At 72.3% G+C, this 105,752-nt stretch carries 86 protein-coding genes, 2 tRNA genes and 1 pseudogene (1 of these 89 running past the window's edge); 57 read left to right on the forward strand and 32 right to left on the reverse strand.

The window, feature by feature from the left end:
* From ngcE (AB0I11_RS14935) to AB0I11_RS14965, 7 genes are all read left to right on the forward strand, one after another.
* Positions 1 to 663, forward strand: partial view of an N-acetylglucosamine/diacetylchitobiose ABC transporter substrate-binding protein gene (ngcE, locus tag AB0I11_RS14935; RefSeq protein ID WP_357319362.1) — the end only. It extends 756 nt beyond the left edge of the window; the window shows 663 of its 1,419 coding nt (coding positions 757-1,419); the start codon falls outside the window, past its left edge; the stop codon is at positions 661 to 663.
* A gap of 68 nt (positions 664 to 731) precedes the next feature.
* Positions 732 to 1,640, forward strand: a complete 909-nt coding sequence (locus tag AB0I11_RS14940; RefSeq protein WP_357319364.1) for a sugar ABC transporter permease — start codon at positions 732 to 734, stop codon at positions 1,638 to 1,640.
* Positions 1,637 to 2,545 (forward strand): carbohydrate ABC transporter permease, encoded by a 909-nt coding sequence (locus tag AB0I11_RS14945; protein WP_357319367.1) that lies wholly within the window; start codon positions 1,637 to 1,639, stop codon positions 2,543 to 2,545. Before AB0I11_RS14940 ends, AB0I11_RS14945 begins: the two co-directional genes overlap by 4 nt.
* Before the next feature lie 86 nt (positions 2,546 to 2,631).
* Positions 2,632 to 3,312: a hypothetical protein gene (locus AB0I11_RS14950; protein ID WP_357319371.1), complete on the forward strand. Its 681-nt coding sequence runs from the start codon at positions 2,632 to 2,634 to the stop codon at positions 3,310 to 3,312.
* 90 nt (positions 3,313 to 3,402) lie between these two features.
* On the forward strand, positions 3,403 to 3,777 hold the full coding sequence (locus AB0I11_RS14955; protein ID WP_357319373.1) for a glyoxalase superfamily protein: 375 nt from the start codon (positions 3,403 to 3,405) through the stop codon (positions 3,775 to 3,777).
* Between the two features lies 1 nt (position 3,778).
* Positions 3,779 to 4,093, forward strand: a complete 315-nt coding sequence (locus AB0I11_RS14960) for a metalloregulator ArsR/SmtB family transcription factor (protein ID WP_357319376.1) — start codon at positions 3,779 to 3,781, stop codon at positions 4,091 to 4,093.
* Positions 4,086 to 4,517, forward strand: coding sequence for an SRPBCC domain-containing protein (locus AB0I11_RS14965; protein WP_357319380.1), 432 nt, complete (start codon positions 4,086 to 4,088; stop codon positions 4,515 to 4,517). Before AB0I11_RS14960 ends, AB0I11_RS14965 begins: the two co-directional genes overlap by 8 nt.
* A gap of 65 nt (positions 4,518 to 4,582) precedes the next feature.
* On the opposite strand, the gene AB0I11_RS14970 is transcribed toward AB0I11_RS14965, so the two are convergent.
* Positions 4,583 to 5,569 carry a BadF/BadG/BcrA/BcrD ATPase family protein gene (locus AB0I11_RS14970; protein ID WP_357319383.1) on the reverse strand — a complete coding sequence of 329 codons (987 nt, stop codon included), beginning with the start codon at positions 5,567 to 5,569 and terminating at the stop codon, positions 4,583 to 4,585.
* A gap of 197 nt (positions 5,570 to 5,766) precedes the next feature.
* On the opposite strand from AB0I11_RS14970, the gene AB0I11_RS14975 reads away from it, so the two are divergent.
* The 10 genes from AB0I11_RS14975 to AB0I11_RS15020 all read left to right on the forward strand — a co-directional run bounded on the left by AB0I11_RS14975 (position 5,767) and on the right by AB0I11_RS15020 (position 15,651).
* Entirely contained in the window at positions 5,767 to 6,732 is a 966-nt protein-coding gene (locus AB0I11_RS14975; RefSeq protein ID WP_357319386.1) for a MurR/RpiR family transcriptional regulator, read from the forward strand.
* Positions 6,729 to 7,478: an SIS domain-containing protein gene (locus AB0I11_RS14980; RefSeq protein WP_357319389.1), complete on the forward strand. Its 750-nt coding sequence runs from the start codon at positions 6,729 to 6,731 to the stop codon at positions 7,476 to 7,478. Before AB0I11_RS14975 ends, AB0I11_RS14980 begins: the two co-directional genes overlap by 4 nt.
* 25 nt (positions 7,479 to 7,503) lie before the next feature.
* Positions 7,504 to 8,916 (forward strand): N-acetylglucosamine/diacetylchitobiose ABC transporter substrate-binding protein, encoded by a 1,413-nt coding sequence (gene ngcE, locus AB0I11_RS14985; protein ID WP_357319392.1) that lies wholly within the window; start codon positions 7,504 to 7,506, stop codon positions 8,914 to 8,916.
* Between the two features lie 22 nt (positions 8,917 to 8,938).
* Positions 8,939 to 9,880, forward strand: a complete 942-nt coding sequence (locus tag AB0I11_RS14990) for a sugar ABC transporter permease (protein WP_357319395.1) — start codon at positions 8,939 to 8,941, stop codon at positions 9,878 to 9,880.
* A gap of 13 nt (positions 9,881 to 9,893) precedes the next feature.
* The gene (locus AB0I11_RS14995; RefSeq protein WP_357319398.1) at positions 9,894 to 10,847 is read left to right on the forward strand and encodes a carbohydrate ABC transporter permease; all 954 of its coding nucleotides are present in this window, start codon (positions 9,894 to 9,896) and stop codon (positions 10,845 to 10,847) included.
* A gap of 32 nt (positions 10,848 to 10,879) precedes the next feature.
* Positions 10,880 to 12,583: a bifunctional 3'-5' exonuclease/DNA polymerase gene (locus AB0I11_RS15000; protein ID WP_357319611.1), complete on the forward strand. Its 1,704-nt coding sequence runs from the start codon at positions 10,880 to 10,882 to the stop codon at positions 12,581 to 12,583.
* A gap of 143 nt (positions 12,584 to 12,726) precedes the next feature.
* Positions 12,727 to 13,320 (forward strand): nucleotidyltransferase family protein, encoded by a 594-nt coding sequence (locus tag AB0I11_RS15005; RefSeq protein ID WP_357319401.1) that lies wholly within the window; start codon positions 12,727 to 12,729, stop codon positions 13,318 to 13,320.
* Between the two features lie 59 nt (positions 13,321 to 13,379).
* Entirely contained in the window at positions 13,380 to 14,192 is an 813-nt protein-coding gene (locus AB0I11_RS15010) for a hypothetical protein (protein ID WP_357319404.1), read from the forward strand.
* Between the two features lie 162 nt (positions 14,193 to 14,354).
* The gene (locus AB0I11_RS15015; protein WP_357319407.1) at positions 14,355 to 14,687 is read left to right on the forward strand and encodes a TfoX/Sxy family protein; all 333 of its coding nucleotides are present in this window, start codon (positions 14,355 to 14,357) and stop codon (positions 14,685 to 14,687) included.
* 97 nt (positions 14,688 to 14,784) lie between these two features.
* Positions 14,785 to 15,651, forward strand: coding sequence for an alpha/beta hydrolase (locus tag AB0I11_RS15020; RefSeq protein WP_357319410.1), 867 nt, complete (start codon positions 14,785 to 14,787; stop codon positions 15,649 to 15,651).
* Positions 15,652 to 16,138: 487 nt separating this feature from the next.
* Here AB0I11_RS15020 and AB0I11_RS15025 read toward each other — a convergent pair whose 3' ends face one another.
* From AB0I11_RS15025 to AB0I11_RS15045, 5 genes are all read right to left on the reverse strand, one after another.
* Entirely contained in the window at positions 16,139 to 17,098 is a 960-nt protein-coding gene (locus AB0I11_RS15025) for an amidohydrolase family protein (protein ID WP_357319614.1), read from the reverse strand.
* 5 nt (positions 17,099 to 17,103) lie between these two features.
* On the reverse strand, positions 17,104 to 17,913 hold the full coding sequence (locus AB0I11_RS15030) for a metal-dependent hydrolase (protein WP_357319413.1): 810 nt from the start codon (positions 17,911 to 17,913) through the stop codon (positions 17,104 to 17,106).
* 198 nt (positions 17,914 to 18,111) lie between these two features.
* Entirely contained in the window at positions 18,112 to 20,100 is a 1,989-nt protein-coding gene (locus AB0I11_RS15035; protein WP_357319416.1) for a protein kinase, read from the reverse strand.
* A gap of 79 nt (positions 20,101 to 20,179) precedes the next feature.
* The gene (locus AB0I11_RS15040; protein WP_357319419.1) at positions 20,180 to 21,505 is read right to left on the reverse strand and encodes a glycosyltransferase family 4 protein; all 1,326 of its coding nucleotides are present in this window, start codon (positions 21,503 to 21,505) and stop codon (positions 20,180 to 20,182) included.
* A gap of 128 nt (positions 21,506 to 21,633) precedes the next feature.
* Positions 21,634 to 23,577 (reverse strand): amylo-alpha-1,6-glucosidase, encoded by a 1,944-nt coding sequence (locus AB0I11_RS15045; protein ID WP_357319423.1) that lies wholly within the window; start codon positions 23,575 to 23,577, stop codon positions 21,634 to 21,636.
* Positions 23,578 to 23,619: 42 nt separating this feature from the next.
* Between AB0I11_RS15045 and AB0I11_RS15050 the strand changes: the two genes are divergently transcribed.
* The 9 genes from AB0I11_RS15050 to AB0I11_RS15090 all read left to right on the forward strand — a co-directional run bounded on the left by AB0I11_RS15050 (position 23,620) and on the right by AB0I11_RS15090 (position 42,845).
* A complete protein-coding gene (locus tag AB0I11_RS15050; RefSeq protein WP_357319426.1) occupies positions 23,620 to 26,346 on the forward strand; it encodes a glucosidase in 2,727 nt (908 codons plus the stop codon).
* Positions 26,347 to 26,440: 94 nt separating this feature from the next.
* The gene (locus AB0I11_RS15055; RefSeq protein WP_357319429.1) at positions 26,441 to 27,139 is read left to right on the forward strand and encodes an HAD family hydrolase; all 699 of its coding nucleotides are present in this window, start codon (positions 26,441 to 26,443) and stop codon (positions 27,137 to 27,139) included.
* 21 nt (positions 27,140 to 27,160) lie between these two features.
* Positions 27,161 to 27,952, forward strand: a complete 792-nt coding sequence (locus tag AB0I11_RS15060; RefSeq protein WP_357319431.1) for a DUF4184 family protein — start codon at positions 27,161 to 27,163, stop codon at positions 27,950 to 27,952.
* 489 nt (positions 27,953 to 28,441) lie between these two features.
* Positions 28,442 to 29,221 (forward strand): L,D-transpeptidase family protein, encoded by a 780-nt coding sequence (locus tag AB0I11_RS15065; protein WP_357319434.1) that lies wholly within the window; start codon positions 28,442 to 28,444, stop codon positions 29,219 to 29,221.
* A 95-nt stretch (positions 29,222 to 29,316) separates the two neighbouring features.
* Positions 29,317 to 30,249 (forward strand): rhomboid family intramembrane serine protease, encoded by a 933-nt coding sequence (locus tag AB0I11_RS15070; protein ID WP_357319437.1) that lies wholly within the window; start codon positions 29,317 to 29,319, stop codon positions 30,247 to 30,249.
* Positions 30,250 to 30,818: 569 nt separating this feature from the next.
* A complete protein-coding gene (locus tag AB0I11_RS15075) occupies positions 30,819 to 39,266 on the forward strand; it encodes a DNRLRE domain-containing protein (protein ID WP_357319440.1) in 8,448 nt (2,815 codons plus the stop codon).
* Positions 39,267 to 39,280: 14 nt separating this feature from the next.
* Complete coding sequence (locus AB0I11_RS15080; protein WP_357319443.1) at positions 39,281 to 39,622, forward strand: hypothetical protein; 342 nt, start codon at positions 39,281 to 39,283, stop codon at positions 39,620 to 39,622.
* Positions 39,623 to 40,230: 608 nt separating this feature from the next.
* Positions 40,231 to 42,102, forward strand: coding sequence for a BTAD domain-containing putative transcriptional regulator (locus tag AB0I11_RS15085; RefSeq protein WP_357319446.1), 1,872 nt, complete (start codon positions 40,231 to 40,233; stop codon positions 42,100 to 42,102).
* A 26-nt stretch (positions 42,103 to 42,128) separates the two neighbouring features.
* A complete protein-coding gene (locus AB0I11_RS15090) occupies positions 42,129 to 42,845 on the forward strand; it encodes a hypothetical protein (RefSeq protein ID WP_357319449.1) in 717 nt (238 codons plus the stop codon).
* A gap of 30 nt (positions 42,846 to 42,875) precedes the next feature.
* Here the strand turns inward: AB0I11_RS15090 and AB0I11_RS15095 are convergent, their stop codons facing one another.
* Together AB0I11_RS15095 and AB0I11_RS15100 are read right to left on the reverse strand one after the other, a co-directional pair.
* Entirely contained in the window at positions 42,876 to 43,148 is a 273-nt protein-coding gene (locus AB0I11_RS15095) for a hypothetical protein (protein WP_357319452.1), read from the reverse strand.
* Positions 43,149 to 43,195: 47 nt separating this feature from the next.
* Positions 43,196 to 43,627 carry a hypothetical protein gene (locus tag AB0I11_RS15100; RefSeq protein WP_357319455.1) on the reverse strand — a complete coding sequence of 144 codons (432 nt, stop codon included), beginning with the start codon at positions 43,625 to 43,627 and terminating at the stop codon, positions 43,196 to 43,198.
* Between the two features lie 543 nt (positions 43,628 to 44,170).
* Here AB0I11_RS15100 and AB0I11_RS15105 point away from each other — a divergent pair.
* Genes AB0I11_RS15105 through ugpC form a run of 4 tightly spaced genes read left to right on the forward strand, consistent with a single transcriptional unit; the run spans position 44,171 to position 48,555 of the window.
* Complete coding sequence (locus AB0I11_RS15105) at positions 44,171 to 45,460, forward strand: ABC transporter substrate-binding protein (RefSeq protein ID WP_357319458.1); 1,290 nt, start codon at positions 44,171 to 44,173, stop codon at positions 45,458 to 45,460.
* Between the two features lie 43 nt (positions 45,461 to 45,503).
* Positions 45,504 to 46,499 (forward strand): sugar ABC transporter permease, encoded by a 996-nt coding sequence (locus AB0I11_RS15110; RefSeq protein WP_357319461.1) that lies wholly within the window; start codon positions 45,504 to 45,506, stop codon positions 46,497 to 46,499.
* Position 46,500: 1 nt separating this feature from the next.
* Positions 46,501 to 47,337 (forward strand): carbohydrate ABC transporter permease, encoded by an 837-nt coding sequence (locus AB0I11_RS15115; RefSeq protein ID WP_357319464.1) that lies wholly within the window; start codon positions 46,501 to 46,503, stop codon positions 47,335 to 47,337.
* Between the two features lie 9 nt (positions 47,338 to 47,346).
* Positions 47,347 to 48,555 (forward strand): sn-glycerol-3-phosphate ABC transporter ATP-binding protein UgpC, encoded by a 1,209-nt coding sequence (ugpC, locus tag AB0I11_RS15120; RefSeq protein ID WP_357319467.1) that lies wholly within the window; start codon positions 47,347 to 47,349, stop codon positions 48,553 to 48,555.
* A gap of 98 nt (positions 48,556 to 48,653) precedes the next feature.
* Here the strand turns inward: ugpC and AB0I11_RS15125 are convergent, their stop codons facing one another.
* On the reverse strand, positions 48,654 to 48,983 hold the full coding sequence (locus AB0I11_RS15125; RefSeq protein WP_357319470.1) for a nucleoside triphosphate pyrophosphohydrolase family protein: 330 nt from the start codon (positions 48,981 to 48,983) through the stop codon (positions 48,654 to 48,656).
* Between the two features lie 190 nt (positions 48,984 to 49,173).
* On the opposite strand from AB0I11_RS15125, the gene AB0I11_RS15130 reads away from it, so the two are divergent.
* Complete coding sequence (locus tag AB0I11_RS15130) at positions 49,174 to 49,305, forward strand: hypothetical protein (protein ID WP_357319473.1); 132 nt, start codon at positions 49,174 to 49,176, stop codon at positions 49,303 to 49,305.
* 44 nt (positions 49,306 to 49,349) lie between these two features.
* On the opposite strand, the gene AB0I11_RS15135 is transcribed toward AB0I11_RS15130, so the two are convergent.
* On the reverse strand, positions 49,350 to 50,453 hold the full coding sequence (locus tag AB0I11_RS15135) for a winged helix DNA-binding domain-containing protein (RefSeq protein ID WP_357319476.1): 1,104 nt from the start codon (positions 50,451 to 50,453) through the stop codon (positions 49,350 to 49,352).
* Between the two features lie 110 nt (positions 50,454 to 50,563).
* The gene (locus AB0I11_RS15140) at positions 50,564 to 51,292 is read right to left on the reverse strand and encodes a YsnF/AvaK domain-containing protein (protein ID WP_357319479.1); all 729 of its coding nucleotides are present in this window, start codon (positions 51,290 to 51,292) and stop codon (positions 50,564 to 50,566) included.
* Between the two features lie 194 nt (positions 51,293 to 51,486).
* Here AB0I11_RS15140 and AB0I11_RS15145 point away from each other — a divergent pair, with 194 nt between their 5' ends.
* Together AB0I11_RS15145 and wrbA are read left to right on the forward strand one after the other, a co-directional pair.
* Positions 51,487 to 51,879 (forward strand): hypothetical protein, encoded by a 393-nt coding sequence (locus AB0I11_RS15145; RefSeq protein ID WP_357319481.1) that lies wholly within the window; start codon positions 51,487 to 51,489, stop codon positions 51,877 to 51,879.
* A gap of 291 nt (positions 51,880 to 52,170) precedes the next feature.
* Positions 52,171 to 52,788: an NAD(P)H:quinone oxidoreductase gene (gene wrbA, locus AB0I11_RS15150; RefSeq protein WP_357319485.1), complete on the forward strand. Its 618-nt coding sequence runs from the start codon at positions 52,171 to 52,173 to the stop codon at positions 52,786 to 52,788.
* A gap of 68 nt (positions 52,789 to 52,856) precedes the next feature.
* Here wrbA and AB0I11_RS15155 read toward each other — a convergent pair whose 3' ends face one another.
* On the reverse strand, positions 52,857 to 54,803 hold the full coding sequence (locus AB0I11_RS15155; protein WP_357319488.1) for a chorismate-binding protein: 1,947 nt from the start codon (positions 54,801 to 54,803) through the stop codon (positions 52,857 to 52,859).
* Positions 54,804 to 55,064: 261 nt separating this feature from the next.
* Between AB0I11_RS15155 and AB0I11_RS15160 the strand changes: the two genes are divergently transcribed.
* The 3 genes from AB0I11_RS15160 to AB0I11_RS15170 all read left to right on the forward strand — a co-directional run bounded on the left by AB0I11_RS15160 (position 55,065) and on the right by AB0I11_RS15170 (position 59,615).
* Complete coding sequence (locus AB0I11_RS15160; RefSeq protein WP_357319491.1) at positions 55,065 to 56,465, forward strand: FGGY family carbohydrate kinase; 1,401 nt, start codon at positions 55,065 to 55,067, stop codon at positions 56,463 to 56,465.
* A 217-nt stretch (positions 56,466 to 56,682) separates the two neighbouring features.
* A complete protein-coding gene (locus AB0I11_RS15165; protein ID WP_357319494.1) occupies positions 56,683 to 59,196 on the forward strand; it encodes a nitrate- and nitrite sensing domain-containing protein in 2,514 nt (837 codons plus the stop codon).
* Positions 59,197 to 59,201: 5 nt separating this feature from the next.
* Positions 59,202 to 59,615 (forward strand): roadblock/LC7 domain-containing protein, encoded by a 414-nt coding sequence (locus AB0I11_RS15170; protein WP_349881147.1) that lies wholly within the window; start codon positions 59,202 to 59,204, stop codon positions 59,613 to 59,615.
* A 63-nt stretch (positions 59,616 to 59,678) separates the two neighbouring features.
* Here the strand turns inward: AB0I11_RS15170 and AB0I11_RS15175 are convergent, their stop codons facing one another.
* Positions 59,679 to 61,175, reverse strand: a complete 1,497-nt coding sequence (locus tag AB0I11_RS15175) for a GH1 family beta-glucosidase (protein ID WP_357319496.1) — start codon at positions 61,173 to 61,175, stop codon at positions 59,679 to 59,681.
* Positions 61,176 to 62,027: 852 nt separating this feature from the next.
* On the opposite strand from AB0I11_RS15175, the gene AB0I11_RS15180 reads away from it, so the two are divergent.
* The gene (locus tag AB0I11_RS15180; RefSeq protein ID WP_357319618.1) at positions 62,028 to 64,925 is read left to right on the forward strand and encodes a glycoside hydrolase family 48 protein; all 2,898 of its coding nucleotides are present in this window, start codon (positions 62,028 to 62,030) and stop codon (positions 64,923 to 64,925) included.
* Between the two features lie 286 nt (positions 64,926 to 65,211).
* Here the strand turns inward: AB0I11_RS15180 and AB0I11_RS15185 are convergent, their stop codons facing one another.
* Both AB0I11_RS15185 and AB0I11_RS15190 read right to left on the reverse strand, forming a co-directional pair.
* Positions 65,212 to 65,895, reverse strand: coding sequence for a DUF3159 domain-containing protein (locus tag AB0I11_RS15185; protein ID WP_357319499.1), 684 nt, complete (start codon positions 65,893 to 65,895; stop codon positions 65,212 to 65,214).
* Between the two features lie 206 nt (positions 65,896 to 66,101).
* On the reverse strand, positions 66,102 to 67,328 hold the full coding sequence (locus tag AB0I11_RS15190; RefSeq protein WP_357319502.1) for a low temperature requirement protein A: 1,227 nt from the start codon (positions 67,326 to 67,328) through the stop codon (positions 66,102 to 66,104).
* A gap of 499 nt (positions 67,329 to 67,827) precedes the next feature.
* On the opposite strand from AB0I11_RS15190, the gene AB0I11_RS15195 reads away from it, so the two are divergent.
* Positions 67,828 to 68,715: a phosphatase PAP2 family protein gene (locus AB0I11_RS15195; RefSeq protein WP_357319505.1), complete on the forward strand. Its 888-nt coding sequence runs from the start codon at positions 67,828 to 67,830 to the stop codon at positions 68,713 to 68,715.
* Between the two features lie 6 nt (positions 68,716 to 68,721).
* Here AB0I11_RS15195 and AB0I11_RS15200 read toward each other — a convergent pair whose 3' ends face one another.
* The gene (locus AB0I11_RS15200; RefSeq protein WP_357319508.1) at positions 68,722 to 69,174 is read right to left on the reverse strand and encodes a YbhB/YbcL family Raf kinase inhibitor-like protein; all 453 of its coding nucleotides are present in this window, start codon (positions 69,172 to 69,174) and stop codon (positions 68,722 to 68,724) included.
* A 104-nt stretch (positions 69,175 to 69,278) separates the two neighbouring features.
* Here AB0I11_RS15200 and AB0I11_RS15205 point away from each other — a divergent pair, with 104 nt between their 5' ends.
* Positions 69,279 to 69,989 carry a maleylpyruvate isomerase N-terminal domain-containing protein gene (locus AB0I11_RS15205; RefSeq protein WP_357319511.1) on the forward strand — a complete coding sequence of 237 codons (711 nt, stop codon included), beginning with the start codon at positions 69,279 to 69,281 and terminating at the stop codon, positions 69,987 to 69,989.
* Positions 69,990 to 70,038: 49 nt separating this feature from the next.
* Here the strand turns inward: AB0I11_RS15205 and AB0I11_RS15210 are convergent, their stop codons facing one another.
* Entirely contained in the window at positions 70,039 to 70,890 is an 852-nt protein-coding gene (locus AB0I11_RS15210; protein ID WP_357319514.1) for a DUF1028 domain-containing protein, read from the reverse strand.
* 24 nt (positions 70,891 to 70,914) lie between these two features.
* On the reverse strand, positions 70,915 to 72,126 hold the full coding sequence (locus tag AB0I11_RS15215) for a low temperature requirement protein A (protein WP_357319517.1): 1,212 nt from the start codon (positions 72,124 to 72,126) through the stop codon (positions 70,915 to 70,917).
* A 149-nt stretch (positions 72,127 to 72,275) separates the two neighbouring features.
* Between AB0I11_RS15215 and AB0I11_RS15220 the strand changes: the two genes are divergently transcribed.
* Entirely contained in the window at positions 72,276 to 73,256 is a 981-nt protein-coding gene (locus AB0I11_RS15220; RefSeq protein WP_357319520.1) for an LLM class F420-dependent oxidoreductase, read from the forward strand.
* A 1-nt stretch (position 73,257) separates the two neighbouring features.
* Positions 73,258 to 74,058: an SDR family oxidoreductase gene (locus tag AB0I11_RS15225; protein WP_357319523.1), complete on the forward strand. Its 801-nt coding sequence runs from the start codon at positions 73,258 to 73,260 to the stop codon at positions 74,056 to 74,058.
* Between the two features lie 76 nt (positions 74,059 to 74,134).
* Here the strand turns inward: AB0I11_RS15225 and AB0I11_RS15230 are convergent, their stop codons facing one another.
* The 5 genes from AB0I11_RS15230 to AB0I11_RS15250 all read right to left on the reverse strand — a co-directional run bounded on the left by AB0I11_RS15230 (position 74,135) and on the right by AB0I11_RS15250 (position 84,862).
* Complete coding sequence (locus tag AB0I11_RS15230) at positions 74,135 to 76,537, reverse strand: transglutaminaseTgpA domain-containing protein (RefSeq protein WP_357319622.1); 2,403 nt, start codon at positions 76,535 to 76,537, stop codon at positions 74,135 to 74,137.
* 68 nt (positions 76,538 to 76,605) lie between these two features.
* Positions 76,606 to 77,964 (reverse strand): DUF58 domain-containing protein, encoded by a 1,359-nt coding sequence (locus AB0I11_RS15235; RefSeq protein WP_357319526.1) that lies wholly within the window; start codon positions 77,962 to 77,964, stop codon positions 76,606 to 76,608.
* 7 nt (positions 77,965 to 77,971) lie between these two features.
* Positions 77,972 to 78,967, reverse strand: coding sequence for a MoxR family ATPase (locus AB0I11_RS15240; RefSeq protein ID WP_357319530.1), 996 nt, complete (start codon positions 78,965 to 78,967; stop codon positions 77,972 to 77,974).
* A 40-nt stretch (positions 78,968 to 79,007) separates the two neighbouring features.
* Positions 79,008 to 81,635, reverse strand: a complete 2,628-nt coding sequence (locus AB0I11_RS15245; protein WP_357319533.1) for a fibronectin type III domain-containing protein — start codon at positions 81,633 to 81,635, stop codon at positions 79,008 to 79,010.
* A gap of 146 nt (positions 81,636 to 81,781) precedes the next feature.
* Positions 81,782 to 84,862 (reverse strand): tetratricopeptide repeat protein, encoded by a 3,081-nt coding sequence (locus AB0I11_RS15250; RefSeq protein ID WP_357319536.1) that lies wholly within the window; start codon positions 84,860 to 84,862, stop codon positions 81,782 to 81,784.
* A gap of 231 nt (positions 84,863 to 85,093) precedes the next feature.
* Here AB0I11_RS15250 and AB0I11_RS15255 point away from each other — a divergent pair.
* Positions 85,094 to 85,180: transfer RNA gene (locus AB0I11_RS15255), tRNA-Leu, on the forward strand.
* Between the two features lie 252 nt (positions 85,181 to 85,432).
* Positions 85,433 to 86,656 carry a site-specific integrase gene (locus tag AB0I11_RS15260; RefSeq protein ID WP_357319539.1) on the forward strand — a complete coding sequence of 408 codons (1,224 nt, stop codon included), beginning with the start codon at positions 85,433 to 85,435 and terminating at the stop codon, positions 86,654 to 86,656.
* Positions 86,657 to 86,892: 236 nt separating this feature from the next.
* Here AB0I11_RS15260 and AB0I11_RS15265 read toward each other — a convergent pair whose 3' ends face one another.
* The 4 genes from AB0I11_RS15265 to AB0I11_RS15280 form a co-directional block, all read right to left on the reverse strand.
* Positions 86,893 to 87,084 (reverse strand): hypothetical protein, encoded by a 192-nt coding sequence (locus AB0I11_RS15265; RefSeq protein WP_357319542.1) that lies wholly within the window; start codon positions 87,082 to 87,084, stop codon positions 86,893 to 86,895.
* Between the two features lie 116 nt (positions 87,085 to 87,200).
* Positions 87,201 to 90,047 (reverse strand): hypothetical protein, encoded by a 2,847-nt coding sequence (locus AB0I11_RS15270; RefSeq protein WP_357319545.1) that lies wholly within the window; start codon positions 90,045 to 90,047, stop codon positions 87,201 to 87,203.
* Between the two features lie 287 nt (positions 90,048 to 90,334).
* A complete protein-coding gene (locus tag AB0I11_RS15275) occupies positions 90,335 to 90,904 on the reverse strand; it encodes a hypothetical protein (protein WP_357319547.1) in 570 nt (189 codons plus the stop codon).
* A gap of 176 nt (positions 90,905 to 91,080) precedes the next feature.
* Complete coding sequence (locus tag AB0I11_RS15280) at positions 91,081 to 91,260, reverse strand: helix-turn-helix domain-containing protein (protein WP_357319550.1); 180 nt, start codon at positions 91,258 to 91,260, stop codon at positions 91,081 to 91,083.
* Positions 91,261 to 91,437: 177 nt separating this feature from the next.
* On the opposite strand from AB0I11_RS15280, the gene AB0I11_RS15285 reads away from it, so the two are divergent.
* The 4 genes from AB0I11_RS15285 (at position 91,438) to AB0I11_RS15300 (ending at position 94,257) form a co-directional block, all read left to right on the forward strand.
* Positions 91,438 to 91,510 (forward strand) — tRNA-Gly (locus AB0I11_RS15285).
* A gap of 25 nt (positions 91,511 to 91,535) precedes the next feature.
* Positions 91,536 to 92,888 (forward strand): hypothetical protein, encoded by a 1,353-nt coding sequence (locus tag AB0I11_RS15290; protein WP_357319553.1) that lies wholly within the window; start codon positions 91,536 to 91,538, stop codon positions 92,886 to 92,888.
* The gene (locus AB0I11_RS15295) at positions 92,885 to 93,337 is read left to right on the forward strand and encodes a hypothetical protein (RefSeq protein ID WP_357319555.1); all 453 of its coding nucleotides are present in this window, start codon (positions 92,885 to 92,887) and stop codon (positions 93,335 to 93,337) included. Before AB0I11_RS15290 ends, AB0I11_RS15295 begins: the two co-directional genes overlap by 4 nt.
* Positions 93,334 to 94,257 carry a ParB N-terminal domain-containing protein gene (locus AB0I11_RS15300; RefSeq protein WP_357319558.1) on the forward strand — a complete coding sequence of 308 codons (924 nt, stop codon included), beginning with the start codon at positions 93,334 to 93,336 and terminating at the stop codon, positions 94,255 to 94,257. The genes AB0I11_RS15295 and AB0I11_RS15300 overlap by 4 nt, the downstream gene beginning before the upstream one ends.
* Positions 94,258 to 94,319: 62 nt before the next feature.
* Here the strand turns inward: AB0I11_RS15300 and AB0I11_RS15305 are convergent, their stop codons facing one another.
* Positions 94,320 to 94,877, reverse strand: coding sequence for a hypothetical protein (locus AB0I11_RS15305; protein WP_357319561.1), 558 nt, complete (start codon positions 94,875 to 94,877; stop codon positions 94,320 to 94,322).
* Between the two features lie 313 nt (positions 94,878 to 95,190).
* On the opposite strand from AB0I11_RS15305, the gene AB0I11_RS15310 reads away from it, so the two are divergent.
* The 7 genes from AB0I11_RS15310 to AB0I11_RS15340 all read left to right on the forward strand — a co-directional run bounded on the left by AB0I11_RS15310 (position 95,191) and on the right by AB0I11_RS15340 (position 100,511).
* Positions 95,191 to 95,475: a hypothetical protein gene (locus AB0I11_RS15310; RefSeq protein WP_357319564.1), complete on the forward strand. Its 285-nt coding sequence runs from the start codon at positions 95,191 to 95,193 to the stop codon at positions 95,473 to 95,475.
* A gap of 56 nt (positions 95,476 to 95,531) precedes the next feature.
* On the forward strand, positions 95,532 to 96,149 hold the full coding sequence (locus AB0I11_RS15315; protein WP_357319567.1) for a hypothetical protein: 618 nt from the start codon (positions 95,532 to 95,534) through the stop codon (positions 96,147 to 96,149).
* Positions 96,127 to 96,282 (forward strand): hypothetical protein, encoded by a 156-nt coding sequence (locus AB0I11_RS15320; RefSeq protein ID WP_357319570.1) that lies wholly within the window; start codon positions 96,127 to 96,129, stop codon positions 96,280 to 96,282. The genes AB0I11_RS15315 and AB0I11_RS15320 overlap by 23 nt, the downstream gene beginning before the upstream one ends.
* Positions 96,279 to 96,671, forward strand: a complete 393-nt coding sequence (locus AB0I11_RS15325; RefSeq protein ID WP_357319573.1) for a hypothetical protein — start codon at positions 96,279 to 96,281, stop codon at positions 96,669 to 96,671. Before AB0I11_RS15320 ends, AB0I11_RS15325 begins: the two co-directional genes overlap by 4 nt.
* A gap of 3 nt (positions 96,672 to 96,674) precedes the next feature.
* The gene (locus AB0I11_RS15330; protein WP_357319575.1) at positions 96,675 to 98,069 is read left to right on the forward strand and encodes a terminase family protein; all 1,395 of its coding nucleotides are present in this window, start codon (positions 96,675 to 96,677) and stop codon (positions 98,067 to 98,069) included.
* Between the two features lie 88 nt (positions 98,070 to 98,157).
* On the forward strand, positions 98,158 to 99,762 hold the full coding sequence (locus AB0I11_RS15335; RefSeq protein WP_357319578.1) for a ParB N-terminal domain-containing protein: 1,605 nt from the start codon (positions 98,158 to 98,160) through the stop codon (positions 99,760 to 99,762).
* Entirely contained in the window at positions 99,759 to 100,511 is a 753-nt protein-coding gene (locus AB0I11_RS15340; protein ID WP_357319581.1) for a hypothetical protein, read from the forward strand. Before AB0I11_RS15335 ends, AB0I11_RS15340 begins: the two co-directional genes overlap by 4 nt.
* A gap of 21 nt (positions 100,512 to 100,532) precedes the next feature.
* Here AB0I11_RS15340 and AB0I11_RS15345 read toward each other — a convergent pair.
* The 4 genes and pseudogenes from AB0I11_RS15345 to AB0I11_RS15360 all read right to left on the reverse strand — a co-directional run.
* Positions 100,533 to 100,595 (reverse strand): annotated as a pseudogene (locus AB0I11_RS15345) (30S ribosomal protein S6); the annotation flags it as partial.
* A gap of 68 nt (positions 100,596 to 100,663) precedes the next feature.
* A complete protein-coding gene (locus AB0I11_RS15350; protein ID WP_357319584.1) occupies positions 100,664 to 100,858 on the reverse strand; it encodes a hypothetical protein in 195 nt (64 codons plus the stop codon).
* A 551-nt stretch (positions 100,859 to 101,409) separates the two neighbouring features.
* The gene (locus tag AB0I11_RS15355; protein WP_357319587.1) at positions 101,410 to 101,784 is read right to left on the reverse strand and encodes a hypothetical protein; all 375 of its coding nucleotides are present in this window, start codon (positions 101,782 to 101,784) and stop codon (positions 101,410 to 101,412) included.
* A 30-nt stretch (positions 101,785 to 101,814) separates the two neighbouring features.
* A complete protein-coding gene (locus AB0I11_RS15360) occupies positions 101,815 to 102,408 on the reverse strand; it encodes a hypothetical protein (RefSeq protein ID WP_357319590.1) in 594 nt (197 codons plus the stop codon).
* A 96-nt stretch (positions 102,409 to 102,504) separates the two neighbouring features.
* Between AB0I11_RS15360 and AB0I11_RS15365 the strand changes: the two genes are divergently transcribed.
* From AB0I11_RS15365 to AB0I11_RS15375, 3 genes are all read left to right on the forward strand, one after another.
* On the forward strand, positions 102,505 to 102,798 hold the full coding sequence (locus tag AB0I11_RS15365; protein WP_357319592.1) for a hypothetical protein: 294 nt from the start codon (positions 102,505 to 102,507) through the stop codon (positions 102,796 to 102,798).
* Positions 102,799 to 102,947: 149 nt separating this feature from the next.
* Positions 102,948 to 103,922: a hypothetical protein gene (locus AB0I11_RS15370; protein ID WP_357319595.1), complete on the forward strand. Its 975-nt coding sequence runs from the start codon at positions 102,948 to 102,950 to the stop codon at positions 103,920 to 103,922.
* A gap of 276 nt (positions 103,923 to 104,198) precedes the next feature.
* Complete coding sequence (locus tag AB0I11_RS15375) at positions 104,199 to 105,215, forward strand: YaaC family protein (RefSeq protein ID WP_357319598.1); 1,017 nt, start codon at positions 104,199 to 104,201, stop codon at positions 105,213 to 105,215.
* The last annotated feature ends 537 nt before the right edge of the window (positions 105,216 to 105,752 follow it).

Consider the following 105,752-nt stretch of genomic DNA (forward strand, 5'->3'; position numbering starts at 1 on the left):
GAGCCGAACGCTTGGAAGTCCGACGCCATGAAGGCGGCGGCCGACGCCTGGTACCAGATCGTCAAGGACAAGTACATCCTGGACGGCTCGCCGGGCCTGGACCACATCCAGTCGCAGACCGCCTGGTGCCAGGGCAAGGCCGCCTTCATCTCCTGCGGCTCCTGGCTGGAGAACGAGCAGGCCAAGGTCACCCCGGCGGGCTTCAACATGACCATCGCGCCGACGCCGAGCCTGGGCAGCGGCGACAAGCTGCCCTTCGAGGCGATCCGGGGCACGGCCGGCGAGCCGTTCATGGTGCCGGCGAAGGGCAAGAACGTCGCCGGCGGCCTGGAGTACTTCCGGGTGATGCTCTCCAAGAAGGGCGCCCAGGACTTCACCAGGAAGGTCTCCAGCCTGACCGTCGTGGCCGGCTCGACCGAGGGCGTGGAGCTGCCGTTCGGCCTGACCAGCGTGGTCAAGGCGCTGGACGCCTCCGGCAGCAACGGCTTCAACTGGGTCTACAACAACTACTACCGCAAGCTCGAGCGCGAGCTGGTCGACGCCGCCTGCGGCGAGTTCTTCAGCGGCCGGAGCAACCCGACCGCGTTCCTCGACGCGTGCCAGAAGGGCGCCGACTCGATCGCCCAGGACAGCTCGATCAAGAAGTACAAGCGGGCCGCGTAACGTCCGGTCGGTGGGGGCGGGCCCGTCCCGCCCCCACCGGTCCGTCGCTGGGGGAGTAGGTCCTTCTCGTGAGACATGGCAAGTACCCGCTGATCATCACCTTCCTGGTGCCACCACTGCTGCTCTACGGCATCTTCGTGCTCTCGCCGTACCTGCAGGCGTTCCAGATCTCCACCACCAACTGGCTCGGCTACTCGGCACACGCCGACTCGGTCGGGATGGCCAACTTCCGGACGCTGTGGCACGACGGCCAGGTGTGGAACGCGATCAAGAACAACGCGATCATGCTGGCCGTGGTGCCGGTGCTGACCATCGCGCTCGGCCTGTTCTTCGCCACCATGCTCAACATGGGCGGCCGCAAGGGGCGGGCCGGCGTCACCGGTGTCCGCGGCACGGCGATCTACCGGATGGTCTACTTCTTCCCGCAGGTGCTCTCGGTGGTGATCATCGCCCTGCTCTGGAAAGAGGTCTACCACCCCAACAACGGCCTGCTCAACGGCGCGCTACGGGCGCTCGGCCTGCCCGCGCCGACCTGGCTCGGCGACCCCCGCACCGCCTTCTGGTGCGTGCTGGCGGTGATGGTCTGGAGCAACGTCGGGTTCTACGTGGTGCTCTTCGGCGCGGCCATGTCGGCCATCCCGCGCGACATCTACGAGGCGGTCATGCTCGACGGGGCGTCACGGTGGACCACCCTGCGCCGGGTCACCGTCCCGCTGCTCTGGGACACCGTGCAGGTCGCCTGGATCTATCTGGCCATCGCCGCGCTGGACGGGTTCATCCTGGTCCAGCAGATGACCAACGGGGGCCCCAACTTCTCCTCCGACGTCATCGGGCTGCGGATGTACGAGACCGCGTTCGGCAGCGAGAGCAAGTTCGGCTACGCCTCCGCGATCGGCGTGGTGATGCTGTTCCTGACCCTGTCGGTCGCGGTGCTGGCGCTGCGTACCGGCCGTCGTGATCGGATCGAGTACTCGTGACCACCATGGACCGCCCGGCGACGACCGCGGCCGAGACGCCCGGGCCGTCCCGGGGAGAAGACCGGCGGCCGCGCCGCGAGCTGGGCGTGGCGAACGCCTTCTCGCACGGCTTCCTGCTGCTCTGGTCGGCGCTGACCGCGCTCCCGCTGCTCTGGATGTTCCTCAGTTCGTTCAAGAGCGACAGCGAGATCCTCTCCCACCCGTGGGGGCTGCCCGGCGCGCTGCGCTTCGAGAACTGGTCCCGCGCCTGGACCGAGGCGCACATCGGCCGGTACTTCCTGAACAGCGGCGTGGTGGTGGCCGGCTCGCTCACCCTCACCATGCTCCTCGGCGCCACCGCCGCGTACGTCTTCGCCCGGTACGAGTTCCGCGGCCGGCAGGCGGTCTACTACCTGTTCGTCGGCGGGATGATGTTCCCGGTCTTCCTCGCCCTGGTGCCGCTCTTCTTCGTGGTGCGCAACGCCGGGCTGTTCGGCACCTGGACCGGGCTGATGCTGGTGTACGCCGCCTACTCGCTGCCCTTCACGGTGTTCTTCCTGACCGCGTTCTTCCGGACCCTGCCAACCTCGATCGCGGAGGCGGCGCTGATCGACGGCTGCGGTCACTTCCGGCTCTTCTTCCGGGTCATGCTGCCGATGGCGCGACCGGGACTGATCAGTGTCGCAATCTTCAACTTCCTCAGCCACTGGAACCAGTTCATCCTGCCGCAGGTGCTCATGCAGGGCGACGACTCCAAGTGGGTGCTGGCGCAGGGACTCACCGCGCTCGCGGTCAGCCAGGGCTACCAGGGCGACTTCAGTGGCCTGTTCGCCGGCCTCACCATCGCCACCCTGCCGGTGCTCGCGGTGTACGTCGCGTTCCAGCGGCAGATCCAGACCGGACTCACCGCCGGTCAGCTCAAGTGAGGCGGTTGCCACAGGCAACGGGACAGCGCGACCGGTGACGGTTCCCCTATGGTGGGCCGGCATCTTCATCGATCGACAGGGATCACATGTTCTTCCTCATCTACGATCTGCTCCTGCTGCTCGGCGGCATCGCGATGGTCGTCGTCGGCCTGGTGGTCAAGGAGCAGTCCAAGCTCTCCCGGGTCATTGACGTCGTCGCCGGCGTGGCCTTCTTCTGCTACGGCTTCTATCTGCTGTTCCTCTTTGACGGCGGCGAGTACCGGGTCTTCATCTACGTCTTCATCCTGCCGGTCCTGCTGATCGTGCAGGCGGTCAAGGCACGCAAGCAGGCGCGGGAGGAGGCGGCCGGGCAGCAGTTCGCCGGGGCGCCCCAGCCCGGGGCGTACGGTCAGCCGGCCCCGTACGGGCAGCCGGTCCCCGGTCAGCAGCCGAACCAGGGCTGGTCGGCCGCGCCGGGCCAGCCGGCGCCGTACGGCGCGGCCCCGCAGGGCCAGTACGCCCCGCCCGCCCAGGGTCAGTACGGCGGCCAGGGCCAGCACGGCGGAGGCCACTACGGCCAGCCCGCCCAGGGCCAGCCCGCCCAGGGCCAGTACGGGCAGCCCGCCCAGGGTCAGCCCGCGCAGGGTCAGTACGGGCAGGGCCAGTACGGGCAGCCGGCACAGGGCCAGTACGGGCAGCCGGCGCAGGGGCACTACGCCCCCGGCCCGCAGGGCCAGCCGGATCAGTACGGCCAGCAGCAGGGGTGGCCCGGTCACCCGAACGCCTGACGGTTCCACCGCCGACGGGCCGGTCGACGCGGGTCGGCCGGCCCGTTCGCCGCTTGACTGGTAGGAAATCTCCTACCTATTGTGGTGGGCATGACCGTGACTCACGTGAAGCTCGTCTCCGTACCCGTCAGCGACCAGGACCGGGCCCGCGACTTCTATGTCGACCTGCTCGGCTTCGATCTCATCTTCGACAACCCGATGGGCCCGGGTGGCCGGTGGGTCCAGGTCGCCCCGAAGGGGGCGGACACCGCGTTGACCCTGGTCACCTGGTTCCCGACCATGGCGCCCGGCTCGCTGAAGGGTCTGGTGCTGGAGACCGACGACCTCGACGCCGACGTGGCCCGGCTGCGGGAGCGGGGCGTGGTCTTCGCCGACGACGGCATCCAGACGGCCCCCTGGGGCCGGTACGTGACCTTCGACGACCCCGACGGCAACGGCATCGTGCTCCAGTCGACCCGGGTCTGACGTGGCGGACGTCTTCGCGGCGTTGGCCAACCCCACCCGGCGCGAACTGCTCCGGCTGCTCCTGGAACGGGGGGAGCAGCCGGTGCAGCAGCTCGCCGACCACTTCGACATGCGCCGGCCGAGCCTCTCCGAGCACCTGCGGGTGCTCAAGGACGCCGGTCTGGTCACCGAACAGCCGGTCGGCCGGCAGCGGTTCTACGCGCTGCGTCCCGAGCCGCTGCGCGAGGTGGCCGACTGGATCGGCCCGTACGAGCGGTTCTGGCGGGCCCGCCTCGCCGACCTGCGTGACGTGCTGGACGGCCTGCCCGATGACTGAGCGGGCCACCGTGTCGGTGGACCAGTTCCTGGCCCATCCGCCGCGGAAGGTGTGGCGGGCGCTGACCGATTCCGATCTGCTGGCCCGCTGGCTGATGCCGAACGACTTCCGGCCGGTTCCGGGACACCGCTTCACCTTCCGGACGACCCCGCGACCGGGGCAGGGCTTCGACGGCGTGGTGCACTGCGAGGTGCTGGAACTGGACGAGCCGCGCCGGCTGCGCTGGGCCTGGCGGGGCGGCCGGCTGGACACCGTGGTCAGCTGGTCGCTGGTGCCGGAGGGGCGCGGCACCCGGCTCTTCCTCGAGCATGCCGGCTTCGACCCGGACGACCCGGTGCAGCGGCGCACCTTCACCCTGCTCGACGGCGGCTGGCGCAGCCACGTCTGGCCCCGCCTGGAGCACGTCCTCACCGACCTCGCCTGACTGTGCGGTTGGTCCACGATCGGCGGGCCGGCGAGCGGGTGCGGGCCTCGGGCTACCCGGCGGGGTCAGGTTGCCGGGACCAGCAGCGCGTGCAGCGCCGCCGGGTCGGTGACCTCCGGCAGGTCGCGGGCGGCGAGCCAGGCGGCCGCGGCGGCGCCGTCGCCGGCGGAGTGCAGCGGTGCGTCCGGCCACCGCCGGGTCAGCTCGGCCCGGACCGCGCCGGCGAGCGGGGTGTCGCCGGTGAGCAGGCCGCCGCCGAGCACGACCGGGCCGGTCGCGCCGGGCGGGCGGATCCGGGCGGCGCTCTCGGCGAGCAGCGCGGCCGCCTCGGCGATGAGTGCCCGGGCGGTCGGCTCGGCGTCCCGGGCCGCGGTCACCACCAGCGGCGCCAGCCGGGCCAGTTCCACCGGCGGGCGCCGGGTCACGGCCTGCACCACCGCCTCGGCGGTCGCCCGGGGCCGGGCGGCCACCTCGGGGGCGCCGGTCAGTTCGGCGAGCACCCGGCGGGCCAGGTCACCGGGGGGCCGGGCCCGGTCCAGGTCGGCCAGCAGCCGGCGGACCGCCTCCCGGCCGAGCCAGAAGCCGGAGCCGGCGTCGCCGAGCAGCCAGCCGTGCCCGTCGGCGACGCGGTCCAGCCGCAGGTCGCGAACCTGGGCGGCGATGGCCCCGGTGCCGGCGATGAGCACCGTGCCGTCCGGCGCGGCGGTGCCCGAGGCGTACGCGACGAGGGCGTCGCCGTGCACCGCGTAGGGGCAGCGCAGGCCGGCGTCGGCCCAGGCCCGGTCGAAGGCGGCCCGGCCCTGCGGATCGGCGAGCAGCCGGCCGGCGCCGGCGAGGCCGATGGTGCCGGCGCGGACCCGGGCCGGGTCGACGTCGGCGAGGGCGGCCCGCAGCGCGGACAGCAGTTCGGCGGCGGCCCGCTCGGCGCCGTGGCTGGTCGGGTTGCCGCCGCCGGCCCGGCCGGCACCGAGGCGTACCCCGTCGAGGCGGACGGCGGCCGCGCGGGTGGACGTACCCCCGACGTCGAGGCCGACCACGACGGTGTCGGACATCCGGGCGCCTCCCTGCGGTCGGGCGTGCTGGCCCTTCATGCTGGTCGGCCGGGCTGCCGGAGGCAAGATCGGCCGGCCCCTCCCGGCCTGTGCGCCAGGTAACAGTTTGAAAACTTCGCCCACGGTCTTGACACGGAGGGGCGTTCAGTAAGAACTTTTACCACTAACAGTTAACACTCTTTTCCGAAAGGCGTCCCATGGTTGATCACGAGGTGGACACCCCCGCGGGGACCGCGGTGGTCGACGCCGACGCGGTCGACCGGCGGGGTGCGATGGCGGTGAACCCCTCCGACGGGGTGCTGGCCCGGGTCCGGGCCGGCGCGGGGGAGCTGACCGGCGCGCTGCGCCGGGTCGCCGAGCACGTGCTCAGCGACCCCGAGGCGGCGGCCCGGGCGACCATCGTCGAGTTGGCCGAGCGTAGCGGCACCTCGCCGGCGACCATCACCCGGTTCTGCCGGGCCATGGGCTTCGAGGGCTACGCCGACCTGCGGCTGGGCATCGCGGCCGAGACCGGCCGGGCGCGCTCGGCCGGCTGGACGGTCGACATCGGCCGGGAGATCCAGCCCAGCGACCCGCTGTCCCGGGTGCTCGACCAGATCATGGCCGCCGACACCCGGGCCATGCACGACACCGCCGCGCTGCTCGACCTCGCCGAGGTGGAGAAGGCGGCGGTGGCCATCGCCGGCGCCAGCCGGGTGAACATCTTCGGCGCCAGCGGCAGCGCCCTGGTCGGCGAGGAGATGCAGTTCAGCCTGCACCGCATCGGAGTGGCCGCGTGGGCCTGGAGCGACGTGCACGAAGGGCTGGCCAGCGCCGCGCTGCTCGGCTCCGGGGACGTCGCGCTCGGCATCTCACACACCGGGCAGACCCGGGAGACGATCGAGATGCTCGCCGAGGCGGGCAGCCGCGGGGCCACCACGATCGCGCTGACCGGGTTCCCCCGCTCGCCGCTGGCCGAACTGGCCGACATCGTCCTGGTCACCGCCAGCCAGGCCACCACCTTCCGGCCCGACGCGCTCTCCGCCCGCCACCCCCAGCTCGTCGTGCTCGACCTGCTCTACATCGCGGTGGCGCAGCGCACCCACGACCGCGCCCACGCGGCCTTCCGGCGCACCGCCCAGGCCGTCGACGGGCACAAGGACGCGAAGGGGGCCACCGCATGATCAGCGCCCGGCGGTACGCGGACGCCGTCCGCCCGATGCTGGACCGGCTCGTCGACACCCAGGCCGACGCGATCGACCGGGCCGCCGGCCTGATCGCCGACGGGCTGCGCGGCGGTGGCGTGCTCCAGGCGTTCGGCGCCGGCCACTCCGAGGCGTTCGCCGCCGAACTGGTCGCCCGGGCCGGCGGCCTGGTGCCCACCAACCGACTCTCCCTGCACGATCTCGTGCTGCACGGCGACGCGCCCCGCGACGTGCTCGCCGACCCCAAGCTGGAACGCGACCCCGAGGTCGCGCACCAGCTCTGGGCCCTCGCGGCGCCGCACCCGCGGGACGTGTTCGTGGTCGCCTCCCAGTCCGGCATCAACGGCTCGGTGGTCGAGCTGGCGACGCTGGTCCGGGCGCACGGTCACCCGCTGATCGCGGTCACCTCGGTCGAGCACACCGCTCGGGTCGCCCCACGGCACCCGTCGGGGCAACGGCTCGCCGACCTCGCCGACGTCGTGCTGGACAACGGCGCGCCGTACGGTGACGCACTGCTGCCGCTCGAGGGCGGCGGCGCGGTCTGTGCGGTCTCGTCGGTCACCGCGGCGCTGCTGGCGCAGCTGCTGACCGCCGAGGTCGTACGACGGTTCCACCTGGCCGGAGAGGTGCCCCCTATCTACCTCTCCGCCAACGTCCCCGGTGGGGACGAGCACAACCTCGCCCTCGAGTCGCGGTACGCCGGGCGCCTCCGGCGGACCGCCTGACCCGACACCACAAGGAGAGACAAAGATGTCGGTTATCCCCGAGAACCTCGGTGACCTCAGCCGCCGGACGCTGCTCCAGCGGGCCGCCGCGGCCGGCCTCCTCGCCACCCCGGCGATGGGCCTGCTCAGCGCCTGCGCCGGCAGCGAGCCGAGCAAGTCCGACACCGGCGGCGCGGCGAAGAGCAAGGACAACCCGTTCGGCGTGAAGGACGGCAGCGCCGTCAAGGTGGTCGTCTTCAACGGCGGCCTGGGCGACCAGTGGGCCAAGGAAGACAAGACCGTCTTCAACGCCAAGCACCCGAACGTCACGGTCAACATGTCTTCCACCCAGAAGATCAAGACCGAAGAGCAGCCGAAGATGGCGACGCAGCCCAGCGACCTCGTCATGAACTCGGGCGCCGACAGCATGGACCGCAGCACCCTGATCAACGAGGGCGCCATCGAGCCGCTGGACGACCTGCTCACCGCGCCGGCCTGGGACAGCGACGGCACCGTCGCCGACAGCCTGCTGCCGGGCACCGTGGCCGACGGCACCCAGAACGGCAAGTTCTACGTGGTGAACGTCGCGTACACGGTCTGGGGCAACTGGTACAACGCCGCCCTGTTCAAGAAGGAGGGTTGGCAGGCCCCGACGACCTGGGACGAGTTCTTCGCCCTGGCGCCGAAGATCAAGGCCAAGGGCATGGCGCCGTACGTGCACGACGCCATCCACGGCTACTACCCGCGCTGGGCGCTCTTCGCCAGCATCTGGAAGGCCGTCGGCAAGCAGGCCGTCGTCGACATCGACAACCTCAAGGACGGCGCCTGGAAGGCCGACGGCATCGTCGCCGCGCTCCAGCCGTGGGAGAAGCTGGTCAAGGACAAGCTGCTGCTCCCGGGCAAGCTCAACCACACCCAGTCGCAGCAGGCGTGGCTCGACGGCAAGGCCGCCTTCATCCAGGTCGGCACCTGGCTGAAGAACGAGATGGCCCAGACCATCCCGCCGGGCTTCGAGCTGACCCTCTCCGACTACTGGAGCAACGCCGGCGACAAGGCGGCCAAGGACGTGTACGCGGCCTCCGGCGAGGGCTTCGTGGTGCCGAGCAAGGCCCCCAACAAGGAGGCCGCGAAGGAGTTCCTGCGGGCGATCCTGTCCAAGGCCGGTTCGGCGAAGTTCGCCGAGCTGACCAAGTCGCTGGCCTCCACCAAGGGCTCCGGCGACAACGTGCAGGACTCGGCGCTGTCCAGCGCGAACGGCCTGATGAAGAACGGTGGCTCCGAGCTCGTCTCGTTCAAGTTCCCGGACTTCTACGCCGACCTGGACAAGGAGAGCCAGAACCTGGCCGAGGAACTGATGGCCGGCCGGCTCACCGCCGCGCAGTTCGTCGACAAGATGCAGGCGGCCGCGGACAAGGTCGCCAAGGACTCGTCGATCAAGAAGCAGACCCGCACCGCCTGATCCGACGGAGAGAGTGAGTCCAATGCGGCACGGAGTCGCGCGTTTCGTCACGGGCTTCCTGGCCCTGCCCGTCGCGCTGTACCTGTTCTACGTGGTGTGGCCGTTCGCGCAGGCGGCGGGATACTCGCTGACCGACTGGGGAGGCTACTCGGATTCCCAGCGCTTCGTCGGGCTGGACAACTACGTCCGGCTGTTCTCCGACGAGCTGATCAGGAAGGCGTTCTGGCACAACGTCTTCTTCCTGGTCACCGTGCCGCTGTTCACCATCGCGCTGGCCCTGCTCCTCGCGTTCCTGCTCAACGTGGGCGGACGCGAGGACAGGGCCGGCATCCGCGGCGTGTTCGGCTCCGCCCTCTACAAGGTCATCTTCTTCTTCCCCCAGGTGCTGTCCCTGGTCGTGGTGGCCGTGATGTGGCAGCAGATCTACCGCAGCGACGAGCAGGGCCTGATCAACGGCCTGCTGATCAAGATCGGGGTGGTCGACGCGGACAACCCGATCGCCTTCACCGCCGACCCGGAGCCCTTCCTCGGCATCCCGGCGGTGCTCTGGTGGCTGCTGCTCATCGCGGTCTGGAGCGGGGCCGGCTTCTACATGGTGCTCTTCTCCGCGGCCATGCAGTCGATCCCGAAGGACATCTACGAGGCCGCGATCCTCGACGGCGCGGGCCGGTTGCACACCTTCTTCAAGGTGACCCTGCCGCTGCTCCGGGAGACCATCTCGGTGGCCTGGGTCTACCTGGGCTTCATCGCCCTCGACATGTACGCCCTGGTCTTCGTCATGACGCCGAGCCAGGGCGGCCCGAACCACGCCAGCGAGATCTTCGCGTCGGTGCTCAACTTCACCGCGTTCCAGAAGGGCCAGTTCGGCTACGCCTGCGCGATGGGTGTCGCGCTGGCCATCTTCACGATCCTGCTCGCCGCGCTGCAGCTCAGGATCACCCGTCGTGACCGTATCGAGTTCTGAAGGAGGGGCGACGATGAGCACCGCGACGCACGGCCCCATCCGGGCCGACCAGACCGTCCCGTCCCGCTCCGCGCCGGGGGGCCGGGCGGAGGCCCACCGGTCCGGCTGGGGTTCCCGCATCTTCAACGGCTTCTCCCACGTGTTCCTGGTGGTCTGGGCCCTGATGGTGATCTACCCGCTGCTGTGGGTGGTGATGTCGTCGTTCAAGGACGACTCGGAGGTCATCCGCGAGCCGCTCTCGCTGATCCCCGACAAGCTGCACTGGGAGAACTTCGGCCGGGCGTGGACCGAGGGACACCTCGGCGCGTTCTTCCTCAACACCGTCCTGGTGATGGCCGGCAGCGTGACCCTCACCATGCTGCTCGGCTCGATGGCCGCGTACGCGCTGGCCCGCTACCAGTTCCGCGGCAACCGGCTGATCTACTACATGTTCCTCTCCGGCCTGACCCTGCCGATCTACCTGGCCGCGGTGCCGCTGTTCAAGGGGGTCTACAACACCGGGATCAGCTTCCCGCTGCTCGGCCCGAACAAGCACCTCATGCTGATCCTGGTCTACGTGGCCTGGTCGCTGTCCTTCACGATCTTCTTCATGCACTCGTTCTTCCGGACGCTGCCGGACACGATCGCCGAGGCGGCCCAGGTCGACGGGGCCTCACACAGCCGGACCTTCTTCAGCGTGATGCTGCCGATGGCCAAGCCCGGCCTGATCAGCATCGGCATCTTCAACGTGCTCGGCCAGTGGAACCAGTGGTACCTGCCGACCCTGCTCATGCAGTCGGTCTCCGGTGAGCCGAAGCACCAGGTGATCGCCCAGGGCCTGATCGAGCTGTCGGTCAACCAGGGCTACAAGTCCGACTGGTCCGGCCTCTTCGCCGGGGTCACCATGGCCATGCTGCCGGTCCTGATCGTGTACATCGTCTTCCAGCGCCAGGTGCAGTCCGGCCTCACGGCCGGCGTCAGCAAGTAGTCGCGCGACCCGCTGCCCGGTCCCGCCGCCGTCTGTCGGAGGGGCCGGGCAGAATCGCGTCCGTGCTGGTGGCGTTGGTGGCGGACGAGCGGGGCGGCGGCGTGCTGCAACCGCTCGACGGTGACGGCCGCCCGGCCGGCCCGGCCGAGGAGGTCGCCGACCTGGCCGCGGCGGTCGGCGCGCGCGAGGCCGCCGACCGGCCCCGCTGGGTCTGGGCCACCGCCGCCACGCTCTACCCGGCGCTGCTGCGCGCCGGCGTCCGGCTGGAGCGCTGCCACGATGTCGAGCTGACCGAGGCGCTGCTGCTCGGGCACGCCGGCCGGTGGGGCGAGCCCCGCTCGTTCGCCGCGGCCTGGGCGCGGCTCACCGGGGCGCCGGTCCCGCCGGACCCGGCGCCCCGCCCGCCGGAGCCGCCCGGCCACGGGCAGGGCGCGCTCTTCGACGCTCCGTCCGGCCCGCCCGGTCCGGGCATCGCGGCGTTGACCCGGGTGTACGCCGACCAGCTCGCCCGGGTCGCGCGGACCGAGCACCCCGGCCGGTTCCGGCTGCTGGTGGCCGCCGAGTCGGCCGGCGCGCTGATCGCCGCCGAGATGGGCGCGGCCGGCCTGCCGTGGCGGGCCGACGTGCACGACGAGATCCTCGCCGAGCTGCTCGGCGAGGCGTCCCCGGTCGGCGGGCCGCCCCGCCGGCTGGCCGAGCTGGCCGGGCGGATCGCCGAGGCGTTCGGCGTCCGCCAGTTGCACGCCGACTCCCCGGCGGAGCTGCTGAAGGCGTTCGCGCGGGCCGGCGTCGAGCTGCCGAACACCCGGGCCTGGTCGCTGCGCGGGGTGGAACACCCGGCGGTGCCGCTGGTCCTGGAATACAAGGAGCTCTACCGGATCTGGACGGCGCACGGCTGGGCCTGGCGGGACGCCTGGATCTCCGGTGGCCGGTTCCACCCGGAGTACGTGCCCGGCGGGGTGGTCTCGGGCCGGTGGGCGACCCGGGGCGGCGGGGCGTTGCAGATCCCGAAGGTGATCCGGCGGGCGGTGGTGGCCGACCCGGGCTGGAGGTTCGTGGTGGCCGACGCCGGCCAGCTCGAGCCGCGGGTGCTCGCCGCGGTCTCCGGCGACGAGCGGCTGGCCGCCGCCGGCGGCGCCGGGGACCTCTACGCGGCGCTGGCCCGGGACGCCTTCGCCGGTGATCGTGGCCGGGCCAAGGTGGCGCTGCTCGGCGCCATGTACGGGCAGACCGGCGGCGCCGCGCTGCCCGCCCTGGCCGTGCTCCGCAAGAGCTATCCGACCGCGTTCGGGTACGTGGAGGCCGCCGCCCGCACCGGCGAGGCGGGCGGGCTGGTCCGGTCGTGGCTGGGGCGTACCTGCCCGCCGGGGTCGGCCGGGTTCGGCGAGGGGGAGGAGGTCGAGCCGGACGCCGGGGCGGATCCGCAGAGCCCGCGCGCCCGGGCGGCCCGCTCCCGGGGGCGGTTCACCCGCAACTTCGTCATCCAGGCCACCGCCGCGGAGTGGGCCTCCACCCTGCTGGCCACGCTGCGCACCGCGCTCACCGGCACCCCGGCGGAGATCGTCTTCTTCCAGCACGACGAGGTGGTCGTGCACTGCCCGGCCGAGCGGGCCGAGGAGGTGGCGGCGGCCGTGGCCGCGTCCGGCGAGCGGGCCACCGGGCTGCTGTTCGGCGACACCCCGGTCCGGTTCCCGCTCGACCTCTCCGTGGTCGACTGCTACGCCGACGCGGCATAGCCGGGCAATTTTCCGTTTTGCCCCGCTACCCGGCCCCCCGGGTGCTCGTTGGGCCCGGTGTGCGTACGACGGGACGGACCGGGCGCGGCTGCGCTCCTTCCGTCCCCCTGGTCGAGGGGGCACCGCTGAACCGGATCGCAGGAATGATCATCGCCGCTGGTGGGGGCCGCCGGATCGGCGGGCCCGAGGCGTTGCTGCACCAGGGGGAGCGGGCCCTGGTCAGTCAGATGATCGACACGATGGGCGAGGCGGGCTGCGAGCAGATCGTGGTCGTTCTCGGCGCCGCCGCCGAACAGGTCCGGCAGACCACCGATCTGGGCGGCGCGACCGTGGTGGTCAACCGCGCCTGGGGCACCGGGGTCGGTTCGTCGATCCGGGCCGGGCTCGCCGCGCTGACCGACGAGGAGATCGAGGCGGTCGTGGTGGTGCCGGTGGACATGCCCGGGCTGACCGCCACCGCGGTCCGCCGGGTGGCCGCCCTGCCCTACCCGGACGTGCTGGTCTGCGCCACCTACGACGGGCTGCGCGGCTACCCGATGCTCTTCGGCCGCCGGCACTGGTCCGGCATCGCCACGCTGGCCAGCGCCGACGTCGGCGCCCGGCCGTACCTGCTGGCGCACAAGGACCAGATCGTCGACATCGCCTGCGACTCGGTGGCCGACGGCAGCCGGATCGACAGCCCCGAACTGATGGCCCTCTACGGCCTGAGCATCCCGGAGCAGCGGGTCGGCGTCTGAGGTGGACTGAGTATCCGTACGGTTGCGGCCGGTGGGGCGGAGCGGCCAGGCTCGTCGCCATGCGCCGACTCGCCACCGTCCTGCTGTGCCTGGCCGCGCTCGTGAGCTGCGCGCGGCCGGGCGCCGTGCCCGCGCCCGCTGACGGGCCCGCCTCAGCGGACGGGCCGGAGTCGGCTGATGCGCCCACGCCGGGCGACGTCACCGAGGGCACCACCTGGGCCACCTATCAGGCCGACGTCACCGCCGTACGCCTCAGCGACGACCCGCGCTCGCTCCTGCTGACCGTTGCGCTGCTCGCCGGGGCCGACGGGTGCTCCCGGAACCCGCGGATCACCTACCTCACCGAGGAGAACAACCGCGTCTATGCCAACGTGGTGCAGGACTCGCGCCTCTCCGCCACGGTCGGCGCCTGTCCCACCCACACGCCGGGCGAGGTGAGGCTGACCACGCCGGAGCCGATCGCCGGTCGCCTCGTCGTGCTCAACCAGGAGCCGTGGAAACGCGACGGTGACGGCTACCACCGCTGCGACGCCACCTTCGGCTGCGACCCGATGCCGACCGACCACTGCGACCCCGCGTGGATCAGTGTCGCGGTGCGCGGCATGGACGTGTCCCGCCACTCGGTCGGCTCACCGGAGGGCTGCGACGGCCGCTGGCTGGTCATGACGGTGCCGTTCGACCCGGTGCCGTGCGGCGTCGAGGCGAGGGAGGGCTGCGACCCGTCGGTCACCGTACGCCGCTACTTCCTGCGCTGGGCCGGAGAGCGCGGCTGGGCGACGATCACCAGCACGACGACGGCCGGCTGCGCACCGGTCCACGCCGTGGAGCCGGCCTTCCCGAAGAAGCTGTGCGCCAACCTGCGCAGGCCATGACGGTCGGCGGAGCCCTCCGGTGCCGGAGAAAGGCAGGCTGGCGCCGGACGGCCAGCTCGGGGCCGGGGTGCGGTGCGTCGCCGAACCGAAACAGGCGCACCGTCGTCCCGATCTGTCCGTCCGAGCCTGCACCGGTGCCCGGCTGGGTGTCAGGATGCGGGCATGGCGTATGACGAGCACCTCGCGGACCGGGTCCGGGAACTGGTCGGGCGGCAGTCGGGACTGACCGAGAGGCGCATGTTCGGCGGTCTGGCGATGCTGGTACACGGCAACATGGCGGTGGTGGTCCGCGGCGCCGGCGGTCTGCTGGTCCGGGTGGAACCGGCGGAGTTCGACCGGCTGCGGACGGAGCCCGGCGCGACGGTTACCGTGATGCGGGGGCGGCCGATGCGCGGCTGGATCACGGTCGACCCTTCGACCTGCGCGATCGATGCCGACCTGGCCCGCTGGGTGGCTCGAGGGGTCAGCTACGCCGGGACCCTGCCGGCGAAGTGATCCGTCCTCCTGCCGGCCGAGGTGCGGCGGACGGCTGGGACCACCCCGGCCGTCCGAGGTCCGATGAGTTTGCGCCACGACGGGAGTCCACACCGACATGACGAACACCCACACGCTGAAGATCGCCGGGGCCGACCTCGTCTACGACGTGCGTGGCCCGCTGCCCACCGCCGATGGTCGCCCCCCGCTGTTCATGATCGGCCAGCCCATGGACGCCAGCGGCTTCACCACCCTGGCGTCGTACTTCCCCGACCGCACCGTCGTCACCTATGACCCGCGGGGCCTCGGCCGCAGCACCCGCCGGGACGGCCGGACCGACCACGACCCGGACGTCCAGGCCGCCGACATCCACGCCCTCATCGAGACCCTGGGCGCGGGGCCGGTCGAGATGTTCGCCAGCAGCGGCGGGGCGGTGACCGCGCTGGCGCTGGTGGCGGCCTTCCCCGACGACGTGACCACGCTGGTGGCCCACGAGCCGCCCGTCATCCCGGTCCTGCCCGACGCCGCGGCCGCCGAACGCGCCCGCGGCGCCGTCCGGGACGTCTACGAGGCGAAGGGGTCGAACGCCGGCATGGCCGCCTTCATCGCCATGACGTCGTGGCGCGGCGAGTACACCGACGCCTACTTCGCCCAGCCCGCCCCGGACCCGGCCCAGTTCGGCATGCCGACCGAGGACGACGGCACCCGCGACAACCCGCTGCTCTCCGACCAGTCCTGGGCGGTCAGCAGCTACCGCCCGGACGTGGCGGCGCTGACCGCGGCCCCGACCCGCATCGTGATCGCGGTGGGCGAGGAGTCCGCGGACATCTTCACCGGACGCACCTCGGAGGCCATGGCCGAACTGCTCGGCCAGCGGTCCACCGTGTTCCCGAGCGGCCATGGCGGCTTCCTCGGCCCGGAGTCCGGCTTCCCGGGCCAGCCCGAGGCGTTCGCGCGCACGCTGCGGGACGTCCTCGCCGGCTGACCCCCGCCCACTCCACCCGCGGGTAGCCGCCTGCCCGCTGCGGCGGGCGGCCCCCGGGGCGGGGCCACCCGCGCGGTCCTCGCCGGCCGCCGGCGTCGTGCTCGCCGTCCCGCCCGGTGTGGCCCCGACGTGGTGCTCGCCGTCCCGCCCGGTGTGGCCCCGGCGCGTGCTCGCCGCCCCTGGCTCGGCCGGTCGCCGGCGGCAATCTGGTCACTGTCCGTACGCGATGCCGGCGCGGCGGCGGGGTGGCTGTTCGCCGCCTTTGCTCTGCAGCCACCGGCGCAGCGGTGACGCTCGGTCGCCCGCTGCGCGGATGGCTGCAGAGCAAAGGCGGGCGAGGACAGGGACGCCCGCTCGCGCCGTTCCGGCGATGGTCCTGGTCAGGCGCCTGCGACGGCGACAGCCCGCCGCGCCCGTCGACGAGCCCGGTGACGCGCAGTGATTCTCCCGCCTCTCCGCGGGTGCGGCGGTCGCCCGTCACCCAGCGTCACGCCCCCGGGCCTCGCGCTCCGCCGTCCAGGTCGGGCGGCAGGTCGAACAGCGCGGCGGCGTTGCCCCAGCAGACCGCCCGCAGCCAGTCGTCGCCCAGGTCCAACTCGGCCAGCCCGGTCAGTTGCGCCGCGTACGGGTAGGGGATGTTCGGGAAGTCGCTGCCCAGCAGCACCTTGCCGGCCAGCCCCAACGCGCGCAGCCGGGGCAGCTCGGCGGGCGGGAACGGTTCGAGCCGGTCGAAGAACGGGGTGAACGCCATCGTCGTGTCCAGCCGCACCCGCGGGTACCGCTCGGCCAGGTCGAGGAAGGCGGCGTAGTCCGGGGCGCCCAGGTGCGCCACGATCGCGGCGAGCCGGGGGTGCCGGGCCAGCAGCGCGGCGAAGGGCGCCGGCCCGGTGTGCGCGGTGCCCACCGGGGCGTGCCCGGCGTGCACCACCACCGGCACACCGGCCTCGGCCAGCAGCCCCCACACCGCGTCCAGCCCCGGCTCGGTCGGCGGGAAGCCGCCCACCTGCACATGCACCTTGAACACCCGCGCGCCCCCGGCCAGCGCGTCCGCGACGTAACCGGCCGCCCCCGGCTCCGGGAAGAAGGTCGCCGAGGGCAGGCAGCCCGGTGTCCGCGCCGCGAAGTCCAGCGTCCACCGGTTCAGCGACTCGGCCATCCCGGGCCGGTGCGGGTACGCCAGCGCCGTGAACGCCCGTACGCCGAGGCGGCGCAGGTGCGCCACCCGGGCGTCGTCGTCCCACCGGTAGCGGATCGGCCACTCGGTGCCCACCAGCGGGCCGGCCGCGTCGAAGTACGCCCACACCTTGCGCAGCAGCCGGGGCGGCAGGAAATGGGTGTGCACGTCGGCGAGGCCGGGCAGCCCCAGCCGCCGCCAGAACCGCGGCACCGCCGCGTCCTCGGCCGGCGGCCGGTTACCCTCCGCCGGCCCCGCGCCACCGTCCAGCAGGTCTGTCACATCTCAATGTTGAAGCGTTGCAGCACCGAGGGTGCGACCAGCCCCACCGCGGCGAGCACCGCGAGCACGGTCAGCGCCGCGCGCAGCACGATCGTCTCGCCCTTGCTGCCGGTACGCAACGCGATGGCGTTCGGCAGTCCCACCATCGTCCACATCCGGCGCCTGATCGGGATCGGCCAGAGAATCGGCACCCCGGCCCGGGTGATCATGTCGCCGAGGATGTGCACGAAACAGCCCACCCCGACCGCCAGCCCGATCAGTGGGTACCCCCGGTCGCCGGGCAGGTTGGCGAAGGTGAACCAGGCGGCGGCGGCCGACGCCAGCGTGACGATCACCCAGCCGGCCCGCTCGGCCCACTCGTCGAACAGACCGCGCAGCGCCAGCCCGATCATGAAGAACAGGATGCTGACCACCGCCCACTTGCCGAAGTGGCCGCAGAGCGCCGTGGTGCCCCACCCGACGAGGAACGTGAACGGGAGGGTGTGGGTCAGCGTGCGGTGCCCGTTGTTGCGGCGCGGGTCCTTGCTCAGCTTCGTGGCGTAGTAGACGCCCAGCGAGATCTTCTCCACGACCTCGGCGATGAAGAGGCTGAACACCCCGAACGTCCGGGCCACCGTCGCGCCACCCTGGTTGCGGGTGACCTTGCCGGAGAGATCGAGGTCGGGAAAGAGCGCCCCGCCGGCGCAGACCGCGGTGCCCACCGCCAGCGCCAGCGGCGTCTGGTGGTAGTCGGCGAACTGGTCCAGCGCCCAGGAGCCGGTCAGCCACACCGCCGCGCCGGACAGCGCGTGGGACGGTCCCATCATGTCGGCTCGCCCTCCCCAGAGATCTTGATCGACAAAACTACGCCACTGTAGTCAAGCCATCGGGTCGTGGGGCATCACCCGGACGGTCCACTGGGGAAGGCGTCCCGCTGCCCATCCCGGACCCGCCCGTTCACCAGGCAGTATGTCCCTCCGGCCCGGCCGGCCCGGGGATTGTGTCGGTGATGGGACGCTGCGGCGTCAGCTCGCCGAGCGGGTCGCGCCGCCGGGCTTGAAGCTGCGCCGGATCACGGCGAGCTGGGCGCCGGCGGCTGCCCAGTCGCGGTCCGAGGTGGTCCAGCCCAGCGTCCAGGTCCCGCCGTCGTGGGGCAGCGCCCGTAGCGCGTGCAGCCGCTCCCCGTACGGCGCGGACCACCGGCACTCCCACTCGGCGCCACCGTCGACCGCGGCGAGGCGCACCCGTTCGTAGCCGGGCAGCCGGCCCCCGCCGACCAGGTCCCGCTCGGCCGAGCGCAGCTCCTCGACCGGGTCGGTGCCGCCGACGTACGGCTCGACCCCGAGGATCCGGTTGGTCACCGGGTCCTGGAAGCACGTGGTGTTGCCCGAGCGCAGGTACCGCCAGCCGGCCGGCACGGCGACCCGGAACGTCGCGTTGGCGTACCAGACCCAGCCGGCGGGCAGCTCGCCGCCGGTGCCCGGGGAGGACTTCCCCGCGGTCACCGGCTCGCCGGCGGGATCCGGCCGGACGCAGGGAAACGGTGGGGGCGGGGGTGCGCCGTGGCCGTCCGGCAGGCCGGGCCCGCGCTGCCACGACTCACCGCTCGGCGTCCCGGTCGGCGCTTCGGCCCGCCGGTCCGGCTCGTTGGTGACCGCCAGCGCGGTGCCGACCCCGGCGGCCACCGCCAACACCAGCGCGCCCGCGGCGAGCGCCCAGCGGCGCACCAGCGCCTGTCGGCGCCCGTCCGGGCTGTCGCCGCCGGCCGGCCCGCTTGCCGCCGGGCCGAGGCTGGCCGGGCCGCCCGCTGTCGGGCCGAGGTTGGTCGGCCCGCTTGTCGCCGGACCGTGGTCGGACGATCCGCTCGCCGCCGGGCCGAGGTTGGCCGGTCCGCTCGCTGTCGGGCCGAGGTTGGCCGGTCCGCTCGGTGTCGGGCCGAGGTTGGCCGGACCGCGCGCCGCCGGGCCGAGGTCGGTTGGCGTGCCGGCCGCCGCACGGCCGGGGTCGGCCGGCGGGGCGGCCGTGGTGAGGTCGGCGGTGACGGCCGGGCCGGTCAGCCGGGCCGCTCGGCTCCAGGCCGGGGCGGCGGCCGCCGGCCGCGCCCCGGGCGGCCCGCCGACCGGCGGGGTGGTGGCCGCGCCCGCGCCGTCCCAGGTCGGGGCGTCGGGACGCGCCGACGCCGGTACGCGCCGGATGACCACACCGGCGGCGGCGGCCGCCAGCAACCGGGCCGCCTCGTCGTGGCGCAGGCGCCGACGCGGGTCGCGGCGCAGCAGGCCGGCCAGCACCGGCTCCAGCGGGCCGGCGTGCGGGGCCGGATCCGGTGGCTGGCTGGCCAGCGCGGCAAGCGTGGCCATCGCGGTGCTCCGGGCGTACGGCGAGCGGCCCTCCACGGCGGTGTGCAGCGTGGCGCCGAGCGACCAGAGGTCCGCCTCGACGCTGGACACCCCCTCGGCGGCCCGCTCCGGAGCCACGTACTGCGGCGAGCCGAGGACCAGGCCGGGCCGGGTCATCAGGCCGTCGCCGCCGTCGAAGACCGCCAATCCGAAGTCGGTGAGCAGCACCCGGCCGTCCCGGGCCAGCAGCACGTTGGCCGGTTTCACGTCCCGGTGCAGCACCCCGGCCCCGTGCGCGGCGCCCAGCGCCGCCAGCACCGCCTGCCCGATGCCGGCCGCCCGGCGCGGGTCGACCGGCCCTTCGGCGTCCACGAGCTCCTGCAACGACCGGGACGGGACGTACTCCATGACCAGCCAGGGATCGTCGTCGACCTGGACCACGTCGTAGACGTGCACGACGTTGGGATGGCTGAGCCGGGCCGCCGTGCGGGCCTCGCGCAGCGTACGGCGGCGCAGCTCGTCCCGCTCGTTCGCGGCGAGCCACTGCGGCGGCAGCACCTGCTTCACCGCCACCTCGCGGTGCAGCGTCTCGTCGCGGGCCCGCCAGACCCGCCCCATCCCGCCGCGGCCGACCAGTTCGAGCAGGCGGTACCGGCCGGCGATCACTACCTGCTGCACCGCTCTCCTCACCGCTGGTGGAGGTCCACAATAGCCAACGGATCGGGCGGTACCTATCGCCCGTCAGGGCCGTCCCGGGTCAGCTCGCGGCACCGGTCAGCAGATTGCCGTCCGGGATGGCGATGGCCGAACGGTTCCCGGCCAGCAGGGTGGCGGCCCGGCGCGCCTGGAAACCGTCGTGGTCGCGGCGGGCGGTGGCGTAGCTGCCGGCGGTGCGGGCCGCGATGGTCGCCCAGCCGTACCGCTCGGCCACCATGCTGCGGGCGCGGCGGGCCACCCGGCGGGCGAAGACCTCGTCGCCGAGAAGCTGGTCGACCGCGCCGGCCAGGGCGTCCGGGTCACCGTGCGGGAAGGTCACCCCGGTCACGCCCGGCTCGACGATCTCGGCCAGCCCGCCGGTCGCCGCCACCGCGAGCGGCGCGCCGGCCGCGGCCGCCTCGAGGGCGATCATGCCGAACGGCTCGTACAGGCTGGGGATCACCGTGGCGTCGGTGGCGGCGAGGACCGCCGGGAGCTGCCCGGCGTCCAGGAAACCGGCGAACCGGACCGTCTCGCCGACCTGCAGCCGCCGCGCCTGGTCGACCAGTTCCTGCCGGTACGGGCCGTCGCCGGCGATCACCACCCGCAGCCCCGGATGGCGTCGCCGCAACCACGGCACGGCGTGCACCAGGTGCTGCACGCCCTTCTCGTAGACCAGCCGGCCGGCGTACCCGACCAGCGGGCCGTCCCCGGCGAAGCGGGCCCGGGCGGAGGTGACCGCGCGGGGGCGGGCGTGCCAGGCCCGGCCGTCCACCCCGTTCGGCACCACGTCGACCCGCCCGGTCGGCACCTCGAACAGCCGGGCCACCTGGTCGCGCATGTAGCCGGAGCAGGCGATGACCCGGGCCGAGGCGTTGCTCAGCCAGTGCTCGACGCCGTGGATGGTGCGGTTCATCTCCCCGGGCAGCCAGCCCTGGTGCCGGCCCGCCTCGGTGGCGTGGATGGTGCTGACCAGCGGTAGGTCGAGGTGCTCGGCCAGGGTGACCGCGGTGTGCGCGACCAGCCAGTCGTGGGCGTGGATGACGTCGAAGCCGCCGGCGCCGGCGGCGCGCAGGGCGGCCCGGGTGAGGGTGTGGTTGAAGGCCATCGTCCAGGCCAGCAGGGAGTCGGTGGCGAGCGGGAAGGTGACCGGGTCCTCGGCGGCCCGGACGATCCGGACGCCGTCGGCGTACTCCTCCAGGGGTGCGCCGTCGGCGTGCCGGGTGACGACGGTGACCTCGTGGCCGGCGGCGGCCAGGGCGACGGAGAGGGCGTGCACGTGGCGGCCGAGGCCACCGACGAGCACGGGCGGGTACTCCCAGGACAGCATCAGCACCCGCTGGTGCCGGGTGGGCTGGAGGTCGAACACTGCGGCGTCAGCTGACATGCGGCCCCCTTTGAGTTGTGTCTCGCGCCCCCAGGCCGCACCGCGCCGGGTCCGTCGTGGGGTCGCCGCCCATCCTGCCGAGAGGTCGATAACCAGCGGAGACACGCTGGTTGCCGGTGTGTAACGGGTTACCGGCGGGGCCGCCAGACGCGCAGCGGTTCGGCCACCGACCAGGCCTGGAACGGGCAGCCGGTGGCGGCGTGCGGGGCGAGCCCGTCGGCGGTCTCGCTGACCGAGCCGAGGCCGTACTCGGTCAGGTGTCCGGTCAGCCCGACCAGCAGGTCGTCGACGGGCAGCCCGGCCCGGCGGTACGCGTCGACGAGCGGCCCGGTCAGCCACGGCCAGACGGTGCCCTGGTGGTAGCCGGAGTCCCGCTCGGCCGGGCCGCCCCGGTGCCGGCCGACGAAGCCGGGGGAGCCGGGCGCGAGGCTGCGCGGGCCGAGCGGGGTGAACAGCGCCTCGGTGACCCGCCGCAGCGTCGCCTCGTCCGGTTCCAGCGGGGCGTACGGCAGGGACCAGGCGAGCAGCTGGTTGGGGCGGAGCAGGTCGTCGTCGTGGTGCGGCGCCCCGCCGAGCGGGTACGCCGGGGCGGGCGCGTCCACCACGTCGTGCAGCCAGCCGGCCGGCCCCGGGAACCGCTCCCGGAACGACCCGGCCGCCCGGGCGTGCAGCGTGCGCAGCCCGCCGGCGTCCCCGCCGGCCAGCTCGGTCAGCTCGGCGAGCCCGGCCAGCCCGTTGACCCAGAGCGCGTTGACCTCCACCGGCTTGCCGGTACGCGGGGTCACCGGCACCCCGTACACCCGGGCGTCCATCCAGGTCAGCGCCACGTCGGGCGGGCCGCCCTGGGTGAGCAGCCCGTCGGCCGGGTCGACGCCGATGCCGTAGCGGGTGCCGGCCACGTGCGCCGCCACCACGGCGTGCAGCGCGGGCAGCAGTTCCGCGCCGAGGTCGGTGTCGCCGGTCAACGTGACGTGCCGGCTCACCGCGTGCAGGAACCACAGCGTCGCGTCGACGGTGTTGTGCTCCACCCGTCCGGTGTCGGCGGTGTTCGCCAGCATCCCCTCCGACAGCGTCGCCGCGTACGCGCGCAGCAGCTCCCGCCCCTCGTCGGCCCGGTTGGTGGCCAGGAACAGCCCCTCGTAGGAGGTCATGGTGTCCCGGGACCAGGCGCCGAACCACGGGTAGCCGGCCACCACGTCCGGCCCGGTGGCGGTGCGGACCACGAACGCGTCGGCGGCCAGGGCGAGGGTCGCCTCGACCTCGTCGTCCGGCTTCGCGGCGGCCACCACCGCGCGGTGCCGCCGCCGGGCCGCCGCCACCAGCGCGGTCGCCGGCGGTGGCTCCTCGGCGAGGTCGTCGGCCCAGGCCAGCACGGACAGCTCGGCGCCCGGCTCGTCCAGCGAGGCGGAGAACCGGCCGGCGTACCAGAGGTCCTCGTCCGGGTGCAGCCCGCGCGCCGCCTCCTCCCGGTGGTGGACCCCGAGCCACCACTGCCCCTCGGGCGTCCAGTCCGGCCCGGCCAGCCGGAACGCCCCCTCGATGACCGCCCCGCCGGCGACCGGGTCCAGCCGCGGCGCCGGACCGTCGGCGCGCCGTTCGCCGTGCGCGTCCCGCCAGGTGCAGGCGGCCGCCAGGTCGAGCCGGACCGGCCCGCCGGAGACCAGCCGGTGCACCACGGCCACGCAGGACCGGCCGTACGCCATGGCGATCTCCCGCTCGATCACCACGTCGCCGACCCGCCACCGCCAGCGGGGCACCCCGTCGGTCAGGTCGAAGCGCTCCAGCAGCTCGAACCCGCGCGGGTCGACGACCCCGGAGGCCCACTCGTGGGCGCCGAGCCGCACCCGCGCCCCGGACGGCAGGGTCACCGCCGGGTCGAGGCTGACCAGTCCCACCCGGCGGGACGCCGGCGGTTGACCGGCCACCACCAGCAGCCCGTGGTATCGGCGGGTGCGCAGGCCGCTGACCGTGCCCATGGCGTAGCCGCCGCGCCCGTCGGTGACCAGCCACTCCCTGGACGCGCCGGCGGCGAGGTCGCCGCAGACCTGCGGTCCGAACCGAATGTCGATCAACTTTCCTCCACCGCCCGCGAGGTGTAACGCGCCACGACGACAATGGCCGCTGTGGTGATGTACCCCGGCGGCGTCGAAGATGTGCAGGTGATCACTGACCGTCCGACCTCCGCGACCCCCGACCCCGAGCGGCACCGGCTCGCCCAGGCCGACGCCGGCGAGCAGGACTGGCGCGCATGGGGTCCCTATCTGTCCGAGCGGGCGTGGGGGACGGTACGGGAGGACTACAGCGAGCACGGCACGGCGTGGGACTACTTTCCCCACGATCACGCGCGGTCCCGAGCCTACCGGTGGAACGAGGACGGGATGGCGGGCGTCTGCGACGACCGGCAGACGTTCTGCTTCGCCCTGGCGCTGTGGAACGGGCGCGACCCGATCCTCAAGGAGCGGATGTTCGGCCTCGGCGGGGACGGCGGCAACCACGGGGAGGACGTCAAGGAGTACTGGTGGTACGAGGACTCCACCCCCACCCACTCGTGGATGCGCTGGCGCTACCACTACCCGCAGGCCGCCTTCCCGTACGACGAACTGGTCGCGGTCAACGCGCTGCGCGGCCGGGACGACACCGAGTACGAGCTGGTCGACACGGGGATCTTCGACGACGACCGGTACTGGGCGGTGACCGTCGACTACGCGAAGGCGTCCCCGACCGATCTCTGCGTCCTGATCACGGTGGCCAACCGGGGCGACACCGACGAGACCCTGCACGTGCTGCCGACCCTCTGGTTCCGCAACACCTGGGCCTGGGGGCTGCCGGGCGGCGACCGGGTGCCCCGGATCGTCGGCACGCCGGCCGGCGCGTCCCCCGGCGCGGGCGCCCGGCTGCTCGGCGAGCACTGGGTGCTCGGCCAGCTGCTGCTGGAGGGGGAGGGCGAGCCCACCCCGCTGCTCTGCGACAACGACACCAACGCCGAGCGGCTCTGGGGGCTGCCCGGCCGGTCGCCGTACCCGAAGGACGGCATCAACGACCACGTGGTGACCGGCGCGGCCACCGTCAACCCGGACCGGGCGGGCACCAAGGGCGCGCTGCACTACGTGCTGGACGTGCCGGCCGGCGGGCAGCGGCAGATCCGGCTGCGGCTGACCCGTACCGCCCCGCCGCCGGCGAGCGCCCCGCCGCCCCCGGCGGAGCTCGGTGACGACTTCGACGCCGTGCTCTGGGCCCGCCGCGCCGAGGCCAACCGCTTCTTCGCGGGCGTCGTCCCGGCCGCGGCCACCGCCGACGAGGCCCTGGTCGCCCGGCAGGCGATCGCCGGGCTGCTGTGGGGCAAGCAGTTCTACCACTTCGACGTCAAGCGGTGGCTGGAGGGCGACCCCGGCTCGTCGCCGCCGCCCGCCGGCCGCCGGCACGGGCGCAACAGCGCCTGGTGGCACATGAACAGCTTCGACGTGATCTCCATGCCGGATCCGTGGGAGTACCCCTGGTACGCGGCCTGGGACCTGGCCTTCCACTGCGTCACCATGGCCCGGGTCGATCCCGGCTTCGCCAAGGAGCAGCTGCTGCTCCTGCTGCGTGAGTGGTACCTGCACCCCAACGGGCAGATCCCGGCGTACGAGTGGGCGTTCGGCGACGTCAACCCGCCGGTGCACGCCTGGGCGGCGCTGAAGGTCTTCGAGATCGACGGTGGCCGGGACCACGAGTTCCTCGCCCGGGTGATGCACAAGCTGCTGCTCAACTTCACCTGGTGGGTCAACCGCAAGGACACCGGCGGCAACAACGTCTTCGAGGGCGGCTTCCTCGGGCTGGACAACGTCGGCCCGTTCGACCGCTCGGCCGCGCTGCCGGTCGCCGGCACGCTGGAGCAGTCCGACGGCACCGGCTGGATGGCCATGTACGCGCTCAACCTGCTCGACATGGCCATCGTGCTGGCCGAGCACGACCGCGCGTACGTGGACACCGCCACCAAGTTCTTCGAGCATTTCGCGTACATCGCGGCCGCCGCGTACGAGCAGGGGCTCTGGGACGACGAGGACGCCTTCTTCTACGACGTGCTGCGGCTGCCCGACGGCACGAAGGTGCCGCTGAAGGTCCGCTCGGTGGTGGGGCTGCTGCCGCTGGCCGCGGTCACCCGGCTCACCGCGCGGACCCTGCGCCGCCTGCCCGAGCTGGGCGCCCGGCTGCGCTGGTTCCTCACCAACCGCCCCGAGTACGCCGAGGTGGTCGGCGCCCGCCGGCTCGGCCCCGACGGCCGCCAGCAGCGGCTGCTGTCCATGGTCGGCCCGGAGCAGGTGGTCCGGCTGCTCGCCCGGATGCTCGATACCGACGAGTTCCTCTCCGAGTACGGCCTGCGTACCCTCTCCCGGGCCCACCTGGACAAGCCGTTCACGGTCAGCCTGGGCGGGCAGGAGTTCAGCGTCGGCTACGAGCCGGCCGAGTCGACCAGCGGCCTGTTCGGCGGCAACTCCAACTGGCGCGGGCCGATCTGGATGCCGACCAACTTCCTGCTGATCAGCGCGCTGCGCGACTACGCCGCCTTCTTCGGCGACGACCTCCAGGTGGAGTACCCGACCCGCTCGGGGGTGAAGCGGACCCTGGACCAGATCGCCGACGATCTCTCCGCCCGGTTGATCTCGCTGTTCACCCGGGACGGCTGGGGCCGGCGGCCCATCTACGGTGCGGCCCAGCTGTTCCAGACCCACCCGGACTGGCGCGACCTGCTCTGCTTCCCGGAGTACTTCCACGGCGACAACGGCGCCGGGCTGGGGGCGTGGCACCAGACCGGCTGGACCGCCCTGGTGGCCGACCTGATCCTCACGCTGCGCCGCTGACCCGCGCGGCCACCCGCCGTCGAAAACCCGGCTGCCGCCGTCGTCGGGTCGCTGTAGCGTGTCCCGGTCCAACGACACCGGGGAGGGGTCCGCGATGGCACGGGGCCGGGACGCGGCGGTGCTGGTCTTCGACGCCGACGACACGCTCTGGGAGAACAATGTCGTCTTCGAGCGGGTGATCGACGACTTTCTCGCCTGGCTGGACCATCCGACGCTGGACCGCGCCGAGATCCGGGCCGTGCTGGACGACATCGAGCGGGCCAACGCGGTCGCGCACGGCTACGGCAGCAAGGTCTTCCTGCGCAGCCTCGGCGAGTGTCTGGAGAAGCTGCGGTCGCGCCCGGCCACCGCGGCCGAGCGCTCCGAGATCGACGAGCTGGCGGCGGCGCTGACCGGCCACCAGGTGGAGCTGATGCCCGGGGTCGCCGAGACGCTGGACGACCTGGCCACCCGGCACGAGCTGCTGCTGCTCACCAAGGGCGACCGGGAGGAGCAGCAGCGCAAGCTCGACGCCTGCGGCCTGCTGCACCACTTCGGGGCCGCGCACATCGTGCCCGAGAAGGACGTCGAGACGTACCGCTGGCTGGCCCGGGAACACGGCTTCGACCCGGCCGCCGCCTGGATGATCGGCAACTCTCCCCGCTCGGACATCCGGCCGGCGCGGGCGGCCGGGATGAACGCGGTCTTCATCCCGAACGAGAACACCTGGGTGCTGGAGCACGACGAGCTGGACCCGACCGACCACCGGGTGATCCGCCTGGCCGCCTTCCCTGACCTGGTCCAACACTTCTGATCTGGCGGTAACCTCCGAGCTGTGCCGCTCACCTTCCCGTCGCATCTGGCGCCGGTGCTGCCGCTGAAGCTGTGGCGCCCGCACTGGTTCGACGGGGTGGCGCTGGCCACCGGGGCGGTCGCCCCGGACGTGGGCTACCTGTTCACCGGCACCCGGCTCGACCCCGGGCTGCGCACCCACACCCTCGGCGGGCTGCTCTGGTGGTGCCTGCCGGTCGCGCTGGCGTACGCCTGGATCGTCCGCCGGGTGATCGCCGGCATCGTGGTGCACCTGCCCGGCGGGCGCCTCTTCGGCTGGCGCGATCACGCCGCGCTGGGCGCCGTCCGGCACCCGTGGCAGGTCACCACCTGCTCCGCGCTGATCGGCGCGGCCAGCCACGTCGCGTGGGACCGGCTCACCCACACCCAGCGGCTGCCCCGGCTGCTGGGCGTCGCGGACTTCCACGCGGCGACCGGCCTGTACTGGTGGCAGTTCGCGGACGTGATCGGCTCGCTGGGCGGCGCTGTCGTGGTGCTCACCCTGGCCGTCGGGGCCGCCCGCCGGGGTGAGATCGTGGGTGGGGTACGACCGCCCGTGCCGCCGGCCCGTCCCGCGGTGTTCTGGGCGGTGGCGCTGCCGGTCACCGCGCTCGGTTGCCTGGTGCTGCCGGGGCTGCCGGCGGCCGGTGTCGCGGCGCCGGCCGGGGTGCGGCTGCTGCACCTGGCGGCGGTCGCGTTGATCGCCGGGGCGGCCGCCGCGGGTGCTCTGGTCGGGCCCCGACCGGAGGCCCGGCGCACCACTCGCCTCGAGGACAAACAGCGTCAGGCCGGCTGACCCCGTTACGCCGACATGCCGGTTTTCGACCTTGGCATCAATCACATTCCGGCGAGCCCGGTAAACCTTGTCCGGCCTGCGACGCGATGCCTAACCTGAGCCGGCGTTCACGGCTCTTCGGGGTGAGTCGGGAACGCGCCGAAGTCCGGTAGTTGGGCACCGTGGAGCTGAGTGCAGGCGGGCCGGCTCGCCGTGTTGAGCCCGGCGTGGCGGCGTGCCACGCCTGCCGGCGCTCGCGACGGCGGAGACCGCTACCACGCCGGACGGCTGGGGTCAGGACCGGGGAGTTGCGGACCCGGTCCTGACCCATCCGGCTTTTCGGCCGCCGTTCTGGGCGCGGCCCCGGCACGTCGCCGGTGCGTGGTGCCCTCCGGCGCGCGGGCGCGCCTCGCCGGCCTGGCGTTACATCGACACGCCTTTCGGGCCGGGGCAGAAAAGTCACTCTTCACGGGGCACCGGGATTCCGGGCGAAGTGCCAGGATCGTCCGGGTGAAGCGGAGATCCCTCATCATCGGCGCCGCGGCCGGCGTCGTGGCGCCGGTCATCGCCGGCGGCGCCACGCCCGCCGCGGCGGCCGTCACCGATCCCGACGTCGGCGAGACCAGTCCCGCCCTGCCCCGCGGCGGCGTGGTCACCAAGAACCGTGCCTCGCTGCTGAGCACGCTGCCGAAGGAGACCACGCAGGTGGTCATCGTCGGCGCGACGAGTTGGACCACCACCTCCGCGACGCTTGAGACGTTCCGGAAGGTCGGCCATCGCTGGCGACCCGTGTCCGCGCCGCTGCCGGCCCGGATCGGCGCCAAGGGCTTCAGCGACAACCACGTCGAGGGCGTCGCGACCACGCCCACCGGCGTCTACTCCTTCGGCCCGACCATGTACGGCATCGCCGCGAACCCGGGCGTCCGCTATCCCTACCACCCGATCGTCACCAACGACTGGTGGAACGAGAACCCGGACTCGCCCGCCTACAACACCTTCCAGCACACCACCACCAACCCCGGCGGCTACAGCGAGGCGCTCTGGCAGGAGCGGCCCGCGTACACCCACTTCGCGGTGATCACCTACAACATGGCGCCGAACGTGCCCAAGCCGGTCCCCGGCGCCGGCAGCGGCATCTTCCTGCACGAGTTCAGCACGACCCCGTCGGGCCCGACCGCCGGCTGCGTGAGCCTCTCCCACGAGCACCTGGTCGGCGTGCTCACCTGGCTCGACCCGGCCGCCCACCCGCGCATCGTGCTCGGCCCCTACGCGGTGCTCGACCGCTACTGACCCGCCGGCTGCCCGGATCGGCCGATGCGCGCGCCCGGCCGGTCGGGGTAGCCTCCGGTCCCACCCGACGCCCGAACTGGGGACCCGCGTACGACATGGACACCATCAGCACCAACCCGCCTCCCGCCGAGGACGGGCGGACCACCTGCTACCGGCACCCCCGGCGGGAGACGCTGCTGCGCTGCGCCCGGTGCGACCGGCACATCTGCCCGGACTGCATGCGCGAGGCCCCGGTGGGGCACCGCTGCCCGGACTGCGTACGCGACGACAACCGCACCGTCCGGCAGGCCCGGACCGTCTTCGGTGGCCGGCCGACCAGCCGCCCGGTGGTGACGTACACGCTCATCGCGCTCACCGTGCTGGCCTACCTGCTGGAGCTGGCCCACCCGGCGATCCTCGACCAGTTCGACAGCATCGGCACCGCGCTGGTCGACGACGCCGGCCAGCGGTACGTCGACGACGGCGGCGACTACCCGGGCTACCAGCTCATCGGGATCGCGCACGGCGAGTGGTACCGGCTGATCACCTCCGCCTTCCTGCACCTGCTGCCCACCCAGGGCGTGCTCGGCATCCTGCACATCGTGTTCAACCTGTACTGGCTGTGGCTGCTCGGTCGGGTGGTCGAGGAACGGCTCGGCGGGCCGCGGTTCCTGGCGGTCTACCTGCTCGGCGCGCTCGGCGGCTCGGTGCTCGGCTTCCTCATCGACCCGCACCAGGGTGCCGTGGGCGCCTCCGGCGCGGTGTACGGGCTGGCCGGCTGCTACGTCGTGCTCGCCCGGCGGCTGCACCACCATCCGATCGAGCCGAGCCGGGTGATCATTCCGTTCCTGATCTGGATGGTCTTCTCGGCCGGCTGGACCTCCTGGGAGGGGCACCTCGGCGGCCTGCTGGCCGGTGGCGTCGCCGCCCTCGGCGTGGCCTACGCCCCGGCGAAGCGGCGGACCCTGGTGCAGGTGGCGGTGCTGGTCGGCCTGACCTTGCTGCTGCTCGCCCTCGTGCTGGTCAAGTCCCCCGACGTCATCGGCTGACGGCAGCGCGCCGGTACCGAGGGTGAGGTCATCGTGGCCATACCGGTTGCCGCAGGTCGTCCGGGCGACATCTGGAGGCTCCCAGTCCCCGGAGTCGATCGCGTGGCGGGACCGTCCTGCTTGGGCCGCCGACTCGAACGCCACCATGCCCCCGCGTCGCTTCGTGATCCGCACGGGCCGGTCGTCGGCGTAAGAACGAGCACAAGGCGTCCGGAAAGGGCTGGGTGGCCTGGAGAACGCTGGACCTTCACCGCGCCCTCTCCTTCATCGGTGCGGATGACCGGCGCGGGTCGCCCGCCTGGCCGCTGGTGGTGGCCGACGACGAGCGGACCGAATGGAGTGCACGCTCGGGCGTGGTCCCAGAGGTCTTCGACCGTGAATGGCCCACCTGGTAGGCGGGCCCACGCGCCCCGCCGGGAGTAGTTGAGATATAGCCACCCGTATATCGGTCGTTTCTAGCCTTCACCCGTCCTGTCACCGAAAGGACCGGAGGGTTACGGGTGAAAAGACGATCAAGGGGTCCCCTGATCGGGGGACTGGTGCTGGCCATGGTGGCCACGCTCGGCGGGATGGAGGTCCTACCGGACCGTACGCCCGAGCGCGCCGACCGGGCGTCCCACACCAGCGACGCCGACGGCGGGCTGATCGCCCGTCTCGGTGACGCCGCACGTGGTCTGGTCGAGGGTGGTTCCGGCCGGGCGAAGGCCGAGGTGGGCAGCGCCGGCCTCTCGCTCAGCGAGAAGCCGCCGACGGCGAAGAAGCCGCCCCCGGCGACGCGGGTGCGGGAGCTTCCCGGCAAGCGCACCGCCAACGGCCGGGTCTACCAGCTCTCGGACGGCCGGCTCCAGGCCGAACTCTCCGCGGTGCCGGTCAACTACCGGGACCCCAAGGGCGACTGGCGGCCCATCGACACCCGGGTCACGCCGGCCACCCGTACCGGCTACCTGCAGCAGAACACCACCAACAGCTTCACCAGCCTCTTCGGCGGGCGCAGCGACAACCTGGTGCGCTTCGAGCGGGACGGCCGGGCGGTCGAGCTGGGCCTCGCCGGTGGCGCGAAGGCCGCCGCCCCCACGGTTGCCGGGTCCACCGTCAGCTACGCCGGCCTCGCCGACGGTGCCGATGTGGCGTACACGGTCACCCCGGGGGCGCTGAAGGAGAAGATCGTGCTGCGCCAGGCCCCGACGGGCGCGGTGTCGTACACCTTCACCCTCGACACCAAGGGTCTGGTGGCGCAGCAACGGGCGGACGGCTCGATCGCGTTCGTCCGGCCCGACGGCGGCCCCGCCGAGTTGGTGATGCCGGCGCCGTACATGTACGACAGCGCCCGCAAGCCGGTCACCAGCACCGCGGTGAGCCAGCGGGTCCAGCAGGTGTACGGGCAGACCACGGTGACCGTGTCGGCCGACGCGGCCTGGTTGCGTGACCGCGCCCGAACGTACCCGGTGGTCATCGACCCGACCATCAAGATCCAGCCGGTGCCGACGGACGCCCAGGACGTGCAGATCTCCTCGGGTGCGCCGACCACCAACCTCAACAACACCTACCAGCTCAAGGTGGGCACCGGCTCGGACGCGACGTGGCGGTCGTTGCTGAAGTTCGACACCAGCTCGATCCCGGCGAACACCACGATCGACGACGCCGAGGTGATGGTCTACTACGACCAGAGCCTGGACGGGATCTACCAGTACGACGTGCCGATGGAGGTCCAGCGGCTCAAGACCGGCTGGGCCGAGGACACGGCCACCTGGCAGTCGATGAGCGGCCAGGGTGACACGGCGCTGACCGGCACCATCGTCACCGTCGACGACGGCGACACCAACGCCACCGCCAAGGGAACCTGGACCGCCTCCGCCAGCACGCTGACCGCGTACGCTGTGGGCGACGACTACCGGGTCAACAGCGATGCGGTGACGGGCGACACCTACACCTACACGCCGAACATCACCGAGGCCGGCGAGTACAAGGTCGAGGCGCACTACGTGGGCGCTTCCGACCGGGCGACCGTGGCGCCGTACACCGTCTACTCGAAGGGTGGCGCGGTCAAGACGGTCAACGTCGACCAGACCACGCCGAGGGGCACCGGTGGCTGGGCGAACCTGGGGTTCTACCAGTTCGACGCGGGCACCACCGGCAAGGTCGTGCTCGGTGACCAGGCGAACAAGGCGGTCATCGCGGACGCCGTGCGGTTCAGCAAGAATGGCGCGCTCAAGGAAGCGTCGCACTCCAGCACCTGGTTGTCCTTTCCGGTGCGTAGCACCGTACAGCAGTGGGCGAACGGCACCCCCAACTACGGCGTGATGCTCAAGGCCAGGAACGAGTCGCTGGCCAAGCAGGGCGGCGCGATCTTCGAGGCGTCCGAGTACGCGTACATGAACGACCGGCGGGACTACAACCTGCCGAAGCTCGTCGTCACGTACGGCCGGCCGGGGGTGACGGTGAACCCGCCGACCACGATCACCTCGACCGGCGCGGTGCTGGACTGGCCCGCCTACAAGGACCCCTCCAGCGCGACGGGTGACGACATCGTCGAATACCAGGTCCACCGCAGCCCGTTCCAGAACTACACGCCGAGCGCCGCGACGCTGATCTCCCCGGTCTCGTCGGCGACGAAGTCCTTCCAGGACACCACCGCCACTCCGACGCCGGCGGACAAGACCAACCCGATGGACCGGCAGTTCTACTACTACATGGTGGCGGTGAAGACCGCCGACGGTCAGCTCATCCCCGGCCCGACGGTGCCGGCGATGCTGCCCAAGGCCGGCCAGATCACCAAGATCTTCCGGACCGGTGTCACCGACACCACCCTGTCCAAGCTCAAGCCCACCACAAACGTCAACGTCTACGACGGTGACCCGTACGTCGGCGTGGGCAACAACTCCACCACCTACGGGGTGACCCGCGGCGTGGTGAAGTGGTCAAGCCTGGCCGGTGCGATCCCGACGAACGCCCAGGTGACCGCCGCCCAGCTGCGGATGTGGAACACCTCGCTCCAGCCCGGCACGGACCGGACCCAGTACGTCGACGTCTACAAACTCACCCGCGGTTTCACCGACGAGACGAAGGCCACCTGGAACACCTACGACGGCACCAACGCCTGGACCACGCCCGGTGGTGACTACGACACCTCCTGGAAGGCCGGCTTCAACGGGTTCGCCAACGACCCGGAGTGGGAGACCTGGGACCTCACGAGTCCGGTGAAGGCCTGGGTGGCCACCCCGAGCACCAACAACGGCCTGCTGCTGCGGATGCGTGACGAGGTCAACCAGAACGCCCGGGCGATGATGCTCGCCTCCGAGGCCGAGGACTCGATGTTCGAGCCGACGCTGGAGGTCACCTACCTGGAGCAGACCCCGGAGTCGACCTACTACGCGGCCCGGACGCCGACCAACCTCGCGCCCGCGTCGGCCTACACCGCGCCGGTGTCGGTGTCGAACCCGACGCAGGCGGCCTGGAAGACCACCGACTGGGAGCTGGGCTACCAGTGGACCCGGGCCGACGGCAGCGCGGTCACCGACGTGGCGGCGCAGGCGCTGACGCCGCTGCCGGCCGACATCCCGGCCGGCGGCACGGTGGACCTGACCGCCCAGGTGAGGACGCCGGCCAGCACCGACGAGGGCAACAAGCGCACCGACTACGTGCTGAACTGGCAGCTGCACAACAAGCTGACCGGGCAGTGGCTGTCGGAGATCGCGCCGGCGCTCAAGCCGCTGCCGCAGAACGTGGCCGTGGTGGAGCCGACCTCCGACCAGCTCGGCCTGGAGAAGTTCTACTCGTACGCGGGCAAGAACACCGGTGCCGGCGGCACCCTGATGAACAACCTGTACTCCGGCAACACGGTCTGGTCGTACAACGGGTTCAGCAACCCTGGGCGCGGCCTTTCGACGTTCGTCCGGCTGGCGTACAACTCGCTGGACACCTCCGACACGGTCGCCGGATACGGCTGGTCCCTCCAAGCCTCCTCGATGATGCGCCTGGGCAGCCCGCTGGACTTCCATCCGAACCCGAACCCGACGAAGATCACCCTGACCGACGGGGACGGCACCAGCCACTGGTTCACCTGGGACTCGGCCACCTCGACGTGGCAGAGCCCGAAGGGCGTGCACCTCTACCTGGAGAAGATCACCACCTCGGACTGCAAGCCGAACACTCAGGAGCCGAAGGCGTGGCGGCTGACCAAGCCGGACCGCACGCAGTTTTACTACGACTGCGAGGGCTTCCTCACCAGCACGGTGGACAACAACGGCAACACGATGGTGTTCACCTACGAGGAGCGGAAGTCGAACAACAAGCCGACCAAGTTCCTCCGCTACATCACCGACCCGACCGGTCGGAAGGCCCTGACCATCGACTACTACGCCAAGGGCCAGACCTACGACTACGTCAACGACACCACCTGGGCCCGGGTGTCCGGTGCGACCAGCCTGACCAACCCGAAGATCATCGACCACGTCTCGCAACTCACCGACATCTCCGGTCGGAAGATGACCTTCACGTACACCGACAAGGGCCTGCTCGGTGAGCTGATCGACGGCGCCGGCTCCACCAACGGCGCGCCGAAGACGTTCAAGTTCGCCTACGACATGACCCAGGGCAACAAGAACGTCAAGCTGGTCAGGACCACCGACCCGCGCGGCAACGCCACCAACCTCGCGTACAACTACCCGAAGACCGGTGACGACCCGCGGTTCCACTGGACCACCAAGTCCTACACCGACCGGCTCGGCTACCCCACGGCGTTCGCGTACACCGACCCGGACGGCCCGCAGGGGCAGACCATCAACGCCACGGTGACGGACGCGGAGAACCACGCGACGGCCTACGTGATGGACGACTACGGCCGGCCCACGCAGACCACCAACGCAAAGAACCAGGTCACCAAGCTGGAGTGGGACGGCGACCACAACGTCACCAAGCTCACCGAGGACAACGGCGCGGTGTCGACCTGGACGTACGACGCCAAGACCGGCTACCCGACCGAGATCAAGGATGCTGAGGCGGTCAAGAACGGCTGGCCGGGCACCACGCTGACCTACCAACGGCAGCTCAACGGATACGTCGCCGATCTGGTGAGTAAGACCAGCCCGGAGGGACGCAAGTGGACCTTCGGCTATGAGACCGACGGTGACCTCTCCTGGGTGGTCGACCCGATCGGCAACACGACGACGACCGCCGACGACTACAAGACCTCCTATACCTACGACGGCTTCGGTCAGCTGCTGACGAACACCGACGCGAACGGCAACACGACGTCGTACGGGCCCTACCATGCGAGCGGCTACCCGACGACCATCAGCGATGCCGACCAGAAGGCGACCACCTACCTCTACGACGTGCGCGGTCAGGTCCTCAAGGTCACCGACGCGCTGAACCACGACACCACCCAGACGTACGACACGTTCGGTCGGCCGCTGGAGAACAAGGTCGCCGTCGATCAGCTCGCCAACCGGTGGATCACCACCCCGGCCCCGAAGTACGACGCCAACGACAACGTCTACGAGTTGACGGCGCCGAACGGGGCCATCGCGACCGCCCTGTACGACAAGGCCGACCAGGCCGTCTATACGACGGCCCCGGTGGATGAGGCGGGTGACCCGGAGCGCAGGACGTCTTACACGTACGACAAGGCCGGCAACCTGCTCACCACTACTGAGCCGAAGGGAAACCTGAGCCCTGAGGCGGGTGATTTCATCACGACGAACGCCTACGACGCGATCTACCAGCTCATCAGCGTCACCAACGCCAAGAACGGGAAGATCACGTACGAGTACGACAACGTCGGAAACGTGGTCACCGCGAGCGACCCGCGCAAGAACGCCACCGCGGACACCACCGACTACACCACCAAGGTGGAGTACGACCGCGCGCACCGAATCACCAAGATGACCGACGCGATCGGCAAGTTCACCACCAGAACCTACGACCGGGACGGGAAGGTGACGGCGACCAGTGACCAGCTCGGGTACACCACCGAGGTCACCCTCGACCCGCTCGGCAAGCCGACCCAGGTCAAGGTGCCACAGCGGAACGACAACGGCACCGTCTCCTACCGGATCACGAAGTACGAGTACGACCAGGTCGGCAACCAGACCAAGGTAATCAGTCCCCGGGGTGTCGCCACTACCGATGACCCGGACGACTTCGCCTCCGTCACCGTCTACGACAAGCTGAATCGGGTCAAGGAAACCCGCACTGCCTACGACAAGGACGACAGCCGCTACACCACCGCGGACGTCACCACCTATACCTATGACGCGGCCGGTCGCCTGACCACCCAGTCTGCACCGCCGTCCTCGGGCGAGTCGGTCCGCAACGACACCACGTACACCTACTACGACAACGGGTGGACCAAGTCGTCGGCTGATCCGTGGGACATCGTCACCTCGTACAACTACGACGACCTCGGCGCCCAGACGGCGCGGACGGTCACCTCGGCCGGCGGGTCGTCGAACCGGACGATGACCTGGTCCTACTTTCCGGACGGCAAGCTGAGGTCCCGCGCGGACGACGGCGTGCCGGTCGGCAAGCAAATCGTCCTCGTCGACAACTCCGACTTCAACAACACCAGCGCAACCGGCACCTGGACCACCGCCAACACGGCTGCCGGCAGTTATGGCACCAACTACGCCACCCGATCCGCAGGGACCGGTGCGAACACCTTCACCTGGCAGTTGAACGTGCCGCAGTCCGGCACGTACGAGGTCTTTGCCCGCTACCCACAGGTCACCGGCGCGGCCACCGACGCCAAGTACACGGTGAGCCACGGCGGCGGCAACGCCACGAAGACGCTAAACCAGACCACCAACACCGGCACTTGGGTCAGCCTCGGCTCCTTCAGCTTCACGGAGGGCAACACCCACAAGGTCGCTCTGTCGGACCAGGCCACCGGCACGGTCGTCGCCGACGCGGTCAAGCTCGTTCGGGACAACTCCGGCGACACAGACGACGAGAAGCACAACTACAGCTACCGCTACGACCCCAACGGGAACCTGACTACCATCGCCGACGCTTCACCCGGTGCCCGGGTGGACAGTTACGCGGTTGCCTACACCGACCTCAACCAGGTGCAGACGGTCACGGAGAGCAAGTCCGGAGCGGTCACGGACAGCACGTCGTTCACCTACAACGAGAACAGCGCCCCGCTGACCACGACGCACGACAAGCAGTACGCCAGCTACACGTATGACCCCCGAGACCTCGTGTCGCAGGTGGTGAACGGAAAAACTGCCGCCGACCCAAACGCCAAGACCACCAGCTTCACGTACACCGACCGCCGGGAGAAGCTCAAGCAGACCAAGGGTAACGGCAACACCGTCGACTACACCTACTACCTCGACGGAATGCTCAACACTCAGATCGAGAAGAAGCCCAACGGGACGTTGGTGTCGCAGCACACCTATACCTACGACCTCAACGGCAACCGCACCCGCGACGTCGCCAAGAAGATGAACGCCGACAACCACTCGGCCTACCTCAACACCACGAGCGACTACACCTACGATCCCCGCGACCGCGTGGCTTCCGTGACCAAGACCGGCGACGGTGCGAGCACCGAAAGCTACGTCCACGACGCCAACAACAACGTCGTCAGCCAGAGCATCAAGGGCATCACGACGGCGTTCAACTACGACCGCAACCGTCTGCTGACGTCGTCAGCCGGTGGCAGCACCTGGTTGTACAACTACGACCCATTCGGGCGGCTGGACACGGTCACGCTCGGCGGCACGGTCTTGGAGCGCAACGTTTACGACGGCTTTGATCACGTCATCGAGAATCGTCAGAACACTGGCTCCGGAGCCTCGACGACCAAGTACACGTACGACCCGCTGGACCGGACGGCCACCAAGACCACCGACATCGGCAGCGCGAAGGAGAAGACCACCACCTTCAACTATCTCGGCCTCTCCAAGGAGGTGCTCGACGAGGAAGTCGCGGGCAGGCTTACCAAGTCCTACCAGTACTCCCCGTGGGGACAGCGCCTCTCCCAAATCACGCACAGCGGCGACGGGACCGAGGAGAACGCCTATTACGGATACGACCAGCACACCGACGTCGAACAGTTGACCGACGACACCGGCGACACCAAGGCCACCTACGGGTACACCGCTTACGGCAAGAACGACGATGCCCAGTTCACCGGCATCGACAAGCCTGACGCGGCCGATCCGACCAAGGAGCCGTACAACGCCTACCGGTTCAACGCCAAGCGTTGGGACCAAAGTTCGGGCGCCTACGACATGGGTTTCCGCGACTACGACCCCAATCTCAACCGGTTCCTCACCCGGGACAGCTACAACGGGGCCCTCGCCGACCTGAAGCTGGGCACGAACCCGTGGACCGGCAACCGGTACGCGTTCGGTGCCGGTAACCCCATCACCGCCGTAGAGCTGGACGGACACTGCTACCAGAACTACGTAACTGGCAACTATGAGGGCGTCGACTGCGGTACGGCGAACCAGACCGCCGCGAATTCGGAACTGTGTGAGCCGGAGTGTAGTTCGTCACCCCCAGCTGCCACCATTGATCCGACCACCGGACTGTGCGATTCGAACTGCAAGCCGATCGACGACGCGGTGGACGACTGGTATGCCGCGAACGGCTGCGACGGCACGATTTTCCCCAGCGTCTTCCACACGGCGTGCTGGGCGGATCGTGACGACATCGAGCGCCAGATCATCAACGCGGCTCTGAAGCGGCAGCAAGAAGTCGCCGGTGCCTTCCCTGCCGATATACCAGAACTTTGGAATCCGGGAACATTCAACACCTCGGAAGACAGCTTCGACTACCATTATGAAAAGCATGGCCGACCGGCGGGCGTTTCACGGGAGCAGTACCTGCGGGACGCGCAGAATTGGGCCGAGCGTTTAACGCAACCCGGCGGCAAGGCCGGTCTCAACGCGAAGCGGATGGACTTCGGCGACGGCCAGTTCGGTGTGAAGTACACGAATCCGAATGGCGGGCCGGGTGGAATCATCGGGCCAGATGGTAAGCTCGTCTCCTTCTGGTACATGAGCTAGTGGAAGCAGGGTCGATGCTGAGTTTTATCGATTCCTACATGCTGTGGCGGGCGCTGCCGTTTCCCGTAGGCGGGGCCGGTGCGGAGCTAATCGACACTCACGGTGATCTTGCAGAAGCTGACGAATACGTGACCACGGTGATTCGCTTCGTCGAGCGTGGGGTGTTCGTCGAGGCGCCTGTCGACGTCCTCTCTCTCCTGAAGGAGATCATGTCACGCCTCGATGGGATTACGGAGAGGGTCTCCGGGGACAGTCAACGAGTTGCCAGATCGCAGCATGCGTATGCGGCGTTACTGCACCTGGTTTATCGACAGTTCCTTGAGATGAATCCGGGTGACTCTCCGGCGAGGGGCTAGCGATAAATTGCATGTTCCTCTCGCTTAATCACCTCGGATGCCCAGACGGATGATTCCGAGGGGATCTGCTGGTTCGTTCGCATGAGGCGAGGGTGTTGAGGTCGCGACGCGACATCAGCACCCTCGCCGTTGCGTTGTGCGTGAAGATTTGCCGACATGCCTGCGAGGCGACTGACCTGCTGGCTGACTTCGTCGTGCGACCTGCGGGCACCTGCTGCGAGAGTGGCTCATGATGACCCCACGCCAGCGGCCGTGTTGGCAGGCCTGGATGCCCGGTCAGGACTTGGTGGTGCCGGGTGCGGTCGCCTGCGGCTGCGGCAGTTGCTCCCGAACAGGAAGGGCGGCGCGACAGTTCGGGATGCGACTCGCGCGGCTCCCGCGAAGGGTTGCAGGGACCTGCTCTGGGCAGACCGACCACGACCGAAGGTCGCTGACTTGTCGGGGGACCCAAGCCTGCGGTGTAGCGACCGGCGGCGTCTCCACGTTACCTGGACACGCGGGGCCAACAGATTGATAAACATCACTTTATTGGGTCCCGTGCTCATCTTCTCCGTGTTAGCCCGGTCGCTTAGCGTGAGCAGCGCTCATTGTCCACGGGGGAGTGGCGCATGGAGATCAACGTACGTTTGTTGGGTCCGGTGGAGCTGTCGGTGGACGGCCGGCACCTCACACCGGGATCGGCGAAGCGCCGCACCGTCCTGGCCAGCCTGGCCCTGGAGGCCAACCACCCGGTGTCCCTGCGCCGGCTGGCCGGCATGGTCTGGTCCGACCCGCCCTCGTCGGCGGTGGCCAACCTCCGCTCGCACGCCGCAGCCCTCCGGCAGGCGGTCGGGGAACGCTTGCTCGCCCGCCCTCAGGCGTACGAGCTGCGGCTGGCGCCGCACGAACTCGACGTGACCGTCTTCCAGCGACTCGCCGAGGAGGGCCGGTCCCGGCTGAGCGCGCACGATCCGGCCGGGGCGGTCGAGTCCCTGGCTGCGGCGCTGGCCCGGTGGCGTGGCGCGGCCGGTGACGGCCTGACCAGTGGTGCGGCCCTGGAGAACTGCTGCGCCAGCCTGGACGAGCAGCGGCTCCAGGTGTTCGAGGACCTGGTCGACGCCCAGCTCGCGATCGGCATGCAGGGTGACCTGCTGGCCCGGCTCCGTCGGGCGACCGCTGAGCATCCGCTGCGGGAACGGCCCTGGGGCCAGCTGATGGTGGCCCTCTACCGCAGCGGGGACGTGCCGGCGGCGCTGCTCGCCTTCCGGGAGGCCAGAACCGTTTTGGGAAAGCAGTTGGGCATCGAGCCCGGCGAGGAGCTTCAGCGTCTGCACCGGGCCGTGCTCGACCGGTCACCCGAGTTGTCGTACCAGAAGCCGCTACCCGTCTTCGCGGTCGCTCGGGATGCCGGCCGGCACAGCGGGGCCACTGTGCCACGCGAACTGCCCGCCACACTGTCGACCTTTGTCGGGCGCAGCCGGGAACAGTCGGAGATGGCAGCGGCCGTCACCGGTGGCGCGTCAGCCGCCGTCGTCCTCAGCGGGGCGCCGGGCAGCGGTAAGACGGTCCTGGCGGTCCGCGTGGCCAATGCTGTCGCCTCGGATTTCTCCGACGGTCAGGTCTTCGTCGACCTCGGCTACCAGCTGTCCGTCAGCGAGGACGACGTGCTCACCCGGGTGCTTCGGGCGCTCGACGTTCGCGGCGCGACGGCTCCTGAGCGGACCGGCGAGCGGGCCGGCATGGTCCGCTCCCTGCTGGCCGAGCGCAGAGTCCTCATCGTGGTGGACGGCGTGACGCACGCCACGCAGGTGCGGGCGCTGGTCCCGGCCGCTCCCGGCTCCGCGCTGATCGTGGTGGCCCATCGCCGCCTGCGCCATCTCGACGGCGTACGCCGGGTGGACCTCGACCCCTTGTCGGTCGAGGACGGGCGTGCGCTGTTGGACGCGTTCGGCATTGCGCAGCGGTTGGCTGCCGCGCCCACCGAGGCCGACGAGCTGGTCCGCCTCTGCGGCGGTTCGCCGCTGGCCCTGCGCGTGGTGGCGTCCAGGATGGTCGCCCGGCCGTCGGCACCGGTGACCGGCCTGGTGCGGGAGCTGCGGGATCCCTGGCACCGGCTGGACTGGCTGACCGACGACGACCTGTCGGTGCGGGAGCGCATCGACCTGGGATACGCGGCGGTCCGCGCCGACGACGAGCTGGTCGGGCGAGTGTTCGCTCTGCTGGGCAGTGAGCCGGAGGCCTCGGTGCCCTCGGGCGACACGGTGGCCCGGCTGGGTGTGCCGGTCGGGCGGGTGTGGCGGGCGCTGGAGAAGCTGCTGGACGCCCACCTGATCTGCCTCGACGCTTCGGGTGGGCTCCGGCTGCCGCCGCTGGTGCGGGACTATGCCGCCGAACTGGCGCGGCTGTCGGCGCCAGCGCTGCACCCGCTACCGACATGGCGCACCGACGTCACCCCGGCTCCCACCGCCTTCCGGCGTCGCGACCACCACACCGACAACTAGTCGTCCCACTGCCGGCTGTCGGGTCGTTGACCTGGGATGATCGGCCACTTCGGCGCGTACCACTGCTGCTCGCCGGCGTGGTCGCGCTGCTCGCGGCGGCCTGCACCCCGACCGACCCCGGCGGCGCGGCCCCGGCGCCCTCGACGGCGAGCGCACCCGGCGCGACCGCTGCCCCCACCACGCCCGCCGCCACCCCGGCCGCGCCCCCGCCGACCCGCACAGGGCAGCCGCCGGTGGCCGGCGACTGGCACGTCACCTACGGCTGGGCGGTGCCGGCCACGCCGGCCCGGGTGGAGCACTGGGTGAGCGTGCCGGTCGACCCGCAGCCCGGCGAGCCGCTGCCGCCGTTGGTGCAGGTGCAGGTGCAGGTCGGCGACCATCCGGCGGAGGGGTTCGGCCGGATCAGCTTCGCCTTCCGGGGGCCGACCCCGTCCTACCAGGTGGCCTACGTGGACCGGCTGGAGACCGAGGGACAGGGCACGGTAATCGAGCTGCCCGCCACGGCGGACCTGGCGGTCCGGTTCAGCCCGGCGCAGGCCCACGACGCGCACGGCCGCGCCACCGCGACGATGCCGCCGGCCACCATCGGCTACCCGACGCTGCGCGGCTGGGCGGCGGCCGGTGACTTCGAGGGGCAGGTCAGCTTCGGCCTCGGCGTCGCGCGCACCGTGGCGGTGCGGTGCAGCGAGTCCACCCGGCCGGACGGGGCCCACGTGATCTCGGTGGACGTGCGGCGCGACTGAAACCCGAACGCACCGGGCGGCGCGGTCGGGTCAGACCTCACCCCGGACGATAGCCACTGCGACCCGGCAGAACTCGTCCATGTCCGGGTTGAAGCCGGCGGCGATGTCCGGGTGCAGCCCGGACCGGGTCTCGTCGAGCAGCCGACGGCAGACCTCCTCGACCGGCTCGCCCGCGTAGGAGGCGCGAACCCGGTCGGTGGCCGCCTGCAGGGCCGAGGTCAGCTGATCCTCCAGCGGGCCGCGCAGCTTCTGCTGCACCGGATCCAGCCCGCTCGGATCGAGCGTGACATGTGGCTCCGACATCGGCGCTCCCTTCATCGGCGTCCGCGATACCCCACCGCGGCCGTCGGTCAAACCGCCGTCGGCACGGCGGCCACCCGGACCTGGTACGAGAAGTCCTCGGCCGGCTCCTCGGCGTACGCCAGCCGGCGGATCTGCCGGTCGTCGCCGTAGAGGGCGACGTCGACCAGCACCCCGAGGTGGGCCAGGCCGATGTTCGCCACCCGCTTCTTGTCCTGGAGCACCGCGCAGACCCCGCCCAGCAGCGTGCTGGCGTCGGAGGTGCGGTGCCCGGGCGGACAGCGCAGGATCACGTCCACCTCGACCGGACCGGCGAGCGGGGTCCAGCCGGTGCGCTGGGCCGCCGTGCAGGCGGCCTGGAGCAGGGCACGGACCCTCGTCGCCTGCCGGTGCCCGGCGGCGAAGAGGGACAGGGCCTCGGTCTTGACCGGGGGCAGGCCGCTCACCTCGAACGTCAGGGCGAGAGCGCGGGTGTCCTGCACGACGGCACCTCCTCGTTGGGCTGATCCTGCCCAACCGGTGGGACCGCAGAGGGATGTTCGCGCGAGAACCAACCGATCGGGCGGGCTGGGGTCGGCCGGAGGCGTATCGACTTCGACGGCGACGCGCTGGCTGCGGAGCAGACCTGACGCTAACCCACCGGGGCGCACGCTGGGTAGCCTCACCGTCCACAGCCTGGGACGTGCGCCGGCCGCCCGGCCCGCGCGGCCCCGGATGCCCGGCCGCCCGGCCCGCGACGCCCGGCCGGTCCTGCTCCGCCCCGGCCGGCCCGGCCCGGCCCGGCCCCGCCCTGGCCTCGGCCGGCCCCGGCGGTCCGCCGCGCGGTGTGAGCCGTCCCACCAGGTGACCTGTGGTGTCCGTCCCGTGACCGCCACGTTTCACGACGTCGCAGGTCGGGCACTGTCCAGCGCACGAAACGCCCGGGGCGCGGGCGAAACGGTGCGTGGCCGGTGTCCCGACCGTCTCGCCGTGCGCCGGGGCACGGGTGACCTCCCCGGCTCTTCGCCAACGGAAGGGGGAGGGCGATGACGACAGACCCCGACAGGGCCGCGCGACGGCGGCGACCGGCACGGCGTGCGGCGGCGGCAGCCGCCGCACTGGCGTTGACGGCGCCGCTGGCCGCCTGCGGCTCCGGCGGTGACGGCGGCCCGCCGACGATCAACCTGTACTACCCGCCGGAGCAGAACCTGCAGAAGGTGGTCGACGACTGCAACGCCCGCGCCGACGGGCGCTACCGGATCGTCTACCGGGTGCTGCCCCGGCAAGCCGACGAGCAGCGGGTGCAGATGGTGCGCCGGCTCGCCGCGCAGGACAGCGGCATGGACGTGCTCGGCCTCGACATCACCTGGACCCAGGAGTTCGCCAGCGCCGACTGGATCCGGGAGTGGACCGGCCAGGACAAGGCCGAGGTGGAGCAGGGCACCCTGGCCGGCCCGCTGGACACCGCCCGCTACGAGGGCAAGCTGTACGCGGCGCCGAAGAACACCAACGTCCAGCTCCTCTGGTACCGCACCGACCTGGTGCCGGAGCCGCCGAAGACGTGGGACGAGATGATCAGCGCGGCCCAGCAGCTCAAGCAGCAGGGCAAGCCGTACCAGGTGCTCACCATGGGCGCCCAGTACGAGGGTCTGGTCGTCCTCTACAACACCCTCGCGGAGAGCGCCGGCGGCAAGATCCTCAGCGACGACGGCAAGCGGGCCGTGATGGACGCCGGCACCGTGCGGGCGCTCGACCAGCTCAAGAAGTTCGCCACGTCGGGCGTGACGTCGCCGTCGTTCGCCAACGCCACCGAGGACCCGGTCCGGCTGGAGTTCCAGTCCGGCGCGGGCGCCTTCCAGGTCAACTGGCCGTTCGTGTATCCGGCCATGCAGGAGGCGAACCCGGAGCTGGCGCAGAAGGTGAAGTGGGCCCGGGTGCCGGGCGCCGACGCGAACACCCCGAGCAAGGTCACCATCGGCGGGGTCAACCTGGCGGTCAGCACCTACTCGAAGCACCCGGGGGAGTCCTTCGAGGCCGCGAAGTGCATCCGCGACGCCGAGCACCAGAAGTTCTCCGCCGTCAACGACGGCGTCCCGCCGACCATCGAGCGGGTCTACGACGACCCGGAGATGGACAAGGCGTACCCGATGAAGGACACCATCCTGGAGGAGCTCAAGGAGCCGGCGGTCCGGCCGCTGACCCCCGCGTACCAGAGCATCTCCACGGTGATGTCGGCGATCCTGTCGCCGCCGTCCGGCATCCGGCCCGAGCAGACCGCGGACGAGCTGCGCTCGGCGATCGCCGACGCCCTCGAGTCGAAGGGGGTCCTGCCGTGAGCACCCGTCACCGCTTCGCCGACGACCGTCCGGAGGCGATCGCATGAGCATCAACGCCACACCCGCCGGCGCGGACGTCGCGGCCGAGGCCGAACGCCCCACCGGCCGGCACGCCGCGGTGCCCGGGCAGCGCGCCGGCCGCCGACCCAGGCCGGCGCTGAGCGAGAACAAGCGGGCCGAGCGACGCCTCGGCTGGCTGCTCTGCGCGCCCGCCGCCCTGGTCATGGTGCTGGTCACCGCGTACCCGATCCTCTACTCGGTCTGGCTGTCCCTGCAGCGCTTCGACCTGCGCTTCCCGGACGAGCGCGAGTTCGTCGGGCTGGACAACTACGTGACCGTGCTGACCAACCAGTTCTGGTGGACCGCGTTCGGGGTGACCGCCCTGATCACCGTGGTCACCGTCGTGGTCGAGCTGGTGCTCGGCATGGCGCTGGCCCTGATCATGCACCGGACCCTGGTCGGCCGGGGCATCGTCCGCACCGCGGCGCTGATCCCGTACGGCATCGTCACGGTGGTGGCCGCGTTCTCCTGGCGGTACGCCTGGACGCCCGGCACCGGCTACCTGGCCAACCTCCTCGACGGCAGCGCCCCGCTCACCGAGCGGGCCAGCTCGCTGGCGATCATCATGCTGGCCGAGATCTGGAAGACCACCCCGTTCATGGCGCTGCTGCTGATGGCCGGGCTGGCGCTGGTGCCCGAGGACCTGCTCAAGGCGGCCTCCACCGACGGCGCGACCGGGTGGCAGCGGTTCACCAAGGTGATGCTGCCGGTGATGAAGCCGGCCATCCTGGTCGCCCTGCTCTTCCGCACCCTGGACGCGTTCCGGGTCTTCGACAACATCTTCGTGCTCACCTCGGGCGCCAACGAGACCTCGTCGGTGTCGATGCTCGCCTACAACAACCTGATCCGGGGCTTGAACCTCGGCATCGGCTCCACGATGTCGGTGCTGATCTTCCTCACCGTGGCGATCATCGCGTTCGTCTTCGTGAAGCTGTTCGGCACCGCTGCCCCGGGCAGCGACGACGGGGAGAGGCGCTGACATGGCAGTGGAAACCACCACCCGGGCGAAGGTGCGCTGGGGCCTGCTGGACGTCGTGGTCGTCGTCTTCGCGTTGGTCCCGGTGCTCTGGATCGCCTCGCTGTCGTTCAAGACCTCGGCCACGCTCACCGACGGCAAGTTCTGGCCGCGGGAGTGGACGCTGGACAACTACCGGACCATCTTCGACACCGACCAGTTCGTCCGGGCCCTGATCAACTCGATCGGCATCGCGCTGATCGCCACCGCCATCGCGGTGGTGCTCGGGACGATGGCCGCGTACGCGATCTCCCGGCTGGACTTCCCCGGCAAGAAGGTGCTGGTCGGCGTCTCGCTGCTGATCGCGATGTTCCCGCAGGTGTCGCTGGTGTCGCCGCTGTTCGAGATCGAACGGCAGCTCGGCATCTTCGACACCTGGCCGGGGCTGATCCTGCCGTACATCACGTTCGCGCTGCCGCTGGCGATCTACACGCTGTCGGCGTTCTTCAAGCAGATCCCGTGGGACCTGGAGAAGGCGGCGAAGATGGACGGCGCCACCCAGGGCCAGGCGTTCCGGCGGGTGATCGCGCCGCTGGCCGCGCCCGGCGTGTTCACCACGGCCATCCTGGTCTTCATCTTCTGCTGGAACGACTTCTTGTTCGCGATCACGCTCACCTCGACCGAGCGGTCCCGCACGGTGCCGGTGGCGCTGCAGTTCTTCACCGGCGAGTCGCAGTTCGAGGACCCGACCGGGGCGATCTGCGCCGCCGCCGTGGTGATCACCGTGCCGATCATCCTGTTCGTGCTCTTCTTCCAGCGCCGCATCGTCTCCGGCCTGACCTCCGGCGCAGTCAAGGGATAGGTGATAGCAGTGGCTGACATCGTGCTGGACAAGGTGAGCAAGCGGTTCCCGGACGGGACCACCGCGGTGCGGGACGTCGACCTGGAGATCGCCGACGGCGAGTTCGTGATCCTGGTCGGCCCGTCGGGCTGCGGAAAGTCCACCACCCTGAACATGATCGCCGGGCTGGAGGACATCAGCTCCGGTGAGCTGCGCATCGGTGGCGAGCGGGTGAACGACAAGGCGCCCCGGGAGCGGGACATCGCCATGGTCTTCCAGTCGTACGCGCTCTACCCGAACATGACCGTGCGGGAGAACATGGCGTTTCCCCTGCGGCTGGCGAAGCTGGACAAGGAGACCATCAACCAGAAGGTCGACGAAGCGGCGAAGGTGCTGGAGCTGACCGCGCTGCTGGACCGCAAGCCGGCCAACCTCTCCGGTGGGCAGCGGCAGCGGGTGGCGATGGGCCGGGCGATCGTGCGCCAGCCCAAGGCGTTCCTGATGGACGAGCCGCTGTCCAACCTGGATGCCAAGCTGCGGGTGCAGATGCGCACCGTGGTGTCCCGGCTGCAGAAGCAGCTCGGCACCACCACCGTCTACGTCACCCACGACCAGACCGAGGCGATGACCCTCGGCGACCGGGTGGTGATCATGCGGGGCGGCGCGGTGCAGCAGGTCGGCCCGCCGCAGGAGCTCTACGACCACCCGCGCAACCTGTTCGTGGCCGGGTTCATCGGCTCACCGTCGATGAACTTCCTGCACGCCGCGGTCGCGGACGGCCGGCTGCGGACGGCGCTCGGCGACGTGCCGATCGGGGACCGGATCCGCCGCCAGCTCGAAGGGGCCGACGCGCCCCGGGAGCTGATCCTCGGCATCCGACCCGAGCACTTCGAGGACGCCGAGCTGCTGGACGAGGAGACCCGCCGGCGGGGCATGGAGTTCGACGCTCCCGTCGAGATCGTCGAGTCGATGGGCTCCGACAAGTACGTCTACTTCACCGTCGAGGGTGAGCGGGCCACCGCCGCCGAGCTGGAGGAGTTGGCCGCCGACGCCGGCGCGGCCGACTTCAGCGGCGCGGGGTCGAACCTGGTCACCCGGCTCTCCGCCGAGTCGCCGGTACGCGAGGGCGAACAGCGCCGGGTCTGGTTCAACCTGGAGAAGATCCACCTGTTCGACCCGGCCACCGGCCGGAACCTGACCCTGCACGAGGGCCGGGCGGCAGGCGCGCTGGCCGACTGACCGCAAACGCGAGGCCGTGGGCCGGGGGCGAAGTCAACCCCCGGCCCACGGCTTCTGGCCCCGGTCCTCGGCCGCTTGCCCCCCGACCCTCGGGCCGGTCAACGGTTGTCGCCGCTGCCACCCAGCACGCCCCGGCTCTGGCGGCTGGCGACCTTGGCCAGGTTGGCCGCCGCGATGTCGTCCAGCGACAGGTCGAGATAGTCCGCGAGCACCGCCAGGTACCAGAGCACGTCACCGAGTTCCTTCGCGATGTCGGCCCGGTCGATCCGCGACTCGTCGCTGTCGTGGTCGCGGACCCACTTCTTGAACTTCTCGGCGATCTCGCCGGACTCGCCGACCAGCCCGAGCACCAGGTGGAGCAGCTCGTTCGGCCGGTCGCGTGAAGCGGCGGTACGCAGAGCGCCACGCTGATAGTCATTCAGATCCACGGCGGACCAGTATGTCGGACCCCTCTCACCCGACCGCCCGCCCCCGCCACGGCGGCAGGATGGGCGCACCCCCACACCCGGCCCGACCCCTGCTGGCGGTTACCGAATGTAATCGCACCTATCGCCCGACGGGAGGGCGGTCCGGTGCCTTTGCTCTGCAGCCATCGGCGCAGCATCCAACGGAGTGTGAGTGCTGCGTCCGTGGCTGCAGAGCAAAGGCGGCGACCAGGGCGGGTGCCGGTTCGGCGGCGCGGGCAGGAAACGCCAGGTCAATGGCGTGCGGGCGAAGATTGCGGCAAAGGCCTGCCCCGACCGCTGGTGACGCTCAGTGATGCATCGGCCGGGGCCGGGCCGGAACGGCAGTGATCACCAAGAGTGACGAAGCGGTAGGCCCAGGTAGTGGGCGTAGGCGGCCAGGGCGGACTCCACCCGGGCCCGCAGGGCCGCGTCGAACGGGGTCAACTGCTGGACGGTGACCGTGACGGCGCGCTTCCCGACCGTCCGCTTCCAGGTGCCCACCACCCGGCCGCCGCGTACCACGGTCGACTGGAAGATCCCGTTGTTGCCGGGGACCACGGCGTTGGCGTGCGCCGGGTCGAGCATCAGCGAGCGGTCCCGGAAACCGAGCAGGTATTCGTCGAAGCCGGGCAGCGTGTGCACGTCGTCGACCGGCTCGCGTGGGGCGTCCAGCAGCGCGGCGTCGACCGCCGCCGCCACACCGTCGACCTCGACCGGGGCCAGCGCGTCACCGGCCACCGCGAGGCCACGGCGGGCGTCGGTGACGGTCAGCCCGGTCCACCGGGCGAGGTCGTGCGCGGTGACCGGGCCGTGGCTGCGCACGTAGCGCCGCGCCAGGATGCCGAGCGCCTCGTCGCGCTCCGGCCGGCGCGGCTCGGGCACCCACTCGTCCAGCAGGGCGAACGTCTGCTCCTTGCCCACCTGGGGGGCGATGCAGGTGACGCCGCGCTGGCTCGCGTACCAGAGCAGGTGATAACCCCGCTGGCCTGCGGTGTCCAGGCCGGCGGCGCGGAGCGCGTCCAGGCACTCGGCACGGGTCAGCCGGCCCCCGCCGGCCAGGGCGGCGCCGAGCACGTCGGCGGCCCGATCGGCGTCGGCCGCGGTGAGGCCGAGCTGGGCCTGCCGGGTAGCGGCCGAGGCCAGCATCCGCACCCCGGTCACCGCGAGCATCCAGTGGGCGTCGCGGGACGGCACCAGATGGACGGTGCCGCGCATCGGCCAGGTCCGGAGCGCCTCGCGCCGCTCCAGCGCCGCGCGCACATCCGCCTGGGTGCGACCCGGCAGGCGTACGCCGAGCGACCACTCGCCGCTCGCCACGTCCTGGGCCTGCATGGCGCCGAACCACTCGACCACCTCGGCCACCCCGCTCGGACGCGCCGCCGGGTGCGGGCGAAGCAGCAGGCTGGTCATCCGCAGCGCCAGCGCCTCGGCGCCGGTGAGGCGTACGGTCACGGGCGGCCCTTCGTCGGCGGTGGACGGCCAGCATAGATCGCCGGTACGACGTGCCAACCGCCGACGACCGGGCGGGCGGCCATCGCCCACCCGCCCGCGACGCACGTCGGTCAGCGGTTCCGGCGGGCACGCTCCGGCACGTCGGCGTCCACCAGTTCCCGGCGGACCTGCGCGTTGACCGGCTGCTCCTCGACGATCTCGTCCTTGGTCAGCCGGACCCGCTCGACCGGGACCTGCTCCTTGCCGACCACCGGACGCTCGGCGCGCAGCTCCATCTCGCGCTGCTCCTCGCCGATCTCCGCGCGGGCGGCACTCCGGTCGGCCTCGCTGACCGGCTCGTGCACCACGGTCACCTCGTCGTGCTCGACCGGAACACTCGTCTGCACGTTCTCGGTCACCACCCGCTTGTTCAGGCGGGCCGTGCCGGCCGGCTCGCTCTCGGTGCCGACCCGCAGCCGCTCCTCGGACCGGGTCACCTCCGGCGCGCCGGGCATCCGCTGCGGCGGCCGCTCGGCCTGCTCCCCGAGCTGGTAGTGCTGGTACAGCTGGGTGAGCTGATCCACGCTGAGCGGCTGGTCGGTGCCGGTCTCGACGGCCGGGGCGCTGCGGACGGTCGCCTTGTCGTACGGCACCTGGAGCGGGCCGTCCGGCTGCATCCGGGCCGCCTGGAGCGGAGCCATCTGCTCACGGTGGCCCATCACCCCGGTCTTCACGCTGACCCAGGTCGCCTCCCCGGCGGCGTCGGCCCAAACCTGGGCCACACTGCCGATCTTGGCGCCCGAGCGGTCCTGGACATCCTGCCCGTACAGCGAACGCACCTGCTGCTCGGTCAGTCGCATGGTTCGTCCTTCCTCTCGTGGGTCACGGCGTGAGTCCCCGGCGGTGCGCCTGGCATTCCGCGAAACCGGGACGAATAGGAGGAGCAGTGGCGGCAGTGCCGGAAATGCCCGTCGACGCGACGCATGAAGGCCGCTGGAGCGGGGATGCGCCGCCGGAGATCGGTGCGAGGAACGCGAGGAACGCGAGGTGTGTGATGACAGCGTCCAGTGAACCGGCGCCGGGTGCCGGCCGAAGTGCCGCCGCCCGGCCAGCGGCCGGACCCACCCAGGCGAAGACCAGCGCCGCGGCGACGTTCGCGCTCGTGTTCGGGGTGGCGGCCCTGCTCAGCGTGCTCACCGCGATCCTGGCCTCGGTCGGGCTGCTGCTCGGGATCATCGGCGTCATCCTGGGCATCGTCGGGCTGCGGATGAGCCGGCGCCCGGGCGTCACCGGGCGGGGCGTGGCGATCGGCGGCCTGGTGCTCAGCGTGCTGGCGGTGCTGCTCGGGCTCGCCCTCGCCGCCGGCATCAGCACGTTCATCAACAACCAGCAGGCGGTGGACCGGCTGGAGAAGCGGGTGAGCGACCTGCGGGACAAGCTCGACTGAGCGTCGCTGGGGGAGTGAGCCCCTGATCGCGCTACGCCAGCCGCGTTGCCGGCGGAGCGCGATCCCCCGTTCAGGTGCCCCGGTGCAGGGGCGGCGGCTGTGCCGGCACCGGTGCGAACAGGATCCCCGGTGCCAGCGACCCAGGCGGCGCTTCCCTCCGGAACTTGCGCAAATCTTGAGCCCCGACAAGTGATTGACAGCGGTGCGCGGCCGGCCTCCGTACCGGCCCGTTTGGTCGGGTCCGCAACGGGTAGCCGTCGGCGCTGACCGACACCGAGGAGGACACGTCTGATGGATGGCCAGGTCAAGGCCGCGGTGATCTACTACAGCGCGACCGGAATCACGTATCAGATGGCGCAGGCGGCGGTCGAGGCCGCCGGTGAGGCCGGGGCCGAGGTGCGCCTGCGCAAGGTCCGCGAGCTGGCGCCCGACGAGGCGATCCGCTCCAACTCGGGATGGCAGGCGCACCGCCTGGAGACGCAGGACGTGATGGAGGCCCAGCCGGACGACCTGTCCTGGGCCGACGTGGTGATCATGGGATCGCCCACCCGTTACGGGATGGTCGCGGCGCAGCTCAAGCAGTTCATCGACACCACCGGCCCGCTCTGGGCCCAGGGCGCGCTGGCCAACAAGGTCTACAGCGGCTTCACCTCGACGGCGACCTCACACGGCGGCCAGGAAGCCACCCTGCTCTCGCTGTTCACGATCTTCTACCACTGGGGCGGCATCGTGGTGACCCCCGGCTACACCGACCCCAGCCAGTTCGTCGCCGGCAACCCGTACGGCGCCTCGCACACCAGCAACAACGGGGAGATCGCCCCGGACCACCTGGCCCTCGGCGCCACCGCGCTCACGGCCAAGCGGGCGGTGCAGATGGGCGCCGCGCTGAAGCGGGGCCTGGCCGGCTGAGCGTGACGGGCGACCGGTGGCCGGGCGAGGGCTCTCGAACCCGCCCGAACCACCGGTCACCGCATGCCCTACCCGCGATCGTCCGATCCATGCCCGGTGAGCGCCGGTCGGGCGAGAAGATGGCCGAGCAGCTCCGCCAGCACCGCCATCCCGTCCCGGCTGAGCACCGACTCCGGGTGGAACTGCACGCCCGCGAAACCGGACCCGCGCAGCGCGTGCACCGACCCGTCCACCGGGTCGCGGGACAGCTCCACCGGCCCGTACGGGCCGGCCAGCCGGTCCACCCCGGCGCGGGCCGTGAAGCTGGAGTAGAAGCCGACCCGGCGGGGCGTGCCGAAGAGCGTCACCTCCCGCTGCAACCCCTGGTAGGGCGCGTCCCGGCGGTCCAGCGGCAAGCCGAGCAGGCCGGCGAGCAGCTGGTGGCCCAGGCAGACCGCGAGGGTCGGTCGGGCCGCCGCCAGTAAGTCGGCCAGCAGCCGGCGCAGCGTCGCCATCTTCGGGTCGGCCAGGTCGTTCGGGTCACCCGGGCCGGGGCCGACCACCACGAGGTCGTACCCGTCGACCGGGCCGGGACGGTGCCAGTCGCGGCGGCTCACGGCCAGCCCGAGCGCGCCGAGCTGGTGGGCGAGCATCCCGGTGAAGGTGTCCTCGCCGTCCACGATCAGCGCCCGCCGGCCGGCCAACCCCGGCAGCGCGGTCGCGCCCGGGGTGCGCTGGTCCAGCCAGAACCGGGCCAGCGGCGCGTTGCGGGCGGCCAGCGCGGCGCGTACCTGCGGGTCCTCGGTCAGCGGCGGGGCCGGCGCCCGGCGCGGCGCGGCCGGGTCGGTGCCCCGGTCGCCCGCCGGGACCTGCGGGCCGAGCCCGAACGCGGCCAGCACGCCCGCCGCCTTCGCGTGCGTCTCGGCCACCTCGCCGGCGGCGGTGGAGTGCCGGACCAGGGTGGCCCCGACCGGTACCCGCAGCTCACCGCCGGGGGAGAGCTCGGCGGTGCGGATCAGGATCGGCGCGTCCAGGGTCTGCCGGCCCTCGGCGTCCCGGCCGAGCAGGGCGAGCACCCCGGCGTAGTAGCGGCGGCCGGTCCGCTCGTGCCGGGCGATCACCCGGCAGGCGTTCTCCATCGGGCTGCCGGTCACGGTCGGGGCGAACATGGTTTCCCGCAGCACCTCCCGCACGTCGCGGGAGCCGCGGCCGGCGAGCAGGTACTCGGTGTGCGCCAGGTGGGCCATCTCCTTCAGGTACGGCCCGACCACCTGGCCGCCGTGCTCGGCGACCGTCGCCATCATCTTCAGCTCCTCGTCGAGCACCATGTACAGCTCCTCGACCTCCTTGTCGTCGTGGAGGAAGTCGAGCAGGGCCGCCCGGTCCGCTTCCGCGCCGGTGTGCCGGAAGGTGCCGCTGATCGGGTTCATCATCACCAGGCCGTCGTCCACGCTGACGTGCCGTTCCGGGCTCGCCCCGACCAGCGTCCGGGTGCCCGTGTGCACCACGAAGGTCCAGTACGCCCCGCGCTCGCCGAGCAGCAGCCGGCGCAGCGCGGCCAGGGCCGCCACCAGCGGCTCGCCGACCACGGTGGCCCGCAGCGTGCGGTGGATGACGAAGTTGGCGCCCGCGCCCCCGCCGATCTCCTCGGCCAGCACCCGGCCGACGACCTCGGCGTACTCGGCGTCGGAGATGTCGAACGCGGCGTCGCGGGTCACCACCGGCAGGTCCGGCAGCGCAGCCACCACTTCGCCGAGCGGGATCCGCCGGTGCTGGGTGACCGTCAGGTACTCCATCGGCGTGCCGTCGTCGACGCAGGCGAAACCGCGCTCGGCGACCTGCCGGAACGGGACCAGGGCCAGCGTGCGCGGCCCCGGTCCGCCCTCGGGCAGGGGCAACTCGGCGAGCTGGTCGGCGGTGCGTACCGGGCCGGTGAACAGGTCGACGTGATCCGCGCCTTCGCGGCGGACGAGGGCGAACGGGCCGGGGTCGCGGCCGGCGGCGACGGCGGCGAGCGGGTCGTGCGGGCGGGTCATCGGGTCTCCTCGGTGGGCCGGAGGCCGCCGGTGGGGGCGACCCGGTGCACCGGGATGGACCGGCGGCCGCCTCGTCGGGCGGCCGCGTGGGGAAGCTACGCGCGGGGGTGGGCCGCCGGGTCGGCGGGCCACCAGCAGGACAGGTGCGCGGGCATGACGATCACTGTACGCGAGCCGACCGTGCCGGGGAACCCGTTCGACGCGTCCGGGGCGCGCGGATCTTGGCTTCGCCGCCCGTCCCGGCGGGTAGGTTGACCGTCGATGGACATTCTCGCGGTGGATCTGGGCACCTCATCGGTACGGGGACTCGTGCTCGACGCGGGCTGCGCCCCGCGTCCCGGCGCGCTCGCCCGCCGCAAGGTGCACCTGAGCACCGGCGAGGACGGCACCGGCACCCTGGACGGGCCCGGCTACCTGGCCAGCCTCTTCGAGTGCCTGGACGAGTTGGCCGCCGGCGGGCACCTGCACGACGTCGGGCTGGTCGCGCTCTCCGCGCAGTGGCACTCGGTGCTGCCGCTGGGCGTCGACGGCGCCCCGCTCGGCCCGGTGCTGACCTGGTTGGACACCCGCCCCACGCCGGCCAGCGGGCCCGGGCCGGCCGATGCCGAGGCGTTCCACCAGCGCACCGGCACCTGGTGGCACCGCTGCTACTGGACGGTCCGGCTGCCCTGGCTGCGACAGCAGTGCGGATCCCGGGTGGACCGGTTCGTGGGGCTGGTCGAGTACATCCTCGGCGCGCTGCTCGACGAGGCGCCGATGTCCATGTCGATGGCCTCCGGCACCGGGCTGCTGGACCTGCGCCAGCTCGTCTGGGACGACGAGGCGACCGAGCTGGCCGGCGTACGCCCGGCGGAGCTGCCGGCGGTGGCGCCGCAGGGCTGGCACGGCCGGCTCCGCCGCGAGCATGCCCGCCGCTGGCCGGCGCTGGCCCAGGCCAACTGGTCCGCCCCGGTCGGCGACGGGGCCGCCTCCAACGTCGGCTCCGGCTGCGTCGACCCGTCCCGGGCGGCGGTCACGGTGGGCACCTCCGCCGCGGTACGTCTGCTCCAGGCGGTACCGGCCGGGGCCGAGCTGCCGCCGCTCGCCGCCGAGCTGTGGCGCTACCGGGTCGACGACGAGTACGTGGTGACCGGGGCGGCGTACTCCAGCGGGGGCAACCTGTACGCCTGGGCGCGGCGGGAGCTGCAGCTGCCCGAGGGCGCCGAGCTGGAGGTGGCGCTGGCCGGGGCGGCCCGGCGCCCGCACGTCCGGGTCAATCCGCGGTTCGGCGGCGACCGGCCGCCCGGCGTCGCGCCCGCCGGCTCGGGGAAGCTGGCCGGGCTCACCTTCGGCAGCACCGCCGTGGACATCCTCGCCGGGATGATGACCGGGCTGTGCGGGATCATCGCCGACGACCTGGCCGTGCTGGAGACGGGCGTCGCGGGCCCGACCGAGGTGGTGCTGGGTGGCGGCGCCATGGCCGGCTCCGCCTGGTGGCGCGCCGCGTTCGTCCAGGCGCTGGCCCCGCGCAGCGTGTGCTACCAGCGCAACCCGGAGGTCGGTGCGATCGGCGCGGCGCTGGTGGCCACGGGCCGCATCGCCACCGCGGCGGGCATCGACGGGATCGGCCGGACGGACGAGCCCGATCCACCGAACACCGTAGGCGGGGCCCGGCCGGGCTGACTTTCCTGGTCGCGGCGGTCGGGCAGCCGTTGACACCGTCCGGTGGCCTGGTTGGATGGAGCCCGCTCCCCGTCGCGTGGGAGTCGTGGGGACCGAGGAGGCAGGTGTGGGGGGAGGCGCCGAGCCGGCTCGTGGTCCGGCCGCGTCGCGCCGGAGTCCGGCCGAGGACCGGCCGGCGGCGACCCGGCGATCCGTCTTCCGGTTGCGGGACTGGCGGATGGGCACCAAGCTCGCCACCGTGCTGGTCATCCCGTCCGTCGCCTTCCTGGTGCTGGCCGGCGTGCAGACCAGCGCGCTGGTCGGGCGGACCACGGCGCTGAGCACGTTCGCCCAGCAGGTCGGCATCGGCCGGCAGATCACCACCGCGGTGGACCGGCTCCAGCAGGAGCGGGACCGGGCCGCCGGCGAGCTGGCGGCGCTGCGCGACGCGATCGCCGCCGGCGAGCGGTTCGCGGCGGTCGCCACGCTGAAGCCGTTGCAGGCGGCGTCCGACCAGGCGATGTCCGAGCTGCGCGAGGCCGCCGAGCCGCTCGCCGGGGCCAGCGCCTCCTGGCGGGTCGCGTACTCGGAGGTGTTGGAGGCGTACGACCAGGTCGTCTACATCCGGGCGGCGATCCCGCCGGCCGTGCTCAGCAGCGACACCATCCTCAGCAACTACCACCGGGCGGTGTCCGCGCTGCTGAACCTGCTGGCCGAGCCGTCGCCCGGCGACGACCAGCGGGCGCTCACCGACGCGGTGCTGCGCTACGTGCAGCTCTCCCGGGTCAAGGAGCTCTCCTCCCGGATCCGGGCCGAGCTCTACGCGGCCGCCCGCGGCGGCCGGTACGAGGCCGACGACCAGGTGACCCTGAGCGACCTGCGCGCCCAGCAGCTCACCGCGCTGGGCGCGTTCCGGGTCGCGGCCACCACCGAGCAGGTCCGCCGCTACGACCAGACGTCGGTGGATCCGGCGTTCGTGGCGGCCACCAAGCTGGAGGAGAAGAGCCTGCCCACCGGCACCGCCGCGCCGGCGGTGCTGCCCGCGCCGCAGTGGTGGGCGGCCAGCGAGCAGCGCCAGGAGCTGCTGCGCCAGCTCGAGGGGGAGGTCCTCGGCGACGCGGTCCGCCAGGCCGACGACGCCAGCGCCGGCCAGCTGCGCGACACCCTGCTGGTGGTGGGCGGCATCGTGGCGGTGCTGCTGGTCGCCGTGCTGATCTCCCTGCTGGTGGGCCGCTCCATCGCCCGCTCGATGCGGCTGCTGCGCAGCCAGGCGCTGCGCATCGCGCAGGTCGAGCTGCCGCACACCCTGCACCGGCTGCGGGTGGTGGACCGCCCGGTGGGCGCGATCGAGGTGGCGCCGGCGGTGGTCACCTCCCGCGACGAGCTGGGCGAGCTGGCCGAGGCGTTCGTGGCGGTGCACCGCAGCGCCGTCGACGTGGCGGTGGAGCAGGCGATGATGCGGCGCAACGTCAACGCCATGTTCGTCAACCTGGCCCGGCGCAGCCAGGTGCTGGTGGAGCGGCAGCTCGAACTCCTCGACGACCTGGAGCGCGAGGAGAGCGACCCGGAGCAGCTGGAGAACCTGTTCAAGCTCGACCACCTGGCCGCCCGGATGCGGCGCAACGACGAGAGCCTGCTGGTGCTCGCCGGCAGCGAGTCCAGCCGCCGGTGGAACCGCCCGGTCGGGCTGGGGGCGGTGCTGCTCGCCGCGAGCGCCGAGATCGAGCAGTACCAGCGGGTGCGCCACGAGGCGCCGGCCGACCTGCACGTGCGCGGGCACGCCGTCGGCGACCTGGTGCACCTCTTCGCCGAGCTGCTGGAGAACGCCACCGCCTTCTCCCGCCCGGACACGATGGTCCGGGTGGTCACCCGCGCCGAGGGCGCGGGCGCGCTGGTGGAGATCACCGACCAGGGGCTCGGGATGAGCCCGTCGGCGCTGGCGGAGGCGAACGCGGTGCTGGCCGAGCCGCCGGCGGCGGACGTGGCCGCCTCCGAACGGATGGGCCTGTTCGTGGTCAGCCACCTCGGCGCCCGGCACCGCCTCGAGGTGCGGCTGCGCTCCGGCGGGGAGGGTCTGGTGGCGGCGGTCCGGATCCCCGCCGAGCTGCTGGCCCCGGCGCCGCTCGACGGCTCGGACCAGCCGGCCGCGCAGCGCATGCTGACCAGCCAGGTGGCCGCGGCGTCCGCGGCCGGCCCGTTGCGGGCCGCGACCACCGAGCTGCCGGTGGCCGGTCGCAGTCCCGCGCGCCCGCCGGCCGGTCGCAGTCCCGCGCGCCCGCCGGCCGGGCTGCCGGCCGCCGGCCCGGCGTGGCCCCCGACCGGCGCGCGGCCGGCGCACCCGCTGCCGCTGGGGGCGCCCGCCGGGGCGGCGCCGGCCGTCCCCCGCCAGGCGCGCCCGATGCCGGTACGGGCCGAGGACGTGCTCAGCCCGGTGGCCGGGGCGGCGCGCGGCGGTGGTTGGTTCTCCCGCCAGGGACCGTCGAGCTCGGTGCTCGGTGTGACGCCGCAGCCGGCCGCGACGCCCATCACCGGTGGGACCAACGAGCGGGGCCTGCCGGTCCGGGTGCCGATGGCCCAGCTCGCCGCGGTCACCGAGAGCGGGGCGGCGAAGCAGCCGGCGGCGCGCCACGACCCGGACCCGGACGCGGTCGGCGGCATGCTCTCCCGCTACTACAGCGGGGTTCGGCGGGCCGAGGCCGAGGAGACCACCGTGATGTACCTGCCGCGCGACGAAGGGGGACGACAACAGTGACGACGTTGAGCCAGGAGGCACGTGACCTGAGCTGGCTGGTGACCGCGTTCGCCGAGCGGGTCCCCGGGGTGGCCCACGCCGTGGTGGTCTCCTCCGACGGCCTGCTGGTGGCGATCTCCGCGCACCTGCCGCGCGACCACGCGGACAAGCTCGCGGCGGTGACCTCGGGGCTGATGAGCATCACCGCCGGTGCGGCCCAGATGTTCGACGGGGACGTCGTCAAGCAGACGGTGGTCGAGATGGGCCGCGGTTACTTCCTGGTCATGCAGATCCGGGACGGGTCGATCCTGGCCACCCTGGCCGCCGCGGATGCCGACATCGGCGTGGTCGGCTACGAGATGGCCCGGCTGGCGAAGCAGGCCGGTGAGATGCTCACCCCGGCGCTGCGGGCGGAACTCCAGCAGGCGCTGCCCCGCTGAGCGGGGCGCGCCCGGCCGGCGCGGTAGCGCCCCGGCCGGGCCGCCCGCCGGTGAGGCCCGGCCCTACAGGCCGTTCTTGCGGATCACGTCGCGGTACCAGTGGGCGCTGCGCTTGAGCACCCGCCGCTGGCTCGGGTAGTCGACGTAGACCAGGCCCCAGCGCTGCTCGTAGCCCTCGGCCCACTCGAAGTTGTCCAGCAGCGACCAGACGTGGTAGCTCTCCAGCGGCACGCCGTCGCGGATCGCCCGGTGGGCGGCGGCGAAGTGGTCGCGGAGGAAGTCGATCCGCCCCTGGTCGTTCACGGTGCCGTCGGCGGCCAGGGTGTCCGGGCAGGGCAGGCCGTTCTCGGTGATGGTGATCGGGATCCGGCCGTAGTCGCGGGTGACCCGGGTCAGGATGTCGTACATCCCGTCGGGGTAGATCTGCTGCCATTCGGCCTCGGAGGTCGGCCACTTGCTCACCGTGTCGCGCTGGGCGGTCACGTAGAGGGGCGTGTAGTACTGCACCGCGAGCAGGTCGACCGGGCTGGAAATGATCTTCAGGTCGCCGTCCCGGATGCCCTTGGCCATCCGGCTGTCCGGGCCCAGGTCGGCCAGCACGTCCTGCGGGTACGCGCCCTTGAGGATCGAGTCGAGGTAGAGGCGGTTCTCGTAGCCGTCGTACAGCCGGGTGGCGGCGGCCGCCTCGGCGGTGTCGTCGGCCGGGTAGCAGGGGTGCAGGTTCAACGCCGGGCCGATGCGTACCTTCGTCCCGCCGGCGCGCAGCGCCTGGACGGCGAGACCGTGGGCGAGTTGGAGGTGGTGGGCGACCAGGTACGCCGCGTCCGGGTCCTGCCGGCCGGGCGCGTGGTGGCCCCAGATGTAGCCGTTCTGCACCACGGTCTTCGGCTCGTTGATGGTCAGCCACACCGGCACCCGGTCGCCCAGGGCGTGGAACACGGCCTCGGCGTAGTCGCCGAACCGGTCGGCGGTGTCCCGGTTCTCCCAGCCGCCGTCGTCCTGCAACGCCTGGGGCAGGTCCCAGTGGAACAGGGTGGCCATCGGCGCGATGCCCCGCTCGTGCAGCCCGTCCACCAGGCGCCGGTAGAAGTCGAGGCCGCGCTGGTTGGGCTTGCCGGTGCCGTCGGCCTGGATGCGCGGCCAGGAGATGGAGAAGCGGTAGCTGCGCAGGCCCAGGTCGCGCATGAGGTCGAGGTCGGCGGCGTACCGGTGGTAGTGGTCGGCGGCCACGTCGCCGGTGTCGCCGTTGCGGGTGCGGCCCGGGGTGTGGCTGAAGGTGTCCCAGACCGATTCGCCCCGGCCGTCCTCCTTGGCCGCGCCCTCGATCTGGTAGGCGGAGGTGGCCGCGCCCCAGCCGAAGCCGGTCGGGAAGCGCACGGCCCCCCGGCCGGCGTCCGCGCTGTCCGTGCCGGTCTCCGGGGTGTCATCGCAGCCGGCGGTGGCGGCGGTGGCGGCGATCCCGGCCGCGGCGGCGCCGGTGAGCCCGGCGCGGGCGGCACCGGCGGCGGTCGCGGAGAGCGCGGCGCGGCGGAGCAGGCGCCGTCGGGTGAGTAGCGACATGTAGTTCTCCTCGCGATGAACTGGCCGTCCGACGGGCCGGGAGCGCTCCCAGCATAGGCCAGGGGTGGCCGGCCGCGTCCCGTGGGCGGGCCGGCGCAGCAGCGAGGCCCGGCCGGTCGGGCGGCCGGGGATGGGGTGGGCGGGTTGTCGCTCGGGGGCGGGCGAGCGGCGAAGGTGGGGGCAGATAGCGAAGGAGGCCGGCCGGGTGGCGCGTCACGCCTGTCCCGTCGGCCTCTTTTCCCGTCGACAACGGGGGTTTAGTGTGGGGACGGGGGAGGGCAACCCCCGTCCCCACCTGTAATGCACACACGCACGGGTGGAATTGGCGTCCTTCGTGCGTGTCGCGCGGGAGCCGGGCCACGCGAGTGGCTCTGGTTCCACCTCCCTCCATGTCGGTGGGCGATGGCTGACGGCGGCGTCCGGGCTGGCCCGCCGTCAGCCCTTTGGTCTTGGCGCGCCGGGCACGTGTGTCCCCGGCGATCTGGTACCTGCATCTCCGTCGATGGAAGCGCTCCCATCGGCGATGCTTGCGACTGTAACGCCCGTCACGGCTTTGTGAAAGCCCCTAAACGAGATCGAAACATCGACCTGGGTGTCTGCGCTGGCCGTTGTGGTGGGAGCGCTTCCATGGCACACTCTCCAATCAACCGCGACGCGGAGCCAGCTCGCGCGAGCGAGGGCTGCCGAGGGCACCCGGTGCAACCGGTGCGGCGCCCCGATCCCCGGCACGGCCGGGTCGACCACCTTTCCGGGCGCCTCCGTCCCCCCGCGTACGCCCGTCGACGCGTGGAGGCGCTCCGCCGGGGCTCCGGTCCCGGCCTGGTCCGAGGAGACACCGCGCACATGAGACTCATGGCCAGACGTCGCCGAACGGCGATGGTCGCCGCCCTCACCCTCGCCATCGGCGGGGTGACCCTGCCGGCCGGCGCCGCGCAGGCCGCACCCGCCTGCGACGTGACCTACGCGACGAACGACTGGGGCACGGGCTTCACCGCCAACGTGACCATCAAGAACCTGGGCGACCCGGTCAGCGCCTGGACCCTCAAATTCGCCTTCCCGAACAGCAGCCAGCGGGTCACCCAGGGCTGGTCGGCGAAGTGGAGCCAGTCCGGCAGCGAGGTGACCGCCACCAACGAGTCGTGGAACGGCAGCCTCGGCACGGGCGCCTCCACCACCATCGGCTTCAACGGCGCCTACTCCGGTAGCAACCCGAAGCCGGCCTCGTTCACGCTCAACGGGGTGACCTGCAACGGCACCTCGGCCAACCAGCCGCCGACGGTCTCGCTCGGCCTGCCGGCCGGCCCCTTCGAGGCCCCCGCCGACGTGCCGCTGACGGCCACCGCCAGCGACCCGGACGGCACCATCAGCAAGGTCGAGTTCTACCGCAACGGCCTGCTCGTCAACACCGACACCAGCGCCCCCTACGCCTACACGCTGGAGGACCTGCCGGCCGGCAGCTACACCGTGCAGGCCAAGGCGTACGACAACGCCAACGGCATCGGGGTCGCCGAGAAGTCGTTCACCGTCAACCCGGCCTCCGGACCGGTGCTGGTGGCCAGCCCGTCGGCGGTCAGCGTCAGCGAGGGCGGCACCTCGTCGGTGAAGTTCACCCTCAGCGCCGCGCCGACCAGCAACGTCCCGGTGTCCCTCGCCGTCGCCGGGGACAGCGACATCACCGTGTCGCCGAGCACGCTGACCCTGACGTCGAGCAACTGGAGCAGCGGGGTCAGCGCCACCGTGGCCGCCGCGGAGGACGCCGACACCGTCGGCGGCACCGCCACGCTCACCGCCTCGGCCACCGGCTACGCGCCGGTCACGGTCACCGTCACCGAGGTCGACAACGACGTGCCGGGCGGGGACAACGCCTACATCAAGAAGTTCCTCGACCAGTACGGCAAGATCAAGAACTCGGGCTACTTCAGCCCCGAGGGCGTGCCGTACCACTCGGTCGAGACGCTCATCGTGGAGGCGCCCGACTACGGCCACGAGACCACCTCGGAGGCGTTCAGCTTCTGGATCTGGTTGGAGGCGCAGTACGGCCGGGTCACCCAGAACTGGGCCCCGTTCAACAACGCCTGGACGGTGATGGAGAAGTACATCATCCCGTCGCACGCCGACCAGCCCACCGCCGGCGCCCCGGGCACCCCGCAGTACGCGGCCGAGCACAACCTGCCCAGCCAGTACCCGTCGGCCCTGGAGCCGAACGTGTCGGTCGGCCAGGACCCGCTCCGCTCCGAGCTGCAGTCCACCTACGGCACCGGTGACATCTACGGCATGCACTGGCTGCTCGACGTGGACAACACCTACGGCTACGGCCACTGCGGCGACGGCACCACCCGGCCGGCGTACATCAACACCTTCCAGCGGGGCACCCAGGAGTCGGTGTGGGAGACCGTGCCGCAGCCGTCCTGCGACACGTTCAAGCACGGCGGCCAGTACGGCTACCTCGACCTGTTCGTCAAGGAGTCCAGCGCCCCGGCCAAGCAGTGGAAGTACACCGACGCCCCGGACGCCGACGCCCGCGCCGTGCAGGCCGCGTACTGGGCGCTGACCTGGGCCAAGGCGCAGGGCAAGCAGGCCGACGTCGCGGCCACCGTGGCCAAGGCCGCCAAGATGGGCGACTACCTGCGGTACGCGATGTTCGACAAGTACTTCAAGAAGATCGGCAACTGCGTGGGCGCGTCCACCTGCCCGGCCGGCAGCGGTCGCGACTCGGCGCACTACCTGCTCTCCTGGTACTACGCCTGGGGTGGCGCGTACGACACCTCGCAGAACTGGTCGTGGCGGATCGGCTCCAGCCACAGCCACTTCGGCTACCAGAACCCGTTCGCGGCCTGGGCGCTGACCAACGTGGCCGAGCTCAAGCCGAAGTCGCCGACCGCCACGTCGGACTGGCAGAAGAGCCTCGACCGGCAGCTGGAGTTCTACACCTGGCTCCAGTCGGCCGAGGGCGGCATCGCCGGCGGCGCCACCAACAGCTGGGACGGCAGCTACGCCCAGCCGCCGTCGGGCACCGCCACCTTCTACGGCATGTTCTACGACGTCGACCCGGTCTACAACGACCCGCCGTCCAACCAGTGGTTCGGCATGCAGGCCTGGTCGATGCAGCGGATCGCCGAGCTGTACCTGGAGACCGGCAACGCCAAGGCCAAGGCGCTGCTGGACAAGTGGGTGCCGTGGGCCATCGCCAACACCACCACCGGCACCAACTGGTCGATCCCGTCGGACATGAAGTGGACCGGCCAGCCCAACAACTGGGACCCGGCCAACCCGCAGGCGAACACCAACCTGCACGTCGAGGTGACGGTGAAGGGCCAGGACGTCGGCGTGGCCGCCGCCTACGCCCGGACGCTCATCGCGTACGCCGCGAAGTCCGGCAACGCGGCGGCGAAGACCACCGCCAAGGGTCTGCTGGACGCACTCTCCGCCGCCGCCGACGCCAAGGGCGTCTCGATGCCGGAGTCGCGTGGCGACTACCGCCGCTTCGACGACGTCTACAACGCCACCGACGGCCAGGGTCTCTACATCCCCTCCGGCTGGTCCGGGAAGATGCCGAACGGCGACGCCATCGCCCCGGGCAAGAGCTTCCTGGACATCCGGTCGTTCTACAAGAACGACCCGGACTGGCCGAAGGTGCAGGCGTACCTCAACGGGGGCGCGGAGCCGGTCTTCAACTACCACCGGTTCTGGGCCCAGGCGGACGTCGCGATGGCGTACGCCGACTACGGCACCTACTTCCCGAACGGGTGAGGTGACGCTTCCGCCACGGGCGGGCGGCTTGCGCCCGTGGCGGAGGCCGGCCGGGCACAGGGGGAACGGAGCGCCCGGTCGGCCGACGGCCTGATTCCCACGGTCAGGCCGGGTGGGCCGGTACGTCCGGATGACGCAGCGGACGGACCGGCCCACCCTCGCGTCCGTAGACGAACTTGCCGCGAAAAAAGGTGGGGAAATTCCGGCCGGCACGGGATCACACAGCGGCCGGGAACGGAGTAACGTACGTCATCGGAGAGGCCGCTCCCCCCGTGGCGGCCTCTCTTTACTTTTCCGGCCCAGTGTCCGCAGCGGACGGTGCCACCGGGTGCCGCAACCCCGGGTGGCCGGCCGGCAGCGAACGGCGGATCACCACCCAGCTCACCGCCAGCGCGGCGGCCACCAGCGGCCAGGTCAACGCCACCCGGGCGACCACCAGCGCGAGCACCTGGCCACCCAGCCACAGCGGCACGAAGACCGCCACCCGCAGCAGGTAGGTGCCCGCCCACACCCAACTGCCCCGGGCGTACGCGCGCAGCAGCGCCGGGTCGCGCCGCCACCGGGCCCGCTGTCCCAGCGCCGCGCCGACCACCACGCCGAGCAGCGGCCAGCGCACCACGATGCTGACCGCCCAGGCGAGCGCGCTGGCCGCGTTGGAGACCAGTTGCACCAGGAAGAAGTCGGCAGCCCGGCCGGTGCGCAGCGCGACCAGCGCGGCCACGCAGACGGCGAGCAGACCGATCAGCACCGCCCGCGGCCGGTCCCCGCGGCGCAACCGCCAGCCGGCCAGCGCCGCCGCGGCCAGCACCGCCGCGACGACCCCGCCCCACAGCCCGGCGACCAGCCACCCGACGGCGAACGCCACCGGGGGCAGGGTCGCGTCGACCGTGCCGCGCCGGCCCCCCAGCAGGTCCGCCAGGGACTCCGCACCTTCCGGCGAGGGGCGCTCGCGCTCCGGCGTACTGGTCACCGCCACCCCCTTCACCGGTCCCGCCCAACCTACTAGTCGGCGGTCGGGGTGACCGTCGCCCCGCACACCGCCCGCTGGCCGCGCTGGCGGCGCAGGTAGGACAGCTTCATCCGGTGGTCGACGGCGCGGTCGGAGCCGTCGTTGCCGACGTCGGGGATGGAGCTGGTGATGGTGTGGTTCTTCAGCTCGTGCAGGTCGGTGGGTGGTCAGCTGGATTCGGGTGGCGGGGATGGTGCCTCCAGGGGGTGACCAGCGGCGTGTCGGCCGTCCGCGATGGCGACCCCGAACAGTACGGCGGTGGCGGCGGTGGCGGCGACCAGTGGTGGGCTGAAGGTCAGCGGAAGCGCGAGCAGGAGCAGGACGATGATGCCGACGAGGCGGCTTGAGGAGATCCGGTTGTAGACGACCTGTTCCAGCCGGAGACGGCCGATCAGGAAGAGTGCCGGCCCGCCGAGGATCACCGCGAGCCAGGGTGCCTGCGTGTGCCCCCCGGGATATTTCTGCACGATTTGGGAGCCGGCAGCCATGGCGACGATGCCGAGCACGAGGAGCACGTGAGCCGTACCGCCCACTCGGACGACGGCCGCCGAGTCCGCCGACATCGAGATGGCATCGGCGAAAACCTTCCCAGCGCGGTAGAAGTAGATGCGCCACAGCAGCACGGTCGACAGGAACGCCACCACGAGGCCCGCCGTCGTGGCGGCGGTGACTGGTCGCACCGCGTAGACGAGTCCCGCCGACAGCACTGTCTCTCCGACCGCGAGGAACAACAGTTGCTGGTACCGGTCGGGCAGGTTGCTGCTGCTCGGCACCGCCCACGCGCGGCCGGCCGACCCCCGCATGCCGGGCGCCCGCCAGCTCAGTCGAGCCCCGAGCAGATCGACAGCGATGGCGACCGACCACAGGGCGACCCGGTACTCCCCGCGTAGTAGGACTCCGCCGATCCAGAAGACGGCTGAGAACGCGGACCACACGGCCCTGCGGGCGTAGGACAGCCGTACCGCCTTATTCACCTGCAACGGCGACAGGAGCAGCAACGGCCGCCCGACCTGCAACAACACGTACGGTACCGCGAAGCCTGCGCCACGTCCGCCGAACATGTCCGGCACTGCCGTCGACATGTAGTGCAGACCGAACGCGCTGACCAGAATCATCAGCTGGATCGAGCGGTGCCGGGGATCGAACCGGCTGGTGATCTCTGCGGTGGTCGTCCACAGCCAAAGCATCGGCAGAGCCAGCACGAGCCCGTGCAGCAGCGCCAGCCAGCGCAGCGTCGCACTCTGGCTGGAGAAGTCCACCACGATCCGGTGGGTTACCGCGATCAGGGCGAATACCAGCACGAGATCGAAGAACAACTCCAAGAAGTTGGCCTGCCGCGAGTCCTCCTCGCCTCGCAGGATGCTCTCCAGCCTCCGCTCCGACCTCTGCTCCACCCGCCCATGGTCGTCGGATATTTCCCTTCTCAGAGCTGCTTTGGCCGTTTCCAGAGCCGCCAGGAGGCCGAAGCAACGACGTGGGCAACCTGAAGGGCTGTCCTGTTGGGCTGACCCCGGCTGATCGACGCCACCGTGCCAGCCCGGGGCTTCGCCGCGACGGGCCTGCTCGGCGCACTGATCGCGCTGGCGGTCCTGCCGACCCGGTCGGGTCGCCCGCGCTCCGAAGCCGCGACCGACCCCGCCGCGGCCCGCGCCGCCGCGTTCGGCTCGATTCCGCCCCCGCTCGATCGTCGAGCTGGAGCCGACGTACCGTCGCTCGCGGACACGCCTGAGCGAGCAGGCGGCGCCGGCCGGCGCAAGCGCGCGGACCGGTAGCGCGGATCCGGTCACACAGAACGATTTTCGCGCTCAGGAGGCGGCCCAGCAGCATGAGATCAGGAGCGGTGGGCCGGCGACGGCGGCCCGACGAGCGGCGGACGCGACCGGCCGTTACGGTGTGCGGGTGCGCGAGACGGCGAGGGGTTGGACGGCGGTCTGGCTGGTCGTGCTGGCACTGGTCCAGGCGGCCGCGTTGCTGCTGGTGTGGCGCTTCGCCGTGCACACCCGCACCGGCCAGTGGCTGGACACGGTGGCGTTGACCGGCAACCGGATCGGCCAGGACCGCATCGACGGTCCGGTGGCCAGCCTCCTCAACGCCATGTCGGTGGTGTTGCTGCTGGTGGTGACCGCGGTGATCGGTTTCATCGCGCTGATCCGGGGCCGCAAGACGCTCGCGGTCACCGCCACGCTGCTGATCGCCGGGGCGAACGTGAGCACCCAACTGCTCAAGCACTACCTGGTCCGCCCCGACTTCGGCATCGACCCGGAGCGCGCCGCGGCCGGCAACAGCCTGCCCAGCGGGCACACGGCGGTCGCCGCCTCGGTGGCGATCGCGCTCATCCTGGTGCTGCCGCCGAAGGTGCGGGTGCTCGGCGCGTTCCTCGGCGCCGGGTACGCGGCCGCCGCCGGCGTGGCCACCCTCTCCGCCGGCTGGCACCGACCCAGCGACGCGGTCGCCGCCTTCCTCCTGGTCGGCGGCTGGGCGGCGGTGGGCGGCCTGGTGCTGCTGTTCTTCCAGCGGGACCGGGCCGAGATCTCCCCGGCCGACGCGCACCGGCTGGCCGCCGCGCTGCTCGGCCTGGTCGGCGTGCTCGCGCTGGCCGCCTGCGGGCTCGCCCTCGCCTGGCTCAACGCCCGCTCCGGCACCCCCGCCGACGAACTCAGCCGCCGTCCGCTCTTCATCGGGTACGCGGGCAGCGCGGCCGGCATCGCCGGCACGATGGCGGTGGTGGCCGCGCTGGTCCTCGCGGTGGTGCACCGGCTGGTACCCCGCTACCAGGGCTGACGCCGCTCAGCGGTAGTAGGTGCCCACCGTGGTGCCGCTGGCGATCTCCCGGCCCTTGAGCGCCTGGTGCACGTCGGTCGCCCGCGGGGTGCCGGGCAGCTCCAGCGGCCGGTGCAGCGCGTAGAGGCGGAAGAAGTAGCGGTGCGGGTCCTCGCCCTGCGGCGGCAGCGGCCCGCTCCAGCCGGTCTCCCCGAAGCTGTTGGGCCACTCCTGGCCGCCGGGCGGCACCCCGCCCTCGGGCACCTCGCCGGACTCCGGGGCGATCCCGGTGACCAGCCAGTGCAGGAACGGCTCCTTGCCGGCGTCCGGATCCTCGACGAGCAGGACCAGTTCCTCCGTGGTGTCCGGCACGTCCGCCCACTGCAACGGCGGTGAGACGTTCCCGCCGTCCTTGGCGAACCGCCCGGGCAGCAGGTCGTGGTCGGTGAACGCGGTGCTGCGCAGCATGATGCCGGCCATTCGGCGCCCCCTCTCCTCGTCGCCCGGCGCGTACCCGGCCGCCCGGCGACGAAACGGCGATGGCAGGCTGGGCGACCGGGTACGGACCGGACGGGGAGGATCGGATGGACACGGTGCGCGCGGCGTTCCGGGACGAGTGCGGGCGGCTGGCGGAGGTGCTGCACGGCCTGGCCGAGGAGGACCTCGACCGGCCCACGCCCTGCCCGCCGTGGACGGTGCGGGACCTGCTCGCGCACGTGCGTACCGGCGCCGGCCGGCTGGTGGACATGCTCGCCGCCCCGGCGCCCGAGCGGGCGGAGGTGGACGCCGCGGGCTACTTCGGGGCGGCCAAGTTCACCCCGGAGGTCGACCGGGACCGGATCGACGGCGCCCGGCGGGAGGCGAGCGCGCTGCCCGGCGTACCGGAGGTGGCGGCGGGCTTCGCGCGGACCTGGCGGGCCACCGACGCGGCTGTCGCCGCGCAGCCGCCGGGGCGGCTGGTGCGTACCCGGCACGGCGACGCGATGACCCTCACCGAGTTCCTGCGTACCCGGGTGGTGGAGGTCGCGGTGCACGGCCTGGACCTGGCCGAAGCGCTGGGCCGGCCGCCGTGGCTGACCCCCACCGCCGCGGCGGTCGTGGCGGACCTGCTCACCGGCGGCGCCCCGACGCCGCGCGACGGCGCAACGACCCGGCCCGGCCCGGCGATCCCCGACGGGCTCGGCTGGGACGCGCTCACCCTGGTCCGCAAGGCGACCGGTCGGTCGCCGCTCACCGACCGGGAGCGGGCGCTGGTGGACCGGTCAGGGGTCCGCTGGCTCTCCTTCGGCGGCTGACCGCCGCCGGTCCGGCAAAACTGCCCTCAGCGCGGCCGGCCGCCGCCGGTCAGGCGGCGCTGGCCTGCGCGGCGACACGGCGCAGGTGGTCCAGGACGACCGGGTCGATCCGGCCGGGCAGGATCCGCTCCTCCAGGTTCTCCACGCCGGCCCAGGAGGCGAGCGCGTCGTCCAGCCCGGGTGCGCCGACCGGGTGCCCGGCGGCGGCCAGCAGCGTGGCCACCTCCTCGGCGACCGGGCCGGTGAGCGCGAGCAGGGTGGCCGGGTCCTGCTCGCCGAAGAGCATCTGGTGGATGTCGAGCAGCCGGCCCAGCTCGGCGACCGGGTCCCGGTGGTCGTCGACCCGCAGGTCGACCACCTCGTCGCCGGTGCCGCCGTAGCCGCCGCCGCGCCGCACCACCAGCAGGGCGGCGCTCTGCCGGCCGCGCCGGTCGCCGCCGGCCCGGTCGCCGGCGGCCAGCGCGGCCAGCAGCCGCTGCGGGAAGGGCAGTTCGGTGCCGGCCAGCCAGGCGTCCCGGAGCGCGTCGACGACCTCCGGCCCGGCCAGGATGTTGCCCTGCGCCGCCCAGCCGTCGCCGGACTGGCCGCCGGCCCACGGGTGGCAGCGCGGCCCGGTCCAGGTGGCCCCGTCGCCGGTCGTGCCGACCACGCCGAGCTGCCGGTCGTCGCGGCCCGGGTCGGCGGCGACCAGGCCGGCCACCACGTCGGCCGCCGCGACACCGGTGCGCAGCAGAGCCAGCCCCTGCGCCCGGTACGCCAGGTTGGCGTGGGCCTGGGAGGCCACCGCGCCCACCTCCGCCGCCGCGGCCGGGACCAGCGCCCCGGCGGCGAGGAACTTGCTGGCCACGGCGACGCCGTGCACGAGTCCGTCGGCCGTGCGGGCGACGATCGAGAAGGTCACCCGCGGATGGTATCGCCGCCGGGGTCAGAACGGTGGGGCGGCGGGTTCGGGTGGGCGGCCCCGGGCACGGCGGGCGTCGGCCACCGCCACCGCGAGCAGCACCAGGGGAGCGGCCACCGCCGCGACCAGCGGTGGGTCGGGTCGCAGCACCGGCGCGAGCACCACCAGGACGAGGATCGCGATCCACCGGGAGCGGGACACCCGGCCGAACACCTCGTACTCGAAGCGGGCCCGGCCGGCCAGGAACAGCGCCGGACCGCCGAGGATCATGGTGAGCCAGCCGGCCTGGTTGTGCCCGGTGGGATGCTCGTTCACTAGTTCGTAGCCGATCGCGGTGGACGCCACCCCGAGCACCATCACCAGGTGGGTGTCGGCGGCCGACCGGCCGATGGTGGCCGGGTGCGCCGCCCGGGTGACCGCCTCGCCGAGGATCTGCCCGGCCCGCTGCACGTAGATCCGCCACAGCAGCACGGAGGTGAGCAGCGCCGCGGCGAACGCGGCGGTCCGGGTCGCGCTGGCCGCGTCCCGGCTGTACGACACCCCGGCGATGAGGATCGTCTCGCCGAGCGCGACGAGGAAGAACTGCTGGTAGCGCTCGGCCAGGTGCTCGCCGTGGATGTCCCAGCGCGAGACGGTCGACCGGCCCAGCCCGGGCACCGGCCAGCCGAACCGCCCCGCGACGTACTCCAGCAGCAGCGCCGCTGTCCAGAGCGTCACCCGGGCCGGGGTGGGCAGCAGCGCGCCGGCCAGCCAGAGCACCCCGGTCGCGCAGTAGGTGATCAGCATGCGCAGCATGAGCCGGCGGTGCCGCAGCTGGCGCAGCGTCAGCAGCAGGATGCCCGGCCGGCTCACCTGCACCAGCACGTACGCGGCGGCGAAGGCGAACCCGGTGGAGCTGAAGGCGCGGGGGATGGCGACGCCCATCACCATGCTGCCCACCAGGGCCGCGATGACGATGACCTGCAACCAGGTGTGGTACGGGTCGTACCGGCTGGTGGTCCACGCGGTGCCCTGCCAGACCGACCAGAGCGCGAGGAAGAGCAGCAGCGTCTTGCCGCCGCCGGTCAGCGCCGTCCAGCCGGTCTTGCCCCCTTCCAGCGCGAGGTCCTCGAACGCGCGGGCGGAGATCCGGGTCAGCGCGAAGACGAACACCAGGTCGAAGAAGAGTTCCAGGAAGGTGGCCCGGTTCGGGCCCTGCTCGGGTCCGGCCAGGGCGGTCGGCTCCGGAATCCTCACCGCCGCCGCCCGACCCGGGTGCACTCCATCTGGCAGTCGTAGCACTCTTTCCGGGCTTATCGGCGCGTATCCTCCGGATCGACTCGATCCGGATCTTGCTCGGGTCGGCGGCGACCGGGCACGATCGACCGGTGACGAATCGATGGGGCATGACCGTACCGCTGAGCGGCATCCCGCTCGCCGACCACGCCGCCGTCTACGCGGCCCTGGACCGGGCCGGCTTCACCGACGTGTGGTCCTCGGAGGTCGCCGGCACCGACGCGTTCACCCCGCTGGCGCTCGCTGCGGCCTGGCAGCCCCGGCTGCGCCTCGGCACCGCCATCACCCCGGTCTTCACCCGGGGCCCGGGGCTGCTCGCGATGAGCGCGGCCGCCCTCGCCGAGGCCGCGCCGGGGCGTTTCGCGCTGGGCATCGGCGCCTCCTCGCCCGTGCTGGTCCGTGACTGGAACGCGGTCCGCTTCGACGAGCCGTTCAAGCGGACCCGCGACGTGCTGCGCTTCCTGCGCGCCGCGCTGCGCGGCGAGACCGTCGACGAGGTGTACGACACCTTCACCGTCCGCCGGTTCACCCTGGAACGCCCGCCGGCCGTGCCCCCGCCGGTGCTGGTGGCCGCGCTGCGCCCCGGCATGCTGCGGCTCGCCGCCGCCGAGGCCGACGGGGTGATCCTCAACTGGCTCGCCGCCGAGGACGTGCCGACCGCCCTCGCCGAGCTGGGCGAGCGCCGGCCCGGGTTCGAGGTCGCCGCGCGGATCTTCGTCTGCCCGACCGAGGACGCCGAGCACGCCCGGGCGCTGGGCCGCCGGCTGATCACCGGTTACCTGACCGTGCCGGCGTACGCGGCCTTCCACCGCTGGCTCGGCCGCACCCAGCTTGACCCGATGTGGGAGAAGTGGGCGGCCGGGGACCGGCGGGGCGCCGCCGCGGCCGTACCGGACGAGGTGGTCGACGCGCTGGTGCTGCACGGCGCGCCCGAGGACTGCGCCGCGCAGGTCCGCCGGTACGCCGAGCACGGAGTGGACGTGCCGGTGCTGGCGGTGCTGCCCACTCCGGAGCTGGCGGCCGGCGGGGCGGCGGCGCTGTCGGCGCTGCTGCCCCGGCTCGGGCCGCCCACCGGCGCGCAGGGGAGCTGAGGTGAACCTCACCGACCGGGTCGTGGTGATCACCGGTGGGGCCGGCGGCATCGGCTCGGCGCTGGGCCGCCGGTTCGCGGCCGAGGGCGCCGCCGCCGTGGTCCTCGCCGACCTGGACGCCGACGCGGCGCGCCGGGCGGCCGAGCGGATCGGCCCGGTCGCGCAGGGCGTCGCGCTGGACGTCACCGACGCGGCGCAGGTGCGGGCCCTGGTCGACGAGATCGAGCGGCGGCACGGGCGGATCGACCTGTTCTGCGCCAACGCCGGCGTGGCCACCGGCGGGGGAGTGGACGCCCCCGACGCGGACTGGGAACGGGCCTGGCAGGTCAACGTGCTGGCCCACGTGCACACGGCCCGGGCCGTGCTGCCGGCGATGCTCCGGCGCGGCCAGGGCTACCTGCTCTTCACCTGCTCGGCGGCGGGCGTGCTGACCGCCGTGGGCGACGCCCCGTACACCGCGACCAAGCACGCGGCGGTCGGCTTCGCCGAATGGCTCGCCGTCACCTACCGGGACGCCGGCATCATGGTCAGCGCGCTCTGCCCGCAGGGCGTGGACACCCCGATGCTCGCCGACGGCCTCGCCGCCGGGCACCTGGGCGCCCGGGTGATCGCCGCCTCCGGCACGGTGCTCACCCCCGATCAGGTGGCCGAGGCCACCGTCGCCGGGCTCGCCGAGGAACGCTTCCTCATCCTGCCCCACCCGGAGGTCGCCGGGTACGCGCGCCGCCGGGCCGAGGACCCCGACGGCTGGCAGGCCGGCCTGCGCAAGCTGGTCCGCAAGCTGCGCGCCGCCGGTCAGTAGGAGTCGCCGCCCCCGCTGTGGAAGCCGCCCTCGCCGCCCGGGCGCCGGCGTCCCCGGCGGGGCGACCGGGCCGGGATCAGCGGCGCCAGCGCAGCGGTCCCGGGTGGACCGTCCACAGCAGCCGCCGCCACCACGGCCGGGCGGCGCGCAGGGCCGCCGCGTAGTCGGTGGCGAGCGCCGCCGCCCGGTGCGCCTGCTCGGCGGTGGCCAGGCCCGGGGCGAAGGCCACCTGGTTCAGCAGCCCGGCCAGCTCCCGCACCGCGGGGCCCGACGGTTCCGCGCCGACCTGGCCGTGCCCGCCGGTCCGGCCCGTCACCTGCTCCGCTGCCGGCGACCAGGCGAGCGCCCCCGGCCCGGACACCGCGCGGTCCGCAGTCGGCACGGACGCCGGACCGTCCGCGGTCGGCACGGATGCCGGACTGTCCGCGGCGGCGGCCGGCGGTGGCGTCCGGGCGGCCCGCGCCCCGGCCAGCGTCCGGCGGGCCCGGTCGGCCACCTCGGCGGCGGCCAGGTCCGTGCCGACCGGCTGGCCGGCCAGCCGCAGCGCGTCGGTCAGCTCCCGCCAGGCGCCGGCGATCCGGCCGGCGGGATCACCCCGCTCCAGGCGGGCCCGGGTCAGGTTGCGCCGCAGACCGGCCAGCACCAGCAGCAGGACCCCGACCAGCAGCAGCCCGCCGCCGGTACCCGCGCCGACCAGCACCGGCGTGCCAGGGCCGCGACGGCCGCCGGTGTCCCCGTTCGCGGCGGACGCCGGTGCCGTGGCGGTCGGCTCGGTCGTCGGCGCCGGCACCTCCGACGGCGGCGGGTCGTCCGGCTTCGAGCGGAAGTCCTCCTCCACCGGGCGGGGCTGCTCGTTCGGGCGCGGCATCGGATCGAACGGCACCCAGCCCACGCCGTCGAAGAGCACCTCCGGCCAGGCGGACGCGTCGGCGGCGCGTACCGGACCGTCCCCGCGCGGCCGGAAACCCACCACCACCCGGGTCGGCAGGCCGGCCAGCCGGCCGAGCACCGCGAACGACGCCGCGAACTGCTCCGAGGTGCCGCGCTGCCCGCCGCCGTTGCGCGGGCCGAAGAGGAAGAACGCCAGGTTCGGGTACGCGTGCCCGCTCGGCGCGTCCGCGGTCACCCGGTAGTGCCCGGCCAGGAACTCCTCGATCGCCTGCGCCCGGGCGTACGGGGCGCCGTTCTCCTCGGCGAGCTGGGTGGCCAGCCGGCGCAGCGGCTCGGGCGCCCCGTCGGGCACCCGCAGCACCCGGGCCACCGCGTCACCGGCCGGCACGTTCGCCGTGCCGAGCAGGTTCACGTCGGGGCGCTCCCGCACCGAGGCGACCGTGTAGCGCAGTCCGGGAGCCAGCCCTTCGGGCCGGATCAGTGTCCCGGTCGCCGGGTCGTACGCCACCCGCGCGCCGGTCACCTCCCGCGGCGTGGGCACGGCGGGCAGCAGCCGCCCGGTCAGGTCAGCCACCGTGATCTCCTGCCGGACCGGATCGGTGGTGGCCCCGGGCACCGGCTCGACGGCCGGCAGGATCCGCCCCGCGTTGCGGTACGTCGCCCCGACCCGCCAGGTCACCCCGTCGTAGTCGCTGAGCACGGCCAGCCGGATGCGGGTCCCGCCCGGCTCGGTCCGGCCCGTCTCGGTCCGCACGTCGAGCAGTTGCTGGTCGGGGTTGAGCGCCCAGCCGGAGATCCGGATCAGCGGGTTCTCGTCCAGCGACTCCACCCGCGGCGGCTCGACGTACCGGCGCGGATCCACCGGGTGGTCGCCGACCCGGGCAGCGACCACCGGAGCGAGCAGGGCGGCGACGGCCACCACCACCGCCACCCCGGCGGCGCTCGCCGCGGCGAGCCGCAGCCGCACCGCCGCGCGTACCGCCGGGGCCAGCCCGGCCACCGGGTCGCCGCCGGCGGGCGTGTCGCGGTGCGACGGCACGGCCAGGCCCACCGCCGCGACCGCCGCGAACGCCACCGTCGGGCCGATCGCCGGGTCCGCGTTCGGGCCGACCACGTAGAGCGCGCCCGCGTAGAGCAGCGCGGGCGGCAGGTAGCCGAGCAGGATCCGGCCGGTGCGCAGCGCCACCTCGGCGGCGGTCAGGCCGGCCAGCCAGGCGGCGACCACCGGCAGCAGCACGGTGTCCGGCGCCGGCTCCACCGGGATCATCGCGGTGAGCAGCCGGGGGATGGCGTTGCGGGCGGCGTCGGCCGCGACCTCGGCCAGGCCGCCGGGCAGCGCCGCGTGCGCGGCGGCCAGCCGCAGCGACAGCAGCGCCCAGCCGGCCAGGCCGGCCACCGACAGCGGCGCCACCAGCCAGGACGGCAGCCGGCGGGTGGCCACGCTGACCAGCACCGAACCGGCCGCCGCGCCGGCCATCAGCCGGGTCAGCAGCGGGTCCGCATACACCCGGCCCAGCACCACGCCGGCCAGCGCGGTCATCGTGAGCAGCGCCAGCGGCACCGGCGCCGCCCGCAGCAGCCGCGCCACCGGGCCACCGCCGGCCGGGGTCTCGGGGGTGTCGGGCCGGTCGGTGCCGGTCGGCGCCGGGGCGAGCGTCACCACCGGCGGATCCCGTCCCACTCGGCGGCGAACCCGGCGCCGTCGGCCGCGTCCACCACGACCAGGCCCGCCGCGCCCGGCGGGGTCCGGTCCGGCGCGCCGAACACCCCGACCACCACCGACGGGTACGCCCCGCGCAGCGCGCCCACATGCCCCAGGTCGCCCCGCGCGCCCGGTCCGGTGAGCACCACCAGCGTGTCGCCGAGCCGGTCCCGCCGCAGCCGGCCCATCGCGGCCGGCAGCACGTCCGCCCCGGCCTCGACCAGCTCCACGGCGGCCAACCGGTCCAGCGGGCTCGACGACGCCGCCCCGCCGGGCCCGAGACCGCCCGCCGGCCCGGAGCCCCTCGCCCTTCCGGAGCCGTTGGCCGATCCGGAGCCGCCGGCCGATCCGGGGCGGCCGGTCAGCGCGGAGCGGTCGGCCGACCAGGCCCGGCCGAGGCGCAGCCGCGACCAGACACCACCGGCTGCGCCGGCCGGGTCCGCCGCGTCGCCCGGGTCGGTCGCGCCGTGCGGCTCGGCCCCCGTGGGGGCGACCAGCAGCAGGGTCACCGGCAGGTCCTCCCGGATCGCGGCGGCCACCACCGACGCCGCCGCCTCGCAGGCCGACTCGAACGACTCGGCCACCCCGCCGACCCGGTCCGGGTGCGCGACCGCCCGGTTGTCCAGCGCCACCACGATCCGGGGCAGGCTGGTGTCCACGTTCTCCCGCACCATCAGCTCGCCCACCCGGGCGCTGGTGCGCCAGTGCACCCGGCGCAGCTCGTCGCCGACCACGTACTCCCGCAGCGAGTCGAAGGTGATCGAGCCGTGCGGCACGCTGTCGGTGCGTCCGTCCAGGCTGCGCCCCGCGCCCGTCGGCACCGCGGTCAGCGGGTGGATCCGCGGGTGCACCCAGACCGGCGCGACCTCCCCGTACGGGCGGGCCAACGCGACCAGACCCAGCGGGTCGCGGCGGGTGACCCGCAGCGGGCCGACCGGCACCACGCCCCGGCGCTGCGTCGGCACCTCGTAACGGACCTCGGTGTCCCGGCCCGGCCGCAACCGCAGCAGCGGGACCGGCACCGACCGGCCGGCGCAACGGTCCTCGGCGAGCAGGTTCGCCGCGCGCAACCGGCCGGTGTTCCGCACGGTCAACGTCATGGTGGCCGGCTCGCCCCGGGCCACCCGGTCCGGGTCGGCCACCCGCTCGACCGCCAGCCGGGGCCGCCAGGCGGCCGTCACGACCGCGTAGCCGACCGCCACGGCCGCCGCCACGCCCAGCACGGTCAGCTCCGGGTACGCGAACCGGAAACCGGCCCCCAACAGCACGATCGCGGCGACGAGCAGCCCCACCCCACGGGCGGTGATCCCCACGCCCGGCTCAGCCGTGCACCGGGGCCGGCTGCCCGGACGGCAGCGGCACCGGCACCGACGCGACGGCCTGGCGCAGCACCTCGGCGGCGGTCACCCCGCGCACCTGCGCGTCCGGGGTCAGCAGCAGCCGGTGCGCGAACACCGGCTCGGTCAGCGTCTTCAGGTCCTCCGGCATGATCCAGCCCCGCCCGTCGATCAGCGCGTACGCGCACGCCGCCCGGGTCAGCGCGATCACGCCCCGCGGGCTCACCCCGACCCGCACCTGCGGGTGGTTGCGGGTGGCCGCGGCCAGCCGCACCGCGTACGCGTAGAGCGGCTCGGCGATGTGCACCCGCCGGGCCATCCGCACCATCTCCCCGACCGTGGCGGTGTCGGTGACCTCGTTGAGCGAGTCGGGGGAGCGCACCGTCGCCCCGCGCAGCACCTCCACCTCGACCGCCTCGTCCGGGTACCCGACGGAGAGCTTCACCAGGAAGCGGTCGAGCTGCGCCTCCGGCAGCCGGTACGTGCCGTCCATCTCCACCGGGTTCTGGGTGGCCACCACCAGGAACGGCTGCGGCACCGGGTGCCGGACGCCGTCCACGGTGACGGTGCGCTCCTCCATCACCTCCAGCAGCGCCGACTGGGTCTTCGGCGAGGCCCGGTTGATCTCGTCGGCGATGACGATGTTGGCGAACACCGGACCCGGGTGGAACTCGAAGCCGCGGGTGGCCTGGTTGAAGATGGTCACCCCGGACACGTCCGAGGGGAGCAGGTCCGGGGTGAACTGGATCCGCCGCCACTGGCCCTTCACCGTCGCGGCGATCGCCCGGGCCAGCGTGGTCTTGCCGACCCCGGGCACGTCCTCGAGCAGCACGTGCCCCTGGGCGAAGAGCGCCGTCAACGCCAACCGGACCACCTGCGGTTTGCCCAGCACGACCGCGTTGACGTTCTCGGCCAGCCGGGCGGCCAGGGCGGCGAAGCCCTGCACCTCCGGCTGGGTGAGCGGTTCGTGGGTGTTCACGCGCGTGGTGCTCCTCGATCGCGGTGCTGCGGTCAGCGGGTCAGCAGGTCGGCAGGACGTTGAGGTTGTCGCCGCCCTCCAGGTTCAGCCAGGCCCACGGGATGTAGTTCTTCCCGTCGTAGGCGACCTGCACCCACCAGGTGCTCCGCTTCTGGTCGTTGTAGATCCACGAGTCCACGTCGTCGCCCTGCTTCTTGCAGTACGCCCGCAGCCGGGTGCCCGGCTTCGCCCAGCCGACCTGCTTCGAGTTGAGCTGCTGGGGGACCGAGAAGATCTCGTTGCCGTTGCGGCCGTCCACGTCCTTGTCGCAGTAGGTGCGCTGATCGCCGCTCGGCCCGTTGTTGCAGGTGGCGATCCCGTACACCGGGTCGGTCGACTGGTCGCGGGTGGCGGTGCCCTTGCCGGCCGCGTTCGTCGCGGTGACCGTCACCGTGTACGCGGTGCCCGGCGTCAGGCCGGTCACCCGCAGGCTGGAGCAGCCGCCGCTGACCGTCTTGCCGCCGGTCGCCGCCGAGCAGGTGGCGTTGCCGCCGCCGGCGTCCACCGTGAACGACACCGTCACCGAGGTGGTGTCCGCCGACGAGCCGGTCACCGTCACCCGCGGCGCGGCGACCGTGCGGGCCGTGGCGGTGGCCTCCGGGCCGGGACCGGCCTCGTTGACCGCCTTCACCTTCACCGTGACGTTCTGCCCGTTGCCGAGCCCGCCGACCGTGGTCCGGGTGTCGGTCACCTCGCTGGTCTTCCCACCGACGTCCACCAGATACTTGGTGACCGGACGGCCGTTGTCCACCGCGGGCGCCCACTGCACCGCCACCGTGCCCGGCTGGTCGGCCACCGTGGACGCCTTCAGCTCGGTGGGCGCGGCCGGGGCGGTGAACGGCGCCACCGTGTTGCTCAGCGGCGACGCCTTCGACCCGGCGCCCTTGTCGTTGATCGAGACCACGGTGAACGCGTACTGGTTGCCGTACTCCAGTTGGCCGGCGGCGATGACCAGCTCGGTCTTCGACGACTCGCCGGCCGGCGCGCTCGCCCCCGCCGAGTTGGCCGTCACCGCGTACTTCGCGATGGTGTTGCCCTGGCCGTTCGCCTCCGGCCAGCTCACCAGCACGGTGCCGTCGGGCCGCGCCTGCGCGGTGACCGAGGCCGGCGGATCCGGCACCGCGGCCGTCGGCGTGACCGGGTTGCTCTTCCGGGCCGGCCCGTCGCCCTTGGCGTTGACCGCGTGCACCGCGAACGTGTACGTCTCGCCGTTGGTCAGCCCGGTGATCTCCACCGACCGCTGGTTCGCGCCCACCTCCCGCCGCTGGCCGGCGCCCTCCACCACGTACCGGGTGATCGCCGCGCCGTTGGCGGCCGCCGGCCGCCAGCTCACCCGCGCCGACGCGTTCCCCGCCGCCGCGGTCACCGCGCGCGGCGCGCCCGGCTTGCCCACCCGCGGCTTCTTCGGCGGGGGCGGCGGCGCGGGCACCGGCGGCGGGTCGCCGCCCAGCACGTCGTTGGCGTACTTGTTGACCTCACGGACCCGGTTGCGGTCGTCCACCACCCGGGCGGTCGACGCGTCCGGCGGGTTGATGAACAGGTGGTTCTCCCGCACCTCCAGCTCCACCGGGCCGGGCCGTCCCGTGCCCTTGATGGTCTGCACCAGCCGCCCGTCGGCGTCGAACGAGTAGACCGTGCCGGTGCTCTCGTCGGCGACGTAGAACCGGCCGGCCCAGGCCACCGCCGGGGTCAGCCCGTCGCCCGCGCCGGGCACGCTGAACTGCCGCACGTCGGCGCCGTCGCGCACCACGTGCACCTTCCGCTCGCCGGGCACGGTCACCGGCACGTCCTGGCCACTGGTCCGGATCGGCAGGCTGCCCGGGGCGGACATGGCCAGGTCGGCCCGCTGCGTCCGGCCGCCCCGCACGGTCACCAGCGAGGTGGAGGTGCGGTCCAGCACCGCCACCCCGTCGTCCAGCGTGGACACCACCAGCTCGTGGCTCGGCTCCGCCACGTCGTACGTCTCGACCCGCTTCGGGCTCACGCCGGCCGGCGGCGCCGCACCGGGCGTGGCGGGCAGCTCGGCGGCGGTGACCGCCGAGACGGTGCCCTCGCTCGGCACCGCGATCCAGAGCCGGCCCGCGCCGTCGAACGCCCCGCCGGTGATGCCCGGCGGATAGCGCACCGGCTCGCCCACCGGGGTCAACGCGCGCGGGTCGAGCTGCCGCACGATGCCCTGCACCGCGTCGACCACGAACGCCGAGTCCTCGTGCAACGCCACGCTCACCCCGAAACCCGGCGCGGTCGGCGTGGTCGCGGTGATCTGCAGGGTGGCCAGGTCCAGCGAACTGACCTGCCCGGTGTTCAGGTCGCGCAGGATCAGCAGCCGATCGGTCTGGGCCACCTGCACCTGGTGCCGGCGCGCCCCCGGCACCTCGACCCGGGTGTCGACCCGGGCGGTGACCCCGTTGACCCGGGCCATCTCGCTGCGCGTGGTGCTCCACAACCAGGAGCTGGCGTCGTAGTTGGCCACCGCGTTGTCGGCGGCCCCCAACCCGAGCACGGTCAACCCCATCGCGGCCAGCAACGCGACCACGGTGCCGACGGTGACCAGCCCGCCCCGTAGCCGTCGGGACCGGGGCGGGGCGGCCTGCGCCCCCGTGCTCGTGACGTCCTCGATGGTTGCCACTGGCGGCTGCCTCCCCAGATCGGTGCGGGAGGCGTCACGCGTGGACGACCCTCCCCAGAGCCGGGAGCCATCATAGGGGCCGGCCGGTCATCGGGTAACCCGTACCGTCCCCCTGTGGACACCGAGCGTGTCGCCGGCGCGCGCGGTCAGTTCGTCGGGCCGCCCTCCCGGGCCGTGCAGACCTGACCCGAAGTGGCGTACGTGTCGGTCGAGTAGACGGCCAGCACCGTGAAGCAGTAGTCCAGCTTGGCGCTCAGGCCGTTCACCGTGTACCGGGTCGTCCCCGGATCCACCGTGGCCATCACGCCCAGCTTCTGGCCCGCCCGCCCGCCGGCCACCACGAACGGCACCCCGCCGTCGCTCGGATCCGTCCAGGTCACCGTGATCGTGGTGGTGTCGTCCCGCAGCCGCAGATCACCGGGCGGCGGCCCGCTCACCTTCGGCCCCGGCGCGGACGAAGCCGGCGCGGGTTCCGGCGGCGGCGCCGAACCCCGGTTCAGCACCAGCGCGCCCACCCCCACGGCGACGACCACCACGAGCACCACGGCACCGACCACCACGGCCACCGTCGTCCGGCTGCGGCCGTCGCGCTCCGGCTCCGGCTCCGCCGCCACCGGGTACGCCGGCGGCTGGTGGAACGGCGCCGGCACCGCCGGCCAGGCCCCCTGCTCGGGGTACGCCTGCGGCGCTGGCTGCTCCGTCTCGGGGAACTCGAGCAGCTCGTCGTAGACCGGCAACGGGCGCGGGCCCGAGTCCGCCGGCTCCTCGGGGGTGGGCCCGGCCGGCACCATGCCGGACGGCTCGTCCTCGTCGGCCACCGGCTCCGGACGCGGATCGGCGGGCCGCTCCACCGGCTGCGACGGGGCCACGCTGCTCCACGGCGGCGCCGTCAGCCCCCACGGCGGTACGGGCGACGCGCTGACCGGCGACGCGGCCGGCGGCCCGCTGACCGGATACCCGGTCCCGGGCGGCCCGCTCACCGGGTAGCCCGCTCCCGCTGGCGCGCTCACGGGGTAGCCGGCACCGGGTGGCGCGCTGACGGGGTGACCGGTCCCGGGTGGCGTGCTGACCGGCTGGCTGGCGCCGGGTGGCGCGCTCATCGGGTAGGCGGTCCCGGGTGGCGCGCTGACGGGGTGGCCGGAGCCGGGCGGTGCGCTGACCGGGTAGGCGATCCCGGGTGGCGCGGTGACGGGGTAGCTGGTGCCCGGTGGTGCGCTGACCGGTGGCGTAGTAGCGGCGCGTGGGCCGCTGAGGCCCGTTCCGCTCGCGGTCGGAGGGCTGGCGGGTGGCGCGGTGAAGGGTGCGCCGCTCGTCGGTGGCGTGGCGGCGGGTGGCGTGCTGGTCGGCGGGCTGCTGAATGGTGGCGCGCTGATGGGGGGTTGGCTGGGGGCGGGCATCCCGCCGGTGGGTGCGTTGTGGACCGGTTGCCCGGTGAGGGGTGCGCCGCTGGCGGGTGGTGTGGGGGCGGGCAGCGCGGTTGCTGGAGGGCTGGTGACCGGCGGTGCGCTGATCGGGGGTTGGCTGAGGGCGGGTATCCCGCTGGTGGGTGCGTTGTCGACCGGTCGCGCGGCGTGGGGGGCGCCGCTCGGCGGCCCCGCCGGGCCGGGTGAGGCGGTGACCGGTGGCGCGCTGACGGGTGGGGCGCTGACTGGAGGGTTGACCGGCGATCCGTCGAGCACCGATTGCGGCCCCGTCTCCGCCTTCGAAGCGGCGGCGGCCCGCTCCATCTCCTCCCGCAGCAGCGGCCCGATCTGCTGGACCTGCACCGTCGGCTTCGCCCAGCCCGGAGCGCGGGGCCCGTCGCCGGATGCGGCGTCCTCCCCGTCACCCGTTGCGGGCCGACCCGGCGGTCCGGTCTGCGGCACCGGCGGCGGCGCGGTGGATGGTGCCGAGGTGGCCAGCGCCGGGGCGGGCGGCACCAAGGTCGGCGCAGCGGGTGGCGCCGAGGTGGGCCGGGTGGGCGCCGCCTGGGCAGGTGGCGTCGACGTGGGTGTGGCGGGCGGGGCAGGCGGCGGTCCCGAGACAGGTGCGTCGGCTGGTGCCGGCAGGGCCGGAATCCGCGGTGCCGGCGGCAGGTGGCCCGCTGGCGGCGGAGCGGGTCGGGACGCCGGCACGTGCGGCGGCGCCGACACAGGTCCGGCGGCTGGCGGCACCCGCAGCGGACGGGGCGCGTCCGGTCCGTGCGCTGTCGGGGCGGGCGGAACCGCGATGACCGGTGCGGGCGGCAGCGGTGCCGGCGCGATCTGCGACGTAGCGGCCGACCTGTCGGTCGACACCGGCGGGTAGATCGGCGGGACCGGCGGCACCGGGCGCGGACCGGACATCGGCGGCGGAGTGGTCGGTTGCGCGCCTGCCGGATAGGCGCCGGCCCCGTGTGCGCCGGCCGGGTGCGGGGCGGCGGCCGGCGGCGGCACGACCGGCGGTACCGGCGCGGCGGAGGGCGGCCTGACCACCGACGGCGGCACGGAGACGGGCGCGGGGAAGCGTGGCTCGGCCGCGGGCGGTGGCGGGATGACCGGCGGCGGTGGCAGGGGCGCACCGGAGGACTGCGCCGGTGGTGCCCAGGGCGACGGCTGGGCCGGCCCGGAGACCGGGCGCGGTGGTGGGGCCCACCGCGGGTCCGTGGCCGGCGGTGGAACGGTGCCGGCGGCGCCGGCCGCCGGGGGGACGGGGTGGGCCGGCGGGCCGGCCCCGGGTCGGTGGCCGGGAGCCGGCGGAGTGGGCGGGTGCGGCGTCGGCACGGCCGGCATCGTCACGGTGGGTCCGGAAAGCGCCCCCTGAGCCGGCCCGGCAGCGGCGGCGGCGCCGCCGAGGTACTGGCGGGCCGTGCGTACCGCGGGGTGGTCCGGACCGAGCACGGCGGCGCCGGCGGTGGCCACCCGGGTGTAGTTGCGGCGGGCCTCGTGCCGGTTGCCGAGTTCCTCCGCCACTCCGGCGAGGTCGAAGCTGAGCGCGAGCATCAGCGGGTCGGCCTCGCTGCGCCGCCGCTCGCCGGCGGCGTACGTCTCCTCGAGCACCCGCCGGGCGGCGGCCGGGTCGTCGGCCTCCCGGTGCAGCCGGGCCAGCAGGTGACCGGTGGCCAGCACGTCGGGGTGGTCCTCCCCGTACGCCGGGCGGGCCGCCGCGATGGCGTCGGCGAGCAGGCGGCGGGCGGTGACCAGGTCTCCGGCGGACCGCAGCGCGAGCGCTTGGTGTTGAGTGTTGGTCAGGGGGGAGGGGTGGGACACGGGAGCAATGCTGCCCGGAATGGGTGCCCGGGCGCTACCCGGCTCCGCCTATCCGGGATCGCCCGCTCCGAGCCCTCCTGCCCGAAGCCGCTGAGCTGGGAAAACCTGGTGCTCCGACGGCGATGTGCATGATCCATCTGGGCCGTGTACAGTAATCCCCCGTGCGGCCCACCGGGCCGGCTGAACCGGTGAGTTGATCACCTCGGCCGACCGGGTAGGCTGGACAGGCAAGTCCGGGTGGCGGAATGGCAGACGCGCTAGCTTGAGGTGCTAGTGCCCGTATAGGGCGTGGGGGTTCAAGTCCCCCCTCGGACACCAAACGAAGTACGACCGAATCAGGCCGCTGAGCTGGGCAAATCCAGCTAGGCGGCCTTCGTCGTTTCCGGGTTGATCTTCGCGCCGGGAACATCTCGGGAACATGCGTTCCCGGGGAGCCATCAGGACGGAGCCCGAGCCCGGCATTGCGCCGGGCTGAGGGAGACGGTTACGGTCCCACCGTTGCGCATATAGGCGCGCGACCGGCGGCGGGCCCGGACGACGCCCACGGCCGCCTGTTCACGTGGAGGAACAGTGGCGACAGTCGAGAAGAGGCCGTCCGAGGACGGCAAGAAGATCCGCTGGCGGGTGAAGTGGCGCACCGGCGGCAGCGGGAAGTGGGCCAGCCAGCAGTTCGACTACCAGGTGGACGCGAAGCGCTTCAAGGCGCTCGTCGAGGCCAACAGCCACCGGGTGCCGCCGCCGGAGCAGCTGGTCGAGCACGGCTTCGGCCACCTGGTGCCCGGCGGCGTCACGCCGGCGCCGCAGCCGGCCGAGGAGAAGCTGACCTTCCGGGCGTACGCCGAGGAGTGGCTGGGCCAGCTGGTGAAGCCGCACCCGGAGACGGTGCGCAAATACCGGGAGCGCCTGGAGAAGCACGTCTACCCGCGGATCGGCGACCGGCCGATCGCCGAGATCACCCGGCGGGAGATGCGCGAGTGGCAGCAGGGCCTGCGCGACGCCGGGCTGTCGGCGAAGACGATCGCCAACATCCGGGGCGAGACGGTGGTGCCGATCTTCAAGGCGGCGTGCCGGCCCGGCGAAGACGGCGAGCCCGCCGTGCGGACGTCGAACCCGATGGACGGGCTGCCGCTGCCCGAGGGCCCACGCGCCGAGCGGGACATCCTGGAGAGCCCCGACGAGGCCCGGCTGTTCCTCGAGGCGGCGTACGCGGTCGACCCGGAGGCGGCGGACCTGCTGCTGTGCAAGCTGGCCACCGGGCTGCGCTGGGGTGAGGTGTCCGCGCTGCCGCCCCGGGCCGTCAACGTCGCGCGGGGCACGGTGTCCATCGTGCAGGTCCTGCGGAAGGTGAACCGGCGGTGGGTGGTCGAGCCCAAGCCGAAGACGAAGCAGGGCTACCGGGAGGTGCCGCTGACCGCCGCGGTGATGCGGGTGGTCGCCGAGCGGGTGGCGGCGGCCAGCCGGGAGCCGGGGCGGCAGTTCGTGTTCGTGGCGCCGCGCGGCAACCACTGGCGCTACGAGGACTTCTACACGGACCGGTGGGTGAAGATCCGCGACCTGGCGCGGGAGAAGGGCCTGCCGCGCCGGATGACGATGCACGGGCTGCGGCACTCGCTGCTGACGCTGCTGGCGACCGAAGGCGTCGACCTGGCGGCGCTGCGAACGATGGCCGGGCACGCGAGCGTGACCACGACGATGAACGTGTACGTGCACGCGACCCGGCGGCACCACGAGCCGGTGCGGCAGATCGTCGGGAGCTTCCTCGGCGTCGACGAGCTGGCGGCCGCAGGGCGGTAGGTCGACCCCGCACGGCGCGGCGGGCGGCGAGCCAGCGGGGTTGGGCTCGCCGCCCGCGGTCGGCCCAGTCCTCCTAGTCCCACCACGTGCCTGAACCCGCCCCCCAGCGATCCCGCCGGCGGCCTTCATGTCTACCGTCGTGGCGCTGGTGGCAGCGCGGCTGCCATCACGCTGGCGGTGCTGGGAAGCGCCCGCCCGCCGAGGGTGAGCGGGGCGCTTCGTCCCTCTCGACTCCGTCACAGGCGGTTCTTCACCGTGGTCTTCACCGTGCCGTCGTCTGTTGCGTTGGCCTCGCACGTCAGGCCGACCGACTGCGACACCTGAGGCAGCAGCCCGCTGGTCAGCGTAAAGTTCGCCGTCCCGTTCACGCCGTACCCGGACTCGGTTTCCCAGGTCTCCTGCAGCTCGACCCCGGTGACGGTGACCACGATGCCGCCGGGTCCACCTTGGCCGGAGCGCCGGTCTGCCTCCCGCTCCATCGCGGTGCGCGCTGTCCAGTCTCCTCGCAGCTACTCCATGGCAGCGAGCAGGCCGTGCCCGGTGACTAGAGGTCGTCGGGTGTCATCGATCGAAGCTGCTCACCGATGGGCCGACGGTGTACGCCCGGCAGCACGCCGTCTCGCACGTTCTCGACAAGCTTTCTTTCATGCCCGATCACGTGTGCCAGGGCCGCTGCGAGCCCGGTCGCCACTGGCCGTACCTCCAGCGCTCGCTGAATGGCAGTGGCGTCCTCATCCCGGACTGCCTCGGCGCTGATGTGGCGTAGCGCGGCGGCACCGTCGTGGAGCAGTCGGGCTTCTTCTCCGATACACGGGGTGGTGGCGATCTCGGTGTCGAATTCCTCCCAGCCGTTCGCGGGCTCGAGTGGGAGTCTTGCGTCCGGGTGTTTCCGTACGTGGGCGAGGCCGCGTACGTCGGCGCGCGCACGGACCTCGTCGGCGATAGCGGGCACCAGTTGCTGGAGCGAGATCGCCGTCTCCCGTGCGGTAGGCATCCCTCCCAGTGCGTCCCGCAGTCCCTCTGCAACCGCCGCTCGTTGGTCGTCGCCGGTGTTGGCGAAGCGCACGAGGTACTTGGTGATCGAGGGAAGGTCCGGCGGGCTGGGCTCCCACAGGACTTTCATTGCGAGCGCGGTGAGGCGGTCGCGCCACTTGGGGTAGGAACGGGCCATGCCGTCGTCGATGATGTCGAGTGCGAGCCGCGGGCCGACCGGCGCCACATGGCCGAGGCGGTCGTCGGCGTCCCCGTCGATCGTCTCAACGAGGCCGACCAGGGCCTCGTGCTGATACGGCTGAGGGGTTGAGAAGAGCTGGCCGGCGGCGAACAGCCACGTGTTGCGCCAGAAGGGACTGGCGGCGGAGGCTCGCAGACGTTGGAGTACCCCGTCGAGCGGGCCTGTGGTCAGGTGCATGGCGGCCATGAGTTCTTGCAGGGACCGCACATCGAAGCCGTAGCCGTCCGCGCGGGGCGCGATCAGGACCAGCCGCTTGGTGGACGCGTTGAAGATCTTGTCCAGCAGGGCGGCGTCCTTGCCGGAAGGCTTGAACCCCGCCTCGTCCAGGACCTGCCATGCGATCTGCCGCAGTTCTTCGCGCGTGAGGGTGGCGTAGGAGCGGGCGCCAGCCTCGCTGCGCACCTGCAGCTCGAATCCGACCCGTTCGTGCAGTTGCTGGATCTGCTGGCCGTGGTCCTGCAGCATCCTGTGCAGGCCAGTGGGCTTGTCGCGTTCTCGCTTGAACACCGTGTCGTAGTAGCCCCGGAAGAGGCTGTAGCGGTCCGGGGCAAGCTGTCCGGCGCCGTCGATGATGATGGTCAGGATAAGGACCTGTAGCGGGGTCCGCAGCAGGTGCTGCAGGGCTTCGTCTTCGGCTGCCTTCCGCAAACGCTTGCGTACTCTGCCGATGCGCTCGTCGTCCCAGCGAAGCCGGACCTTCGTCACGAGGTCGCCGTAGCGGACGGCCTCGGCGAGATCGAGGTCGTCCAGGTCGATCCGCTCGAAGTGCGCGGGCGCAATGTTCTCGGTATAGCCCACCGGCCGGGTGGTGAGGACGACCAGCACATCGCATTTGTCGGCTTCGGTATCATTGACGAACTCGGTGACGCGTTCGATCAGCCGCCTACGCACGGCGGGTTCGGTGACTTCGTCGAGTCCGTCCAAGACGAGTAGCCACGGCCACCTCTGCATCCAGGTCTTCAGCGCCCACCGCTTCACGTCGCCCATGTCCGACCGGCGCGAAACCTTGTGCGCGATCCACCACAGCAAGGTCGAGTCGTCGTCGAGCCCGCCTTCCTGTGCGTACTCCGCCAGGTCGATGCGCATCGGCCAGCGGCGGTTCTTCGGCAGCTCGCGCCCGAAGCGCTTTAGAGCGTCCTCGGTGCCTCTGATGACTTCACCGTGGCTCTCACCGAGGTTGTCGGCGCCCTTGAGCATGGCCGCGCGGAACGCTTGGACCAGGAACTTGGAGATCGTCGTCTTGCCGTTGCCAGGCGCACCGGTGATGATCAAGTGCCGGGGGGCCTCCTGGGTCGTGACGCCGGGCTTGAGGACATGTTCGGCACGGTCGAGCACGTACTTCACCACGCTCGTGCGCTGCGTACCGGAGGCAAATGTGATCGGCAAGTCGATGGCCACGTCGTGTACGGGGATCCCTTGGCCGTCACCGCCTCCCGCTTCGTCGAAGTAGATGAGGCCCTCGCCGCCCATGAGTGTGGTCTTCGCGTGCGCCCGCAGTCCGGTTTCGAGATCTTTGAGTGGGATGTTGTCGGTGAACTGTGTCAGGGCGGCGAAGACATCCCCAGCGGTAAGGAACCCCGGGAACGCATCGCGGACACCGGGGTGCACATTGAGCAGGGCTTGGACCTGGTTGCCGTCCCAGAAACGCACTTTTTTGATGCGCGACAACCTCGCCAGCCGGGCCCGCCGCTCAGCCGTGGCCTCCCCGCCGGTATCCCGAGTGTCGTCCCGGAGTCGGTTGAGGTAGTTCGTGATGTTCGCGTGGAGGACATCGTGGCCGCCGACTTCCGGGAACGGCGTGAGCATCACGTTCGTGATGACGAGCAGATAGTCGGGAACGGCTTTGCGATCTCCCTCGGGGTCAGCCCAGGCTTCTAGTTCCTTGCGGACCTGGCCCCACAGCCAGGAGGCGTTCTCCTGGTGATTGCTGGACGGGGTGGCCATGTGCTTGACCTGCAGGACGGTGTATCCGTCCCACACCTCGCCAGGTTGATCATCGACCGGCTTCCAGATGAGCGAACCCCGGTGGTACAGGTCGCGCCCGCCGTCACGGCCTGCGCCCATCACCTGAACCCCCGGGCCGAAGGAGGCGACCGCCAGGGCGGCCGCGAGGTCTTGGAAGCCTGTTGGACCTAGCTGCTCCAGGTTTTCGCTCAACCTCACACCTTTTCGACCGCCGTGCCACGCGCGTCGGGCCGCCAAGGACCCGGAGGACAGACTACGCAAGCGGTCTGGCTTGGTAGGAAGCCGACGGCGTGTTGGTGGACGTCGGCGTGGAGGACGGCGCGCCAGCTCCGCCATCCGCTCATCGACAGAACAGGATGTCGCGAAGGGAGCCCTCGGCCCTGATGTTGGCATCGACCGCTCAAAAGCGGCAGATCTGCGCGCGTCGTGCACACCGAAGGTGTGCGGGTCTTGCATGGCTCAAGGGCTGCTTCTGGGGGTTAGACCCATTCGATGAAGTCATGGTCCCGGTATAGCCGCAGAAACGCGCCAAACGTGTACGGCCTCATTTGGGGTGGCAGTACGACGACGTGCCGGTCAGGCGGGGGTGCCGGAGGGTCTGATGGGTCGGGAAGCCTCAGCGTGTTGGGCGAGAAGAGGGCGAAGGCGTACGGCGCGCGTCCCGTCAGCAACGCCAGCTTGGCAAGATCGTGGTCCTCCCTGCGATTGGGCCGCGCCTTCACCTCGATGGCGAGGTGGTTGGCATACTCCTCCCCACCCAGTCGTTGGTGATAGATCAGGTCGGGGACGATTTTGCGGGGAAAAGGTCCGTTGGGGCCGCGGCCAGCAAACGCCTTCGGGTCCGTTCCAGCGCGCTCGTATTCCATGTCCAGGCGGAATCCTCTGGGATTCGGGAGAAGCCCCAGCTCCTGGTCGAGGTAGATCATCAGCCGGGCGACGACGACCCGCTCCGTTGTTTGCTGGAGTTCATGGTCGTCGTGGCGGAGCCTTGCAACGGCCGCTCCCAGCGCCGCCGTGAGCTGTAGCTGCGTTGGCTCAGGTGGTGACACGAGCATGAGGCTACCCACCAGTCGTGGGGGTGGGGTGCCTCGCTGCCCGCTGTGGAACCGATCCTCCTAGGACGGTCTAGGGGGTGTGGCGTGGTGCGGGGCCACCGGGTGCCGGCATCTGACCGGCGGAGAACCGATGAATGCGATGTAGCGATCGCTTGCCGGTGGCCCCACGATCAGCGCCGGGCCGTGGCGGGTGCCGGCTTGTAGGCAGCGGCAAGGTCCTCGTCGGTGAAGCGGACCTTGCGGCCGAGGCGGTGGCAGGGGACGCGGCCCTTGGACACCCAGCGCCGGAGGGTGGTCTCCGCGATGCGAAGCTTCGCCGCGGCCTCGGCGTAGGTGTAGTCCCTGGCCACCTCGTCCTCCTCCAGTCCGCCGGCGTTGGATGCGGGGTCACTGTAGACCATTGCGGCCCGGCAGGTCTACGGTGGGCTACGCCCGGCCACGGGCGAGGTTGGGAGCTGTCATCTCCTCTCGCCGGCCGCCGGGTGTACGGCTACTATCCGGTACTGCGCGTGCATGGCACGTGTGATGCGCTGGAAGTGCTGTTGGCTGGCACGCCGCCGTTCCACGGTGGAGGCCCAGGTTCGAGTCCTGGCCGGCGCTCGACGCCCGGCCACGGGGGAAGGTGGTGAGCGGCGTGTTCCACGGCAGCATCCCGGCGGACCTGCGCTCGATCATCTACGAGCATGCCGAGTCCTGGCCGGACACCGACCTGTACGTCGGCTGCTCGGGGAACTTCACGATCGAGCGGACGCTGCACAGCCGGACCGGCGAGCGGCGCGCGATCCACGGCAACGACGTCCAGGCCTACAGCTCGGCGCTCGGCTGGTGGCTGGCGGGCCGGGAGCTGGACTACCGGCTGAAGGACGAGCACCGCGAGGAGCTGGCCTGGCTGGAGGCGTACCTGGCCACGTCGACGGACACCCTGGCGACGCTGATGTTGGGCACCCGGTTCCTCCAGTACGTCGGCAGGTCCGGCGTCTACTACGAGCGGATGGTCCGGGCGACCGTCGGCCAGTTCCCGACGATGCACGCCAAGACGGTGGCGAAGCTGTCGGCGCTGACGCTGCGCCTGGCCGACTACTACTGCGGGGACGTGCGGGACTACCTGCGCGACGTGGTGCCCGAGGACGCCCCGGTAGCCATGTTTCCGCCGTTCTTCGCGGGAGATTACGAGCAGCAGTTTGCCGGGATCGACGAGTTCTTCGACTGGCCGGCGCCGAGCTACGAGCTGCTGGACGAGGACGGCAAGGAGGAGATCATCGGGGCGGTCCTCGACCGTCCGCACTGGATCCTCGGCTTGCACATCGCCCGCGACGAGCTGCGCCCCTGGCTGCGCGGCGTCGTCCAGACCTCCAACCGCGGCATGCCGATCTACGTCTACGCGTCGTCCGGAGCGCGGCGCGTCGTCGCGCCCGCCCAGCAGGTCGCGCCGATACTGCTGCCGAAGATCGGGCCGGACGAGGACCTCGGCGACCGCATGGCGATCCACGTGCTGACCGGCGGGCAGTTCTCGGCGGTGCGGTCGCAGTTCATGAGCAAGACGATCCTGCCCGGCTCCCCGCTGCTGGCGTGCGCGGTGAGCGTCGACCGGAAGCTGGTCGGGGCGTTCGCGTACCTGCCGCCGAAGTTCGACCCGAGCACCGCGTACCTGATGAGCGACTTCCCGGTGTCGTGGACCCGGTACCGGCGGCTGGCGAAGCTGATCGTGATGGCGGCCGCCAGCCGCGAGGCGCAGCTGCTGTTGCAGCGGTCCCTGTCGAAGCGGCTGACGGGCTGGTCGACGACGGCGTTCACGGACCGGCCGAACAGCGCGAAGTACGGCCGGGGCATCCCCGGCGTGAAGTTGCAGAAGCGCACCGAGCCGGCCGCCGACGGCATCCACCGCTACCAGCTCCAGTACGGCGGCCCGCTGGGCGACTGGACCCTGCAAGAGGCGCTGGCGGAGTGGAAGCGCCGCCACGGGAAGGACGAGCGATGAGCGACGAGCACCGCGGCGGCGAGCCGCCCGCCGCCGAGCAGACCGGCTGCCCGAAGACGCTGTGGGACCGGCTGACGCCCTACCAGTGTGACGAGGGCGCCGAGACGGGCGTGTGCCCGACGCACGGGAAGTTCCGGCACGAGCCGGCCGACCCGGACAAGCCCTGCCAGCACCCCGACATGCACCTGGACGCCGACGTGCAGCGGCTCACCGCCTCCGACGACGACCCCACGGTGGTGGCGTACATCGTGGAGCTCTCGATCCGCTGCCTGGGCTGCCAGGAGCGGTTCCGCTGGTCGGGCGTGCCCGCCGGGCTGATGCCGAACCGGCCCGCCTGCTCGGCCGACGAGTTCGTGCTGCACGCCCCGATCCGGCCGGCGAGCGCCGACCCGGACTTCGGCCTCGGCATCCCCGGCTTCGCCATCCAGTACCGGGGAGACGGCCGGTGAGCGACGTCGACGAGCTGCCCCTGGACCCGCAGCTGCTGACCGTCCGGCCGCAGGACCTGACGCTGCTGGAGGTCAACGCGCGGTACATGCGCAAGGAGCAGTACGACCGGCTCGTGGCGAACATCAGGCGCGACGGCTGCCTGACGAGCGTGCCGCTGGTGTGGCACGACATCGACGGCGACCGGAAGGTGGTGCTGTCCGGCAACCACCGGGTCACCGCCTCGATCGACGCGGGCCTCACCGAGATCACGGTGATGGTCGTGCAGCAGAAGCTGAGCCGCGCCCGGCAGGTGGCGTTGCAGCTGTCGCACAACGCGATCGCCGGCGAGGACGACCCGGCCACGTTGAAGCAGCTGTACGAGGAGCTGGACGACGTGGACTGGCGGGCCTACTCGGGGCTGGACGACAAGCAGCTCGACCTGCTCGCGCAGGTCGACCTGGAGGGCCTGTCGGAGGCGAACCTGGACTTCGCCACGGTGCAGCTGGTGTTCCTGCCGCACGAGCTGGAAGCCGCCCGGGCCAGCTTCGACGAGGCGCGGAAGCTTGTGCAGGCCGACGGCCGCTGGCTCGCCGGGTACGCCGACTACGAGGCCACCCTGGACGCTCTCGCTACGGCGCACGGGGCGCACAACGTCGGGAACGTGGCCACCGCTCTTGGGCTGATCCTCGCCGTTTTCGAGCGGCACCTGGGCGAGCTGCGCGACGGCGTGTGGTACGACCCGGACGCGGGCGAGCCGATCGGCAACGCCAACCGGCTGGTGCCGATCGAGACGGTTCTGGAGACGCGCTCGATGCCGGCCGACGCCGCCGCCGTGCTGGCCCGCGCCGTGGACAAGCTGGTCCGCTCGGGCGAGGTGACCGCTGACCAGCGTTGGCGGGCGCTGGAGCTCCTGGCCGCCGACTACCTCTCGGGGCTGTGATGGCCGGCGGCCAGGCGTCCGCCGCAGCCGTGCGCGGCGGACGCCCGATGGCCCGTCCGGGCCTACGCGTGCGGGTGGAGGGGCACCAGCTCGGACGCGCCTTCGCGGGTCAGGTCCAGATACTCGACCCCAGGCGTGTACATGAAGTGCCAGTGCAGCCGCACCCGCCTGTGGAAGCGCACCTGGGCGTCGCCGTCGACGTCCGGATCGACCACCACCAGCTCGGGGCGACCCGTCACCGCGGCCAGCTTGCCGTACCCGGTGAAGGTCACCTCGGCCTCCACCGCGGCGTTGCCGACCGAGTCCCCGTCGTACTCGTCGTCCTGGTTCCAGTTGACGGTGCCGAGATCGGGCTCGGCCTTCTCGACCTCGATGTCCGCCAGGACGTCGTAGGGCAGCTCAACGTCGCCGAACGACAGCCCCGCCCGCCGGTTCGCGCCGAGCCTGCGCCCGATCTCGCGACCGGCCATCCCCTCACAGTCGTCGGCGATCGCGTCCGCCAGCAGCGACTCAAACGACGGGATCGGCGGCTGGTACGCCTGGCGCACCTGGCGCAGCGCGGCGGAGTAGGAGATCCCTTGCTGGGAGGCGAGCTGCTTGGCGGCCTTGTTCCTGCTCATGGCAAACGTCCGTTCCTCGACGGCTCCCCACGCAGCCGTCGTTGGATAGACGTGCCGCACCGGTCGCGCGGTCGCGTGACCGTACCTGCGCGAGCTTTCGGCCCTTGTCCCTCTGCGTCGACCCTCGCCGGGCGTGGGGTCACCGGCAGTCGACAGGAGAAACCGGTGACGCAGGGCCACCGTCGACTCCACTTTAGCCACGCCGAGCCACAACCGTCCACGTAAAGCGACATCGCGTCACGACGCGGCTCCGCCAGCGGTGATGCCAATGCGGTCGCAGTCGGCGACCGCGACCGGACACTAGGAGGAAGAGATGCCCAACTCCACCCCAGGCGACGTGTACGCCGGCCTCGACGAGCGCCAGCGGTACGAGCTGGACCGGCGCTGCGACTACCACCCGCCGAAGGACCTGGCGACCGCCGAGGCGCACCAGGCGTGGCGGAAGACGGTCAAGGCGGCGATGGCCGAGGCGATGCGCAGCCTGCCCGCCGGCCGCGAGACGTCGATGGTGCTGACCGCCCTGGACGACGCCCTGATGTACGGCAACGCGGCGATCGCCCGGCCGCCCATGAGCGGAGGACGCAGGAGCGGCCACTGATCGGGGGCGGCCCGGCCTGACTCGGGCCGGGCCGCCCGCAGCTGGAAGAGGTGACCATGAGCGAGCCGGAGATCCTGCCCTGGGACCGGCAGCGCAGCGAGCCCGAGAAGGCGTACGGGTACTTCGCCCTGTACCGGGACCTGGGCCGCACCCGCACCGTCGCGAAGGTCGCCGAGCAGGTCCACAAAAGCCGGGATTACCTCCACAAGCTGGCCACCCGCTGGAAGTGGGTGCAGCGGGCGCAGGCGTGGGACCGGGAAGAGGACCGGCTGTACGCCGAGGGCCTGGCCGAGCAGCGGCGCGACATGTCCCGCCGGCACGCGCGGATCGCGTCAGCGCTGCAGGCGAAGCTGGTCGCCCGGTTGCAGACCCTCGACGCGTCGAAGCTGACCCCCGGCGACGTCGCCCGCTGGCTGGAGGTGTCGACCCGCGTCGAGCGCCTGGCGCTGGGCCTGCCCGATTCCACGACGGCGCACACCGGCCCGGACGGCGGCCCGATCCGCGCCGAGGTCGAGCAGATGAGCGAGCAGCAGCGCGCCGACTTTTTCCGCGCGCTGATGGCCGAGGCCGCCGCCCGCGCCGGGCAGGCGAACCCGGCCGCCGAGCCGGACGACCCGGGCGGCGACGACGACGAGGACGAGGAGGCAGGCGGTGGGCCGGCGGAGCAGGACTGACGGGGAGGCGTGGATCGCGGTGGAGGTGCGGCTGCCGAGGTGGGCGATGTGGTGCGTGGCCGGTGGTGTGCTGCTGGTGGGGCTGGCGGCGGCGGCCGGCATGGGCACGGTGCTGTGGGTGGCGTCCCGGTGAGGCACCGACCGCGGTCGGCGCGGCTGCTGACGGCGCACCGGGCCGGTACGCCGGCTGCCCCCCAGCCGGCGTACCGGCCCGGCGGGATGGTGCGCGGCTGGGCGGAGCTGGACGCGAAGGCACCGCCGGCGCCGCGCATCGCCGCGCCGCCGCCCCCGCGGCTGACCCGCGAGCAGCGGCGGAAGCTGCGGGTGCACGCGTGGACGTGGCGGCTGCTGCTGGGCGGGTGGCTGGGCCTGACCGGGCTGGCCGTGTGGGCGGGCCTGCGGTTCGTCGGCGTGGCAGCCCTCGGCTGCCCGGCGGTGATGGTGGCGGTGGCGCTGCTGCTGGCCTGGTGCGCGGCCGTTGACGTGCGCCAGCGCGAAGCCGAGATGCGGGCCGGGAGCTGAGCCGTGCTGCTGGCGTACCCGGACCCGGCCCTGATGACCGACGCCGAGCTGGCCGCGTACCTGCGCGAGGTGTCGGAGGTCCAGGGCCTCGCCCGGTACGACTGGCTCCGGCACGCCCGGCCGGAGCAGATGGAGCCGGCCTGGTACCGGATCTGGATGCTGCTGGCCGGGCGCGGCTTCGGCAAGACCCGCACCGGCGCCGAGACGGTGCGCAGGTGGGCCGGGACCAGGCCGGGCGGGCACTACGCGGTGGTCGCGAAGACGCACCGCGAGGTGTTCAACGTCTGCTTCACGGCGCGGCGGGCCGGCCTGCTGGCGGTGATCCCGCCGAAGGAGGTGCGGACGTTCAACAAGAGCGAGCCGTACCTGGAGCTGACGAACGGGGCGATCATCCGGGGGTTCGGCGCGCAGGACCCGGACGTGCTCCGCGGCTACGACTTCGACGGCTGCTGGCTCGACGAGTACGCGGCCTGGCCGGTGCAGACGGCGCAGGGCGTGTTCGACATGCTGTGGTTCTGCATGCGCGAGGCGGCGAGCCCGCGCATGGTCATCAGCACCACGCCGAAGCCGCTGCCGCACGTGAAGAAGCTGCTGGCCCGGTCGAAGAAGCAGCGCGCGCGCAGCCGCCGGCCCCGGGTCGTGGTGACCCGCGGCCGGACGCTGGACAACGCGGACAACCTCAGCCCGGAGGCGCTGGAGGAGCTGCTGGAGCAGTACGGCGGCACCCGGCTGGGCCGGCAGGAGCTGGACGCCGAGCTGCTGTCCGACGTCGACGGCGCGCTGTGGAAGTCGGCGTGGATCGAGGCCGGCCGGGTCGACAAGGACGACGTGCCGCCGCTGGTGCGGACCGTGGTGTCGGTCGACCCGGCGGACACGGTGTCGGAGACGAGCGACGAGACGGGCATCGTCGCGGTCGGCCGGGGCGAGGACGGTGAGCACTACGTCCTGGCGGACCGGAGCATGAAGATCGCCGGCATGGCGGCGGCCCGCCGGATCTGGCAGTGCTACCTGGACGTCGACGCCGACGTAGTGGTCTACGAGGGGTCGTCGGCGTGGCTGCGGGACATCCTCGTCGACGCGTGGGTGGCCATGCAGAAGGAGGGCCTGCTGCCCGGCGGTGACCCGCCGCTGGACGTGGTGCAGGCCCGCGCCAGCAAGCGGGTGCGCGCCGAGCCGGTGGCCGCTCGGTACGAGGTCGACCCGCCGCGCGTGCACCACGTCGGGACGTTCCCTGCGCTGGAGGACCAGCTGACGACCTGGACGCCGGAGTCCGGCGACAGCCCGGACCGGCTGGACGCCCTGGTGCACGGCGTGACGTACCTGCGGTCGAAGGAGTCCCGGCGGGCGGTGGTGGCGTCGCCGCTGCGAGGCAAAACGGCAGGTCAAGGCGGTTCCTGATTGGACGGTGGATGATCTTGATTGATACAATGTTTATGTACGGCCCTCACCGTACCTCCGTGTTCACTTGGAAGAGGAGAGAGCGGAAGTGACAGCAGCAGTGAAGGCGCGGCCCCGGGGTAAGAAGGCCCCGCACCTCGCCCAGCTCGACCCGCGGGAGCTGGTCGCGCACCCGACGAACCTGCGGACCCAGCTCGGCGACCTGACCGAGCTGCGCGCCTCGATCGCCGCGAGCGGCGTTCTGCAGGCGCTGACCGTCGTGCCCGACGGCGGCGGCCACCGGATCGTCGCCGGCCACCGACGCGCGAAAGCGGCGGCCGAGGCGATCGAGGCCGGCGAGTGGCCGGAGGGCCAGCCGGAGACGGTGCCGTGCCTGGTGCGGCCCGACCTGGAGGGCCTGGCCCCCGCGCAGGTCGTCGCGATGCTGGTGGAGAACGACCAGCGCGCCGACCTGACCGAGAGCGAGCGGGCGGCCGGGTACGCGCAGCTGGAGCTGTTCGGCCTGGACGTCGCCGAGATCGCGCGGCGGACCGGCCGGGCGCAGAAGCACGTCCAGTCCGCGCTCAAGCTGACGAAGCTCGGCGAGGCCGCCACCGCGGCGGCCGACGCCGGGAAGCTGAGCCTCGACGACGTTGCCGAGCTGGCCGAGTTCGAGGACGACCCGAAGGTCATGGAGAAGATCCTCAAGGACGTCGGCAGCGGGTGGGGCATCAAGCACAAGGCCCAGGAGGAGCGCCGCAAGCGGTCGGTGAAGGAGGCGGTCGCAGCGCTGACCGCCGAGCTGACCGAGGCCGGCGTGAAGATCGTGAAGAAGCCGAAGGAGTGGCCGTACAACTGCCAGATGGCGCGCGTCGACCAGCTCCAGACCGCCGACGGTGGCGAGATCGACCCGGAGGCCGTGAAGGCGCTCGACGGGTACGGCGCGCTGGTCGAAGAGCGGTACGAGAAGGCCGAGGTGATCATCGTCTGCCTTGACCCCGAGGCGCACGGGTACAAGCGGACCGGGCACAGCTACTACAAGAGCCCGGCCGAGATCGCCGCCAAGGAGGCCCTCGAGCGGGAGACCGAGGAGCGCCGTGACCGGCTGCGGGCCGCTGCCTCGGTGCGGCGCCGGTTCCTCGTCGAGAAGTACGGCAGCGCGAAGGGCGCGAAGAGCCTGCTGGTCGAGGCGATGCGGTTCGCCGTGGTGTGGCCCGACTTCCTCCAGCACCGGCTCGACCACGAGCTGGTCAAGGGGCTGTGCGGCGGCGAGCTGACCGAGGGCGTAACCGCTGGGCAGGACCGGCTGAACCGGCTGCTCGTCACCCGGCTCGTCTGCGCGCAGGAGCACAACGTCGAGCAGGTGGCCGACGGCCGGTGGTCGGCGCACGCCGACCTGATCGTGCCGTGGCTGAACCGGCTGGAGGAGGACGGCTACGAGCTGTCCGACGCCGAGCGGGAGTGGCGTACCACGCGGATCGCCGACGAGGAAGAGCGGAAGCGCGGTGAGGCCGAGGAGGAGGCGGAAGCTCTGGCGTACGAGGCCGAGCTTGCCGCCGAGGAGGCCGAGGCCGGCGACGGCGGCGAGCCGCCGATCGTCGACGCGCACCTGCCCGAGGGTGACGTCGAGCCGACGGCGGCCGCCGTCGAGCCGGACCCGTGCCCGGAGGCCGACCTGGACGCGGGCGAGCCCGCCGCCGGGAGCGACGAGTGAGCCTGACCCCTGCGGGTCGACCGGAGGCGCGTACCGAGCTGGTGCGCGCCGCCGGCGCAGGCCCGACCGACAGCATGGAGGAGCCGGAGCTGCTGCGCGGCACCTGCCCGGCGTGCGAGGTGGCGATCGGCGCGACGCACGCCGACGAGTGCGACGTGGCCGAGTGCCTGGCCACCGGCCGGAAGCGGATGTGGTGCCGGGCCCAGCTCGACGCGGCCGGCCACGACTGCGGGCAGGCGACCTGGACGGGGGAGTGGCCGGCCCACCGCGAGTGCAAGGAGTTCCGCTGGCACGTCCGGTGGGACGCCACCGCGCAGCGGTGGGAGCGGTGCGCCCCTGACGTGGAGGGGTCGGGGCCGGACCTGACCCGGCTGTACCGGCAGGCCCGGTGGGACGCCGGCCGGCGGCGGTGGGTGCAGCGCCAGGCCGTGCTGTTCGCCCGCGTGGTGCGCGGCGACCAGGCCACCACCGAGGAGCTGACCATGGTGGCGCACCGCTGGTGCACGGAGGAAGGCATCGAGGTGGTCGGCTCGCACGTCGGCACCCGCGGCTGGCGGGAGGCCGTCGCCGACGTCGACGACGGCCTGGCCGAGCTGGTGGTGGTGCCGTCGGTGGAGCGGCTCGGGTTCGGCAAGCAGGTGTTCGAGCGGATCGACGCGGTGCGCCGTGCCGGCGGCGACGTCGCCGGCCCTGGCCTGCGGATCGACGCCGAGGGTCGGGTGGTCGCCGGGTCGACGAGTGAGAGCTAGTCCGCCAGGCGGACCAGCAGGCTTCTCAACTGAGCCACCCGCGGTCCGGATCACGTTCAGGTACGTGTCGAGCGACGGGGCGACGGGGGGTTAGTTCGCTGAGCGGACCAGCGCGGCCCCCGCGCCGAAGCCGGTGCGGGGGCCGCGCTGGTTCAGCGGATCTGTCGGGTCACCCGGTCCAGCGTGAGGAACGTGGCCAGGCCCAGGCTCACCGGCCCGGCCAGTTCGGGCAGGTAGTGTGCCCCGGCGCCGATACCCGTGGCGAGCGCGAGGTAGGCGACGGTGGTGAGCGGTATGGTCCGTTCGCGGGGTGCCGACTCGGACCGCAGCACGTGCTGTGTGGCCACAGCATCAGGTACGTTGTTTTCCACAGCGTTGACTCTTTCTGCCGGCAAGGGCGATCGTGTTGCGCTTCGACGGGCATCCGGTTGCAGCCGGGTGCCCGTCCTTCGTTTCGCACCGGGTCGGTCGACCACGGCACATCGTCCGGGGCCTGGAACTGGGTCCATGCGACGAGCTTGGCGACCAGTCCGAGCCGGACTCCGAGAACTGTAGTGGGCGAAGCCGACAGGGCGCCTCCTCGGCACCCCTGCCCACCGGCGTGTACGGCGAGTCGGGCTTCGTGGTGGACCTGGGCGGCGTCCCCGGGCGGACTGTCGTCGGCTGTTCGGCCGGTCCCCGGCTACTCCGGGTAACGGATCAGTCGGAGGGCGGATCAGGTTGGTGAACCCGGGAACGATGACGTCGGCGGCGTCAGGCATCTGGCGCGGCGGTCTGCGGCGGCATGGTGGCATGCGGAGAGCCTGGCAAGATCGACTCTCGCCATGGCGGACCCCTTGTCCGTCGGGTGCGGTTGACAATCTTGGGGCGCCAGGTTTGCCTGGTCCCGTAGGCCGGGCTAGCTGTCCGGCCGCGGCTTGGCGGCGTCGCACTCGGTGCTGACGACCGGGTCGACCCGGATGTCCGGGCACAGGCGGCAGCGCAGCACAAGGTGCCCGCCGCAGGAGCAGGGCCACCAGTCGCGCACCGGCCTGGTCGCCGACCCGCCGGCGTACCGGTGCCCCTCCAAGCAGGCGTCGGGCTCCTCGCCGACCAGCTCGCGGACCCGCCGGTACGGGAAGGCGACCACGTGCGGGTCGGCGCGGGCCCGGCCGATCAGGTAGCGCAGCTCGTCCGGGTGGTCGACCACGCGCTCGACCGACACCACGCCGGCCGGGCTGTTGTCGGCCCGGTCCCAGCGGATCGTGATGTGCCACCGGTCGCGCCACTCCACGCCCCGCAGGCTACTCGAACAAGTGTTCGATCACTCGTTGGATCGCCGCACGACCTCGCGCATGAACTCCCCGACCATTTGATTCTCGGTGGGGATCGGGTCCTTGCCTTCACCTGCGGTGAGACCGAGGTCTGTTCGCATCGCGGCGACCAGATCCTCGGAGAGTTGCTGGACGAATCTCAGGGTCCGCCCCGGGTCGATCTTGAAGATCCCCAGCTCCAGGAGGTTGAACGTTCTGTCGAGCCGCATCGCTGCCGCCTGCACCGGCTCTGATCCGTAGAACTGGATCTCGGCCATGTGCCGGCGCCAGTTCGCGGCCGGGCCGGCCGGCTCGTGCCACTGTGGTTCACCCTCAGGCTTCAAGTCGGTGACGAGCGGCTTCATGATCCAGGGGTCGAGGTCGGATCTCAACGATGACCTCAGGTCGTCGATGGTGGCGACGGTGTCTAGGTAGATCGACTGCCGCTTGTCCGCCCACGACCGCCGGTCTTCCCTGGACCACGCGTTGGCTTCGCGCTTGCGTTCCCGCCGTGCCTGGTTTGCAGTCTGAACCCATTGCAGGACCGAGCCCAGCACCGTGCCGCCCAGTCCGGCGGCCACAACCGCCCAATCCGTTCCTGCCACGGCCACACGGTAGATGAGCCGGGCGCATCACGGTGCCTGTCCGGCCGCAGTGCCATTGCCTATGCCCATATCCGCGACGGGCTGATCGAGATCGCGGTGGTGGTGGTGCTCTTCGTCGCGCGGGTGACCCGGCTGATCGTCGCCGACGAGATCACCCGCCGACCCCGGGAAGCGATCGTCCGCCGGCTGCCGGAAGGCAGCCCGCTGGCGTACCTGCTGTTCTGCCGCTGGTGCCCATCCGTGTGGATTGCCGCGCCGACCGCGACCGCCTGGTGGCTGCTGTCCGACGTCCCCCGCTGGTCCGGGCAGTGGTGGGCCGACGTGCCCACCGTCGCCCTGGCCCTGTCCCACGCAACCGGCCTGCTGGTGCGCGCCGAGCCCGAGGAGTAGCCGCATGGCCTGGTGGAGCACGAAGCTGAACGGCGACAGAGATCGGCGGGGCCTGTCGTCGCCTCGGCGGCGATGGCCCAAACGGGGATGCGGCGGCGCGTGTGGGGCAGGCACGATGACGACGCGACCGGCTTTGAGATGAGGTTGCTGTGACGCGAAGCGATCCCACCGTCGAGTTCTTAATGCGGGCAAGCCGGTTCTGCCGGGAGCAGGCCGATGACCTGCACGGGCTCCTCGGGCCAATCCTGGATTCCACCGCACCGGCCAGCGCGCCGGCCACCCGCGACCATAAGGAGCTGCTGTCGTCAGTGCGCAGCGCCGACCGGCAGGAGTTGTGGAGCCGGGCCGCGTTGGCCTGCCTGCACATGGCGGTGCACGTGACCGACCATGTGCGCGCTCTCGGGGTGTTGCTCGATCAGCCGCAGGTTGGGGTGCCCGTGTATGCGCATGCGAGTCTGGCCCGCTCGGCGGTGGAGGCTGCAGCGCTGCTGATGCACGTGCTTGCCGAGGGGCAGCCGTTCGAGGCGCGGTTCTCGAGGGGTGTCGCGTTACTGATTGCGGACGCGGGGATGGCGGCGAAGTCGGCGGCGCGGGTGCCGAGCAATGCCTACATGGCCTCTCCCGAGGCTGCGGTCGCCAAGGAGAAGGAGCAGTTGCTGACGCTCATCGAGCGTGCCCGCATTGAGCTGGTGTCCAACCGCAGCGGTGACCGTGTCAAGGGGGTGCGGGTTACTGCCGGCGGGCCGGAGACGTCCATCGAGGTAAAAGCGACCGACTTGGTGCAGCGGGCATTTGCGGATCTGCCGGAGGTCTACGGGATGTTGTCGGGGGTGGTGCACGGGCTACCGTGGCGGCTGGGCGACAGCGCCCAAGTGCATGGACGACAGGCGGTATGGCAGGCCCACCCAATGGAGGCCGGCGGGTCGGTACTGGCGGCAGTGACCGCGGCCGGGCGAGCTGGTGCGTCCTTCGCCTTGTACCGGGGGTTCGGCGATGAGCCGGCCGTGGCCGGAATGCGGGCGCGAGCAAAGGCCTGCGACGAGGCGTTGCGGCGGTACGGGGAGAGCTGTGGCGCCCTGGCGGGGAAGCAGCCGTCGATCGCCCGTTTCCTGGCTCCGCAGTAACCGCTTGCCAGCGTATTGGCGGTCGATCACAGGAGGTGACCACCTCAGCCCGCGCTCGATGGCAGTCGATGTACCTGGTCGGCGGCCAAGATGAGGGTGTTGCGGCGGAGCAATAGCGCATTCGGGCAGAGTCCCGGCGGGGAGAGCCTCGCCACCCCGGCCGCTGCTGCCCCTGCGGACCCTCGGTGGACCTGGTGACGTGCAAAGCTGATTCGCCCGGCGTTCACGCACTGAAATCGGTTGGCATCCGATCGCGACATAGCGGACGATCATCGGGTGGCGGCGAAGGTAGACATTGACCTTGTATGGGCGGCACTTCGGTCAACCCGAGCCGAGGCGCCCGCCGGTATCAAAGGGGGCCGCCGCAAGACCTATGTCGCCGCACTCGAACAAGCGCAGCAGATGTTCACCGCCGCCGCGAACGTGGGTATCGCGACCCGCCCGCTTCTGCTGTTCTACGGGCTTTCACAGGGCGGCCGGGCCATCGCAGCCGCCGCCAAGCAGGTATCCAACAACGACTACCCCCTGGTCGGGCACGGCATCAAGGTCAACACGTCCACGCTCGTCGGCCCCGTCGCCAAGGTCCAGGTGTACGGCGACAACACCACTGCAGGTAGTTTCACCCGCCTGTCGAAGATCCTGAACTCGCCGACCTGGGACGGCACTGCGCCGGTGTCGCTGGGAGAGCTGTGGAACACCCTGCCGGAGGGCAGCATGTTCCCCTTGGAGCGCTCGGTCGGTAAAGTCCCACTTCCAGTGAGTGTCGATGAGTACAGCGTGTTACATCAGGCTCAGACGGCGTCACCCGTGCAGCTCATCGTCACAGGCATCTCGGCCGACATCATGCCGCCGCTGCAGCAGACAGGCCCGATACCGGCGCTGGAAGCCTTCCTGGGTCAGTACCCGAAGCTCGCTGGGCACACTGCGATCTACGTCAAGGGCGTGTATCCCGATGGGCAAGGCGGCACCCTCAACCTGGCATATCCGTCCAGCAACAGCGGCTACCAAGAGCGCACGGCCGAGGCGCTCGCCCACAGCACTCTCTACCGCCTGCATGATCGCTACGCCTTTCCCGCTGTTGGCGCGAACACCGATTCCCTCCACCCCGTCATGGCGTGGTGGGCTGTCCTGTTCGCGTTGTCGATGCTCGCCCGATACCAACCAGAGGCATGGGCGGACCACATCGCCGTCGACAGCAGCAAAGTCGCGGTACCGATCGAGCAACTACTGACCGAAGCGCTGACCGCAGTGCCGGAACTGCTGCTCCAAACGATCATGGACGTGTCGCAGTAGGCCCACCCGGCCGGCCACCGCTACCTGGGTAGTTTGGCGTCGATCGCGGCAGATCCGAGCATTGCATGATGCTCCAGACCTTTGATGGGTCACGCGACGTGCCGGAACCGTCAGCTCGGCGGGCGTAGCCCCAGATGGCCCGGTCCACTCCCTTTGCCTACTCGTCGTCCGGCGAGCCGCCATCGAATTGCAACTGGCGCAGTTCCACCGACGCGGCCGCCCGCGGTCGACCAACTTCGGAGGCCCGTGTCGATGTAAGCGCCCGAACCCGTCAACGTCTGGCCTCCAAGATCAAACACCGTTTTGACCACCGCTAGCGTCGGCCGTCGTACTGCCTGATTTCCACGGCAAAGTGTCGTACCTGTGGTGTAGACCTTGATCATCCTTCGCATAGCAGGAGGACAGTTCGCCGAACCTTCTTGCCGGGAGTGACAGACGCATGCCGGGGTTCCACAGATCAGGTTGCTGGCTAGTCCGCGAAATGGCGGGTTGAGCTGGGGAAACGTGGGTTGGCCCGGTGACGGGGCGTGTCACTAG

The sequence above is a fragment of the Micromonospora sp. NPDC050495 genome (assembly GCF_040655175.1).
Taxonomy (GTDB): domain Bacteria; phylum Actinomycetota; class Actinomycetes; order Mycobacteriales; family Micromonosporaceae; genus Micromonospora.

Bases quoted from the DNA above. Each gene is read 5' to 3' on its own strand.
- AB0I11_RS14950 (WP_357319371.1), top strand. From the start codon at position 2,632: ATGTTCTTCCTCATCTACGATCTGCTCCTGCTGCTCGGCGGCATCGCG.
- AB0I11_RS14955 (WP_357319373.1), top strand. From the start codon at position 3,403: ATGACCGTGACTCACGTGAAGCTCGTCTCCGTACCCGTCAGCGACCAG.
- AB0I11_RS14965 (WP_357319380.1), top strand. From the start codon at position 4,086: ATGACTGAGCGGGCCACCGTGTCGGTGGACCAGTTCCTGGCCCATCCG.
- AB0I11_RS14970 (WP_357319383.1), bottom strand. From the start codon at position 5,569: ATGTCCGACACCGTCGTGGTCGGCCTCGACGTCGGGGGTACGTCCACC.
- AB0I11_RS14975 (WP_357319386.1), top strand. From the start codon at position 5,767: ATGGTTGATCACGAGGTGGACACCCCCGCGGGGACCGCGGTGGTCGAC.
- AB0I11_RS14980 (WP_357319389.1), top strand. From the start codon at position 6,729: ATGATCAGCGCCCGGCGGTACGCGGACGCCGTCCGCCCGATGCTGGAC.
- ngcE (WP_357319392.1), top strand. From the start codon at position 7,504: ATGTCGGTTATCCCCGAGAACCTCGGTGACCTCAGCCGCCGGACGCTG.
- AB0I11_RS14990 (WP_357319395.1), top strand. From the start codon at position 8,939: ATGCGGCACGGAGTCGCGCGTTTCGTCACGGGCTTCCTGGCCCTGCCC.
- AB0I11_RS14995 (WP_357319398.1), top strand. From the start codon at position 9,894: ATGAGCACCGCGACGCACGGCCCCATCCGGGCCGACCAGACCGTCCCG.
- AB0I11_RS15005 (WP_357319401.1), top strand. From the start codon at position 12,727: ATGATCATCGCCGCTGGTGGGGGCCGCCGGATCGGCGGGCCCGAGGCG.
- AB0I11_RS15010 (WP_357319404.1), top strand. From the start codon at position 13,380: ATGCGCCGACTCGCCACCGTCCTGCTGTGCCTGGCCGCGCTCGTGAGC.
- AB0I11_RS15015 (WP_357319407.1), top strand. From the start codon at position 14,355: ATGGCGTATGACGAGCACCTCGCGGACCGGGTCCGGGAACTGGTCGGG.
- AB0I11_RS15020 (WP_357319410.1), top strand. From the start codon at position 14,785: ATGACGAACACCCACACGCTGAAGATCGCCGGGGCCGACCTCGTCTAC.
- AB0I11_RS15030 (WP_357319413.1), bottom strand. From the start codon at position 17,913: ATGATGGGACCGTCCCACGCGCTGTCCGGCGCGGCGGTGTGGCTGACC.
- AB0I11_RS15040 (WP_357319419.1), bottom strand. From the start codon at position 21,505: ATGTCAGCTGACGCCGCAGTGTTCGACCTCCAGCCCACCCGGCACCAG.
- AB0I11_RS15050 (WP_357319426.1), top strand. From the start codon at position 23,620: ATGGCCGCTGTGGTGATGTACCCCGGCGGCGTCGAAGATGTGCAGGTG.
- AB0I11_RS15055 (WP_357319429.1), top strand. From the start codon at position 26,441: ATGGCACGGGGCCGGGACGCGGCGGTGCTGGTCTTCGACGCCGACGAC.
- AB0I11_RS15070 (WP_357319437.1), top strand. From the start codon at position 29,317: ATGGACACCATCAGCACCAACCCGCCTCCCGCCGAGGACGGGCGGACC.
- AB0I11_RS15075 (WP_357319440.1), top strand. From the start codon at position 30,819: ATGGAGGTCCTACCGGACCGTACGCCCGAGCGCGCCGACCGGGCGTCC.
- AB0I11_RS15080 (WP_357319443.1), top strand. From the start codon at position 39,281: ATGCTGAGTTTTATCGATTCCTACATGCTGTGGCGGGCGCTGCCGTTT.
- AB0I11_RS15085 (WP_357319446.1), top strand. From the start codon at position 40,231: ATGGAGATCAACGTACGTTTGTTGGGTCCGGTGGAGCTGTCGGTGGAC.
- AB0I11_RS15095 (WP_357319452.1), bottom strand. From the start codon at position 43,148: ATGTCGGAGCCACATGTCACGCTCGATCCGAGCGGGCTGGATCCGGTG.
- AB0I11_RS15105 (WP_357319458.1), top strand. From the start codon at position 44,171: ATGACGACAGACCCCGACAGGGCCGCGCGACGGCGGCGACCGGCACGG.
- AB0I11_RS15110 (WP_357319461.1), top strand. From the start codon at position 45,504: ATGAGCATCAACGCCACACCCGCCGGCGCGGACGTCGCGGCCGAGGCC.
- AB0I11_RS15115 (WP_357319464.1), top strand. From the start codon at position 46,501: ATGGCAGTGGAAACCACCACCCGGGCGAAGGTGCGCTGGGGCCTGCTG.
- AB0I11_RS15140 (WP_357319479.1), bottom strand. From the start codon at position 51,292: ATGCGACTGACCGAGCAGCAGGTGCGTTCGCTGTACGGGCAGGATGTC.
- AB0I11_RS15145 (WP_357319481.1), top strand. From the start codon at position 51,487: ATGACAGCGTCCAGTGAACCGGCGCCGGGTGCCGGCCGAAGTGCCGCC.
- wrbA (WP_357319485.1), top strand. From the start codon at position 52,171: ATGGATGGCCAGGTCAAGGCCGCGGTGATCTACTACAGCGCGACCGGA.
- AB0I11_RS15155 (WP_357319488.1), bottom strand. From the start codon at position 54,803: ATGACCCGCCCGCACGACCCGCTCGCCGCCGTCGCCGCCGGCCGCGAC.
- AB0I11_RS15160 (WP_357319491.1), top strand. From the start codon at position 55,065: ATGGACATTCTCGCGGTGGATCTGGGCACCTCATCGGTACGGGGACTC.
- AB0I11_RS15165 (WP_357319494.1), top strand. From the start codon at position 56,683: ATGGGCACCAAGCTCGCCACCGTGCTGGTCATCCCGTCCGTCGCCTTC.
- AB0I11_RS15175 (WP_357319496.1), bottom strand. From the start codon at position 61,175: ATGTCGCTACTCACCCGACGGCGCCTGCTCCGCCGCGCCGCGCTCTCC.
- AB0I11_RS15180 (WP_357319618.1), top strand. From the start codon at position 62,028: ATGGCCAGACGTCGCCGAACGGCGATGGTCGCCGCCCTCACCCTCGCC.
- AB0I11_RS15200 (WP_357319508.1), bottom strand. From the start codon at position 69,174: ATGGCCGGCATCATGCTGCGCAGCACCGCGTTCACCGACCACGACCTG.
- AB0I11_RS15205 (WP_357319511.1), top strand. From the start codon at position 69,279: ATGGACACGGTGCGCGCGGCGTTCCGGGACGAGTGCGGGCGGCTGGCG.
- AB0I11_RS15220 (WP_357319520.1), top strand. From the start codon at position 72,276: ATGACCGTACCGCTGAGCGGCATCCCGCTCGCCGACCACGCCGCCGTC.
- AB0I11_RS15295 (WP_357319555.1), top strand. From the start codon at position 92,885: ATGAGCGACGAGCACCGCGGCGGCGAGCCGCCCGCCGCCGAGCAGACC.
- AB0I11_RS15305 (WP_357319561.1), bottom strand. From the start codon at position 94,877: ATGAGCAGGAACAAGGCCGCCAAGCAGCTCGCCTCCCAGCAAGGGATC.
- AB0I11_RS15310 (WP_357319564.1), top strand. From the start codon at position 95,191: ATGCCCAACTCCACCCCAGGCGACGTGTACGCCGGCCTCGACGAGCGC.
- AB0I11_RS15315 (WP_357319567.1), top strand. From the start codon at position 95,532: ATGAGCGAGCCGGAGATCCTGCCCTGGGACCGGCAGCGCAGCGAGCCC.